The sequence below is a fragment of the Thermodesulfomicrobium thermophilum DSM 16697 genome, assembly GCF_059568695.1.
Window position 1 is genome coordinate 110,779 of record NZ_JCANTW010000011.1, and the last position, 112,596, is coordinate 223,374.

Sequence of the window (112,596 nt, forward strand, 5' to 3'; positions counted from 1 at the left end):
CGCTTCCGTTTTGCCGGAGCCGGTGTCGGATTCGATGAGCAGCAGGCGCGCCCCCTCGTTCGCCTCAACGTCGTGGGCAAGTGCTGCCTGCAACGGCGTGGGTTGAAACGGAAACACCTCAGCAAAAGGCTTGGGTTGCCTTGGCTCAGGGGGCACCAGCCCGATGGCGCGCAGCGCGCGCTGCGCGGCCTGCGAGGAGAAGTCTGCACGGGTTTGACCAGAGTCGTGGGAGTAAGGAAAAAACTGCGTGTCCGAGCCGATCCAGTCCGCCAGCATGACAAGCCCCGCAAAGCGCTGCTGCAAGGCGGGGGTGGCATCGATGGCAGTGGCGTCGGTTGCAAACGCTTGGGGAAAGGCCGCGCGGGCGGCCTGCGCGAGCTCGTTGAGAGCCATTCGCGGGTCGTAACTGGAGTGTACCTGCCAGAAGCGCTTGGTCTTGCTGGATTCAGAGGAGGCAAAGAATCTCTCGATGTCACTCGTCGACACCGGCCGGCCGTGGTGCGAAATGCTGGCCAAAAGCATCTGGCCAGCCTGTTCTTCGCTGCAAAACCAGCTGCACATGTTTTCGATGAGCCGCCGCCAACCGTCTGGCCACAAGTCTTGCCATCCAAAAAGCAGTGCTATCGCTTCTAACACATGTCCCGCGCTCTCTTTGGTGGACGGGTCCGTCTTGGCCTGAAAGCCCCAGTTGCACTTGCCAAAGTCGTGGAGAAACGCAACTACACCAAGCCGAGCGATCTGCGATGCATTCAAAGGTTGGCCCAACGACCTCCAAAACGAAGGAATGCGCACAAGCGATTGCAGCACAATCGCAACATCGAGACAATGATCTGCAAGAGACAAAGACAGTTTTTCTTCTCCACCGTGCCACTTTCCCCATGGAAGCATATGTCTTTCCTCGTGCCTGGATGGTTTGGGAGTGCCCTTCGAGGCGGAAGGATAATGTTTGAGAAGCTCATATTCTGAGCCTGCCCTTAAAATTTTTTACCCTCTCTTTCCACTCCCTCACTTTGAGGATGTATCGCCACCGCCCTGCCGACGATTTGACGCAGGCTCACCGCCTGCGGCAGACGCTGCGAGAACTGCGCCCCGAGGCGCTTTTGCAGCGAGGCCCAATCCGCCTCAACCCGCAGCGTGATCATGGGCGTTTGTCTCGCTTGGGCTTGACCTGCTGTGCAGGCGGCTCAATGTTCGCTTTCGCTTCGGCAGCAATCGCCGCGCCGAGGGCGATCAGGGTCTGGGCGCGGGCTGCCTCGAGATCGAGCACGAGGCCAGCCGGCAGCGGGCGGTTGCCGAGGAACGCCGCCCGGGTGATGCGCACAAGCAGGAAGTCTCCAAAGCAAAACACCCACCAATCGGTGGGCGCACGAGGGGAAGCTTAGGGGTGAATGGTGCCTTGTGGTGACCCGAGGCGCAAGGGGGGCAAAACCGCCTTCACCCTGCGAGCAGCGCCTTGAGATCCTTGAGCATGAGGAAGAGGTGATAAGGATCGGTCGGGCTGGGCTCGAAGTCCCAGGACGCATACCACTGTCGCGCCGCTTCATCCTTGGCATGAACCAACAGGCAACGAATGCCCGCAATGTCTGCCGCCTGTGCGGTACGCAACAGCGCGTCCTTGAGCAGCGCCTTGCCTAGGCCTTTGCCTTGGTGATCCCGGTCTACCGCCAGTCGCGCCAGGATCATGACCGGCACCGGATGCCGGGCCAAGCCCTTCATGACGCGCTCGGGCGCATCCTGCGGCTCAACACTGCCAACCGCCAGACTGTAGAAACCCACGACCTTGCCGCTGAGACAACAAACGTAAGTCTGGGCGCTGTTGGCCTTCTGATTGACGAGGGCGTAGCGTTGCAGGAACTGGTTCAGCGCCGGTTGTCCGCAGTCGAAGTCTTCCGTCGAATCTAAAGGCGCGAGCTTGCGGATCGGTTCATAGGCTGCGCTCAACCCAGCACCCCGGGGTCACTGAGCAGTTGCTTCAAGCGCGGCTTGGTTTGCACCGGGCGCTCCAGCGCCTGCTCAAACGCTTGCCACTGCTGCTCATCCAACACAAAGCGACGGCGATCGGCCAGTGCCTGGTTGGCCGCGATCACCCCGGCGTCCAGCAGGAACTCGCTTACGCTCTTGTGGCAGCAACGTGCCGCTTCTTGCAGCAGCTGCTTGACCGCGCTGCTTGCGCGCACATCAATCCGCTCGGTTTTGGACAGACCTAAGGTGTTCATGATTCATCCCGTGCTCTTAAGTTGCTCTATGATAACGTCCGGACGTTGTCCTGACAAGCTCCCTCGCCGATAGTCAGAAAAAAAGCAACTGTTCTCAGCGCGGAAAACTCACGCCATCTTGTCTGGGGTATCCCCAGATCGACGCACTCCGCGCGCAAGGCTTCGGCCAAGAGTGTATCTCACCGCAGAGGGCCTATGGGATTTTCTCGCGACGACGAACTCTTGGCCACATAAGCCGCCTGCATCCAGCGTTCTCCATCCTTCGTCAGGGAGCCTCAAGGCAATGGGGTCGCGGAAGCGGTTCGTTCGGACCTTGAAGGAGAACCTGCTTTGGATTCGGAGGTTCGACACAGTGAAAAAACTTCGCCGTGCCTTTGGCCATATATAATACGGGGGTTGACATGTGACCTCATTCATCTGGATGGTACCCAAACCACTAGCGTGCCGCATGAAGGCTCTTAGCTGTTCCATGCATGGGTGCAGGCAGCACGAACAAAACGAAATCATGACGGATTGAAAACAAATATAGGGAGATTGGATGGATATCTTGATTATTTCTGCTGTTGCTCTGGGAGCTTCTTTGCTGACGCTTTTTTCTGGTTTTGGTCTAGGGACACTGCTTATGCCTGTGGTGGCGCTCTTTTTCCCCATAGAGATGGCAATCGCCGTCACCGCGATAGTGCATCTTGCCAATAATTTGTTCAAACTGGCACTGCTTGGAAAAAAGGCAAACCCTTCCGTCCTGGTGCGTTTTGGGATTCCGGCAGTCGTCTGCGCCTTTCTCGGGGCAGGGCTTCTTGGGTGGCTCTCGGAAATCCCACCTATCTTGCAGTACTCGGCCTTGGGGGCGCCGCGCTCTGTCTCTCCCATCAAGCTCGTGGTGGGCATCCTCATTGTGATGTTTGTGGCTCTGGAGCTGTGGCCGCGGTTTTCTTCTCTTGCGCTTCCCCCCAAGTACCTCCCCTATGGAGGCATGATCAGCGGTTTTTTCGGGGGGCTCTCGGGGCATCAAGGGGCATTTCGGAGCATGTTTCTTTTGAAGGCGGGTCTGGACAAGGAATCCTTCGTGGCCACAGGCGTAGTGCTTGCCGTCATGGTGGATGTTTCCCGTATGCTTGTGTATGGATGGGAATTTTTTGAAAATCCAAAAAGTATTCAGTGGAATTTGGTCATCTTTGCCAGTGCTTCTGCATTTGCTGGAGCGTTTATCGGCTCTCGAATGCTGAAAAAGATACAAATACGCTCGATCCAAGTTTTGGTATCTATGTTTCTCGTTACCGTTTCCATTGGTTTTATTTTTGGCATACTCTAAGATTGTGGCAATGCATATCCGTGGCCATGAAGTGCAATTGTGTGGATGGTCCTTGGATGTGCACTTTATGGTCATCCCCATATGGAAAATCGTCTCCAAGGCGGGGTGTTCTGGGGCTTGGTTGTCGCTGTTCGTTGTCTCTCGTCGGTATCGTGGCATCGTGGATTTTTGCCTGGAGCATATAGCGCCGGGATGGTGCCAGGCGGGAATGATGTCGCGGCCGCACTGCTCGGCACAGGGGTTCCTTGGCCCCGCACTGGGTACTTGCGGCCGAGGGTGTGCGTCACGCTGGGTGGCCTTTGGCTCCGAGTTTAAAGAAGAAGGCGGTTGCGGACAGGGGGCTTGCGCTCTTTGACGCCTGCCTTAGGCTGTGGCAGGGGCCCACTGCCGGGAGGGACACATGCTCAACGAACGATTTTTGGCGGAGCTGGAAGACTACATTCGCTCTGGCCGTCTCGAAGAGGACTATGGCTACAGCGCCGAGGACCGCAAGATGGAGATCCTCGACTTTTTGGAGCGGCTCATGGATCTGGCCGAAGAGGCCGATCGGGTGGCCACCCGGCTGCTTTTACCCAAGATTTCCGCCTTCGTGCCCCCGCCAGGTCACGAGGAGTAATTGCTGGCGCTGGGCGCGCGCGGTGTAGGTGTGCGTGCGGGCAAGCACATAGTCGTTGGGCAGTGTGAGGTCCTGGCGCGTCATCAGGAGAAGCGTGCCGCCTGGGCGCAGGACGCTGCGGGCTGCGGCGAGCAGCTCAGGCGGCGGTAAAAAGGCGCGGGCAAGCACCAGGTCTGCGTGGCGGAGCTCCGGGGGCAGTTCTTCCATACGGCAGGCCGCCACCTTTGTGCGGGAAAGTCCGAGCTCCACCACGGCCTGGCGCAGAAACACGCTGCGTTTGTGGCGCGGCTCCACCAGGACGTAGTCCCCCTGTTTCCAGAAAAGGCGCAGCGGGATGCCGGGGAGTCCGGCGCCGGCGCCGAGATCCAGAGTAAGCCGGGGAGACTGGTCCCAGCGGTGAAGGACGTCCGCCACATGCCAGGAGTCCTGCGCCAATTCCAGCATGGCGCGCCAGTGGCGGGCTCCCACGAGGTTCATGCGCGTGTTCCAAAGCGACAAAAGGGAGAGGTAGCGGACAAGACCCTGGGCTTCCTGGGGCGTGAGCTGGCGTCCCAGGGCGCGGGCCGCGGACTCCATTTCGGACAGGGAGATGGGCATGGGCTTTACCTCGGGGCGGCGCCTCGCTAGAACACCGCAGTTTTTTTGAGGAGGATCCAGTGCAGCATGCAATTCTCTTTCCCGGTCAAGGCTCGCAAGAAGCGGGCATGGGCCGGGATGTGGCCGAAACCTGGCCGGAAGCCATGGATTTGTGGAAGCAGGCGGAGCGCATCAGCGGCCTTGCCTTGCGGGAGATATACTGGGATGGCGACGCGCAGGCCATGAGCTCCACCCGCGCCTTGCAGCCGGCCTTGACTGTTGTCAACGTCACCCTGTGGGCCAAGGCCCGGGAAAAGATTTCACCTTTGCTGGCCGCAGGTCATAGTTTGGGGGAATGGAGTGCCTTGGCGGCAGCCGGGGTGCTTTCCGCCACCGAGGTGCTTGAAGCCGTGAGTCTTCGAGGTCGGCTCATGGAAGAAGCGGCCGCCGCGCGCCCTGGGGCCATGGCTGCGGTGCTCAAGCTCCCGCTGGAGGCGGTTTGCGCCATCGTGGATACGGTGGCCCAGGACACCGGAGCGGTGGTGCGCATCGCCAATTACAATACGCCGCAGCAGCATGTAGTCAGCGGTGAGCGGACCGCGGTGGAGGCCGTGTGCGCCCTGGTCAAGGAGCGTAAAGGCCGCAGCGTGATGCTGCCGGTGTCCGGTCCTTTCCATACACCGCTCTTGGCCGAGGCCGCGGCGGAGTTTGCCCGCTATTTGGAGCGTCTTTCGTGGCGGGAGCCGGCATTTCCCGTGGTGCTCAACACCACGGGGGCGGCGGCGCACACAGCGGCGGCCATCTTCCCGGCCATGCAGGAGCAGATGACGGCTTCGGTGCATTGGTACCAGGGAATCGGCGCTATGGCGGACTTGGGGGCGCGGTCGTTTGTGGAGATCGGCCCCAAGGGAGTGCTTTCGCGTATGGTGGGACAGATCATCGATGATCCGGAAGTTCGGTCCGCGTGCATCAGCACCTTGGACCAATTGGCAGCATGGGAGGAAGCGTGATGCGCGCACGGACTTTTGTGGAGGCGGCCCTCAAGCAGGCCGTCCATGATTTGGGCTGGACCTGGCCGGAGAAGGCCACCATCGAGGCCCCCAAGCGTCCGGAACACGGGGACATGGCCACCAACGTGGCCATGGTGCTTCCCAAGGAAGCCGGAAGCAACCCGCGCGCCCGCGCCCAGGCCCTGCAGGAGCGTTTGCTTGCTTCGTGCGCGGACGATTTGGCGGCGGTGGACGTGGCCGGGCCGGGTTTTCTCAACCTCACGTTGTCGCCGGCCTTTTGGCAGGGGACTGTTGCCCGGGTACTTCAGGATGCCAATTTTGGCGCCTCGTCATTGGGGCAGGGCAAAAAAGCGCAGGTGGAGTATGTTTCCGCCAACCCCACGGGCCCGCTGCACATTGGCCATGGCCGTGGGGCTGCGGTGGGGGATGCCTTGGCGCGTATCCTGCGGTTTGCCGGCTATGTAGTGCATACCGAGTACTACTTGAACGACGCCGGCCGCCAGATGCGATTGTTGGGGCTTTCGGTCTGGGTGCGCTACCAGCAGTTGTGTGGCCGTCAGGTCCCCTTCCCGGAAGACGGCTATCAGGGCGACTACATTGGTGACATCGCCGCTCGCATTCGTCAGGAGCGCGGTGATGAACTCCTGACCTGGAGTGAGGAGGACGCCCGGGAGCTGTGCTACCAGGAGGGCATGAACGAGATCCTGGCCGGCATTCGCCATGACCTGGAGGTCTTCCGCGCCGAGCACCAGGTGTGGTTTTCGGAAAAGAGCCTGGTGGAGGCCGGCGTGGTGGAGGCCACCTTGGCAGACCTGCAGGCCAAAGGTCTGGCCTACGAAAAGGATGGGGCGCTGTGGTTTGCCTCCAGCCGCTTTGGCGACGACAAAGACCGCGTGCTGCGCAAGTCCGACGGATCGCTCACCTATTTTGCCTCGGACATCGCCTACCACGCCCACAAGATCGGCCGTGGCTTTGACCTGATGATCGACGTCTGGGGCGCGGACCACCACGGGTACATACCGCGCATGAAGGCCGCAGTGGCGGCTTTGGGCCGGGATCCGGAGTGCTTGCAGGTCATCTTGGTGCAGCTCGTCAACCTCTTGCGCGATGGCCAGCAGATCGCCATGTCCACTCGTGCCGGCACCTTCGAGACCTTGGCGGACGTCTGCGCCGAGGTGGGGGTGGACGCGGCCCGCTTTCTTTTCTTGTCCCGCAAAAGCGACGCCCACCTGGATTTCGACCTGGAAGTGGTCAAGCGCCAGTCCATGGACAATCCCGTATTCTACGTCCAATACGCCCACGCCCGCATCTGTTCCTTGCAGCGCAAAGCGCGCGAGATGGGCATCGCCCTGCCGGAGGTGGCGGATCCGACACTGCTGGGTCTGCTTGCCACCGCCGAAGACAAAGCGCTCCTCAAGGCCCTCGACGCCTTTGGCGATGCGGTGGAGCTCGCCGCCCGCACCCTTTCGCCGCACCACATCAGCTACTACCTCATGGACTTGGCCGGGCAGTTGCATCGCTACTACACAGAGCACCCGGTGCTTTCCGTGGAAGATGCCGGACTGCGGGATGCGCGGCTTTTGCTTTTGGAAGCCGTGCGGCGGGTGCTTGCCCGTGGGTTGGATCTCCTTGGGGTGGACGCCCCGCTGCGGATGTAGACGATGGGTATGCGGCGTCCTGCTCCCGCATCTTCCTCCGCCAAAAAAAGTGGTGGTATCTCGGTCCGCCTGGGGCTGCCGGGGCTGACGGCCGTGGCGGTGCTGGTGGTGGTGGGCATGGCCTGGTCTTTCATCCTCGGGGTGGTGGTGGGGCGCGGCCATCATCCGGAGCAGGTGGTGGAAGAGGTGGTGCGCCAGGCCTTGCCTGCACCGGAGAACACCACGGCCAACGCCACGGTGCTGCGGCCGGAAGAGTTGCAGTTCTTCGAAAAGCTCCACCGCATGCCCGTGGAACAAGCGGCTGCCCCCGCAGAGTCCAAGACGGCCGCTGCGGCGTCGGCGGCCAAAGCCAAGCCTTCTGCCAAAAAGAGTGTTGCCGCGCGCAAGGACGGAGAAAAGCCGCAGGCATCGTCCTCGGCCCGCGCCCCTTCCCCCACGGAGGGGCCGCAGCCGCAATTCGTGTTCGAATACCAGTTGGCGGCCTTGGACAGCGCCGCCGATGCCGAGGCCATGGTGCAGCGGCTCAAAGCGGCCCATGTGGAGGCCCGGGTGAGCAAGGCGAGTTCGCAGGGAAAAACGTGGTACCGGGTACTCGTGTGTCATCGCGGTGTTGTGGAGACCGCCCTGGAGTTCAAGGAGTACTTGAAGAGAAGCGGCTTTACGGACATCGTGCTCCGCTCCCGCCAGCCGCTGGATACGCCCAAAAACTAGTAGGGTAGGAAAACGCTATGGAATGCTTTGATCTCCACGGCCTGCCGCGGGGGCGTCGTATCACGGTGCTTCCGGTGCCTTTTGAAGGCGCGGTGAGTTACGGCCAGGGTGCGGCCTTGGGACCGCAGGCGTTTTTGGAAGCCACCATGCAGATCGAGTCCTACGACCCCCAGCTCGACCGGGACCTTTCGGATTTGGCGCATTTCACCGTGCTCCCTCCGGTCACCGGCGCGGACGCCGCCATGGTGCACGCTGCCATGCAGGAGGTCTTGGCCGCCCTGGATCCCTCTGCAGACACTGTGCTGCTCGTCGGCGGTGACCACAGCGTGTCGTTGCCGCTCATGGCCTGGTACCATGCCGCGTTTACGGACATGGTCATCCTGCACCTGGACGCCCATGCGGATTTGCGCGAGCAGTACCAGGGATCTTCCTTGTCCCACGCCTGCATCATGGCCCGGGCCCGGCAGTTGGGCATCCCCATCTTTCAGCTGGGCATCCGTTCGGTATGTCCGGAGGAGATGGCGGTGATCCGCACGAGCGCTCACGGGGAGTTGCAGACGCGCTTTGCCTGGGAGCTCGAATCCCCCGAGGCGGAAGCCGCGCGGGTGCGGGCCTTTGTGGGGGCGCGGCCCGTGTATGTCTCCTTGGACGTGGACGCCCTTGATCCGAGCCTGCTGCCGGGGACCGGTACCCCGGAGCCCGGCGGGATCGAGTACCGCTGGTTGCAGGAATTCTGGCGGCATTTGTGGATGGGGGGCGGCCCTCGTCTGTTGGGCCTGGACGTGTGCGAACTGGCGCCCCTGCCGGGTTCGCAGGTTTCTCAGTCCGTGACGGCCAAGGTCGTGCACCGCATGTTGGTCGCCTGGCTTGGGGCAGAACAGTGACGGAGCCGGCCGCCAGCCGCGCGGACGCCGCTGATGTTCTCACGCTCACCGTGGAGCGCCTCGCTTGGCGGGGGCGCGGGGTAGCGCGGCCTGCCGGGCTGCCGGTGGTGCTCGTCGAACCGGGGGTGCTGCCGGGGGAAACCATCCAGGCGCGGGTGACGGCACGCAAGAAGGATTATTGGCAGGCGCAGGCAGAAGCCATTGAAAAGCCTTCGCCGTGGCGGGTTCCCCATCCCTGCCCCCATGCCGACCGCTGCGGGGGCTCACCTTTTGGAATAGTGGAGCCCACTGCCGCCGTGGAGCTGAAGGCGGAACTTTTGCGTCACACCATGCGCCGCGCCTTGGGGCAGGCCGCGGAGTCTGCAGTCAGCCGCCTTGCCGTGATCCCGAGCCCCAGCCCGTGGGGGTACCGCTTTCGCGCCCAGGTGCATGTGGCGGCGGGAAAAGCCCATTTTCGGGCCTTGGGCTCGCACCAATTGGTGCCGTTGTCCCGGTGCCTGCTGTTGGCGGAGCCGCTTGACGCCGCCTTGGCCCAGGTGGCCTCGCGTCTGCCTGAAGGCCGGCATACCATTGCGGCAAGTCCGGTGGATGGGGCGGTGCTGGCGCACACCGACCCAGGTGAGATCCGCGTCGCCCTGCCAGGATGCGGCGAAGTTGGGGTGCCGCCTGGGGTCTTTTTTCAAGCCAACCAGCTGCTCAATCCCGCCCTGGTGCAGGCGGTCCTGGGGTGGACGGCGCAATCCTTGCGCGTGGTGGACCTTTTTGCCGGAGCGGGGAACTTCGCCCTTCCCCTGGCCGCCTGCGGCCATGAGGTGCTTGCCCTGGAGTCTTCGGGTCCTGGGGTCGAAGCAGGCAGGCGCAATGCCCGGCGTTTGGGTTTGGAGGCCCGGGTGCGCTGGCTCGAAGCAGACCTGCACCGTGGCCTTCCTGCAGCGCTCACGCGCTTTGCCCCCGAGGCCGTGGTGGTGGACCCGCCGCGCATCGGGGCCAAGGGACTGGCCGCGGCGCTTGCGCGTATGCCGAGCGTGCGGCAAGTGGTGTGGATTTCCTGCGATGTGGTCAACTCGTTGCGCGATGTGCGGCCGCTTTTGGCAAGCGGCTTTGCGCTCGGCGAAGTCACGCTTTTTGATATGTTTCCCGGCACCTGGCACATGGAAGTGGCCATGGTGTGCCGGCGCCAATCACTCGATTGAGGACGCATCTATGATTGAAGAACATATGACCCGGCCCTGGCTTGCCCATTACGATCCGCAAGTTCCTCCACGGTTGCGTTACGAAAATCTTCCCCTGTATGCATTTTTGGAGCGCAGCGCCGAGCGGTTTCCCCGCCGCACCGCGGTGCGTTTCCACAATTGGTCCGTTACCTACAGCCGTTTCAAAACATTGGTGGACTTTGCCGCAGCCCATCTCAAGGCTTCCGGTGTCCGAGCCGGGGACCGGGTGGCCATCATGCTTCCCAATTCGCCCCAATGCCTCATCTCGTACTGGGCATGCCTGAAACTCGGCGCAGTGGTGGTCATGACCAACCCGCTCTATATGGAAAAAGAGCTCGTGCACCACTTTACCGATTCCGGCGCCAGTACGCTGATTACTGTGGACTTGCTGTGGAAACGCATTGCGCCGCTGCGTCCCCGCCTGCCCCTTGCCCGTATCTTCGTGACTTCCATGGCCGATTGCTTGGGGTTCCCGCTCAACTTCCTCTACCGCTTCAAGGCCCGGCGCGAGCATGGGCTGCCTGCCATCCCCTATGATGGCCACAGTGTGTTTCCGTGGAAAACGCTGCTTTCCCGAACCACTCCGGAGCCCGCACACCCGGTAAATCCACACAAGGACCTCGCACTCTTGCAGTACACCGGAGGAACCACAGGGTTTCCCAAGGGAGCTATGCTTTCACACGCCAACTTGAGCGCCAATGCCCAGCAATGCCGCGCTATTTTGCATTCCATTCGCGACGATGGTGAAGTCGTGCTGGGGGTATTGCCGTTTTTTCACATCTATGGGCTGACCGTGTGTGTGAATTTCGGCACTCTCATTGGTGCCACGGTGCTGCCGCTCCCCAAATTCGATCCTCGGGAGACGCTCAAAACCATCCACAAATACAAGCCCACCATCTTCCCCTGCGCGCCGTCGATCTTTATCGCCTTGCTGCAGCAAAAGAAACTCGAACACTACGACCTCTCGTCCATCCGCTATTGCATTTCCGGATCTGCACCCATGCCCACCGCAGTGATGGAACGCTTTCGGAGCCTTACCGGGGCGCACATCGTGGAGGGCTACGGCTTGACGGAGGCATCGCCGGTGACCCATCTCAATCCCCTGGAAGGGGTACGCAAGCCGGGGAGTATCGGGTTGCCTTTTCCCGACACGGACGCCGCCATTGTGGACATGGAGTTGGGAACCATCCCCGTGCCGCCGGGTAAGGTCGGCGAGCTGGTCATTCGCGGGCCGCAGGTCATGCAGGGCTATTGGAAGCGTCCTGACGAGACGGCCAGCGTGCTGCGCAACGGTTGGCTCTACACCGGGGATATCGCCACCATGGATGAAGAAGGCTATTTCTTTATCGTGGACCGCAAGAAGGATCTCATCATCAGCGGCGGCTACAACGTCTATCCGCGAGAGATCGATGAAGTCCTGCACGAACACCCTGCAGTAAAAGAAGCAGTGACTGTTGGCGTACAGCATGCAACGCGAGGCGAGATCATCAAGGCGTACATCGTCCTCAAAGAAGGCTATAGCGCGACGAAAGCGGAGATCGTTGCCTTTTGCCGGGAAAAGCTCGCTAATTACAAAGTCCCCAAGCAGGTGGAGTTCCGCGATGAGCTCCCCAAGACCTTGGTGGGTAAAGTCCTGCGCCGCGCCATTCGTGAGGAAGAAGAACGTAAGGGCCCGGATACGTCCGAGCTCGTGGAATAGGAGGGGCTATGACCTGCGCCCAAGATGGACGACAATGTATTTTGCTCGTGGAGGACGACAAAGTCACCCGAGAAGCCATCCGCTCCATCCTTCAGGATACGTATGTCTTCGTGGACGCATCCACGGCCGAGGAGGCGCTGCGTCTGTTGCGCCAGGGTTTGAATCCGGATTTGGTCCTTTTGGATGTGCGCCTTCCGGACATGGATGGCTACAGCCTGTTCGAGCGGCTGCGCAACGAAGGTTTCGTCCGGGATATGCTGGTGATCTTCCTTACCGGGCAATGGGGGGAGGCGGACGAAGCCAGGGGCCTGGGGTTGGGTGCAGTGGACTATATCCGGAAGCCGGTGAGCGCTCCGGTCTTGCGTGCCCGCATCCACAACCATCTTCAGCTCAAGCGCCATCGGGACATGCTGCTCGACCTGTCGCATTTGGACGGGCTGACCAACATCCCCAACCGTCGGCGCCTGGATGAGGTCTTGGCCCGGCAATGGGCCTTGGCCGGCCGCAAAAACACCTCCATGGCCTTGCTCTTTGTGGATATCGACCACTTCAAGGCGTATAACGACACCTACGGCCACCTGGCCGGGGACGACTGTTTGCGGCAGGTGGCCCGCGTCCTTTTCAGCTCCGTGAAGCGGCCATGTGATCTGGTGGCGCGCTTTGGCGGTGAGGAATTCGTCGCGCTCTTGCCGGAAACGGATCTTGCCGGGGCGCGGAATGTGGCCGAGCGTATACGGCGCTCGGTGGAGGCGCTTGGGATTCCCCATGCATCTTCTCCCGTGGCCCCGCAGGTGACGGTGTCGGTGGGGGGATGTGTGTGCGAAGCGTGCGGCCGTTTCTTGGCGGAAGCCATGCTCGCCTGTGCAGACGAGGCCCTGTACGCGGCCAAGACCGCCGGACGTAACCGAGTATCGATGCGTCTGCTTTCGGAGGCCTCCGACGGCAGTCCGCAGTGCCTGCCTGCAGCGACATGAATGCCCGGCCCCCTCGGAGGAGCCGGGCAAACGGTTCGCAGTGGCCCGCTGCCGCATGCGCGGCGGGCGTTGCATGACTAGCCGAGAATGGCCTTGAGGTCTTCGTCCGGGGTGGAGACCGGCTTGATGTCGAAGCTCTTCACCAAGGTGTCCAGCACCGCCGGAGAGACGAAGGCCGGCAGGCTCGGCCCCAAGCGGATGCCTTTGATGCCGAGAGAGAGCAGCGTGAGCAGGATGGCCACGGCCTTCTGCTCGTACCAGGACAGCACCATGGACAACGGCAGATCGTTCACACCGCAGCCAAAGGCGTTGGCCAGGGCCACGGCGATCTGGATGGCGGAGTAGGCGTCGTTGCACTGGCCTACGTCCAAAAGCCGCGGGATGCCGCCGATATCTCCCAAGTTCTTGTCGAAGAAGCGGAACTTGCCGCAGGCCAGAGTGAGCACCACGCAGTCCTGGGGCACCTTTTCTACGAATTCCGTGTAGTAGTTGCGGCCGGGCTTGGCGCCGTCACAGCCGGCCACCAGGAAGAAGTGGCGGATGGCACCCTTCTTGACGCCGTCGATGACCTTGTCCGCCACCGAGAGCACGGCGTTGCGGGCAAACCCCACCATGACCGAGCCCTTGTCTTCGTCCGCGGCAAAGCCGGGGAGCTCCAGGGCCTTTTGGATGACCGGGGTGAAGTCCTTGGTGCCGTCGGGCCGGGCGTCGATGTGCGCCACCCCGGGCCAGCCCACCAGCCCGGTGGTGAAGATGTTTTCCTGATAGCTGGGGGCGGGCTTTTGGATGCAGTTGGTGGTCATGAGGATGGCGCCGGGGAAGGCGGCGAACTCCTTCTGCTGGTTCTGCCAGGCCGTGCCGTAGTGGCCGTAGAAGTGGGGATGCTTCTTGAGCTCGGGGTAGCCGTGGCAGGGGAGCATCTCGCCATGGGTGTAGACGAAGATACCCTTGCCGGCAGTCTGCTCCAGCAGCATGGCAAGGTCGCGCAGGTCGTGGCCGGAGACTAGGATGGCCTTGCCCGCCTTGTGGCCCAAAGGCACGGACGTGGGGACCGGGTGTCCGTAGGTGCCGGTGTTGGCGGCGTCCAAGAGCTCCATGGTGCGCAGGTTCACCTGGCCGCATTCCATGCAGAGGTTCACCAACTCCTCCAGGCCGAGATTTTTGCCCAGGGCCAGGAGTCCTTTTTCCAGGAAGGCGTACACGACATCGTCCTGCTGGCCGAGGAGGGCGGCGTGATCCGCGTAGGCGGCGACGCCTTTCATGCCGTAGAGCAGGGTCTGCTTGAGGGAGCGCAGATCCGGGTGGCTGTCGAAGGTGTCGATGCCGTGGGCTTCGCCCTGGGCGACGAGGCCGGCGGTGTCCGGGGCCGGGGTGAAGGTCCCTGCCGGAGTCGAAAGGGTCGCTTGGGCCGCGCCGGCCAGAGTGTCCCGCCGGCGTACGATTTCCTGAATGAGGGCCGGGAAACGGTCGGGGTCGAAGTCCACGTTGGTGAGGGTGGAGAATAGGGCTTGGCTGAGAAAGTGGCCTGTGTCGCCAAGGTCGACCCCTGCGGTCCGGGCAGCCTGGGCGGCTTCGGCCAGCCCCTGGCAGGCAAAGACCGTAAGATCTTGCAATGCCGCCACGTTCGCTTCTTTCCCACACACGCCGATCTTGGTGCAGCCGGTGCCTTTGGCGGTCTGCTCGCATTGATTACAGAACATGAGTCCTCCTTGGGTTGAGGTGATTGTGTTACGCTGTGGCCCCCTTTTGAGAGATGGGGCTGTTTTGGGCCTTGATCTAAATCAAAAACAATTTTTTTTCTAGGACAATCTTGGACTGGCCTTTGGAAGGCCGCGTTTTTTCGTCTTCAATGGACATGCCCCAAGTCTTCGTGGGGTGTCATGTGCATTATCCGCTTCATTGTCTAGTAGCCGTCGCGCTCCGTAGCCGTCGCGCTCCGTTGACCTTGGCCGAGGGGGGCGCTAGGGGCCTTGGCCTTGGAGGACGCATCATGGAACTTCTTTGGGCGGCGCTTCTGGGGTTCGTGGAAGGAATCACGGAGTTTCTCCCCGTGTCTTCCACCGGGCATCTCATCGTGGTGGGGCATCTGCTCGGCTTTACCGGACCCAAGGCCGAGACCTTCGAGGTCGCCATCCAACTGGGGGCCATTGCTGCGGTGGTGGTGCTCTACTGGCCGCTATTCTGGGGGTTGGTGCGGCCTTCCGGGCGGCGGCGCTTTGCCGGCGTGCGCGGGATGCTGCTCCTTTTCCTGACGACCCTGCCGGCCTGCGTGCTGGGGCTTTTGCTCCACAGCACAATCAAAGGGCTTTTTTTTCCGCTCTCCGTGGCTGCGGCCTTGGCGGCCGGGGCCGTGGTCATGCTGGCGGTGGAGTCGCGGGCCCCGCGGGTGCGGGTGTGGGACGTGGACGCCGTGTCCGCCCGCGATGCGCTTTGGGTGGGCTTCTGGCAATGTCTGGCCCTGTGGCCGGGGTTTTCCCGCTCTGCGGCCACCATCATGGGGGGGATGATGCTGGGGTTTTCGCGCAAGGTGGCGGCAGAGTACTCCTTTTTGGCCGCAGTGCCGGTGATGGTGGCGGCCACGGGCTACGACTTGTGGAAGAGCCGGGAATTTTTGTCCCTGGCGGACCTGCCGCTTTTCGGGGTCGGCTTCGTGGTGGCTTTCGTGAGCGCGTGCGTGGCGATTCGTGTTTTCCTCCATGTGGTGGGCAGCACCAGCTTTCGGCCCTTTGCTCTGTACCGGCTGGTCGTGGCCGCCGTGGTCTGGGGGGTGTGGCGATGAAACAGGAAGTGGAAGCCAAGTGCGCGGTGGAGGATATTCGCGCGGTGGAGGCCCGTGTGCAGACCATGGGCACACTCGTGGTGCCCTGGGAGTTTGAGGCCAATGTGCTCTGGGACTTTCCGCACGCGCCGCTTGGTAAGGCAGGGCGGCTGCTGCGCCTGCGCCACAGCGGCGCTGGCACGTTTTTGACCTACAAGGAGCCGGTGCCGGGGGCGCGCGCCGGGATCAAGACCATGGCAGAGACCGAGACCTCGGTGGCGGACCCTGCGGCCATGAGCTGCATGCTGGATCGGTTGGGACTTACGCCCGTGTGGCGCTACGAGAAATTCCGCAGCGTCTGGCGGGTGCCGACGGCAAGCGGCCCGGCAGGGGTGTGTCTGGACATCGTGCCGTGCGGCCAATTTGTGGAGGTGGAGGCCGAGGCTGCGGCCATCGCCGAGGTGTTTTCCGCACTGCACCTCACCTGGGGGGCGGAGGCTTCGCGTACCTACCGGGACTTGTTCGTCGATGCCTTGGCGGCGCAGGGTTTGCCGTCGGATACGCCCATGATTTTTTCTCTGGAAGCCAAGGAGGCGTGGGCGCGTGCCTTGGGTGTGGATCTGCCCCCAGGAGACCCTTTCTGCCTGCGTGATTGTGGTAAAAATGGATGCGTAACGGAGGAGGATGATGGATAGCCTGACCCTGGAGCGCTACGCTCGGGTACTCGTGTGGGGCATGAAGGCGGCCCGCAGGGAGCCTTTGGCTCCGGGTGCGGTGATTTTGGTCCGGGCGGACCTTGGGGCCGTGGACTTGGCCTGCGCCGTACAGCGGGAACTCATGCGTCAAGAGATGCATGCCGTGGTGCGGTTGATGCCGCCAAGTACGCTGGAGCGTGGTTTTTATGAGGAGGCCCAGGATCGGCATCTTGCTTTTCGTGTCCCCGGCGACCAGGAGCTCTTCCAAAACCTCGACGGTCTCATCTCTCTGTTGGCGCCGGATTCCAACACCCACTTGCGCGGCATTGCGCCTGCCAAGATCGCTGCCATGGCCCGTACCCGCAAGTATCTGCGGGACATCATGGAAACGCGGGAAGCCCAAGGGGTTTTTGGCTGGACTTTGTGCCTCATGCCCACGGACGCCTTGGCTCGGGACGCAGGACTCTCTCCGGAGGAGTACGAGGCGGAGATCGTCCGCGCCGCTTACCTGGACGACGCGGACCCAGTGGCCCGCTGGGAGGCCACGTACCGCCAGGCCCAGCGCGTCAAGGCATGGCTCAACGCCCTGGATCTGGTGCGGGTGCAGGTGCGCTCGGCATCGATGGATCTCACTGTCGGCATTGGCGCCTTACGGCAGTGGATCGGGGTCACCGGACACAATATCCCCAGCTTCGAGCTCTTTCTCTCTCCGGACTGCCGCGAGACCCGCGGGGTGTACTACGCGGATCAGCCCTCCTACCGCAGCGGCAACCTGGTGCGCGGGGTAACCCTGCAGTTTGAAGACGGCCGCTGCGTTGCGGTGCGCGCCGAGGAGGGGGAGGAATTCGTGCGCTCCCAACTCGCCATGGATGAGGGGGCCAGCCGTTTGGGTGAGTTCTCCCTGACGGACAAGCGGTTTTCCCCTATCCGCCGTTTCATGGCCCATACCTTGTTCGACGAGAACTTCGGGGGCGAGCACGGCAATTGCCATATCGCCGTGGGCGCTTCCTATAGCGACACTTATGCCGGAGATCCCCACGAACTCACTGCCCAGCGGCGCGCGGAACTCGGCTTCAACGACTCCGCCCTGCACTGGGACTTGGTCAACACCGAGCCCAAGACCGTCATCGGGACGCGCCGCAATGGCGAGCAGGTGCTTGTGTACGAGAACGGGATGTTCGCGTGCGAACTTGATGGATAAGGCCGCCCATGCGTCGGCGACGCACGAGCGACCGGAACGGTGGAAGGTGCCTCTGGAAGCGGCCCGGGATGTTGGAAGACAAGTATCTTATGGCCGCCTATGCCGCAGCGCAAAAGGCTTCCATGGCGGCCAGAGTTTCCGGAGCCAGAGATTGTACTTGGGCATAGGCCGCCTCCATGGCGGCCGTATCGTCTGCCTTGGCGGCCATCTCCAGGCCCATGGCCGCCTGCTGCAGGGCAATGGCCCCTACCGTGGCGGACGATCCTTTGATGGAGTGGGCCAGCCGTTCCACCTGATAGGTTTCGTGCGCGGCCCACGCTGCTTCCAGGGCAGCGAGCTTCTTGGGGGTTTCTTCCAGGTAGAGCCGGAAGAGGTTGGCGAGCAGGCTGCGGTCCCCCGCGAGGCGGGCGAGGGTCTGGTCGATGGTGAGCAGGTCTTGGGACATGGAAGACTCCGGGGTTACGGCGGCACGGGGAAGGCGCGCGGGTTAGCCGAGGGAAATGACTTTGTCGGCCACCTGCAGGCTGGTGACCACGTCGAGCATATTGGTGGTCTGCCCCACTTCTTTGGCCTGCATGAGGCCGAAAAACTCCAAGCAGGTGCCGCACACCAAGATTTCCACGCCACTTTGTTCCAGACGTCGCAAGATGTCCAGAGTCGGACTGGCGCTGGTGGCAAGGCGGACGCCGCCGTTGACGAGAATGATGCGCCACAGGCTTTGTCCCATCTCCGGCAGGGTGGAGAGAAAATTGAACATGAGCTTCGCCCCGAGCTCGTCACTCCCCTGGCCGATGCGGTCTGTAGTGAGAAACACTACATGCTTGGGCGCGGCGCATGCGCAGTCCGCGGTTGCCGCTGATGCGTGCGCTTGAGCGGCGTCGCCTTGGGCTGTGGCTGTGATGCGCCAGCCGTTTTCCACGCGCTCCGGCGCAGCCACCTGCATGCCTTGGCTGGTGAGAAAGCGGGAAACATTGTCTTTGGCCGCGTCATTATCCACGTACACTGTGAGCGTCTGCGGGGCATGGGCGGCCAAAACCTCCTTGCAGCGCAGTACTGGTTTGGGGCAGGGTTCGCCTTCGCAATGCAGTTCCATGAGTTGCCTCCGTTCATTGGGGATGAAGAAAGGCGCAGGGTAGCGCCTCTCGGAGAGCGGTCAAATAGATTGAACCAATGCGTATGGCTAAAAAAAAGTGGGTATCTTCAATGGTTGCCCGGGCGAAGACGCCTGGCTCTGCCCGCGTGCTGGCGCGGGCGCTGGCGCCGTTGGTGCGGGTGTGGTCGGCGTCGCTCCGCTATCAGTTGGTGCATGGGGAGCGGTTTTCCGCGCTGTATGGGGCAGGGCCTTTGGTGGCGGCGCTGTGGCATGATGAGCTCTTTCCCTTCATCGCCCTGCATGGCCGCCATGGTATGGTCTGTGTGGTGAGCCAAAGCTGGGATGGTGAGCTCTTGGCTCGGGTGCTTGTGTCCTTTGGCTTTGGCACGGCCCGGGGATCGAGCTCCCGGGGGGGAGTGAAGGCGCTGCGGGCGGCCCTGCGGCAGCGGGAAGGAGGATCGGGTGTGGTGCTGACGGTGGACGGCCCTCGGGGGCCTCGGCACGTGGCCAAGCCCGGGGCGGGATTCGTGGCCCGCGCCCTGGGGGCCCGGGTGTTGCCGGTGCGTGCCTTCATGCACCCGGTGGTGACCTTTGCCTCCTGGGACCGCTTTCAATTGCCGCTGCCTTGTGCCCGGTGCACCATTGTGTATGGGGAGCCGCTGGCACCGCCGGCTGCAGGCGAGGACCTCGATGCCTACAGCCAGCGTCTCACCGCAGCCTTGGAGGCCATCGCCATGCCTTCGGAGGGGCGTGATGCATGACGTTTGGGGGACATGCGGGGCGGCGCTGGGCACCCGACTTCCCGCGCCCTGGGTCGCTTCCCTGGGCAGTGCCTTGGGGCGGGCCTTGTGGTGGCTTTTGCCCAAGCGCCGGGGCCTTGCCTGCGCTTCGGTGCATCGGCGCCTGGGCGTGTCAGGGCCTGCGGCCGAGCGCATTGCGCGGGAGAGTTTCCGGCATACGGGCATGGCCTTTGCCGAAATCTTCCAAGGCCGAGGCACCGGGCCGCGGTTTCTGCACGAACAGGTGATCGTCGAGCGCCCGGATCTCCTGACTGCCCTTTTTTCCAGCACTCGGCCCGCGGTGGTGGTGAGCGGCCATTTGGGGGCCTGGGAGCTCTTGGTTGCCCTCATGGCCTTGTTTCCGCACCGTCCTGCGTGCCAGGTGGTGGTGCGGCTGCCCAAGAGCCCGTTTTTGCGCGGCCTTATCCTCCATGCCCGCAATCAGGCCCGCATCCGTACCGTGGGGCATCGGGACGCCAGCGCCGGGGTGCTCGCCATGCTGCGCGCTGGAGGGCTCGCCGCCTTTTTGGTGGATCACCATTGCCGCCGGGCCGAAGCCGAACGGCTGCCGTTTTTGGGGCGGGAGGCATCGGTCAATCGGGGCCCGGCGCTCCTTGCCGTACGGGCCAAGGCCGAGGTGTGGCCGCTTTTTTTGGTAAGAGAGCCCAAAATTGGGAGTTTTCGCTTGCTTCAAGAAAGCCCCTTGGATACTCGGGGGCTTACGGGTGAGCCTACGGCCAGGGTGCGGGCCGTATGCCGGTTCTACACCCAGGCCGTGGAGCGCGCCGTGCGTCGCTACCCGGAACAGTGGCTGTGGCTGCATCGGCGCTGGAAGGCATGAGTCCCGCCTGGCGGGTACGTGTTGGATATGAACGATAAAAGATTGCCGGAGGTCACGATGTTCGCGCGAATCGGTCTTGTGTGGAAAGTCCTCTTCATTGTCCTTCTTGGTCCGGCGGTGACCGCGGTTGTTTTGTTTTTCCAGCATGTGGCGCGCATCCAGCAAGACGCCGTGGATGCCCGCATCGAAGAGAGCCGCTCCATCGTCATGATGGCCGAAGGAGTGCGTGAAACCATGGCGCATAAGCTTTCCCTCGACGTGCTGCGCCCCTTTGACGAGTTGCGTTCGGACCCGGCCCGTCTTTTGGAGGCAGTGCCTATCGTGACCGCCATGAACACCGCCGCGGCCGAGGCCAAGGAGGCGGGCTACGAGTTTCGTGTGCCCAAGGTGAGTCCGCGCAACCCCAAAAACGAGCCCAACGCTTTGGAGCTCAAGGTGCTCGAAGAGCTCAAGGCCACGGGTGCTCCGGAAAAGGTCATCGTGGAGAAGGATCGCATCCTCTATTTTCGCCCCATCCGCCTCACCCAGGAGTGCCTCTACTGCCATGGGGATCCCAAGGGCGAAAAAGACCCTACCGGTGGGGTCAAGGAAGGCTGGAAAGTCGGCGAGATCCACGGGGCTTTCTCCGTCATCATGTCCATGGACGCAGCCAATGCCGCGGTGTGGCAAAGTGCGGTGCGTCTGGGGCTGGAGACTCTGGGGATCCTGGCTTTGGTCGGCGCCATCGCCTGGTTCTTGGTGCGCCGCGGCGTCATCCGTCCCCTGGTGCAGACCGGCGCCTATCTGGATCGCCTGGCCGCCGGCGACATGACCTCCACCATCCCTGTGGAGCGCGAGGATGAGATCGGCCTGATGCAGCGCAACCTCAACGCCATGGCGCAAGGGCTGCGTTCCATCGTTCAGGATATCGTGGCCCGCTCCCGCACCCTTATCGGCGCTTCCGCGGAGCTGGAGACCATGGCCGACACCTTGCTTGCCCGCTCCAAGGATTTGGCCAGCCGCTCCCACACCGTGGCCACCGCTTCGGAAGAGATGAGCGTCAACATGAACAACGTCGCCGCAGCCATGGAGCAGGCGTCCACCAACGTGAGCACCGTGGCCGCGGCTTCGGAGGAGATGAGCGCCACTATCCATGAGATCGCCGGGAACACTGAAAAGGCTCGGGAAGTGACCCAACGGGCGGTGACCACCGCCACCTCGGCTTCTCAGCGGGTGCACCAATTGGGCGAAGCCGCCCAGGAGATCGGCAAGGTCACCGAGACCATCGCCGCCATCTCCGCCCAGACCAACCTCCTTGCCTTGAACGCCACTATCGAGGCTGCCCGGGCCGGAGAGGCGGGCCGTGGTTTTGCGGTAGTGGCCAATGAGATCAAAGAACTGGCCAACCAGACGGCCCGGGCCACCGAGGACATCAGCCACCGCATCGAGGGCATCCAATCCTCGGCCGGGGCCACGGTGGCGGAGATCAATCAGGTCATGGCGGTCATCGAAGAGGTCAACGCCTTTGTGGCCACCATTGCCGCGGCGGTGGAAGAGCAGAGCGTGACCACCAGGGACATCGCCCAGAACGTGGCCCAGGCCTCCCAGGGGCTGCAGGAGGTCAACGAAAACGTGGCTCAGGCCTCGTCGGTAACAGGCGAAATCGCCCAGGATATCGTCGGCGTCAACGAGGCTTCGGGATCCATTTCGGTGAGCAGCACCCAGCTCAAGCAGCATGCGGAAAATTTGACGCTCTTGGCCCAGGCCCTGCAGTCGCTGGTGGAGCGGTTCCGGGTGGAGTAAGTCGCGGACCTGCTCGGGGGTGCGTTGTCAGCTGTGGGTAAAAACGCTACACCGCCTTGTGAAACTTGGCTTGAGGAGGCAGATATGTCAGAAGTGGTGCATGACGGCGAGGTCATCGAGGTCAAACTGGACAAAGATATCGTTTCCACCACGGTGGAAGCCATCAAGACGGAGTTGGTGGACCTTGTCGCCTTCAAACCAGCGGAACTGCGCCTGAACCTTGCGCAGGTCCAACTGGTGGATTCCATGGGTATCGGCGTGCTGGTGGCTACCCACAATTCCTTGAAGAAAAACGGCGGGGCCTTGCGTCTGACGCACGTACCCTCGCCTGTGGCCAAGCTCTTGCGCTCCATGCGTCTGGACCGGCATTTCACGGTGGAGGAGTAGGGCGGGCTTGCCGGACCGCTTCTTTTCCCAAAATCCAAGGAGAAGCCTCATGATGATGGATGACGAAACTCTCGGCATGTATGTGGAAGAGGCCATGGAGCACCTCGCCGATATTGAGAACGATCTTTTGGCCATCGAGCAGGCCGGGGCGGATATCGACGAGGAACTGGTCAACAAGGTCTTTCGTGCTGCCCACTCCATCAAGGGAGGCGCTGGATTCTTGGGCCTGTCCAAGATCAAGGACTTGGGGCACAAGATCGAAAATGTCTTGGACTTGATCCGCAACCGGGAGCTGACGCCCACCCCGGACGTGGTCAATATCGTGCTCCTCGCCTTCGACAAATTGCGCGACATGATCGCCTCCGCAGCCACGAGCAATGATGAGGATATCGAAAGCCACATCGCCGCGCTCACCGGGATCGTCACCGGCGGCGGCCAGCCGGCGGCCCAGGCCGCGGTGGAGACTTTGGTGGACATCCAAAATCCCCAAGGGCGTTCCGTGTTCGCGGTGTCTCGCTTCGATCTCGAACAGGCGACCAAAGGGGGAAAGAACCTCTACTTGCTGGAATTCGATCTCATTCACGACATCGAAGCCAAAAAGAAGACCGCCTTGGATGTGCTCAAGAACTTGGAGACCACGGGGACTATTATCGATGTCAAGCTCGACTTGGAAGCCGTGGGCGATCTGGAAGGCGGTGATTTTTCCAATCGCATTCCGCTCTACGTGCTTTTTGCCTCCATCATCGAGGCGGACATCATGCCCGCGCTTCTGGATTTGAATCAGAGCGCCATTCATGCTGTGGATCTGGCCTCGGCCCCGGCGGCTTCGGCCCCGGAGTTCGCCCAGGAGCTTTTGGAGACCACGCCTCCCACGCCGGAGGAGGACCGCACCGACGACCTCGTGAAAGAGCTGTTTTCGGCGGATACCTTGGCGGCAGCCGTGGAGTCCCCTGCGCCTCAAGCGGGTCCTGCTCCTGCGGCCTCATCTCCTGCGCCGACGCCGCCCCGTGCGCCGGAAGCGCCCAAGCCTTCGGCTCCGTCGAAACCTGCGCCAGCCGCGGCGGCAAGCGAGCCAGAACCAGCGTCGGCAGATGCCGCCCCCAAACCCGGCGGCAAGACATTTACCCAGTCCGAGACCTTGCGGGTGCATGTGAGCCTTTTGGAGGACCTCATGAACCTGGCCGGAGAGCTGGTGCTCAGCCGCAACCAGCTCATGCAGGCCATCTCCTCCAACGTCCTGCATCAGATCCAAGTGGCCGGGCAGCGCATCGATTTGGTGACCTCGGAGTTGCAGGAAACCATCATGCTCACCCGCATGCAGACCATCGGCACCATCTTCAACAAATTTCCGCGAGTGGTGCGGGATTTGGCCCGCTCCTTGGGTAAGCAGATCGATCTTCAATTGGAAGGCAACGAGGTCGAGCTGGACAAGACCATTATCGAGGGGTTGGGTGATCCCTTGACGCATTTGGTGCGTAATTCCGCCGACCACGGCATCGAGACACCGGAAGAGCGCACCGCCAAGGGGAAAAGCCCCACCGGCACCATCCTCCTCAAGGCCTATCACGAAGCGGGCCAGGTCATTGTGGAGATCATCGACGATGGTCGCGGCCTCAATACCGCCAAAATCGTGGAAAAGGCCGTGGCCAAGGGGCTCATCACCGCGGAGCAGGCCCGTGGCATGAGCGAAAAGGAGAAAGCCAACCTGATTTTTCTGCCGGGACTCTCCACCGCAGAGAAAGTCACCGATGTCTCCGGCCGCGGCGTAGGCATGGATGTGGTGAAGTCCAATCTCGATCAACTGGGCGGTCAGGTGGATATCGAGACCCAACCGGACAAGGGCACCACCATTCGCATCAAACTGCCCTTGACCTTGGCGATCATTCCGAGCCTTCTCGTTTCCGTGGGCGAAGAGCGCTTCGCCGTGCCTCAGGTCAATGTGGACGAACTGTTGCGTGTCCCGGCCCAGAGCATCGGCGAGCGTATCGAGTTGGTGGGAGACGCGGAGGTCCTCATTTTGCGCGGTGAGCTCATCCCCTTGGTCTATCTCTCCAGTGTGCTCAATTTGGGGGACGAGTTTTCGTCGGCGGCGCGCATGGTGGGGCATGTGCTTCGTGGCGAGCCGGCGCCGGAAAAACCCGTGGACATCAATCTGGTGGTCGTGTCCGCCGGGCAGTTCCGCTATGGCTTGGTGGTGGACGAACTGCATGACTCGGTGGAGATCGTGGTCAAGCCTTTGGGGCGGCACTTCAAGGAATGCCAGGGCTATGCCGGGGCCACCATCATGGGCGATGGTCATGTGGCTTTGATCCTGGATGTAGCAGGTCTGGGCCGCTTGGCGGATCTCAGCATTACCGCCGGCTTGGAGCAGAAGAGCGTCGCCTTAGCCAAGGAAGAAGCGGCCAAGGGCGTTCGGGAAGATCGCATTTCGCTCTTCACCTTCCGCAATACTCCGACAGAACACTGTGCCGTGCCCTTGGATTTGGTGGCTCGGGTGGAGCTCATCCAGGCCAAGGACATCGAGGAAGTCAGCGGTCGCCGGGTGATCAAATACCGCGGCGGCAGTCTCCCGGTCTTTTCTTTGGATCAGGCGGCCAATGTGGGCATGCTGGAGCTTTCCGGTGAATTGGTGGTCATTGTCTTTTCCATCAACGGTCACGAGATCGGGCTCTTGGCATCGCCGCCGGTGGACGCCATGGAGCTGGACGTTGCCATTGATGCCTTTACCCTGCGCCAGCCCGGTATCAGCGGTTCGGCCATCATCGGCGAGCATACGACGCTCATCGTAGACATCTACGAGTTGGTGCAGACCCTGCAGCCCGATTGGTTCGTGGAACGCACCGCCTTGCTGCCGGATGCGGGTGGTGACGGCGAAGTAGGGGTGCCCAACCTTTTGCTGGTGGAGGATTCCGAATTCTTCCGCAACCAAGTACGGCGGTTTTTGGAGACGGACGGCTACACCGTGGAAACTGCGGAAGACGGCCTGGTGGCCTGGAACATGCTCCAGGCAGATCCGGATCGCTACGACCTCGTGGTCACGGATATCGAGATGCCCAACATGGACGGCTTCCAGCTGGCGGAACAGATTCGTAGCGACGCCCGCTTTACAGGCTTGCCTATCGTTGCGCTCACGTCCTTGGCCAGCGAGGAAGATCAGGCCCGAGGCAAGGCGGTGGGCATTGATGCCTATGAAATCAAGTTGGACAAAGACCGTCTGCTGCAGTCCATTTACGACTGTCTGCAACGCTACGCTGCCGCATAAGGAGGCTCCATGAAAACGCAACAAAGCGGTCCGCTTCAGATGTCGTGCTTTTATGTGGGATCCGCCCTGTGTGGTATCGATATCCGCGTCATCCAAGAGATGAACAAGCAGATGGAGATGACCCGGGTTCCTGGTGCTCCGTCGTATGTGCTCGGCATCATGAATTTGCGCGGCCGTATCGTCACCATCATCGATCTGGGCAAGAAACTGGGCCTCGGTGAGTCGAAGAAGACGGAGCAAAGTCGCATCATTATCGTAAATTCCCGGGAAGAAAACATCGGCCTTTTAGTCGATCGTATTGCGGATGTCGTAACGACGCGGTGGGAAGATGTTGATCCGACACCTTCCAACATCAAGGGTATCAAAGGGAAATATTTTCATGGAGTGTGCAAGGCCGGAAAAGAACTGGTCGCTATTTTAGACATCGATGCGGTCCTTGGTGACGAGTAACCCGGGAGATAACATGCCCATTCGTGTTCTTGTGGTGGACGACACCATCATGTACCGGAAAGTGGTGTCGGATATCCTTGCAGAAGTCCCTGATGTGGAAGTGGTGGGCACCGCCAATAACGGTCAGATCGCTCTGTCGCGTATTGCCTCGGTGCAGCCCGACCTCATCACTTTAGATGTCGAGATGCCGGTGATGAATGGCTTGGAGCTGTTGGAGGAAATGCAGCGTCGCGGTTTGGACGTGGGTGTCATCATGCTTTCCACCCTGACCAAGCGGGGCAGTGAAATCACGCTCAGGGCCTTGGAATTGGGGGCGTTTGACTTCATCACCAAGCCTGACGCCGAGGACCGGGACCAGGCGGTGCGGGAGTTGCGCAGCGCCCTTGTGCCGCGCATCAAGGCGTACGCCAAACGGATGGAAGTGCGGCGGCTGCTGCGGTCGCGCCCGACGCCGTCGCCGACAACTGCTCCAGCAGCCAAGCCTTCCGTGGCTCCACTGGCCCGGCGAGTAGGAAAATCCAAGGCTGTGGCCATTGGTGTGTCCACCGGCGGTCCCAATGCCTTGGCGCAGATGCTCCCCAAGCTTCCCAAGTTGGGAGTGCCTATCTTTTTGGTACAGCACATGCCGCCGGTGTTTACCAAGTCTCTTGCCGAAAGTCTGGACGCCAAATGCGCCTATACGGTGCGGGAGGCCGAACACAACGAAATCGTGGTGCCGGATACCATCTATATCGCTCCAGGGGGCAAGCAGATGCGTGTTGCTTCGGGGAGTGCCGGTCTGAAGGTCATCCAGATCACGGACGATCCGCCGGAGAACAATTGCAAGCCTTCGGTGGATTACCTGTTCCGCTCCGTGGCCCGGGAATATGGGGCGTTGGTTACCGGTGTTATTATGACCGGCATGGGCGGCGATGGCACCCTCGGGCTCAAGGTCATGAAGAGCTTTGGCGCGGTTACCATTGGCCAGGACGAGGCGTCCTGCGTGGTGTATGGCATGCCGAAGATGGCCATTGAAGCAGGCGTGGTGGATATCGTTACCCCGCTGGACCGTATTGCGGAAGAGATCGTGCGTACGGTGCGTTAGAACGCCTGAACGGGATGCCTATGGTGGCGATTACTGCCGATGAAATCAGCACGCTGACCAAATATGTCTACGCGTTGTGCGGCGTGGCCTTGGATGCGAGCAAGGCATACCTGTTGGAGTCACGCTTCAAGCCGTTGCTTTCCAAGTACGGCCTGTCGTCCTACATGGAGCTCTACCAGAAGGCCGTTGCGGACAAGAGCGGGGAGATGGAGAAGGATATCGTCAGCGCCATTACTACCAATGAGACGCTGTTTTTCCGCGACAATTCTCCCTTCGAGGTCTTCAAGCACAAAATCCTGCCAGACATTATCGATGCCCGCTCCAAGATGTATGCAGGTCGGCCGATCCCTATTCGTATCTGGAGTGCGGCCTGTTCCACGGGTCAGGAGGTGTACAGCATCGCCATTGCGCTCATCGAGACTTTAGGCCGCTTGGACCGCTATCAGATTTCCATTTTGGGTACGGATATCTCGGACGAAGCCATCGCTAAAGCAAGTTACGGCAAGTACAATAAGTTTGAGATCGAACGCGGCTTACCCATGAATGTTTTGCACCGCTATTTCACGTCCACCGGGGATGGATGGCGCATCAAGGATGAGATCCGCGCCATGGCGGTGTTCAAGAAATTCAATCTCATGAAGCCGTTTACCGGCCTGGGCCGTTTTGACGTGGTCTTTTGCCGCAACGTGGCCATCTACTTTACGCCTCAGGACAAGCGGGCCGTGTTCGAGAAGATCGCCGGCGTGCTCGAGCCGGACGGCGCCCTCATCATTGGATCCACCGAATCCCTTTCCGGGGTGACGACGATGTTCGAACCGCGGCGGTATATGCGCGCCGTGTTTTACCAGTTGGCTGGAACTCCGCGTCCGGCCGCCGCGAGCACAGCACCGCCGCAGCCTGCGGCCTTTTCTGCTCCTTCCCCGCCGCGGCCGGTGTCTCCGCCTCGCCCGTCGGTGACCGGCGCCTCCCGGCCTGCCGCTGCGCCGCCACGGGGAGCCCCCGCCTCCGTTGGGCCGAGACCACCGGCGCAGAAGGCGTCTCCTTCGCCTCCGCCGTCACCAGGCGTGACCACGGCTATGCGGCAGCCTACACCCCCGTTGCCGCGAGAGCCTGAAACGGTCGCCGTGTCCACGCCTGCGCCAGCATCTGTGGAGCAGGAGGCTGCGGCGCGTCCTGCCCCACCGCGCCGCCAGGCACCGCCGCCACCAACGCGGCGCCTGCCTCCTCAAGGACCTCCGGCGGACAAGGTGGCCTTGAAGAAACTTCTCATGCAAAAAAAGGCTGCCAAGAAGGCTGGTGCTGCCTGATGCCTCTCTGCCTTGACTGGGATGACGACGCCCTTGGTGTCCCCCTGCGTCCAGAAGACTCGTTGTGGCAGGCCATGGGATGTGCGGATCCTGGCTGGCCTGGACCGGAGCGGGTGAGAGTGCTTGCGGCCTGTTCTTCGACCTTGGACGTGGCCTGGCAGTTGGTGCGGCGCGGAGAGCTCGCCCCGTGGGATTCGGTGCTATGCGCCCGCCAATGGGCAGGCCGAGGGCAGATGCGGCGGTCGTGGGCTTCACCGCCAGGAAATCTCTACGCCAGCGTGCGGCTGCCGAAACTCTCTTCTGCCTGGGAGCCTCTGATTTCCCTCATGGTGGGGTTCGGGATGCGCCAAGGATTGGGGCAGGAAGCCGTACGTCTCAAGTGGCCCAACGACCTGGTTTTGGAAGGGAAGAAACTCGGCGGGATTCTTCTGGAAGAGCGCGACGGCGTGCTCGTGGCCGGTATTGGCATCAATCTTGTTTCCGCCCCCCAAATCGAGGAGCTTCGGTCCGAAGCAGCTCTCCCCGCAGGGAGGCTTCCCGCGCCGTGCCCGCCGGTTTTGGGCCTGTGGCGGCAACTTGTGCATGGGCTTCGTCTCTGCTACGAGACGATTCCTGCCTCCACGAGCCCTGCGGTATGGTGTTCTTCCCTTTCTTCCTGTTTGGCCTGGCATGGCCAATGGGTTCAGGTCGAAGATCATCGATCATCGATTTGTGGTATTCTTTGTGGCGTGGCCACAGAAGGAGCCTTGCGTTTGATGCTCCCTGGAGGCGAAGAGGCGCGGATCACCAGTGGATCGCTGCGACCTGTGTCCCCTAATTCATAGAGCGATTTTGAGGAGAAAGAGATGGCGCGCACCTTCGATGCGGTTGTCGAGGAACTTCGTGGAAAAAAAATCTTGGTGGCCAACCGGGGGATCCCGGCGCGGCGGATCATGCGTTCCATCAAGGAAGTTTTCCATGCAGTACCTCTGGTGACGGCTACGGATGTAGACAAGACCGCCCCGTATACGGCTTCGGCCCATGAGCTCTTGCTTTTGGGGGAAGACCACCGGGCGTATTTGGATATTCAGACTATTGTGGCCAAGGCCAAATCGAGAGACGTGATCGCCATTCATCCCGGGTGGGGGTTTGCCTCGGAAGACGACAATTTCCCTCGGGTCTGCGCAGATGCAGGCATTGTTTTTATCGGCCCCACTGCCGAGGCCATGCGGCTTTTGGGGAACAAGGTCGAAGTGCGGCGACTTGCCAAACGATTGGATATCCCGGTGGTGCCTGGCTCCGAAGGGGCGGTGAGTATTGAGGAGGCCCGGGAGGTGGTCCGGCAGCTCGGACTGCCGGTCATGCTCAAGGCCGAAGGCGGCGGCGGAGGCCGCGGTATTTACGAGGTGTTCGACGAGGAGCAATTGGAAGACTCCTTCGTCAAGGCCTCGGCCTTGGCGCAGGCCTCCTTCGGCAACCCCCGGCTCTACGTGGAGCGCCTGCTCACCTCGGTACGCCACATCGAAATCCAGGTGATCGCCGACAAGTACGGCAATGTCTTCGCCTTTGATGAACGCGACTGCACCATCCAGCGTAACCACCAAAAGCTGGTGGAAATCACCCCCTCGCCGTGGGCGGGCATGACGCCCGAGTTGCGCGCCCGCCTCAAGGACTATGCCCGTCGTTTGGTGCAGGCTGTAGGGTATTATTCTTTGTGCACGGTGGAGTTTTTGGTGGACCGTGAGGGGCGTCCGTACCTCATCGAGGTGAACACCCGCTTGCAGGTGGAGCACGGCATCACCGAATGCCGCTACGGTATCGATCTCGTAGAAGAGCAGATCGCCGTTGCCTTTGACGCCGAGCTGCGGCTGCGGGAGGAGGAAGTGCTCCCGCATAGCTGCGCTATCCAGGTGCGTATCAATTGTGAGGATCCTCAGCAGAAATTCGCCCCCAACTCCGGCCGTATCACCCGCTACATCTCGCCGGGTGGTCCTGGAATCCGGGTGGATTCATGTGTGAGCAGTGGCTATGAGTTTCCTTCGCAGTATGACTCCGCAGCCTCGCTGCTCATTGCGTATGGTCGGGACTGGACCAAGGTGTTGGGGACCCTGGAACGGGCTTTGGGCGAGTACATCATCGGCGGCCTCAAGACCACCATCCCGTTCCACCGGCAGGTGATCGCCCATCCCCGCTTCCGCAGCGGCGACTACGACACCACTTTTGTGGATACGACCCCGGAGCTCATGGACTACCGGGACCCAGAGCCGGAGGCCATGCGCCTTGCCCGCTTGGTGGCGGAAATTTCCGCCTGGGGTTATAACCCGCACCTGAAGCTGGGCGAATACCGCACCCGTGACAGTGTCCGCATTGGTCCCTTCCGGCCGAGCCTGCCGCGCATCGAACCGGAATACTACCGCTATCCCTACCCGCGTGGGGACCGCGACGCCATTCTCGATTTCATTCGTGATTCCGGGTACGTGCATTTTTCCGACACCACGTGCCGCGACATCACGCAGTCCAACTCCGGCAATCGCTTTCGCTTGGCCGAGGACCGCATCATTGGTCCATATCTGGACAACTGCGGGTTCTTTTCCTTGGAGAACGGTGGCGGCGCCCATTTCCATGTGGCCATGCTTGCCAACATGACCTACCCGTTCACCGAGGCCAAGGAGTGGAACGCCTTTGCCCCCAAGACCCTCAAGCAAATCCTTATTCGCTCCACCAATGTGCTTGGCTACAAGCCCCAGCCGCGCAACCTCATGCGCCGTACCGGCGAGATGATCTGTGAGCACTATGACGTCATCCGCTGTTTCGATTTTCTCAATCACATCGAAAACATGCGCCCGTTTGCGGAAGTAGCGCTCGCCTCCAAGAAGAATATCTGGGAGCCGGCCATCTCGCTCTCGTGGGCCCAGGGGTTTGACGTGCCGCACTATCTGGGCGTGGTGGAAGAGATCATCGCCATGACCGCCGAAGTGGCGGGGTGTTCCAAGAAGAAGGCGGAAAAGCTTATCATCTTGGGTCTCAAGGACATGGCCGGGGTGTGTCCGCCCCGCTTCATGACCGAGCTCGTTTCCTCCATCCGCAAGGCCTATCCGGACCTCGTGGTGCATTACCACCGGCATTACACGGATGGACTCTTTGTGCCTGCAGTGGCTGCGGCGGCCCAGGCCGGGGCGCATATCGTCGACACGGCCATCGGCGCGGCGGTGCGCTGGTATGGCCAGGGGGAGGTGCTGTCCACCGCGGCCTACATCGAAGAGTTGGGCATGAAGACCAATCTCAACAAAGAGATGATCCGCACCGCAGGCTTTGTCCTCAAGCAGATCATGCCGTACTACGACCGCTATACTGCGCCGTATTTTCAAGGCATCGATTACGACGTCGTCGAGCATGGCATGCCCGGTGGGGCGACATCGTCCTCCCAGGAAGGGGCGATGAAGCAAGGCTACATCCATCTCTTGCCGTACATGCTCAAGTTCCTTGCCGGCACCCGCAAGATCGTGCGCTACCACGACGTGACTCCTGGATCGCAAATTACCTGGAATACGGCGTTTCTTGCAGTGACTGGCGCCTTCAAGCGCGGAGGCCGCAAGGCGGTGCGGCGGCTTTTGCATGTGCTCGAACAGGTTGTGAGCACTCCAGAGGATCAAGTGTCCGAAGAGCTGCGTCGCGACCGGCTCATGATCTATCAGGACGCCAACGATGCCTTCCGGGATCTCTTGCTTGGAAAATTTGGTCGTCTCCCCTTGGGTTTCCCGCCGGACTGGGTCTATGCTTCGGCTTTTGGGACAGACTATCACGATGCTCTGGCGCGGCGCACGGAGCGCTCTCCCCTGGTGAATCTCCCGGATGTGGACATGGCCGCGGAAACCCGCGCTTTGACCGAGCATATCGGCCGGACCCCAACGGAAGAAGAGATCGTCATGTACCTCAATCATCCCGGCGACGCCCTCAAGACCATCCAATTCGTGCGGACCTATGGCGATGCCAACAACTTGCCGTTGCATGTCTGGTTCGAGGGGCTGCCGGTGGGGGAGAAGCTTCTCTTCCGCGATAGCCTCGGCAAGCACCATGAGCTCGTCATCACGCATATCGCTCGGCCTGACGATCACGGTATGAGCCTGGTCGCCTACAGCCTGGATTCCGAATTTTTCAGCATGCAGGTCAAGGTTGCCGAAGGCACGGCCAAGGACGATGGCGGCGTGGAGATGGCTGACCCCGCCAACCCCTACCATGTGGCTGCGCCTTCCAACGGCGACCTCTGGGTCATGCACGTGAAGCCGGGCGATCTGGTGAAAAAAGGGGAGGAGATTTGCAACATCTCCATCATGAAGCAGGAAAAGGCCGTGCTCGCGCCGGTGGACGGCATGGTGGAGCGCGTACTGAAATTCGCTGATTTCCATGAAGACAAGAAGATGGTACCGGTCAAGGAGGGAGAGCTTCTCGTGGTGCTCGTGCCCGCCCCCAAGAAATGCCCCACCTGCGGCATGGCGGTCACCCGCGAGGACTACCGTTTCTGCCCCGGGTGCGGCCAGAAAGTGTAGTATGCACAAGGGTAGCTTTTTACTAAAGCTGCCCTTTTTGGTGTCGTCAAGGGCTGGTGTGCTGCTTTTTTTTGTGGCAGATTCAGCAGGAAACATGCTGGCACCCGCAGCGCCCTAAGGAGTGCACATGGCAAAAAAAGCCCACAAAACGAAAACCCCTTCCACGGAGCAGGCACAAGGAGCCGCTATGGATATGGAACAGACGGAGGCCTTGAAGGCCCAGCTGGTCCTCACGGGCAAGGATATCGTTGCCATTGGTGAGGAGGCCGAGCTTCTCGTTGGTGGCAAGAACTACAACACTGCCATCATCAGCACCATCGACGGCATTCGCGCCCCACAATTTCGGGCCATTTCTTCCATCGCTTTCCATAAGATTCTCGACGAGACCAAAGTCAATGCCGCAGTGGTACGCTCTACCGTAGACCGCGCGTACGAGTCCGTGGATTGGTCTTCGCCTGAGGTGAACCGGGATGCGGGCTTTTTGCAGAAGTTTGTACGCCGCATTGCCCAGGACATTCGAGAGAATCCCAAGCGTCATGAAGGCACCCTCATCCGCCTGCGCACCTTCATCAATAACGTGGTGGAGGGGTTTGCGGTCTCTCCGGAAGGCATCGACCAGCTGCGCAAGCGCTCGGTGCTGGTGCAGGCGGCCATCCTTTCCGTGGATCTGCCCAAGGAAGTGGAGATGGCGGTACGCCAGGCCTATCAGGACATCTGCCGTGAAGCGGGCTTGGAAAACGAGCCTGTGGCCGTGCGTTCTTCGGCTGCTGGCGAGGATAGCCGCAAAAAGGCCTTTGCCGGCCTCCAGGATACCTACCTCAATATCGTCGGCGAGAACGACGTAGTACAGGCCTACCATTGGGACTGCGCTTCGGCCTATAATTTGCGCTCTATGACCTACCGCCGCGAGGCCATCTTGGACGCCGTGGCCCGGGCAGAGCAGACTGGCGACGATTCCATCGCGACCAAGGCCAAGCAGGAGTGGGCCATCGAGAACACCTCCCTTTCCGTATGCATCATGCGCATGATCAACCCGGTGATTTCCGGGACGGCCTTTTCTGCAGACACGGCCACCGGCTGCCGCGGCACCACTCGCAATGACTTGGTCTCCATCGATGCGAGCTACGGCCTGGGCGAGGCCGTGGTAAGCGGCATGGTGACACCGGACAAATTTTACGTGTACCAGCGCGAAGACGGCCAGGAAGTGGTCATTCGCTTCATGGGCTGCAAAGACAAGCGCATCGTGTACAAGGAGTCGGGCAAGGGCACCAAGGTGGAAGCCGTGCCCGAGGAGATGATCTACCGCTGGTCGCTTTCCTTGGCGCAGGCCGAGGCCGTGGCCAAGGGGGTGCGCCGCATCAGCCAGGCCTACGGTGGCATGATCATGGACTCGGAGTTTTGTATCGACCAGTGGGATCGCCTGTGGTTCGTGCAGGCCCGGCCTGAGACCCGCTGGAACGAGGAGCTGGAAAAGCATCCCCATTCCATCTTCATGCGCCGCAAGGAAGTGGACCCCACGGCTTTGCTCCGGGCCGAAGTACTCCTGGAGGGCAATGGGGCCTCCCGCGGCGCGGGGCAGGGCAAGGTGCGGTTTTTGCGTTCTGCCTTGGAGCTCAACAAGATCAACAAAGGCGACGTGCTTGCCGCGGACCGCACCGATCCGGATATGGTGCCAGGCATGCGCATCGCGTCCGCCATTTTGGCCGACGCAGGCGGGGACACCAGCCATGCGGCCATCACCTCTCGGGAGCTGGGTATCCCGGCGGTCATCGGCATCAAGCGTCTGGAGAAGCTGCGGGCCCTGGACGGTCACGAAGTGACGGTGGATGGCTCCCGCGGCAAGGTGTACCGCGGGCTTTTGCCCTTGGTGGAAGTGGGCGGCGAAATCGACGTGAGCAAGCTTCCGGCCACCAAGACCAAAATTGGCCTCATCCTCGCCGATGTGGGCCAGTCCATGTTCCTTTCCCGTCTGCGCGATGTGCCCGATTTCGAAGTCGGTCTGCTGCGGGCCGAGTTCATGCTCGGCAACATCGGCGTGCATCCCTTGGCGCTGGAAGCCTATGACAAGGGGACGTTGCAGCAGACGGTTCAGGCTAAGCTTGCGGAGATGGAGCGCGACCTGACCAAACTTCTTGCCGAGCAGATGGCATCCGGGATCGCCACGCTGGATATCAAGCTGCGGGCGTATGTGGGCACGGTGACCGGGCTTTCGCGCCAAATGGAAGAGCTTACGGAACGGGAAGGATCCAAAGGCACGGATGAAGTGCTCGCCTTGCACCGCCAGCTACGAGAGCTCGACAAACAATTGGACGTATATCTCGAGTATGCCACCCAGCGCCTCGAAACCCTCAAGACATCCAACGATCTGGCGACCCACGTGGCCATCATCATGGGGTATGCCGACGAGTTGGAGGCTCTGGGGAGTGATGTGGCGTCCCAGCGCCGCCGGGCGGAGATCGAAGAGAGCATCCAGGCGCAGGTGGAGCGCGTTAAAGATGACCCCATGGTGCAGGATGTCCTGGCGCGCATTACTGCCCTGCGAGAGGATATGGCCCGCAAAGCGGGCTTGGCCCAGGAGATGGAATTCGTGCGCACCTTGCCCCAGAAGATCGCGGAGATTCTGCGCTCCCGAGGGGTGCGCAGCGGCAAGGAGCTCTACGTCCAGGGCCTGTCCCAGGGTCTCGCGCTTTTTGCCATGGCCTTCCACGGTCGGCCCATCGTCTACCGCACCACAGACTACAAAACCAATGAATACCGCAATCTCTTGGGCGGCTCTCTGTTCGAGGCCTACGAGGACAACCCCATGCTCGGCTACCGCGGCGTGTCCCGCCAGGTGCACGACTGGGAGATCGAGGCCTTCAAGCTGGCGCGCGGGGTGTACGGCGGCACCAACCTCCATCTCATGCTGCCTTTCGTGCGCACCTTGGAGGAGGCCCGCTCCATGAAGCGCTACCTGGCGCAGGTGCACAACTTGCGCTCCGGCGATCAGGGGCTCAAACTCATCCTCATGAGCGAGATTCCGAGCAATGCCATTCTCGCCAAGGAATTCATCAAGGAGTTCGATGGGTTTTCCATCGGCTCCAATGATATGACCCAGCTCGTCCTGGGTACGGACCGCGACAACTCGCGGCTGCGTCACATCTACGACGAGGAAGACCCGGCGGTGGTGTGGGCTATTCTCACCACCATCTTTACGGGTCAGAAGTACGGGAAGAAAATCGGTTTCTGCGGGCAGGGGGTTTCCAACTCCAAGATCGTGCGCGGGCTCGTGTGCATCGCCGGGATCGTTTCCGCATCGGTGGTGCCGGACACCTACCAGCAGACCAAGTTCGACGTGGCCGAAGTAGAGGCGGAGAACATCCCCGTGGAACGCTTGGGCGCGTGGCTCTCGGAACAGCACTTGGCCCGGCTCCACACCCTGATGCAGGAGAACCATTACGGCCACATCCTGAAAAAAAGCACTTCGGCGGCAGACCTCATGGACTGGTACGAAGGGGAGCTGGCCCGGCTGCACGAGCAACTCCAAAACCACCTGGGCACCATGAAAGAAGACTTCTACCGCCAGGAATTGACGGCTTTTCGTCGCACGTTCCATAAACCAGTGATCTATGCCAATTGGGATTGGTCGCGCACCGTGGAGGACGCTTTGCATCACGCAGGCTTTGCCTCTTTCGCGGAGCAGGCCGAGGCGCTTGCCCGGCAGCGCGAAAACGAGTGGTAGTGCTGGGGGAGGCCACGCGGCCTCCCCAGCTGTGTGGACAATCCCGAGGAGTTGTCTATGGGGCGGTGGGTCGGAGTAATGCTGGTGCTTGGCCTTGTGGGCTGTACGCAGGAAGCCCAGAACCAATTAGGCCGAGCCATCCAGAACTGGACAGGGACCAACGGGGTGCTGGAAATTTATGCCGGCAACACTTTGGTCAAACGGTTTTTGCAGATCGACAAGCTCTCCACAGCCATGGGCACTTCGGACCGCAGCGCCCGAGAGTACCGCTTCGGGTATGGCGTGCTCGATGCCAATCTCAACGGCGTTGCGGATCCTGGAGAGCGGCGTATCTATTTTGAAGTCTCTAATTATTGCACGTACGTTTTTTATGAACAGCCCTAAAAACGTGGGGAGGAGGTTGGCATGCTGTTTTTGAAGGATGTTTCTCTGGCCGGTGCGCGGGTGCTCCTTCGCGTGGACTATAATGTGCCGCTCAAAGACGGCCACATTGTCGACGACAACCGCATCGTGCAAAGCCTTCCCACGGTGCGGCACATCCTTGACGCCGGGGCAAGCCTCATCATCTGCTCGCATTTGGGCCGCCCCAAAGGGGTTGCGGATCCGGCTTTCTCTCTTGCCCCGGTGGCTGAGCGTCTGAGTGCGCTTCTCGAGCGGCCCGTGGAGCTCGTGCCGGAAGTGGTGGGGGCGCAGGCGAGCAGCCGGGCGGCGCAGCTTCGGCCCGGTGAGATCCTCATGCTGGAAAACCTGCGGTTCCACCCCGGGGAAACCAAGAACGACCCGGAGCTCAGCCGACAATTGGCCGCACTGGCCACAGTATATGTCAATGACGCCTTCGGGGCCTCGCACCGGGCCCATGCCTCGGTGGTGGGGGTGACGGAGTTTGTGGACGTGTGCTGCGGTGGACTGCTGCTGGAAAAGGAGTGGCGCTATCTCGGCGAGGCCCTCAAGGACCCCAAGCGGCCCTTCGTGGCCGTCATCGGTGGCGCCAAGGTTTCCACCAAGCTGGGGATCCTGCACAATCTTCTTTCCCGGGTGGATGCGCTCATCGTGGTGGGCGCCATGGCAAACACCTTCCGCAAGGCCCAGGGTTTTGGCGTGGGCTCGTCGCTGGTGGAAGACGACCTGGTGGACGAGGCCGCCCAGATCATGCTCGCAGCCAAGGAACGTGGGGTACGGTTTTATCTGCCCGTGGACTTTATCGTGGGTACGGACCCCAAGGCCACGACGCCGCTTGGAGTCTGCACTTATCAGGATGTCCCGGACAACGCCATGGTCCTGGACAGTGGCCCGGCTTCGCATACCTTGTTCTCCGAGGTGGTGCGGGATGCGGGCACCGTGGTGTGGAACGGCCCCTTGGGGGCTTTCGAGAATCCGGCCTTCGCCCAGGGTACGGAAAATTTCTGCCGCGTGGTGGCGGCACTTCCGGCGCTCACCATCATCGGCGGCGGAGACACCAACGTCGTCATTCAGCGACTGGGATTGACTGACAAGTTTTCCTTCATTTCCACCGGTGGTGGGGCGTTTTTGGAGTTTCTGGAAGGCAAGACCCTGCCGGCCTTTGCCGCCCTGGAAGCCAAAGCCCGCCGCTAAGGAGTGCGTATGCCGAAACTCATCGCTGCCAACTGGAAGATGTACAAGACCTTGGCCGAGGCCGAGACTACGGCCCGGGAACTGGCCGCCACCCTTGCCGGGCGCATCCCTGCGGACCGCGAGGTGCTGGTCTGCCCGGCCTTTGTGCACTTGCCCGCCTTGGCCAGGACCTTGCAAAGTGCAGATATCCGACTTGGGGCACAGGATCTGTATCCGGCCGAGGAAGGGGCCTTTACCGGGGAGGTGGCGCCGCGCCAGCTTATGGACGTGGGCTGTAGCTACGCCCTGGTGGGGCACTCGGAGCGTCGGCATGTCTTGGGCGAAAAGGACGCCTTTGTGGCGCAAAAGACCGCCTTTGGCCTGGCTGCGGGGTTGCATATCATTTTGTGTGTGGGGGAGACGTTGGAAGAGCGTCGGGCCGGGCAACTGGAGGCCGTGCTCACGCGGCAGATCACCTCTGCCGTGACGGACATTCCTCAGGACGGGGCGGCACGGATCACCATCGCCTACGAACCGGTATGGGCCATTGGCACCGGGGAAGTCGCCACCCTGGAGGACATCGACGCCGCCCACGCCGTGGTGCGACGCCTGCTTGAGGAAACCTTGGGCGAGGCAGGACGCAGCGTACGGATTTTGTATGGCGGGTCCGTCAAGCCGGACAACGCCGGCGCCATTCTTGGGCTTGACAATGTGGACGGCGTCCTCGTAGGCGGCGCCAGCCTTGAGGCGTCAAGTTTCAGTAAAATCGTTTTGGCCTGAGGCTACGGAGGACTCGTGAACCCACTTATCGTAACCATTCATATCCTTGCCTGCATCACCTTGGTGGTGTTGGTCCTTTTGCAATCGGGCAAAGAAGGTATGGGCGTGATTTTTGGCGGGGGGAGCTCCTCGCTTTTTGGCGCCTCCGGCGCTGGAGGTCTTTTGGGCAAGATTACTGCCGGCGCGGCAGTGGTCTTTTTCCTCACCACCATGACCTTTACGTATCTCAGTGCCCAGCAGCACACCAAGCCCAAGGAATCCGTGGTGCTGGAGGTCCCGGTCACTCCGGAGCCCCAGACTCCCGCGCCCATAGCGCCTGGACCCACCGCGCCCACACCGGCGCAGTAATCCGCGACCCCGCCACTCCGGCGGGGTTTTTGATTCTGGAGGGCTGGGTTTTTCTCCGCTCTATTCTTGCTCAACTGAGGTGGACTGTGGCATGAGGCACGAGCAGAAGCACATCCAATACCAAGGAGAAGACTCGTGCGTACATCATGCAATCTCATCGTGGGGGGCGCCGCGGGCCAGGGCTTGGACTCTGCGGCCCTGATGTTGGCAAGGGCGCTGGTGCGCTCCGGCTGGTTCGTCCTGGCGGCTCAGCACGTCATGAGCCGGGTGCGCGGCGGCCACAACAACGTCCGGCTGCGCATCGCCGCAGAACCCATCGAGGCCCCGGCCGACACCTTTCATCTCCTCGCCGCCATGACCGAAGAGTCCGTGGCGCTGCATCGGGGCCGGCTTGCGCCTGACGCGGTGATCCTGGTCGATAGCGCTTGGAAGCTGCCTGCCGAGCCCGGTCTTGTGGCCATCCCGTTTCATGAACTGGCCCGTCGCCCGGTGTACTATAATACCGTGCTCTTGGGGGTGATCTCGGCGTTTCTGGGCCTTGAGGAATCGGTCCTGGCGGAGCTTTTGCGCGAGCAATTCGCTGCCAAAGGTGAAGACACGGTGGCCGCCAATCTCGAGGCCTTGCGCCACGGCCGCCAGTGGGGCGAGGCGACGGGGCGGCGGCTTCCCATGCCTGATCCCGCTCCGGCAGAGCAGCCGCGGTTGGTGATGAACGGCAATCAGGCGGCCTGCCTGGGCGCCGTGGCCGCAGGGGTGGGATTTTGCGGCTACTACCCCATGAGCCCGTCCACGTCGTTGTCCGAGGCCCTTGCCTGGGCCGGGGCGGACGCCGGCATCGTGGTGGAGCAGGCGGAAGACGAGATCGCTGCGGCCAACATGGCCGTGGGCGCGGCCTACGGTGGGGCGCGGGCCATCGTGCCCACCTCGGGAGGCGGCTTTGCCCTCATGACCGAGGCCGTGAGCCTGGCCGGGATCATGGAAGCGCCGGTGGTGTTCTTTGTGGCCCAGCGCTCAGGCCCGGCCACCGGGCTTGCCACCCGCACCGAACAGGCGGATTTGGACCTGGTGCTCTATGCAGGGCACGGGGAGTTCCCTCGAGCGGTTTTTGCCCCGGATAGCCCGGAGAGTCTCTTCCGGCTCACCTACCAGGCCTTTGCCATGGCCGAGCGCGCCCAGACGCCGGTGTTCGTGCTTTCCGATGAGTTCTTGGCCGATGGCCTCTTTACCACAGAGCCCTTTTCCGTGGAGGGGCTGCCGCCGATCACCGAGCCGGATCTCTCCGACACCGACCCTGAGGGGTATGAACGCTATAGCCTGCGCATGGGCCCGGTGCCGCCGCGGCGCATCCCCGGCGCCGGCAGATCCCTGGTACTCTGGGACTCCCACGAGCACGAGCCGAGCGGCCACATCACCGAATCGGCGGAACTCCGCGTGGCCCAGCAGAATCGGCGGCTCCAAAAGCTTTCGGTGCTCAAGGAACAGGTGGTCCCGCCCGCCTATCTGGGACCCGAGAATCCGGACGTGCTTTTGGTATCCTGGGGGAGCCCTAACGGCGCGGTGCGCGAGACCGTAAGCACCCATGAGGGGCCGGGCACACTGGCCGCCCTCACCTTTACCCAAGTATGGCCGCTCGTTCCCGAGACCTTTCTGCCGTATCTCACGGCGGCCCACCGCGTGGTGGTGGTGGAAGGCAACAGCACCGGGCAATTTGCCCGGCTGCTCACCTGGGCGGCGGGCTTTTCTGCGCCGCACGCCATTCGGCGCTACGACGGCCGGGCCATGACGGTACAGTATATTCGCCAGGGGCTGCGCTCCCTGCTGGAGGGATAACCATGCTGGATACGACGATTTATGGTGAATTTCCGACTTCCTGGTGTCCTGGGTGCGGCAATCACGACATCCTGGCGGCCCTCAAGACGGCCCTGGCGCGGCTTGAGCTTGCGCCGCATCAATTCGCCCTGGTCTCGGGCATCGGTCAGGCGGCCAAGGCCCCGCATTATCTCCATGGTAACGGGTTTGCCGGGCTCCATGGCCGGGCCCTGCCTGCGGCCCAGGCCCTCAAGCTGGTTCAGCCGGAACTCACGGTGCTCGTGGAATCGGGCGATGGATGTACCTACGGCGAGGGTGGCAATCACTTTCTGGCCGCTATTCGTCGCAATGTCGACATCACCCTGCTTGTGCACAACAACCAGATCTATGGCCTCACCAAAGGCCAATCGAGTCCGACCTCCATGGTGGGGCACAAGACCAAAAACCAGCCCTTGGGTGTGTTGGATGCGCCCTTCAACCCCGTGGCCGTTGCCGTGGCCATGGGATGTTCCTTTGTGGCGCGCTCCTTTTCCGGCATGAAGGAGCATTTGGCCGAGACCATTGTGCAGGCGGTGCGCCACCCGGGCTTTGCCTTGGTGGACATCATGAGCCCATGCATCTCCTTCAACAAGGTCAACACCTTTGCTTGGTACAAGGACCGCTGCCAAGAGATTCCCGCCTCCCACGACCCCACGGACCAGGAAGCCGCCATGCGCCTGGCATGGGAGTTTGGAGAGCGCATCCCGGTGGGGGTGCTCTTCAAGCGACCATCCACGCCCAAGGACCGGACGTTGCCGGTCTGCCAGCAGGGGCCGCGCTACCGCCACAAGCCGGATCCGGCGGTGCTCTCGCGCCTTATGGCGGCCTTTGCCTAAGGGTTGCCAAGGGGTGGGGAGGCCAGGTAGCGGTGATGGGTCATGCCGAGCATGGCCCATCACTGTTTAGGGAACGAGGAATCCATCATGGAAGCACATATCGTTTTCGATCCGTCCACATGGACGCTCAAGCTGTTGGATCAGCGGCGTCTGCCCTGGGAGGAGACCTGGGTGGAGTGCCGCACTGTGGCCGACGTAGTCGCCGCCATCCGGCCCATGGTGGTGCGTGGCGCTCCGGCCATCGGCGTGGCTGCGGCCTATGGGTGCGCCGTGGCGTGCCGCGAGGTGGCTGCCCATGCCTCGTGGCGCACGGCGGTGGACGCGCTGCTTACAGATCTCGCCCAGGCCCGCCCTACGGCGGTGAATCTCTCCTGGGCCGTCGGGCGCGTGGCGGCGCGGATTGCCAAGGCCCCAGACCCAGAGGCAGCCGCCCTTGCGGCCTTGGATGAGGCCCGGGCCATTCACGAGGAAGACGTGGCCATGTGCCGTGCCATGGGACGCTTGGGGGCCGCGCTTTTGCCCCAGAAAGGCACGGTGCTCACCCATTGCAATGCCGGCGCCCTGGCCACAGGCGGCTATGGTACGGCCTTGGGGGTGATCCGGGCGGCGCGCGAGATGGGTAAAGACATCCGCGTGCTGGCCGATGAGACACGGCCCTTGTGGCAGGGGGCGCGCCTGACGGCCTATGAACTGGCTCGTGACGGCATCCCGGTGGAAGTCATCTGCGAAGGCGCCGCAGCGTCTATGATGGCCCGGGGGGAAGTGGACGCCGTCATCGTGGGCGCGGACCGTATTGCGGCCAATGGGGATACGGCCAACAAGATCGGCACGTTGGGCCTGGCAGTTCTGGCGCGGCACTTTGGCGTTCCCTTTTACGTGGCGGCCCCGCATTCGACCTTCGATCTCTCCATTGCGAGCGGCGCGCACATCCCCATCGAAGAACGGGCCGCGGAAGAAGTCACCCACCCCTGCGGCGGCCGCCTGGCCCCTGAAGGGGTGGGCGCGCGCAATCCCGCCTTCGATGTGACGCCCGCAGAACTCATCTCCGCCATCATCACGGAGCGGGCGGTGCTGCGGCCGCCCACGGCCGCTACCATTGCTCATATTTTGGGGGATCGGGTATGAAGCACCTGCCTCTGGTCGCCTTGGTAGGCCGCCCCAATGTGGGCAAATCCACCTTGTTCAACCGGTTGGTGGGCGAACGCGTCTCCATCACCCACGACGAGCCTGGGGTGACGCGCGACAGCATCTGGCGTGAAGTGCGCTGGGAAGAGCGCACCAGCATCCTGGTGGACACCGGCGGCATCCTCATGGATACCGACGACCCCTTGGCTCAAGACGTCTTTGCCCAGGCGCGGGAAGCCATGGCGGAAGCCCATGTGGTCGTCCTGGTGGCCGATGGCCGGGAAGGCCTGCATCCTCATGATGAGGCGGTGGCCGGCTTCTTGCGTCAAAGCGGCAAACCGGTGCTCGTGGTGGCCAACAAGGTGGACAGTCCGGAGCGCGAGGCGGTTTTGTGTTCCGAATTTCACGCCTTGGGCTTTCCGGTGGTGGGGGTGTCCGCGGCCCATGGCCACGGGGTTCGAGCCCTGCGGGAAGCCGTGGAAGCGATGCTCCCGGCCACAGAGCCCGTGGAAGAGGAGGACGAACCTGGTTTGCGTCTGGCGGTGGTGGGTCGGCCCAATGTGGGCAAGTCCTCCCTGGTCAATGCCTTGGTGGGGCAAAAGCGCCTGATTGTGAGCCCGCTGGCGGGGACCACCCGCGACGCCGTGGACGTGGAACTCGTGCGCGACGGCAAGCGCTACGTGTTCGTGGATACCGCGGGCATCCGCCGCAAGTCCCGGGTGCAGGAGAGCCTGGAGTATTTCTCGGTGCTGCGCTCCATGCAGGCGGCCAAGAGCGCGGACGTGACCATCATGGTGGTGGACGCCGCCTTTGGCGTGGTGGCGCAGGACAAGCGCCTGGCCGCGTTTTTGGAGCAGGAAAAGATCCCCTTCGTGTTGGTGGCCAACAAGATCGACTTGCTGGCCCGGGGAGAAGGACAGCGGGCGCGCCGGGCGGTGCAGGAGACTTTTGCCTTTCTCAACCACGCACCGCTGCTCTTTGCCTCCACCGTGACCAAGGCGGGGCTCGGCGGCTTGCTCCCCTTGGCCGAGCAGGTACACGCCCAAAGTCGGGTGCGGGTGCCGACCGGGGAGCTCAACCGTTTCGTGCGCTTCGCCACCGAACGCCAGCAGCCGCCGGTGGTGGGCGGCCGCCGGGGCAAGATCTATTACATGACCCAGGCGAAGACCGTGCCCCCGACCTTCGTGTTCTTCGTCAACGACCCGGCCGTCTTTCGTCAAAGCTACATGCGCTTTCTGGAAAACCAACTGCGCAAGGCCTTTGGCCTGGACAAGACCCCGGTGCGTTTGGTCCTGCGCAGCAGCCACGACCCGCAGGATTCCAAGACAAGCCGGCGGCGGTAGAGAACATTGAGGCCGCTATCGCAATTCCTAGGCGATGGTTTTGAACCTTATTCATCGAGATGACAAAGCCGTGATGCATCTTCCACACACACAGAATGTTTCGCTTTTTACGAAGCGATGTATTACGGCACCCCCATCGTCACCTGGCCGGGACGTTTTATGCGGGGACGCATTGTCGCCGGCGGCTACCAGCAGATGGAATTGATAGATGTGCCGGTGGCCAACAGCCTGGAAGAATATGCCGAGGTGGCCGTGGCCTGGGCAAACGATCCACACCGGCGGCAGCGTTTCCGCCAGGCGGCCCTTGCGGCGCGGGAGAAGCTTTTTGCCGACGCCCTGATTGTCCGGCAGTTGGAGGAGTTTCTCCTCGCCGCCTTGGATGCCGCGGATCGGGGCGAAAAGCTGCCGTCAGGGTGGAGGGCAGCGTTGTCAAAATAAACAACACATGGTGTTTTAGAAAAGTTGCAGCATCTTCCCGATGAGTCCAATCATAGAAATGGCGGAAAAAGTCATGGCAAAGGTGAACATGCGCATCATTTGATTGCGGTTTTCCCGCAAACCATCGTCGATGCGACGGTCAATGCGTTCGATGATCTTGTCCAGCTTACTATCCAGCTGCTCGAAGCGTTTGTTCACCTGCTCAAAGCGCTTGTCCACTTGCTCGAAACGCTTGTTTATACGGTCTTCCAGATCTTTGATCTCCGTCCGCACAGCAATGAACTGCGCATCCACCTGCTCGAAGCGCTTGTCCACTTGCTCGAAGCGCTTGTCCACCTGCTCGAAACGCTTGTTTATACGGTCTTCCAGATCTTTGATCTCCGTCCGCACAGCAATGAACTGCGCATCCACCTGCTCGAAGCGCTTGTCCACTTGCTCGAAGCGCTTGGCCATGCGGTCTTCCAGGTTTTTGATGTCCTCTTTGATCTCATTGACCTGGTATTGCAGGTTATCGAACCGGACTTCAAAATATTTTGAGGTGGGAATGATATTGGCAATCAAGACGTCAATGGTTTTCGGGTCGAGCGTCAGCTCGTGAGGGGATGTTGGAGTGTGCCGCTCTTCGGTCATTGGCCATGCCTCCTCGGCTTTTGCGGAGTTGTCTTCGTCGCCGCCGTAATGATTTTAAAAAACGCATAGTGCATTGGCACTGGGGCGTCAAACCTCCACACGGTGTCCACAGCTCGTGCCGTCCCCGCGTTGCGGGAGGTCGTGGCGAAGGGGCACCCACTCCGGGGAACCTGGGATGGAGACGTGCAGGAGCCGGGTTTGCGCCCCGCGGTGGTGGGCCGGAGCAATCCGGGTCCGTCCTCGCCGGTCAACGTCCCGGTGGGCCGCAAGCCTCGCATCGTGAGCCCGTTGGCCGGCACCGCCCGCGATGCTGTGGACGCAAAGCCCGTGCGCGACGGCAAGTGCTCTGTCTGCGTGGACACCGCAGAGGTTCGCCGCAACTCCCGGGGGTGGAGAGCTTGGAGGACTTCTTGGCTTGGGCAGACTTCCGGTGCGCCTGTCCTGCGCAGCAGCCACGACCCGCAGGATTCCAAGACAAGCCGGCGGCGGTAGGCAGCGGGGCGCCATCTCCCCCGCCCTTGACCGCTGGAGGCCCTCTACCCTAGACGACAGACTTTCCCGACGGGCAGATGGGTGCCCGGGCGATTTCTACCCGAGGAGGCTTCGGATGGTTCAGAAAGCGGAAACGATCTGGTTTGATGGCGAGCTGGTGCCGTGGGACGAGGCCAAGGTCCACGTGCTCACCCATACCCTGCACTATGGCATGGGCGTTTTTGAGGGGATCCGCTGCTACACGTGCACCGATGGCGGGTCCGCAGTGTTTCGGCTGCGTGAGCATGTGCGCCGGCTTTTCGATTCGGCCAAGATCAACGAGATGGCCGTCCCCTTCACGGAAGCGCAGATCTGCGACGCCATCGTCGAGACCCTCAAGGCCAACCGCCTGGCCGAGGGCTACATCCGGCCGCTTTGCATCATCGGCGCGGGCGCCATGGGAGTGTACCCTGCGGACAACCCTGTGCAGACCATCATCGCCGTATGGCCGTGGGGGGCGTATCTGGGCGCCGAAGCCTTGGAAAAGGGAATCCGCGTGAAGACCTCCACCTTCACCCGCCATCATGTGAACGTGATGATGACCAAGGCCAAGACCTGCGGCAATTACGTCAATTCCATCCTGGCCAAGCGCGAGGCCGTCGCCGAAGGCTACAACGAGGCCCTCATGCTCGATACCGAAGGGTATGTGTGCGAGGCTACGGGCGAGAATATTTTCATCGTGTGCGACGGCGTCATCAAGACCCCGCCGCCGGGGGCGATTTTGGCGGGCATCACGCGGGAGTCGGTCATGCTCTTGGCGGAAGACCTGGGCTATACCGTGGTGGAAGAGCGCTTTACCCGTGACGCTCTGTACAGCGCCGACGAGGCCTTCTTCACCGGCACCGCGGCGGAGATCACCCCGATTCGCGAAGTGGACCGTCGCGTCATCGGCGCCGGCAAGCGGGGACCGGTGACCGCAGCCTTGCAGGACGCCTACTTCAAGGTCCTGCGGGGAGAAAATCCCAAGTACGGCGCCTGGCTCACCCGCTATTCGTTCTAGATGTCGGACATCCCTGGGCAGATGCCCGCACGCTGGAAATCCATCTCATGGAGGCGGCCCGGACCCCCCCGGGCCGCTGCCGCGCTTACGGGTACCAACGCCATGACCGCTGCCGGCCATACGAGCTTGACCGCCAAGTATCGCCCCCAAACCTTTGCCGCCGTGGTGGGGCAGGGGGCGACGACCCGCATTTTGTCCCAGGCGGCGGCGCAGCGCCGCATCGCCCCGGCCTATCTCTTCAGCGGCACCCGTGGGGTGGGCAAGACCACGGTGGCGCGTATCTTTGCCAAGGCCATCAATTGCCTGCATGGCCCAGCGCCGGAGCCATGCAATACCTGCTCCATGTGCCGCCAGATCACCGCAGGCACGGCCGTGGACGTGGTGGAGATCGACGGCGCCTCCAACACCGGCGTGGAGCATGTGCGCCGCCTCAAAGAAGACGTGGGCTACGCCCCCTTGGAAGGGCAGTACAAGGTCATCATCGTTGACGAAGCCCACATGCTCTCCAAGGCGGCCTTCAATGCCCTCCTCAAGACCCTGGAAGAGCCTCCGGCCCATGCCACCTTCATTTTGGCCACCACCGAGCCGGAGAAATTCCCCATCACCATCGTGAGCCGCTGCCAGCACTTCGTGTTCCAGCGTGTCGCCCAGGCCGATCTGGAGGCCCACCTGGCAGAGGTGCTCGGCCGCGAAGGCGTCGCCTTCGACCCCGAGGCGGTGCGTCTCATCGCCCGTCGGGGCGCCGGCTCGGTGCGGGACGCCATGTCGCTCCTCTCGCAGGTCCTCGCCCTGGGGAGCGAGCGGCTCTCGGATGCCGATGTGCGCGATGTCCTCGGCATGGTGGGCTTCTCCACGTTTCTGGACGTACTGCAGGCGGTGCGCGACCGGGATCTGGCCGCGCTCCATGCTCTGGTGAGGCAATTGGTGGACGGGGGCATGGATTTGGGCTTCTTCCTGCGGGAGCTCACCTCCTTGTGGCGCGATGTCTTTCTCCTTTCCCGCTTGGGCGCCGCCGCCAGAGCCCTGGTGGAGACGTCCGAGGAAGAAAAGTCGGCCCTGGCGGCCGTGGCGACCGGGTTTTCCACGGCCCATGCCCACGCGGCATGGCAGATGAGCCTCGAGACCCAGCGCACGGTCACCCATAGTCCGGACCCGGCCTTGGCTTTGGAGCTCCATTTGGTGAACCTGGCCCTGGTGCCCGAGCTTTTGCCCGTGGAGCGCGCCCCCCAAGGAGAGGGGCCGCAGCGTCCGTCTCCTGCGCCCGCTCCAGCGCCTGCCCGAAGCACGCCGTCCGCCTCAAAGAGTTCCACGCCCCCCGCACAGAACTCCGCCCTCCAGGCGCCTTTGCCTCCCGAAGCTGCGGCAGCACCCCGTGACGGGAAGGCCACGCCTCCGGCGCCGCAGCGTGCCGCAACGTCTGCGCCTGCGGTGGAGCCGGGCTCCTGGCCGGGGTTTGTCGCCTATCTCCAGGAACAAGGCCTTGCCGCGCAGGTCTGTTCCGTACTGCACGGAGAAGTGGCGGAGGATACGGTGCGCATCCGTGTGCCGAGCACCTTTGTGGCTGCTCGGCTCCAGGATTTTCAGACCAAAAAATCGCTTTCGACCATTGCTCGGACCTATTTTGGCCGACCCATGCAGGTGCTTGTGGATTCCCCTCCGCTGTCTTCCCGCAAGACCAAGGCAGAGCTCAAGGAAATGGCCCTCAACCATCCCCAAATCCAAGCTATCCGCGAGCGGTTTCAGGCCAAGATCATCGATGTCCGGCCCAATACAGGAGGAATGAACCGTGAATGAATTGATCCGTCAGGCCCAGATCATGCAGAAAAAGATGCTCCGCACCCAGGAAGAAGTGGGTAAACGTGTGGTGGAAGCCTCGGCCGGAGGCGGCATGGTGCAGGTGGCCGCCACGTGTGCGGGCGAACTGCAGAAGATCACCATCGATCCATCGGTGCTCGCCAGCGGCGATGCGGAAATGCTCCAGGATTTGATCATCTCCGCCGTCAACGAGGTGCTCAAGAAGGGCAAGGCCGAGCTCCAGACGGAAATGGCCAAGATCACCGGCGGGATGCGCATCCCCGGACTGCTTTAGGAGGGCTCGGTGGCGCGCCCGTTGCCCGCTCCTTTGCGGGAGGTCGTGGATCGTCTGGCGACCTTGCCGGGTCTGGGGCCCAAGAGCGCCCTCCGCATTGGCCTCACTTTGCTGCGCTGGCCCGAGGAACGCACCCGCGATCTCGGGGAGCGCATCGTGCTTTTGCGGGAGAACCTCCACATCTGCCGGCGCTGCGGCGCCCTGGCGGAAACGCCGGTATGCGCCTTGTGCCAAGACCCGGCCCGCAGTGACGACGAGCTCTGTGTGGTGGCCGAGTGGGACAGCATCCTGGTCATGGAAGAGATGGGCGTGTACCGGGGGCGCTATGTGGTGCTCGGCGGCCTCCTGGCCCCCTTGGACGGCATGGACACGGACCGTTTGGATTTTGCCCGCCTGGAGGCCGTCCTCCAGGAAGGCCGGGTGCGGGAGGTGATCCTCGCGTTGGGTTCCACTATGGAGGCGGAGGCCACGGCGTCTCTCGTCACCGCCCGCATCAAGGCCCGCTTTCCAGCGGTGCGGGTCACCCGCCTGGCCCAGGGCATTCCCTTGGGGGCGGAGCTCAAATACGTGGACCCGGAAACCCTCAAGCAATCCTTGAAGTATCGCCAAGACCTGTGACCATGGAATCCATACGCGGTGATGTCGTCAGCGTGGTCTTCCATAACCCGGAGACGGGCTACGCCATCCTGCGTTTGGATGCCGGGGCCTTGGGGACCGTGGTCGTGGTGGGAGCTCTGGGCGGCGTCTCTCCGGGAGAGGGGCTGGAAGTGGATGGCCGCTGGGTGGATCACCCCCGATTTGGCCGCCAGTTCCAGGCCCAAAGCTATCAGGTGCGTTTGCCGGCCTCCTTGGCCGGGGTGCAGCGCTTTCTTGCCTCTGGGGCGCTGCGCGGGGTAGGGCCCAAGCTCGCCCAGCGCCTCATCGACCACTTCGGCCCCCGCACCCTGGAGGTCTTGGAGAGCGAGCCGGAAAAGCTCTTGCGCGTGGAAGGCATCGGCAAGGCCACCCTTTCCCGCATCTGCGCATCGTGGCAGAACATGCGGGAAATCCGTGGCCTGATGCTTTTTTTGCAAGAACACGCCTTTCCCGTGTCGCTCGCCTACCGCATCTTCAAGGTCTATGGCACGCGCTCCGTGGAGCAGTTGCGCCAAAACCCCTACGCCTTGGCCTACGACGTGCACGGGGTGGGATTCCGCACCGCTGATGCCTTGGCTTTGCGTCTCGGGTTTCCGGAAGACTCCCCAGAGCGTATTCAGGCGGGCCTGGAGTTTGCCCTGCGCCAGGCCAGCGAGCAGGGCGGGCATGTGTTTCTGCCGCGCGCAGGCCTCCTGGACGAGGCGGCCAAACTCCTTGCGTGCTCCGACGGCCATCTGCTCGCCCAAGGTTTGGAAGGGCTTGGCGCCCGCAAACGCATCGTCGAAGAAGACCTGTCCGCCAAGGGAGTTCCGGAGGCGGTCTTTTTGTCGTTTTTCCACCGCGCCGAACGGGAGACCGCGGCCCGCCTGGTGGCCTTGATGGAGCACCGCATGGAGCTTCCTGCGGCCCAGGTGGAGCGGCGTCTGCAGCAGGAGACCGCGCGGCTGGGCATCCGTCTTGCCCCGGAGCAGCGTCTGGCCGTGGAGGCGGCGGTGACGGAAAAGGTCTGCGTCATCACCGGCGGTCCGGGGACGGGCAAGACCACCATCATCCGCGTCGTGGCTCGGGTGCTGCGGGCCTTGGGCCTCAAGGTGGGGCTTGCCGCGCCCACGGGGCGGGCGGCCAAACGCCTGGCCGAGGCTACGGGCTTTGCCGCCCAGACCGTGCACCGGCTGCTCAAGTACCAGCCCGGGGCGAGCTTTGAATACGGCGAAGACAACAAGCTCCCCCTGCAGGCCTTGATTCTCGACGAGGCCTCCATGCTCGATAGTGCCTTGGCCTTGGCGGTGCTGCGCGCCTTGCCGTTGGGCTGCCGCCTCATCTTGGTGGGGGATGAAAACCAGCTCCCGTCGGTCGGGCCGGGTAACGTGCTCGGGGATATCCTCGCGTGCGGCTGCGTCCCGGCGGTGCAGCTGACCCACATTTTTCGCCAAGCCGAGACGAGCACCATCGTGGTCAATGCCCACCGGGTGCGGGAAGGAAAAATGCCCCTGGCAAGCCCCAAAGAGCCGCCGCGGGCGGATTTTTTCTGGGTGGAGAAGGAAGACCCCGCCGAGGTGGCGGAGCTGGTGGTGCGCTTGGTGGCGGAGCGCATTCCGGAAATCTACGGCCTGGACCCTTTGACCGAAGTGCAGGTTCTCACCCCCATGCACAAAGGCGAGGTGGGGACCGCCGCCCTCAATGAGCGCCTGCAGGCCGTGCTCAATCCCCATGGCCGGGCCGTGGGGGCGGGGCAGCGGGGATTTCGCGTGGGCGACCGGGTACTTCAGGTCCGCAACGACTACGACAAAGAGGTCTTCAACGGCGATCTGGGCCGGATCGTGGCCGCGGACCAGGCCGAAGGTGAGGTGCGCGTGGATTTTGATGGCCGGGAAGTGAGTTACGGTCTCGACGAGCTCGACAATCTCACCCTGGCCTATGCCATCAGCGTGCACAAGAGTCAGGGGAGCGAGTACCCGGCCATCGTCTTTCCCATCGTGACCCAACACTACATGCTTTTGCAGCGCAATCTCATCTATACGGGTCTGACCCGCGCCCGCCGCCTGGCGGTGCTGGTGGGTTCCCGGCAGGCGCTGCGCATGGGCCTGGCCAACGAGCGCGGCCGCGCCCGCCACACCGCCCTCGATGTGCGCATCCGCCAGCAATGCATGGGGGATGGACTATGAAGTGGACGGGACTCGTGTTCGTCCTGGTGGTCCTGGCCATGGCGGCCCCGGCCTGGGGAGGATCCGTCCACGCCCTGGCCTTGGGCTCGGCCCCCAAATACGGACCGGACTTTTCCCACTTCGATTACGTGCGGCCGGACGCCCCCAAGGGCGGGCATTTGCGGCTGGCGTCCGTCGGAGGATTCGACAGTCTCAACCCGTGGATTTTGCGCGGCCAGGCGGCAGACGGCGTGGAGCTCACCGTGGACACCCTCATGGTGCAATCCCTGGAAGAGCCTTTTACGGTGTACGGGCTTGTGGCCCGGTCCGTGGAGCTGGAGGATGAAGCCATGGTGGTGCACCTGCGGCCTGAGGCGCGGTTTCATGACGGAAGCCCGATCACGGCCGCGGACGTGGTCTTCACCTTCGAGGCCCTGACCCAGCGCGGATCCCCCGTGTACCAGCAGTATTACGCCGAAGTCACCGGCGCCAAGGCCGTGGATGCACACACCGTGCGCTTTACCTTTGCCGCAGGGCACAGCCCGGAGCTCCCCCTCATTGTGGGCCAACTGCCCGTCCTCTCTCAGCGCTGGTGGCAGGAGCGGGACTTTACCGCCCCCACCTTGGAGCCCCCGCTCACCAGCGGTCCGTACCGGGTGGAATCCGTGCAGCCAGGCCAGCGCATCACCTATGTCCGCGATCCCAACTATTGGGCAAGGGATCTGCCGGTGAACCGCGGACGCCACAACTTCGACCGCATCACCTACGAAACCTACCGCGACACTTCCGTGACCCTGGAGGCCTTTCTCGCCGGTCAATACCATTTCCGTCTGGAGACTACCGCCAAGAATTGGCACATCGGCTACCGGGGCCCTGCAGTGGAGTCCGGCCGCATCCGGCGCGAGCGCATTGCCCATCATTTGCCCCAGGGAATGCAATGTTTTGCCTTCAATCTGCGCCGTCCCATCTTTGCCGATCCCCGGGTGCGCCACGCCCTGGCATTGGCCTTTGATTTTTCCTGGAGCAATACCGCCCTGTTCTATGGGGAGTATACCCGCACCTCCAGTTTCTTCGCCAATTCCGAGCTGGCGGCAGAGGGCCCGGCATCCCCCGAAGAGCGGGCCCTGCTCGATCCGTGGCGCGAGCATCTGCCTGCATCGGTGGACCTGCCGTTTGTCCTGCCCAAGACGGATGGATCGGGGTTTCCCCGGGAAAATCTACGCCGAGCCCTCACGCTGCTCACCGAGGCCGGCTACCGCCTGGAAAACGGGGTCATGACCCGCAATGGCCAGCCGCTTTCCTTTGAGCTGCTACTCGTGCAGCCCGAGTTCGAGCGGGTGGTCCTGCCCTACCAGCGTAACCTCGCCAAGCTTGGTGTTCGGATGCAGGTGCGCCTCATGGACGTGGCCCAGTACATCGGGCGACTGCGGAACTTCGACTACGACATGATCGTCACCTCCTTTCCCCAGTCGCTGTCTCCAGGCAACGAGCAGCGCTCCTTTTGGAGCTCGGCGGCGGCGAAGACTCCAGGATCGCGCAATTATTGCGGTATCGCCAACCCCGCCATCGACGCTTTGGTGGAGGCCGTGATCCGTGCCCCGTCGAGGACCGAGCTCATCACCGCCTGCCGGGCTCTGGATCGGGCGCTGCTCCATGGCTGGTACGTGGTGCCTCAATGGCATGCCACGAGTTTTCGGGTGGCGTACTGGGATGTCCTGCACCATCCGGAGCACACCCCGCCCTATGGATTGGATCTGCAAAGCTGGTGGATGGAGCCGGAAGGAGGCAGGCCATGAGCGCGTATCTCTTGCGGCGTATGCTCCTCGTGATCCCGACCTTGTGGGGGATTTTGACCATCAACTTCTTCCTGGTGCAGCTGGCCCCCGGCGGGCCGGTGGAGCAAATGCTCGCCCGCTTGCACGGCGTGGAAGTGGGGGCCACCGCCAAGGTGGCGGGCCCAGCGGCCGAAGGCGGTACGGCGCGCACGGGGATGTACCGCGGGGCCCAAGGCTTGGACCGCCAGCTCCAAGCGCGTATCGAAAAGCTCTACGGCTTTGATCGTCCCATTGGAGAGCGCTACGTAGAGACGCTCATCCACTATGCGCGTTTCGACTTGGGCGAGAGCCTGTTTCGGGGAAAGCCGGTGATGCAATTGATCGTCGAACGTCTGCCGGTCTCCATGTCCCTTGGAGTGTGGAGCACGCTCCTCATCTATGCCATCTCCATCCCCCTGGGCGTGGCCAAGGCCGTGCGCCACGGCTCCTCCTTCGACGCCGCCACCAGCCTGGTGGTGGTCATGGGCAGCGCCATCCCGGTGTTCCTGTTCGCCATGCTGCTCGTGGTGCTGTTTGCCGGCGGCAGCTTTTGGCAGATCTTTCCCCTGCGGGGACTCACTTCTCCGGGGTGGGAGGAGATGACGCTCTGGGGCAAGGTCGTGGATTACTTCTGGCACCTTGCCTTGCCGGTCACGGCCATGACCATCGGCGGCTTTGCCACCCTGACCATGCTCACCAAGAACTGCTTTTTGGAGGAGCTCTCCAAGCTCTATACCGTTACCGCCCGGGCCAAAGGGGCGAGCGAGCGGGGCGTGCTCTTGGGCCATGTGTTTCGCAACGCTATGCTGCTGGTGATCGCCGGATTTCCGGCGGCCTTCATCGGGATGTTTTTTACCGGCTCACTCCTGGTGGAAGTCATCTTTTCCTTGGACGGCCTCGGGCTTTTGGGGTTTGAGGCCACCATTTCCCGCGATTACCCGGTGATTTTCGGCTCGCTCTATGTCTTTACCCTGCTGGGGCTCCTCACCAAGATCCTCTCGGACCTCACCTACACCCTGGTGGACCCGCGCATCCACTTTGGAGGCCAGCAGTGAATCCCGTGTGGCAGCGCCGCCTTGCCCGGTTTCGCCGAAATCGCCGCGCCGTGTGGTCCGGACGCCTCCTGCTGCTGCTGTGCCTGCTCTGCATGGCCGCGGATATCCTGGCCACGGATCGCCCGCTTCTGGTGCGCTATCAAGGGGAGTTGTATGCCCCGGTGCTGCAGGCTTATCCCGAGACCACCTTCGGCGGGTTTCTGCCTACGGAAACCGACTTCCACGACCCGTGGATCCAGCGCCACATCGCGGATCACGGCTGGATCCTCTGGGCTCCCATCCCCTTTGGTCCGCGCACCATCGACTTTTCCTTGGACCAGGCCGTACCGGCGCCACCTTCCCGGAGGCACCTTCTCGGCACTGATGACGTGGGCCGGGACGTGGCGGCCCGCATGCTCCACGGCATGCGCATCTCCCTCGTTTTTGCCGCTGTCGTGGCGGCGGCGAGCGTGGCCATCGGCGTGGGGGTAGGGGCCATGCAAGGCTACTTCGGCGGTCTGGTGGACCTTCTCGGGCAGCGGCTGCTGGAGGTTTGGTCCGGTATCCCCGGGCTCTTCGTGCTCATCCTGCTGGCCTCGGTGGTGGAGCCGAGTTTTTGGTGGCTGCTTGCCGTGACCATGCTCTTTTCCTGGATGACCCTGGTGGACCCCGTGCGCGCCGAGTTCCTGCGCGGCCGTACCCTGGACTACGTACGGGCGGCCCAGGCCATGGGCGTGCCCCACGGCCGCATCATGCTGCGCCATATCCTGCCCAACGCCATGGTGGCGGCGCTCACCTTTTTGCCGTTTGTGGCCAGCGGGGCCATCACCACATTGACCTCGCTGGACTTTCTTGGCTTTGGTCTGCCTCCGGGATCTCCCTCCCTGGGCGAGCTCCTCTCTCAAGGCAAAAACAACCTCCAGGCCCCGTGGCTGGGGCTCGCTTCCTTTGGCGCCTTGGCGGCCCTGCTCAGTCTTTTGGTCTTCCTTGGCGAAGGAGTGCGCGATGCCTTCGATCCCCATGCCCAAGACTGAACCATTGCTGGAGGTCCGTGACCTTGCCGTGACTTTTGCGGGCGCGGCGCGCCCGGCCGTGCAGGGTGTGGCGTTTCGGCTTGCTGCCGGAGGAAGCCTGGCCCTGGTGGGAGAGAGCGGCTCGGGAAAGACGGCCACAGCCCTGGCCGTGTTGCGGCTCTTGCCTCCGGGCACGCGCCTTGCGGGCAGCATCCGCCTCCTGGGGATAGAGATGCTCAGCGCGCCCCCGAAGACCCTGCAGCGCATGCGCGGCGGGGCTGTGGGCATGGTCTTTCAGGAGCCCATGACCTCCCTCAATCCCCTGCACCGGGCAGGGCGGCAGATCGCTGAGGCCATCTCCTTGCATCAAGCCCTTTCCCCGGCGCAGGTGCGCCGGCGGGTGGAAGCACTCCTGGAGCAGGTGGGGCTTTCGCCACGGCACGCGGAAAGTTACCCACACCAACTCTCCGGCGGCCAGCGGCAGCGGGTCATGCTCGCCATGGCCCTGGCCAATGATCCCCAACTCCTCATTGCCGACGAGCCGACCACGGCCCTGGATGTGGCCACCCAAGAGGGGATTCTGCAGCTTTTGCAGGAGGTACGCGCCCGCACGGGCATGGCGGTGCTCTTCATCACCCATGACCTCGGCCTTGCCCGGCGCCTGGCCGACGAGGTGGTGGTGCTGCGGCGCGGCCAGGTGGTGGAGCGCGGCCCGGTGGCGCAGATCTTCTCGCGGCCCACGCATCCCTACACCCAGGAACTCTTGCGGCCCTTGCCCGCAGCCCCCCTCTCGACCCCAGGGGAGAGCGTTCTTCTGGAGGCGGAGGGTATCGGAGTGCACGTGTCCATGGGAGGTTTTTGGCGCCGCCGCAGCCGAACGCTCCTCGAAGACGTCCACCTGCGCCTGCGTGAAGGAGAGTCCTTGGCCGTGGTGGGGGAGAGCGGCTCGGGCAAGACCACGTTGGCCCTGGCCCTTACCCGATTGGTGCCGGCAACCGGGTCGGTCCGACTCTTGGGCGCGGATTTTTTCGCCTTGCAGGGGCAGTCCTTACGGCGGGCGCGTCGGCACATGCAGATGGTGTTTCAAGACCCTTTTGCCAGCCTCAATCCGCGCATGAGCGTGGAAGAAATCGTGGCCGAGGGGCTTGGGGTGCATACGAATCTCTCGGCTGGGGAGCGCCAGCGGCGGGTGGCCGCTGCCCTGGCCGCGGTGGAGCTGCCGGAAGACATCCTGCACCGATTTCCCCATGAATTTTCCGGTGGCCAGCGGCAGCGCATCGCCGTAGCCCGGGCCTTGGTGCTCGAGCCCAAGGTCCTGCTCCTCGATGAGCCCACCAGCGCCCTGGACCGTTCCACCCAGATCCAGATGGTGGAGCTCTTGCGCGCCCTGCAGGAGCGGCTGCGCCTCGCCATGGTGTTCATCACCCATGACCTGGTCCTGGCTCGGGCCATCTGCCACAGTCTTTTGGTCCTGCACCAGGGGCGCGCCGTGGAGTCCGGCCCCTTTGCCGAGGTCATCGCCGCGCCCCGCCACTCGGCCACCCAAACTTTGCTGCGGGCTGCGAGTTGCGTATGAAATGGGAACGCCTGGTTTCTCCGGCGCTGCTTCCGGTCTATGCCTTTGCCGCCACCATTGTGGGAGGCGCCTCCTTGCTGCGTCTGCCTTGGGCCACCACCCAACCCATCTCCTGGCTGGATGCGCTGTTCACCGCCACATCCGCAGTGTGCGTCACTGGACTTACGGTGGTGGACACAGGGACACGCTTTACGCTCTGGGGCCAAAACACCATCCTTGCCCTCATCCAATTGGGAGGGCTGGGCATCATGACCTACACCAGCCTGGTGTTCTATCTCTGGCGGCGGCGCGTTTCCTTCACGGACCGCATTGCCGTGGGTGGAGCGCTCCTTGCGGATCCCCGCTTCCGCCTTGGTCGTTTTCTCGTGGACGTCGTGGTGATGACCATCGGTATTGAACTGGCTGGTGCGTTTTTGTTGTGGACATGCGGCATGCGGCTCTATGATGCGTTTTTCCACGCCATTTCCGCGTTTTGCAACGCAGGATTCTCCACATATTCAGATAACCTCATGGGGTTTCGTGGAAATATCGCCGTCCAATGCACGATCATGGCGCTGATTTTCTTGGGCGGCATTGGTTTTTATGTCCTTGTGGATCTGCGCGATATGCTGTGGCAGCGTCGTTCGTGGCGCTCTTTGGGATGGCAAAGCCGACTGGTGCTTTCGACGAGCTTTTGGCTCATTGGGGCAGGGGGGCTCTCTTTGGCTTTGATGGAAAAGTTGGGGGCTGGAGAACTTTCCTGGGGGCAGGCCGTGCTCGACGGCGTGTTTCACGCCGTGTCCGCGCGCACCGCTGGGTTCAACACCGTGGATTTGGCCCGCCTTGCCGATGTGTCCTTGCTTTTTTTGGTTTTTTTGATGCTGGTGGGCGGATCTCCCGCCTCGTGTGCCGGTGGCATCAAGACCACCACCCTGCGGGTGCTCTGGGGGTTCGCCGTGGCCCAAGTCAAAGGCCGGCGGCAGGTGGTGGTGGCCGGGGCCGCTGTGGACACCACCTCATTCAACAAAGCCATGGCCTTGGTGGTGTGTTCGACGGGGTTGTTGGCGGCGGCCATTTTGGGTCTCCTTTTCCTGGAGGCCGGGGTTTCACCCCATGGCACGGCCCGCTCCATGTTGCTGGAGCTCATTTTCGAGGCAGTCTCCGCTTTTGGCACGGTGGGGCTTTCCACGGGGATTACCGCCTCGCTCACCCCGGTCAGCAAAATGGTGCTTATTGGACTGATGTTCGTGGGTCGGCTCGGCCCTGCGGTATTTCTCACCTTGCTGCAAACTTGGCAGGAACCAGAACATTTCGCCTGGCCGGAGCGTTCCATTTCCATCGGATAGGAGGCAGTATGGCTCGTGAGTTCGCCATCATTGGATTAGGAAAGTTCGGCTCCGTCTTGGGACGTTGCCTCCGGGAAAAAGGCCAAACCGTCATCGGTATCGACACGGATCCGGACAAGGTGCGCTTGGCCGCGGAGTACCTGTCCCATGCCTACGTAGCCGAGGCCACGGACAAGACCGCGCTGATGCAGCTCGGCGTGGCAGACTGCGACGAGGTCATCGTCAGTACCGGCCACTCCATGGAAGCCAGCATCCTCATCACCCTGTTTCTCAAGGAAATCGGCTGCAAGCGCGTGACCGTCAAGGCCGTGAGCGAGGACCACGAAAAGATCCTGCGCAAGGTGGGGGCCGACGAAGTGATCTTTCCCGAGGGGTTCGCCGCCCAACAATTGGCCGCCCAATTGGCGGTGCCGGGCTTTCTCGACTATCTCCCCTTGGGCGAAAATGTGGTGTTGCGCCAAATCACTGTGCGCGACTGGGCGGGCAAGTCCTTGCGCGACCTCGATCTCACCAACCAATTCGGCATTCAGGTGGTGGCCATCCGCAAGGCCGGGACCGAGCATTTTTCCTTTGTGCCGAGTCCGCACAAGCCGCTGAGTGCAGGCGACCTGCTCGTGTGCCTGGGGCCGGCCCAGGCCATGGATGGTCTTGCAGGCTAGCCTACCAACGCCGCAGCACCCGAGGGAGGATCCCCGCCGCAAGCACGACCACCGCAGCGAGCATCCCTCCGGCAAGCCCTGCAAGGCCAAAGTACTTGGCAAGGAGTCGAATCGCCCCCATGACGCCGAGGGCAAGTACGCCCCCCAACCAGAGTTTCCAACGCCCCATGGTACTCCCTCCCTTTGGAAATGATCCATTCCCCGCCATCTTGGCCCCTATGGCCGGGCTGGGACACATCGCCTTCCGCCAGGTGCTGGCGGGTTTTGGCGGCTATACCCTCATGATGACGGAAATGTGTAACGCCCGCGCCGTTGCTACGGAAAACCCCGAAACCTCGCGGGTGTTCCGCTGGAGACCCGAAGAGCTTCCTCATCTGGTGTGCCAGATCTTCGGCGCCGAGCCCAAGGACATGGCCATGGCTGCCCGGCGCATCGAAGCCGAAGGCTTTGCCGGTGTGGACATCAATATGGGCTGCGCCGTGGCTGCCATCACCAGCCGCGGAGCCGGGGCGGCCCTGCTTACCGACCCGGAGCGTGCCGTGGCTGTGGTGGATGCCGTGGCAAACGCGGTGCGCATTCCGGTATCCGTGAAGCTGCGGACCCTGCCGGGCCGCGACGTGGAAGGCACCTGTGCCTTGGCGCGGCGTTTGGTCTGCGCTGGAGCCAGTTGGTTGACCGTGCATCCGCGCGTGGCCCCGGACCGGCGTACCCGGCCTGCCCGCTGGGAAGACATCCGTGCCGTGGTGGAGGCAGTGGACGTCCCGGTGATGGGAAACGGGGATATCTGGCATCCGGAAGATGCACTTCGTATGCGGGCGCAGACCGGATGCGCCGGGGTGAGCATCGGCCGGGCGGCGGTGGCGAAGCCGTGGATCTTCGCCCAGATCCGCGGCGCGTTTTCCCTGGAGGACTCCATCTTTCTCGCAACGGCCCTGGCTATGGTGGACGCCCTGTGGGCCTGGAATGCGCCTGCCTCCGCCATGCAGCTTTTTCGCAAGTGGCTGCCCTATTTTTGCGCCAATTTCGTCTATGGCCACGCCATCGCCAAGCGCCTGCGGCAGGCGGCCGGCCGGGAAGAGCTCGTGGCTGCCCTGGAAAGGGAGCTTCTGCCGTGTCCGGCGCTCGCACACAGCCCGAATCCCTTTTTGGTGGTGGGATGATCTCAACACCACGGCCCACCAGGGGCACGTTGGAATCCCTTTTTGGTGGCGGGGTGGGTTCAAAAGGCCCATTGGAGGACCCGCGCACCGAGCTCTGCCATGACCGCAGGCGGACTGAGGGTGAGGGAGGTCGGGTCCGTGATGCGTCCTAAGGTTCCCAGCACCGGCACGCCGGTGAGCGCAAAGATGGCGGCGGCGTTTTCCTGGCGCTCCGCATGGGGCACGGCGTCCGCGGGGTCGCAGAAGACCACGCCCAAACACGGCAGCGACGCGCGCTCGAGGGCTTCCAGGGTGAGTACCGTATGGTTGATGGTGCCGAGCCCTGCCCGCGCCACCACCACACAGGGCGCGCCAAGGGCCTCGGCGAACTCCAGCATGGTCCACCCCGGGGCGATGGGCACCCGAATGCCGCCGGCCCCTTCCACCAGGCAGAGCCCGGAGAACCCGCGCACCCAGGCCGCAACGGCCTTGGGGTCGATGGTGATGCCGGCCGCAGCGGCGGCGATGCTCGGGGCCTTGGGCGCTGGCAAACAGGTGTGCACGGCCGCAGCGGCGGACCACGAAGCGCCGGTCACCCGGCGCACCCAGGCGGGATCGGAATCCTGCTCCACATCGCGGCAGCCGGTTTGCAGCGGTTTGAGGTAGCGCACCGGCGTCGCGCATCGTGGCTGCAACCAGGCCAGCAGGGCGGCGCTTACCATGGTTTTGCCCACATCCGTGTCCGTACCGGTAATGAAAATCGCACGCGGATCCGCAGACGGCATGGTCACTCCGTAAGTTCGTGAAGCGCCTGGGCTATGGCGCTGGTAAGTTGGTGGAGATGCTCTTCGGTATGCTGGGCCGTGACCACCACGCGCAGGCGCGCAGCACCCAAGGGCACCGTGGGGTAGCGGGCGGCAAAGACGAGAAATCCAAAATCTCGAAGACGCCAGGCGACCTTGGCGGCGCGGGCTTCGCTTCCCAGCACCACGGCCAGGATGTGGTGGGCCCCCAGCACTGGGACGCCAAGGCCCTGAAACAGACGGCGGGCCAAATCCGCCAGGTGGGCCACCTGGCGCCGCCGGTCTTCCTGCTGCCGGGCTTCGTGGACCACGGCAGTGATGAGCGTTCCCATCCACGGCGGAAGCGCTGTGGTGAACATGGCCGAAGGCGCAAGATGCAGCAGGGCGCGCCGCACTTGCGGCGGTCCGAGCACTGCTCCGCCTACCAGCCCCAAGGCCTTGCCCAGGCCAACGGTGCGCACCGGGGCGTATCCCTCGCCGAGGCCCTGGCCGTGCGGTCCGAGCACCCCCACGGCGTGGGCCTCGTCGAGGACAAGCAGGGCGTCGTGCTCGCGGCAGTACTGCGCCATGGCCGGGATGTCGGGGCTGTCGCCATCCATGCTGAAAAGCGACTCGCTCCAGACAGCGGCCACCGGCGCGTTCGCAAGGATGCGGGCAAGGTGGGCGAGGCGATTATGGCCAAAGGAGCGCACCTGGGCGCGGCTGGCGGAAAGCCCGTGCAGGATGCTGCCGTGCACGTGTTTGTCCACCGCCACCAGGTCGTCTCCTTGAAAGAGGGACGCCACCGCGGCGTTGGCCTGCGTGGCGCTGGGAAAGAGCAGGGCGTCAGGGGCGCCGCACCAGGCGGCCAGTGCTGCTTCCGCCTCGTCCAGTTCCGGGCTCTGACCGCTGACCAGGCGCGCCGCCCCCGCCCCCAGGCGTCTGGGCCGCACCGCATTCCAGATGCGGGCGGCCATGTCTGGATCCCTTGCGATCCCCAGGATATCGTTGGACGAAAAATCCACCAGCCATTTTCCGTCCACCCGCACCATGGGGCCGTGGCGGTCTTCCACGGGCAGCACCTCACGGCCAAGGCCGGAGGCGTCCAGGACACGGAGACGGTCGTAAAGTGTGGTCAGGAAGCGAGCCATTGGAAACGGTTCTGGAAAAGGGGGTGCGGGGAGGCTTCCGGCAGAAGGGCCAGGGTCACTGCGGCCGGAGCGGCCAGAAAATCAGCCTCCACCTGGTAGCGTGCGCCGGAAGCGGTTTCGGCCTGAAGATCGACGCGAACGTGGGTGCCGCGGCCGGGCTGCAGGCGAACGTCGGCCATGGAAACCAAGCGGACCTGCACCATGAACCGGGCCCTCCAGCGGGCGTGCAGGCCGCACGCCTGGGCCAGGGCTTCCAGGAGCATGGCCGGACTTCCCCCCCGGGCCTCGGCTTCCAGATACTCCGGGGTAGAGGCATGGATATGGCGGAGGGCCTGGCTGGGATCAAACCGGGGTTCCCAGGGCATGGGTCAACTCCATGAGCACGGCAGCAGCCTGGCCGCCGAAACCAAAGCTTTCTACAAGCACAAAGCGCGGCTGCCACGGCCGGCATGCACGCATGAAGGGCAGCCGGGCGCACGGGGTGGCAAGGCCGCGCACCGGCGGCACGAACCCATGGCTGCGGCAGGCGAGCAAGAGGGCAAGCTCCATGAGTCCGCAGGCGGCGGCCCCGTGCCCCAGCCAGGACTTGAGCGCCGTTACCGCACCTGGAAAATCGCTGCCGAGCAACGCTTCCAGCATGGCGGCTTCGGCCGCGTCTCCAGCTCGGGTGCCGGTGCCGTGGGCCAACACCACAAGCTGAGAGGGGTCCACCGCCGTCCCCTCGAGGGCGCCACGCACCACTGGGGCCATGGTTTCGGGGTTGGGGTCGGTGAGTTCGCGGCCGTCGATGCCTATGCCGGTGCCGAGGACGGAGGCGAGGATACGGGCCCCGCGGCCGCGGGCGTGGTCTTCGGATTCCAGCACCATCGCGGCCGCCCCTTCGGCGGGGATGAAGCCGTTTCGCTCGGTATCGAAGGGGCGGATGTCTGCAGGGGTGAGGACCCCGGCGCTGGCGTACGCCGCTACCGCGCGTTCGCCCACCCGGCTGTCGGCGCCGCCCACCAGGGCCACGGCGGTGCGACCCTCGGCGATGGCCCGGGCTCCCCAGGCCAGGGCTTGCGTCGAGGCCGCGCATGCCCCGAGCAGGGTGGCGCTTTCGCCGTGGATGCCCAGGGTCGCGGCCACCAGGGAAGTGGTGGTGGAAGGCATGGCGGACAAAAGCCATAAGGCCTGGGGCGGGGCTGCTTCCAGATGCGGGCCAAGGCCGAGAAAAAGCGCCGCCTGGGAAAGTGGAGGCGCAAGCCCCGCATCCGCCACCGCCTGCACCGCCGCAGCCACGGCCAGGCGCCCGGCCCGGCAGAGGTAGCGGGCGTTTTTCATGGGGCCCACGAGGGCGCGCACATTGGGGGAAGGTGCCGGGGCCACCGGATACCCCCATGGCGATGGGGTAAAGGGCGCTTGCCCTCGGCGCACCGCCTCGGCCATGGCCTGCGGGGTCTCTCCCAAAGGGGTGATCGCCCCCCAGCCGGTGAGCACAACCTTCATGACCGAGCGTGGACGGCGTAGGCCGCAAGATCCGCCACTTGCAGCACCGGACCGGCATCGAGGTCCGCAAGGATGGCGCTGATGCGGGCTGCGCTCAAATGGGGATAGCGCTGCGCCAAGGCCGCTTCGGGCGCGGTCTTTGCGTCCGCGGCGCGCAGCAGTACCAGACGCAGGTCCCGCAAAAACAGGGTATCGTCCTGCACCGGGATGCCCAAATGCTGCTGCATGGCCACGCCGATTTCCAAAAGGTCGATGGACTGGGCGCCCAGATCCCGCACCAGGTAGGTGGCGGGGGTGATGGTGTGCGGGTCTTGGTCCATGATATCGGCAATGATTCGAATGATTTCGTCAGTCATGATGAATACTTGCGCGCTAAGAGTCCGGCGTCCACGGTGATAGAGGTCAAACGGATGCACAGCCCTTGGTCGGAGAGGAGAAACACCATGCAGGAGGCGGCGTCCTCGGCAGATACCCAGGGGAGCTGGGGGTGGTGCTCAAGAAAGGCGGCTCCGCGGCCGGCCTGAGTCAGACCAAGGCGCAGGTTCACGGTGCTGACCCCGCGGCCGGCGAGTTCCACCCCAAGGGTGTGGTAGATGCCTTCAGCAGCCCGTTTGAGGGCGCTATAGAGCCCTTGTCCTGGGGCAGGAACAGCGGCGGCGGTGGAAGAAACGTAGAGCATGCGCCCGAAACGACGGGCGAGCATGCCACGGCCCAGGGCACCGACGATCCGGTGACGGTGCGCCCCCATGGCCATCCAGGCGGCTTGGGCCTTGGCGGGGTCAAGGGAGAGCAGCAGGGCGTCGTCTTCCCGCAGGTGCGCCAGATCCACCAAATAGTCCACCGGCGGCGGGTTTTCGGCCAATGCCCATACGCTTTCCGCTTCTCCCAGGCGCACGGTGTATATCCGCTCCGGTGGCAGCAGGGTGGCGAGGCGGGCTCGTCCGTGTGCGGAGGCGGCGGTGGCGAAGACTTCGAGCCCTTCGGCGTCGAGAAGCGGAATGAGGGCCAATCCGAGGTCGCAGCTTCCACCCAGAAGGAGCACGCGGCGGCCCTGAAAGGTAAGCTTCATTGCACAAGCTCCGCGGAGACGAGCGGGGTGTCCTGGCCGTCAACGAGCATGCCGCGCACGCCGCCTTGCTGCTGAGTGACGCACAAACGGTAGCTCCCCGGCGGCACCGGGGCGTGGCAGCGCAGCCGCCGTACCGTCCATGTTTGCGCGGCAAGGTGCTCGGCCAGGTGCAGCACGGCCGCCAGGACCAGGGATCCGGGAAGCAGGGGGGACCCGGGAAAGTGCTCCCGTACCCAAGGGTCGTGGGCGGAAAAGGAAAGCCGCGCCGTGACCTGGGATGGCGAGGCTGCCGTTATGGTCAAATCCATGCCCCGGCCTCCAGCATGGCTTGGTCTGCGGCAAGATCCCGCCCCGGAGTCGTGAGGTAATTGCCGAGCATGTAGCCGGTGGCGCCGGCGAGAAGCGCCCAGGACTGGTAGTCTCCGAGTACGCGGCTACGTCCGCCGGCAATGGTGATGCCGGCGCGGGGCACGAGCACGCGGAAAAGGGCGATGCTTTTGAGGGCCTCGGCCGGGGCAAGGAGGGGCTGGGTCTCCAGCGGGGTCTTGGGGATGGGGGTGAGAAAATTGAGGGGTACACGGTCCACTTCGAGGTCGCGCAGGGTACAGGCGAGCTCGATGCGCTCGGCCCATCCTTCCCCAAGGCCGAGGATGCCGCCGCAGCATACGGACAGTCCATGGGCTTTGGCCCGCTCCACGGTGGCGATGTCTTCGGCGTAATCGTGGGTGGAGCAAATGCGGGGGAAGAACGATGCCGCGGTCTCCAGGTTGTGGTGGTAGCGTACCAATCCTGCCTGCCGCAGGCAGCGGGCGTCCTCTTCGGAGAGCAGGCCCAGGGATGCGGCGATTTCCAGGTTCGTACGCCGACGCAAGGTCGCGACCACCCGGCATACGGTCTCCATCTCCCGGGGTAAGAGGCGCAGGCCGCTGGTGACCAAGGAAAAGCAGCGCACGCCCCAGGCGGCGGCTTCTTCACCGCGCGCCACGAGGCTGGCCTCGTCCAAGAGGCCGTACTGCGAAACAGCAGTGGGCCAATGACTGCTCTGGGCGCAAAAGGCGCAGTTTTCCGAACAGCGCCCGCTCTTGGCGTTGACGATGGCGCAGTGGTGTGCGGCTTCGCCGAGAAAGGCCCGGCGGATGGTGCGGGCTGCCAGAAGCAGGCCTGGAGTCTCGGAGTCGGGCAGGAGAGCGATCTCCTTCGCCGTCTCAGGGGAGACTGTGCCGCCGGCAAGCACCGTTTCCAGGGCGGATTGGATGAGGGGATGGATGGCGTGCATGCCGCTTCGCCTACGAATCCATCCCCCATGATGTCAAGTCCTCTTAGGCGTCGTCCTCGTCCGTGGCTTCGAGGAGTTGGATGGTCAGGCGCAGAAAATCGGCCTCGGTGATGATGCCGCAAAGCTTGCCCTGCTTGAGCACCGGCAGGCAGCCGAATTTGCCCCTGAGCAGGATGGTGGCGGCCTCTTTGAGCGGGGCGTCCTCACGGATGGTGGTCACTTCCTGCTGCATGATTTCCCGCACGGGAATGGTGGACTCGATCTCTTCCCGAGTTGCGGAATCGATGCCTGCAAGCTTGGAAACCGTAGCGGACAGGATATCCCGGTGGGTCACCAGGCCCACGAATTTCCCGGCGTCGTTCACGATGGGGATATGGCGGATGCGGGCCAGGCTCATGAGGTCCTTGGCCGCGCTCAACGTATCGGTTTCCTTGAGGGTGAACACGTCTTCCGTCATGATGTCCTTGACTTGGAACATAGGGCCCTCCTTTGAAGAATGCTTGCAACGCCTGCGACCTAGCGTGCCGTCCGTTTGGCCTCCAGGCTCTTGCGCAGCCACGCATACCATGCGTCCATGCCGTGGCCGGAAAGGGCCGCCACCTCGAAGATCTCCAGCTCAGGGTTGACGGCGCGGGCAAAGGCGCTCGCCCGGGCGGTATCAAAGGGCACGTAAGGCAATAGATCGATCTTGTTGAGGAGCATAACCCGGGATTGGGAGAAGATGAAGGGATATTTTTCCGGCTTGTCGTCTCCTTCGGTAACGCTCAGGATGGTCACCTTGGCGTCCTCGCCCAAAGAGAACTCCGCCGGACAGACCAAGTTGCCCACGTTTTCGATGATGAGAATGTCCAAGTCTTCCAGACCGAGTTGTTCACAGGCCTCGCGCACCATGGCGCTGTCCAGGTGGCAGCCGCCGTGGGTGTTGATCTGCACGGCCCGGGCGCCGGTGGCGGCCACCCGGCGGGCGTCGTTTTCCGTCTGGCAGTCGCCCTCGATGACGCCGAAGCGCAACTGCTCACGCAAATCCGTAAGTGTGCGCTCGAGGAGGGTGGTCTTGCCCGACCCCGGAGAGCTCATGAGGTTGAGCACCAACAGGCCGTGACGGGCGAAGATCTGGCGCAGCTCTTCGGCGCCGGCGTCGTTGGCTTCGAGGATATTCCGCGCGACTTCCACTTGCATGGGCTCTTCTCCTTGAAAGAAGTTCATGTTGCGGGCCGGACTACTCGGCCTCGATGTGGTCGATGTACAGTTCTCTCCCAGAAAGGACATGGTGGCCGAGCTCCGTGCCACAGGCCGGGCAGGGCATCAAGAAGCGTTCCTCCTCCGATGGAGAAAACTCCTCGCCGCACTGGCGGCAGCGCACCCGCAGCGGCACCATTTCGGCCTCCAAGCAGGCCCCGGCGAGATCCGTGCCCACGGTCAAGACTTCGAAGGCCGTCTCCAAGGCTTCGGGCACTACAGCCGAAAGCTCCCCGTGTTTCACCCGCACCCGGACAAGACGAGTAAGGCCATGCTTGGCCATTTCTTCGCGCACAATGGCGAGGATGCCCTCCACCAAGGAAAGTTCATGCATGGTCGACTCCTGTTTCACTGCGGTAGGCGGTATCCAGGGCGTGGTCGAGATGGATGGGCACGGCCCGAATAGCGCCATTTTCCAAGAAATATCGGGTCATCCGCCATTCGGCATGGTCGATGACGTCCACCACGCCGCGGCCTGTAGTCCCCAAGACTTCACGTATTGCGTGAAGATCGCTCTCCACATCCCGCCACAGACCTTCGTGGACAAAGTCGAGGCTCCCATCCGCCTGGCGGGTGATTTCGTAATCGGCCACAATCTGCGCGATCTGGGAAATGATGGATTCGGACGCTGCAGCAATGTGACCATACACGCGAAATTCAGCGCGCACGCAATCCTCCTCTCAGCGTTGAATGCGGGCGCACTGGTATCCGCTTTGGGCAAGCAAGGCTACTGTGGCCGGCAGCGGGTCTTCCAGGAGGGCGATGGGGGGCTCGCCATCGATGAGCCATGCAGGGATTTGGATGGAAAGCTCGTTGGCGCCGCGCACCCAGGAAAGGGAGACATGTTTGGAAATCAGGTGCTTTTCATGCCGCAAGAAGGCCAAGATCTGCCCCGGCGAGGTCAGCGGACGGATCTCGGGGAAGCGTGCGTCGAGCTGCCGGTGGAGCCAGGCGGCGTTGGCCGCAGGAAGGAGCATGGCCGCCCCGGGGAGCGCTGGCGGAGCAAAGGACGCCCCGCTGGCATCGGTCTCCAAGAGCGTCACCTCCGCAGCGGACAACAGCTCCCGCACCCCTTGCGGAAGCGGTGGGGTATGTGGGGCCTGGTGGGTCCACAGGGCTACGGTGCGTCCGCCATCCAAGACCGCCACCAGCGATGCCTTGAGATTGATACTCATGCCCTGGCGCGGAAGCACCAGATTGCGCCCTTCGGGCCACAGGTGCACGCGCTGTGGGAAGGCGCCTGCCAGCGCCTGGAGCACGGGACGCAGCTGCCAGTCCGCAGGCACCATGATGGGGATAAAGCCTGCAGCCCGGGCGCTCTCCACCCAGGAGGCGGGCTTGGGGGCATCCAGGAAGAGGACGCGCTCTCCCCACGGCGTGGAGAGGGCCGGTGTTTCGCGCAGATTGACGGCAAACCAACTGCCGTCTTCCAAGGGAAAAAGGGCTTCTTCTCCGGGGATGAAGGTGAAGCCAAAGCCTTGAAGAAGCCGACGGGTTTGTGTCCGGGTATGCTCGAGAAAGCGTAGCGAGGGAAGTGGAGCGGTGGGCGGTGGAGGTTCGGATCCGCTCCGCTCGATGGTGCTTTGAGGGCCATCGCCGCTTGCGGACACGGCCGGTCCCCCTGGAGCGGCAGGGCTCGTGTCGTTTCCTCCCGTGCCGCCCTGGGCAGAGCCGCCTCCTCGTGTGGCATTTTCTCCCGCACCCAAGGGACCGTCTTCGTTGGGAGATGCGTCTTCTGTGCTGGCAGAGGATGCGTTGCCTTCGGCGTCGCCCCGCCAGGGGGCCCCGGCGGGGAGTTCCAAACGGTCGCCGGCGCGCAGGGCGTCAAGGTTTTGGATGTGGGGGTTGCACTGTCGTACCAGATCCAGAAGATGGCCGTAGATCTCGGCATCCGAGGCACCTGTCTCCCGCCGCAGGATCTGGAGCAGGGTCTCTCCGGGCTGGACCACATATTCTTTGCGCAGCATGGTCGTCGGGGCGGAGGCAGTACTCCGTTGCGGGGTAGATGGTCGGGAGGTTTTTGGAGCCCCAGGCAGATAGAGTACTTGACCGGCGCGCAGGTGGTTGAAGTCCGCCACATGCGGGTTCATGGCCCGCACCTTGGGAATGATTTGGGGGAAATCTTCTCGGGAAAAACCAGCGTCCTCAAGGATTTTGTAGAGCCATTCCCCTTCCCGCACCACGTGCTTGGGCCCCTCTGGGGCCTTGCCCGCAGCAGTCTTATGAAAAAAAAGCCGCACGTTCTCCTCGCCCCAACACACCGAGGCCAGGAGAGCGAGCACCACCAGAAAACATAGGCTTGACCGACGCAATGGCTCCTCCCGGCCGGGGGACATACGCGAGAGTGCCTTGGTTGTCACCCCGTGCGGTCAGAGAGAAACGTCTCCGTGCCGCCAGCCGCAACCGTGGCATCTCGTCTTCGAGGGCCGGCGCGCCGCCCAGGCTCCGCCAGACAGTCGCGGCATCAACAAAGAGGACGCTCCCTCGGAGACGCGCGTTACGCCACCTCCCAGCCCACGATCTGGCGCCTTACCTTGCTGAATTCCACCCCCACCTCCACGACCCGCTCCACTGCTGCCTTGCCCCGGTAGGCCGCGGCGTAGTTCCTTTCCTGGATCTGCCGCAGGGCCTCGCCCGTAGGGGCGTCGCCGTCGATGACCTTGAACTCGAAGATCCAGACGACAGGGCCGGCGATGACCACCAGGTCCAACCGCCCCGGGGTGCAGACGCGCTCCGGGATGGTCATCACCCCCAGGCCCGCCAGGTGACTGTAGAACACACTGGCGAAATAGCCTTCGTACTGGGCCATGGGGTTTTTGCGGTACCAGTCCGCCGGGATGCCGGCAAAGAGGCTGCGCATGTGCTCACCCAGGCCGTGGGCGTCGCCCTCCTTGAGCATGGCCGTGAGGGCAAAGCTCGGGGCATGAGGAAGCTCAGGCACCAAGCCCCGCACCAGGGCGCGGTTGAGGGCCACGCGCACCTCGCGGTTGGGAAGGCCAAGCTCGTACTCCACCCCTTCTTCGCTGCGGTGCACGCGGGTGATGGTGACGTAACCCGTCTGCCAAAGCAGGGCCTCGGGAGCGATGGCCTCCACGTCAAAGGCCGAAAGCAGGGCGTCGTCGGCGTACAAGCGCTCCAGGCGCGGGGTGAAAAAATGGTGCCGCGAGAGCCAATCGATGAGAAAGGTGGGCGTGGCGGTCTCGAACCACCAGGCGCGGAACTCCCGCTTGTCAAAAAGGAGCAGCACGTCGAAAGGATTGTAGACGCTTTCCCCGCTTCCCCAGCGGTACCCGTTGTACCAGGTGCGCACGGCATCGCGATCGAGAGCGCGGCCTTCCTTGGCGGCGGCGGTGAACTCCGGAGCGAAGACCGCATCCAGGTCTGCTTCGGTATAGCCGCAGATGGTGGCGTAGCGCTCATCCACGGTGATGTCGTTGAGGTTGTTGAGCCCGGAAAAGAGGCTCACCTTACTGAATTTGGAGACCCCGGTGAGGAAGACGAAGCGCAGGTCCGCATCCCGGCCCTTGAGCACGGAGTAGAGGTTGCGCAGGCCCTCGCGCATGGCCCGCGCCGTGTCCGGATCGGTGAGATTGTCGAGGATGGGCTTGTCGTACTCGTCGATGAGCACCACGGTTTGACGTTGGTGCTTCTCCGCCGCGCGGGTGATGAGTTGGCCGAAGCTACCGGAGATGTCGTCCAGATCATCGAGTCGCACCTGGAGACGCTCGGCGTTTTCGCGCAGGATGCCGCGGATGCGGCGGTCCAAATCCGCCCGGCGCTCCAATCGGCCCTCGGCGAAGGAGATGCGCACCACCGGATGGCGCCGTTCCCAATCCCAGTGATTTTCCAGGTACAGCCCAGTGAAGAGCGCGCGGTTTGCCGCAAAGGCCTCGGCCAAGGTGTCGAGAAACAGGGATTTACCGAAGCGCCGCGGCCGGGAGAGGAAGTAGTAGCCCCCCTCACTGGCGAGCTTGGCCACGAAGGGAGTTTTGTCCACGTAGTAGCACTGCTCTTCGCGGATTTTGGCGAAAGTCTGGATGCCGATGGGCAGTTTTTTACGCTCCATGAGGACCTCTCAAGTGGGAAGAGACGAGGCTTTTGGTGTACCCACGCGGACAGGGGAAGTCAAAAACACCGCTCCAAACAAAAAAGCCCAGGGTTTCCCCCAGGCTGTGGTCTCGTCTGCGATATGGATTCCTGCTAGCCGCAGGACGAGCAGGAACTGCAGCCCGAACTGGCGACTTTCAGGCGTGACTCCACATTGAAGCCGTAGTGGTGATTGAAATCCACTCGAATGGGGGACACTTCCTGAAGCAGCTTTGTTTCAACCAAAAACGTGTATCCATCCACATCCAAGACCGTATCGCTGTCTTTTCGCTCATCCAGAGCGAGGGCCAAACGCGGCCCCCCTCAGCCAGCGGCGAGATACACGCGGATGGGGGATACGTCTTTTCCCGCAAAGTGCATGTCCAACTGCTCCTTTGCGGCCTTGCTCAATTCAAACATGAAAACCTCCTCGAATTGGTAATGCCAGAGGCTTGAGGGCTAGCCAGGAACCCCGGGAGTGTCAATGCAAAGAACCCGTCTCTATAGAACTCCCTGATATCACTCCTTGGGCGCGTGCCAAGCGCTGGCCTCTTCCAAAAGTCGGTACGTCCGCTCCACCAGAGAATGGGGATCCGCCAAGTAGCCGTCCTGGAGCAGGGCCGCCTCGAAGAGGCCTTCCACCGCCATGGCCAAGAAGGGATCGTCCGGGGTGTGCTGGGCCATCTTTTGCAGATTGTGCACCAGCGGGTGTTTGGGGTTCACCTCCAGGACTTTTTGTGGAATGGAGGTGTCCTTGGCCAAAATCTGCATGATGCGGTGCATTTGCGAGGTGGAGCCATCGGGGCTCACCAAACAGGCTGGGCTGTGGCTGAGGCGCTTGGATGCGCGCACCTCGGTCACGCGGTCTTTCAGGATCTTGCCCATGACCGTCAACAGCGCGTCCATGCCTTCGGCTTCTGCCTGGTGGGGGGTGGAAGCTGCGTCGGCCGAGGCCGCGTCGGGAAGGTCTTCCAACTTGCTGAGATCCGCGTTTTCCGCAGCCTCGAGAGGGAAGTCCCGGTAGCGCCGTACGGCCTCCATGACAAATTCGTCGATGGGGTCGAAGAGGTAGAGCAGCTCGACCCCCTTGGCGCGGAAGATCTCCACATGAGGGTTCTTTTCGATGGCTTCCCGGGATGGGCCGGAGATATAGTAGATGGCCTTTTGCCCTTCTTTCATGCGGCTCACGTACTCTTCCAGGGAAACCAGGGCGCCGGGGTCGGAAGCCGCCGAGGAGTGGAAGCGCAGAAGCCCTGCAAAGGCCTCCTGGTTGGCGAAGTCCGCGTAGCCCATTTTGAAGCGCTTGCTGTGCTCCTTCCAGAAGGCGGCATAGCGCTCCTGGTCTTGAGCAAGCTTTTGGAGTTCTCCCAAGACCTGCTTGGTGATGGTCTGGGCGATTTTGCGAATGACGCGGTTCTCCTGCAAGGTCTCGCGGGAGATGTTGAGGGGCAGGTCTTCGGTATCCACCACGCCGCGGACGAACCCGAGGTATTCGGGGATGAGCTCTTTGTTCTTGGACTGAATGAGCACACGGCGTACGTAGAGATCAAGGCCGTGGGCGTCGCGCTCGATACCGAACACATCCATGGTTTTTGGGGGAATGAAGAGGAGCGCCGAAAATTGCACCGGCGCATCGACACTGATGTGAATGGTGTGCGTTGGATCTTCGGTATCCAGAGTGAGGAAACGATAAAATTCGCTATACTGCTCCTTGGTGATGGAAAACTTGTTTTCCCGCCACAGGGCCGGAACCGTGTTCACCTTTTCGCCGTCCACATACACGGGGAACGAGACAAAGTTGGAGTGCTTTTTGATGACGGCCGCCAGGCGATCTTTGTTCGCGAACTCGGCGGCGTCTTCCTTGAGGTGGATGTGGATGGAGGTGCCACGGGGCAGGGCTTCGTCCAATTCACGAATGCGGTACGACCCCTGTCCATTGGAGATCCACTCCACGGGTTTGGCCTGAGGCTGGAAAGAACGGGTACGCAGGGTGACCTGGTCGGCCACCATGAAGACCGAGTAAAAGCCTACTCCAAAGCGCCCGATCAGGTTGGAGGCGTCGCCGCCGCTTTCCTTGGCCTTGGCGAGGAAGTCCGCGGTCCCGGAATGGGCGATGGTGCCGATGTTGGCCACGACTTCTTCTTGGGTCATGCCGATGCCGGTGTCCGTGATGGTGATGCAGCGGCCGTCGGCGTCGGTGGTGATGCGGATGGCAAGCTCGGCTTCCGGGTCCTGGATATCCGCGGAGCGGGCCTGCTCGAAGCGCAGTTTGTCCAAGGCGTCCGAGGCGTTGGAGATGAGTTCGCGCAGAAAGATCTCGCGGCTGGTATAGATGGAATGAGTAATGATCTCCAAAAGTTGTCGAATTTCGGTCTTGAATTCCATCTCTTGCGTTTGCGTCATGGATGTGTTCCTCCAACAGGGTGTGGTGTGGTGCACCGATAGGTAAGAGGCCATTGAAAACTGTCAAGCGAAAGCGTGGAGGAACGATGCTCGGTCATGAGCCGTGGACTTTTGATCGTACGGTGCGTTTGGCCCTGGTTGCTGCCGTAATTTGGGGGGCAGTCCGGCTGTTGGGGGCGCTCAGTGACGCCATCATCCCTTTTCTCATGGGGCTCCTTTTCGCCTACGTCCTCGATCCCGTGGTGCGGCGGGTGGAGGTGCGGGTCCGTTCCCGGCAAGCGGCCATTGCCGTGGTGCTTTTGGGCGCCGTCGTGACATTGATCCTCGCTGGAGCGCTCTTCACCCCGATGATCGCCCGGGAAGTCACGCACATGGCCCGCCTGGCCCAAGAGGTGCTTTCCAACTCCCGTCTGGCCGCCGAGGCCGCCAAGCGGCTTCCTCCGGATATCTGGGAAGCCGTGCGCGGTGTGTTGGCCAGCCCCGAAGTGCAGGACTTCTTGCGCAGCGATAGTGTGTTTTCCATAGCCCAAGGGATGCTCCGCCGTATCGTGCCGGGGATCATGGGGCTGATCAGTGGGGCCTACAGCATGGTCATGGCCGTGGCCGTGGTGCTGGTCATTGGGCTCTACACGGTGTTTTTGCTCTTGGATTTCGAGTCCTTGCGCCAGAGATGGCATTCCGTGCTTCCTACATCCTGGCGGCAGCCGATACTCGAATTTCTTGCGGAGTTCGACAGCGCTATGAGCCGCTACTTTCGCGGCCAAGCCCTGGTGGCCGGCACCGTGGGCATCCTTTTTGCCATTGGCTTTAGCCTGATCGGGCTGCCTTTGGCCGTGGTCTTAGGGCTCTTTTTAGGGCTGCTCAACATGGTGCCGTATTTGCAGACGGTCGGATTCGTGCCTGCCGTGCTGTTGGCCGGAGTGCACGCCCTGGAGACCGGGACGTCGTTTTGGACGGTGTTGGGGCTCGTGTTGGTGGTTTTTGCCGTTGTCCAGGCCATTCAGGACATGGTGTTGGTGCCGCGCTTTTTGGGCAAGGCCATGGGTCTCTCTCCGGCGTGGATACTTTTATCTCTTTCCATATGGGGCAGTTTGCTGGGCTTTTTGGGTTTGCTCCTGGCCTTGCCGCTTACCTGCCTCCTTTTTGCCTATTGGCGTCGTCTGATCGCCAGTGACGAAGGTGCGCGTCTGGACAATATCACCGCTCCCCTTTAGGTAGCCCCCGATTTTTTCATCCCGACAAGGTCCGTATCATGGAAATCTCCCTGACTACCCCTGCGCTGCTGTTTTCGACGCTCTCGCTGCTGCTCTTGGCGTATACGAACCGTTTTTTGGCCCTGTCCACACGTATCCGTTCCCTGTACGACCGCTACCGGCATGAACAAGCATCTGGGGTGCGTCAGCAGATCGCAAGCCTTCACGGCCGGGTGCGGCTCATTCGTCTGATGCAACTCCTGGGCATCCTGAGCCTGCTGTGTTGCGTGGTGTGCATGCTTTTCCTCTTTGAAGGATGGTTCGTTCTCGGAAAATGGGTGTTCGCCGCAAGTCTCGTTCTTCTTATGGCATCCTTGGTGGTTTCAGCCATGGAAATCTTCATATCCACGCGGGCGTTGGACATAGAGCTGCATGAATTATGGACCGCTCAAGAGCCGATTTCCGCACGCAAGAAAGAGGGAGGGAAGAGGGCATGAAAGTTCTGCGCCATCCCGACGCCGTCCGCGAAGAGGTCATGCAGTGGCGCTGCCATGGGCACCAGGTGGGCTTCGTCCCTACCATGGGATATTGGCACGCAGGGCACGTGAGCCTGCTCGATGCCGCCCGGCAGCGGTGTTCCAAGGTGGTGGCCTCCATCTTTGTGAATCCCACGCAATTTGGTCCGAACGAAGACTTGGAGCGTTATCCGCGCAACCTCGAAAACGATCTGGCTTTGGCGCAAGCGCACGGCGTGGATCTCGTTTTCTGTCCGCAAGCGCAGGATATGTACGCCCCGGACCACGACACCTGGGTGGAAGTGCCGCACCTCTCCCAAGGGCTTTGCGGGGCATCGCGGCCTGGGCATTTTCGGGGGGTCGCCACGGTGGTGACCAAACTTTTCTGGATCGTACAGCCGCATGTCGCCTTTTTTGGCGAGAAGGACTGGCAGCAACTAGCCGTCATCCGCGCCATGGTGCGCCACCTCTCCTGTCCGGTGGAGGTCGTCGGCTGTCCTATAGTGCGCGAGCCGGACGGCCTGGCCATGAGCTCGCGCAATGTCTATTTGACTGCCGAGGAGCGCGCCCAGGCCCCGGCCCTTTGTGCCATGCTTCAGGATCTGCGCCAGCGCGTGGCGGCTGGGGTGCGGGATGTGGAGGCCCTGAAAGCTGCTGCCCTGCGCTATCTTGCCGCGCATCTGCCCCTCGGCAGGCTCGACTATCTGGAATTCGTGCACCCGGACACTCTGGTCCCACGCACGCAGGCGGAGCCGCCCACCTTGGCGGCAGTGGCGCTTTTTCTGGGCAAGGCGCGACTCATCGATAACATGCGCATCGATTGACACGACACATCATCAAAAGACGTCTGGGGAGGCCTCTCCCTTAAGGATACTGCCATGCTCCGAACCATGTTGTGGGCGAAGTTGCACCGGGTCACGGTGACCGGAAGCTGTCTGGACTACGAAGGCTCTATCGCCATTTGTCCAAAATTGTTGGAAGCCTCGGGCATTGTCCCCGGCGAACGGGTAGACGTGTACAACGTGACCACCGGGGCCCGATTCACCACCTACGCCATCGAAGGAAACAGCCGGGAAATTCTCGTCAATGGCGCGGCCGCCCGCTTGGCCATGCCTGGTGATCTCCTCATCATCGCGGCCTACGCCCAGATGACCCCGGAGGAAATGGGGCGGCACCAACCGCGGGTGGTCTTGGTGGACCGCCGCAACGAAATCAAAGAGGTGCGACCATGAAAGGCGTGCTGGAGTTTGCTCAGGCCAAGGCCCAAGGCCAAAAGCTCGTCATGGTGACGGCCTACGACTATCCGTCCGCCTACTTCGCGCAAAAGGCCGGGGTGGATCTCATCCTGGTGGGCGACTCCGTGGGCATGGTGGTGCTTGGCCATGATTCCACGGTACCGGTGACCATGGACGACATGGTCCGCCACACCCGGGCAGTACGGCGCGGAGCTCCGGATACCTTCATCCTGGGCGATCTTCCCTTTTGGAGCACGAGCTCGGTGGCCTGCGCCGTGGAGCGGGCCGGCCGCCTGGTGCAGGACGGCGGCTGCCATGCGGTCAAGCTCGAAGGCGGACGCAGCATTACCGCTCACGTGGAGGCCATCGTGCGCGCCGGGGTACCCGTATGCGGCCATATCGGCCTGACTCCACAATCGGCCACGGCCTTGGGGGGATTTCGCGTACAGGGCAAAACCGCGGCCCAGGCCCGGGCGCTGCTGGAAGACGCCCAGGCCCTGGAGGCCGCAGGGGCCTTCATGCTGGTTTTGGAGTGCATCCCCACGCCCCTTGCCCGCGTCATCACCGAGCGACTGCGCATCCCCACCATCGGCATCGGCGCAGGTCCCCATTGCGACGGCCAGGTGCTCGTGTGGCATGACCTCCTCGGCATGTATCCCCGACAGACGCCGAAATTTGTCCGCCGCTATGCGGACCTGGGCGCTCTGGCCACGAAAGGTATCGCCGCTTTTGCCGACCAGGTGCGTCACGGCGCTTTCCCCGAGGCTGACCAGGGGTTCGCCATGGACGAAGAAGAGCTCGACCGCGCCCTGACGCCGCTGGCTTAATCCTGCCCGCGTCCTGCTTTTGTTGACGCAAGCCTCTCGCCAGAAGACGCACCAAAGGCACCGGGGACTCGCGCTTACGGCTTCTCCGTCAGCGTGTGCCTTTGGTGGCGCCACAGAGAGCGCAGGGCGATGGTACTTCCCCCCAGACTTGCCACGCCGAAGCCCAAAAAGGCCCAGGCAAAGCCTGCGCGCTCGCCCCAGGCGGCCAAGGCGGCGGGAAGCAGTCCGGAGCCCAGAAGAGACGTGCAGGTGACCGCCAAAGAGACGCTGAGGTCGCTTTCTTCCCTGCGCACCACCCGGGCCAAGACCGCAAACCCCACTGGAAAGAAGCATACCGCCAGAAGCGGCTGCAGGGTGAGCAGGGCAAGGCTCATCGGCAGAGGGCCGACGCCTGCCACGCATGTGGCAAGGCTCACCCCGAGCATGCATATCGTAAGGGTGCGCACCAAGCCGAACCGCTCGGTGATCCACCCCATCCAAGGCAGCACCACCAAGGAGACCACACGGGAAGCACCCAAGAAGGTATTGGCCGCTGCCTCGGAAAGCCCCCGGTCATGAACCAGATATGCGGGGATCACGCTGTAGACGCCCACCTCCACACCCACGGTGATGACAAAGAGAACGACCACCGCCCAAAAGGAAAGATTCTGCACGAGCGGCCGCAAGGCAGCAAGGCGGGGCGCCACGCCCAAGCGCTCGATACGAGGCCCGCGCCACGCATAGAGAATGCCCATGGCAAGGCTCGCCCAGCCGATCCAGGCAAAGGTCATGGTGGCGGCCCCCAAGCGGTCGGCCAATTCCACGACAAATGGGGCCAGGACGAAGGAGAGGTTGGGCGCCATCTCATGCAGGGCAAAGGCCCGGCTCCAGCCGGACTGGGGAGTGACAGTGGTGATGGTGGTCACGCCGGAAGGCATGTAGAGCCCTGCCCCCAGGCCCAAAATCAGCACCCAGGAAAGAAGCCCGCCCAAGGTTGTGGTCCTGGAGATGCCGAGCAGACTCCCTCCCAAGAGGAAAAGACACAGACAAATGGTGCGGTGGTGGCCGATGCGGCTGGAAAGGAATCCCGCCCCGAATACGGCGGTGCTGTAGCCTATAGACAGGGCCACGAAGGCCTGGGCCGCGGTGGCAAGGCTCACGCCCAGGCGCTCACTCGTGGGCAAAAGGAGTGGTCCCAGTACCGTACGGGAAAGAAAATTGACAAAAAATACTCCGGTCAGCAGGAGCAGAGCCGGAACGGCTTTTCGAAAAGAGGGCGTGTTGGTGGTCATGGCGCGGGCAGTTGCGGTTGCGAGCCCGCGCTCCTATCCTGTCCTTGTGTGCAAGGCAACTTTCGAGTTCCAGGAGTATGATATGCGAATTCTCGTAACACTTCTTTGCAGCACGATTTTTCCGGCTTTGGTATTTGCCGCAGATATTACGGATACGGTGCAAAAGCGTTATGAAACATTGCACTCTTTTCGCGCATTTTTCACCCAGCACCTCACCAATGCTGCAACCCAAAAAACAGAGGAGCGCCTTGGATCCATCGTCTTTTCCAAACCCAAACTCTTGCGCTGGGAGACCACCAGCCCCGAAGAAGAACTCTTGATTGTCGGGCCGCAAGCGGTGTGGGAGTACCTTCCGGAAGACGGTATTGCATACCGATACACTACGGAACAGATTTTTCAATCCAAGACCATGCTGCGTTTTATCTCCGGGGAAGCCAACCTCAAAGAAGATTTTGCGATTGTCGACAAAGGCATGGATGCGGGGTTGCATCTCTTGGAGCTCACCCCCAAGGAGCCTGAGCCGGGATTGACCTTCGCACGGGTATGGATCCGTCCTGAAGATGGGCTGCTCGAGCGCATCCGCATCGTAGACTTCTTTGGAAATGAAAACGCCATCGAGCTCAAGGCCATCGAGCTCGACCCGGCGGTGGATTCCAAAATATTTACGTTTACGCCACCGCAAGGAACGCAGGTCATTCCAGGGAAAGTGCAGTAGAGCGCAAAGCCGGGACGTATCTCTGAGCAGTGCAGTCCCGGCCTGGTCAATGCGGCGTCTGCGGGTGGTGCACGCTCGCCGCTGTCAGCGTCCCCTCCAGGGGCATCCACGGGCCCGGCTGAGACGCGACCAGGTCTGGAAGGCGGACTTCCGGGACAAAGGGGCAGGGCGCGGTAAAGTACATCCATTCGTTGCGGTAAGGGTGCATGAGACCTAAGGCCGCTGCGTGGAGAAGCAGACGTGGAGCCGCCGTGGCCACGGCGGGCGGGGCGTAGAAAGAGTCCCCGAGGAGCGGATGGCCTATGGCCGCCAGGTGCAGGCGCAGCTGGTGGGACCTGCCGGTGTGGGGGGTGAGGAGAAGTAGGGTGGCCTCGTCGCGGAAGTATTCGAGCACCGTGAATTCGGTCCAGGCAGGTTTGCCTGCGCTCAGGCAGATGGTCTGCATGGGGCGACGGGGAAAGTCGCAGCGCATGGGTAAGGTGATGTGTCCATGCGGGGCGCGCACGCGGCCGGCAGCCACCGCCAGATAGGCCTTGGCCACTTGGCGATGTTGAAACTGGGCCTTGAGATGGCTTTCCGCCTTGCGGCGCAGGGCCACCACCACAAGCCCGGAGGTGGGCAGATCCAAACGGTTGACCGCCTGGGCATGGGGATGGCGCTGCCGCACCCGAGCCAGGACACTATCGGCAAAGGCCGGATCCCGTCCGGGGACGCTGAGCAGCCCTGCCGGCTTGTGAATGATGGCCATATCCCGGTCTTCGTAGACCACATCCAAGCCAGCAGGAGGGGTGTACGGACCAACGGGAGGCACCGAGGCGTCCAGGAACGCAGGGCGCCAACGCCAAAAGGGTGGGATTGGTGTGGACATCACGAATGATCGGCCGACCCGCCTTCTTCGACACGCAGGCGCTTCAGCTCCGCTTCTACCAGCGGCAACACCCCGGCCACCATCCGCTCGACGCCAGCGGCGTTGGGATGCATGCCGTCTTCCAGCAAGAGTTCGGGATGCCCGTAGACACCTTCGAGAAAAAAGGGGTACAGGGCAAGGCCGTAGCGTTGGGCGAGTTCCGGGTACACGGCGTTGAAACGCTGCTGGTAGTCGGCGTCCCAATTACGCGGGGCATACATGCCCACCAAGACCACTCGGGCCCCGGAGTCCTGCGCCGCCTGGATCATGGCCTCGAGATTGTCGTGCAACGCTTGGGGGGAGAGGCCGCGGAGAGCGTCATTGGCCCCAAGGGCGAGGACGACCAGTCGGGGCTTGTCCGCCAAAGCCCAGGCCATACGGCTGCGCCCCCCGGCGGAGGTGTCCCCGGAAACCCCGGCGTTGATGACCCGTACCTCCCAGCCGCGGGAGACGAGCTCACGTTCGAGCACTGCAGGGAATGCCTGTGAAGGTGGTAGACCATAGCCAGCGGTGAGGCTATCACCCATGGCAAGAATCGTGATCCCCCCTGCCAGGGCCGGCGTTGCCATCATGGCGCCAAGGGCGGAAAATACGGAGAAAAGACGCATGCATGCCCCCATGATTGTCGTACGTGATCTCAGTTTGACTCTAATTTCCGGCGCTGCGCCGGTCAACGTGCTCCAGAACCTCAATTTTCAGGTGGAGGCCGGTGAGAGTGTGGCCGTGGTCGGACCTTCGGGGTCGGGCAAGACCTCGTTTTTGATGCTCCTTTCCGGCCTGGAGCGCCCGAGCGCAGGAAGCATCCACGTGGCCGGCCACGATCTTTCCCACATGGACGAAGATGGGTTGGCCCGGTTCCGGCAGCAGCACGTGGGGATTGTCTTCCAAAACTTCCTCCTCCTCCCTGCCTTGAACGCGGAGGACAACGTGGCTCTTCCCTTGGAGTTGGCCGGGATAGCCGATGCCCGCAAGCGGGCCCGGCAGGCCCTGGTTCAGGTGGGGCTGGAGCACCGGCTGCATCATCTGCCTTCCCAACTTTCCGGCGGAGAGCAGCAACGCGTCGCCGTTGCCCGGGCCTTTGCCGGCGGACCGGCCCTCATCCTCGCCGACGAACCCACCGGAAACCTGGACGCCGCCACCGGCGCGCGGGTCATGGAACTGCTTTTCGGCCTGCACGAAGATCATGGCACCACCCTCCTTTTGGTGACCCATGACCCTGGCCTGGCCGCACGCTGCCAGCGTCGCATGCGCCTGACTCGTGGGCATCTGGAGGAGCTATGAGGACGCTCTTTTCCTGGTGCCTGCGGGAATGGCGGCGCGGGGTGCAGGGCAGCCGCTTGGTCCTGGCCTGCTTGGCCATCGGCGTGGCAGCCATGACCGCCATCGGCACCACCGCGGCCTCCGTACGTCAGGCCCTGGAGTTGGACGCCCGCGAGATCCTGGGAGGAGACGTCGCTATCCGATTGACCTCGCGCACCCTGTCTTCCCCAGAGTTGCAGCGTGTTGCCGCATACGGGGACCAAAGCCACTCTATCACGCTGCGCACCATGCTCCACACCCAGGAAAAGAGCACACTGGTGGAGGTCAAAGCCGTGGACGAAGCCTACCCGCTCTACGGCAGGCTTGCCGTCGCCGGCCGCGGGAGCATGACCGGCGCGGAGATTGCTCCGGAAAGCGTGGTGGTCGACACTGAAGTCTTGAGGCGTCTGGATGTCCAAGTGGGAGACCGGGTACGGCTGGGGAGCTCTTGGCTGACCATCCAGGGGGTCATCGAATACGAACCCGGGCGGTCTCTGGATGTCTTCACCTTGGGGCCGCGGGTCATGGTCTCCCTGAAGACCATGGAGCGCACAGGGCTCATGGTTCCCGGCAGCCTTTTTCAGAGTACCTACGCGCTGCGCCTGCCCGATGCTTCCCGCGCCGAAGCAGTGGCGCAAGAACTCGCCGCCATCGGGGACTCGGGATGGCGGGTGCGCCCCTTTACACGCGCCTCCGGTCGCATGGAAACCGTACTCGAACGCCTGCGCACCGTAAGCTCCTTCGTGGCCTTGGGAGTCCTTTTGGTGGGCGGCCTGGGCGTGGCAAGCGGGGTCCGCGCCCATATGGCGTCCCGACTGCTGGAACTCGCGGTGTGGAAGGCCTTGGGCGCTTCGGCCCGGGTGCTCCTCGTGGTGCACGGAGGTGCCGTGCTCCTGGCGGGAGGGCTCGCCATCGCAGCAGGGGTGGCGCTCGGGGCGTGTGCGCCCTGGATCCTTGCGGCGTGGGGCGTGGAAGTGGTGGTCCCGGGCTGGTATCTATTCCCCATGCTCATGAGCGCCGCATGCGGCCTTAGTGTGTTGGTCATATTCGCGGCCCTCCCTTTGGGCCGTGCGGTGGCGGTGCCGGCGGCGGTGGTGTTTCGTCAGAGTGCCGGGGGCGTAGGCTTTGCCCGTAAAGCGCCTTTGTGGGCATGGGGGGTGGCGGCGCTGGGAGGGATCGGACTTGGAGCGCTGGTCATTCTCCTGGCGGATCGCCCTCGTTTGGGCGTGTGGTTTGTGCTCGGGGTCGGCGCAAGCTTTGCGGCACTTTGGTTTGCGGCCATGGGGGTGCGTGCTGCAGCCCGCTTGGGGCGGAGGCTTCCTTGGCCGACACTGCGCCTGGCCATGGCCAATGTGGCCCGCCCCGGAGCGTCGGCCCCCCGGATGGTGCTCGTCTTGGGGCTGGGTTTGGGGATGCTGGGGGCCATACGTTTGGTGACGGATTCACTGCACACTTCCTTGGGCGAAGAGATCGCCCGGCATGCCCCCACCTTTTTTGTGCTCGACGTGCCGCCGCACGAAGAGGAGCACTTCCGTCAAGTGGCCCATGCGGCTGGAGCAGAGCGTGTCCGCTTGCAGCCGGTGGTACGCGGCCGCATCACCCATATTCGCGGTCAAGCAGTGGAGACCGTGCCCATCGCCCCTGAGGTGCAGTGGGCCGTGCGTTCGGACCGGGCGCTCACCTCGGCGGCGGTGCTGCCAGAAGGCAGTATCCTGGTGGCGGGTACATGGTGGCCGGAAAACGCTGCCTTTGCCGAGCCGCGTGTTTCCATCACCGCAGACCTGGCCCAAGGCTTTGGAGTGCACGTGGGGGACACGCTGCGCTTCAATATTTTGGGCCGCGAAGTGGAGGCGACCATCATGAACGTACGCCGGGTGGACTGGACTACCTTGAATCTCCAGTTCGCCGTCATTTTCGCCCCTGGAGTGCTGGAAGCCGCCCCCCGCACCTTGCTCGGCACCCTGCATGCCGCACCAGGGGCCGCGGAAAAAATTTTTGCCGCGCTCACGCGCTCGTTCCCCCAAGTGGCTGTGGTGGATGTGCGGCGTATCCTCGCGGAAGTGAGCGCCGTGGTGGAACGTTTGGGGCTTGCCATGGCGCTCTTGGGAGGAATTGCCGTGGCGGTGGGCCTTGTGGTACTCATAGGAAGTTTTGCCGCAGACCAGGAGGCACGGCATTTCGAAGCCGTGGTCTACAAAGTGTGCGGGGCCACCCGTCTGCAGACGGTGCGCATCCTTGCAGTGGAGTTTTTGCTCGCGGCGCTCGTGGCGAGCGTGATGGCCATGGGCATTGCAACGCTCGCGTCTCAGGGGGTGGTGGAAGGCATGCTGCGCTTGACCTTTCGCTGGAGCGCCGCTCAAGCGGTGCTCGTCCCTCTGGCAGGTGCTTGCATTGCCATGGGACTGGCCTTGCGACGCACCTGGGTTGTGCTGCGGCTGCCCCCCTGGGGGTGGCTGCGAAACGACTAGGGCTGTTTTTGAGCCTGAGCAATGGCTGTGGCGCGACGCTCCAGCTCTGCCTGCCATACGGCGATGTGTTGGCGGAAGCGGGCCAATTCCTTTCCGGCCAGGATCTTTGAGGGCGTGGCCTTGTGCTTTTTATAATATTCCTGAGGATTGATGTATTTTTTTCCAATCCGCATGCGAAAATCGAGGTGTGGACCAGTAGCGTATCCGGTACTTCCTACATATCCGATGACCGCACCTTGTTTGACACGTGAGCCTTTTTTATAATTAGGGTTGAATTTACTCATATGGTTGTACGTTGTCTCCATTCCACCGGAATGGCGGATAACAATGAAATTTCCTTGGGATCCATTGTAGCCTCGACCAACGATGGTTCCATCGGCTACGGCAAAAATAGGTGTCCCTGTGGGCGCTGCATAATCAATGCCTTGATGTGGCCTGCGGTATCCCAGGATGGGATGCATCCGGCTCATGGAATACCCCGAAGAAATTTTGAGAAATGGCAAGGGTGCGCGTAAAAAATCCTTGCGCAGAGATCTACCATGCACATCATAATATCCAGATTCACCGCTGCTCGTGGTATAGTGAAAGGCGTAGTACGTGGTGCCTGCATTGGTGAAGCTGGCGGCGTGAATATCCCCATATCCGGCAAATTCACCTTCACGAAAGCGTTTGTCCACAATCAACTCGAAGGAGTCGCCTGGCTGGATCTCGCGGTGGAAGTCGATGTCCCAGCTAAAAAGGTTGGCCAAACGCACGATAAGCGCCGGATTTTCTCCTAGGGCCTGCATAGAATTCCACAAAGACCCATCGATGGTCCCTGCGATGGTTTCCTGGTGAACTTCGTATGGAATTGGTTCCTTGCGGATCTTCGGGCTTTCTCCTTGAAGATCAACAACCAGGCGTTCATTGGCGTCAATTTCGTATTCCAGCCCCACGAGCTTTTCTCCCTCGAGCAGCATCACCAACGGCTGACCTGCCCGAAGCTGCTCCAAGGAATAGACCTTTTCGCTTGCACTGCACAAGGAATAGATATCTTTGATGTCAAGATGTTCGGTCAGCAGCGAGGTGGGGGTATCCCCCTGCTGGATTTCCCGAACGATGCGGGTGAGTTCTGGTTCTTCCAGCGTGGAGTCCGGGGGGCTGTCCACCTCTGCAGCTGTAGGGACGACGATTTCCTGAGAAGTGGTGCCCTCCAGCGGGGCAGGTTCTTCGGTCTGCTGTTGGATACTGGAAAATGTCAGCTCTGGATGGAAAAGGAGCACGAAGAGTCCTCCTCCCATAATACTGATGGCCACGCCCACGGCGCAGCACGTCAAGAAGCGAGCAAAAAGGGATCGGGGACGGCGAAAGGTGTTGTGCAAATTATTGCGCATAAGCATATCCCTGGGTTACGGCTGATGCGTCCTGAAAGACTATACGTACGCCGCCTTATCCAGGAGATAGCACGAGAACAAGCCCTTCGCTGGTACAAATTTTCAAACTTTTCGGCGACGAGGAGAAGAGGCATCCGCGACATGGAGCCCGATTTCAAAAAACCACTGTCCAGGATCCTGCGCTGGCCGACACCATGCTATGGCCGCTGGCCGAACAAGAAGGGAGGCAAGGGGGCCCGGCGAACCCTCCCGGAGCCGCACATGCAACCGTGCGCCTACCGGCAAGGGGCGGTCAACCCCTAAACGCACTCCGGTAAAGCTGTAATCGAGCACGTGACAGAGCACACGCTCCCCCGTGTCAGTCACTTCGGCCTCGCATGGCTCGAAGCAGGTCTGTCTTTCCCATAAACGATCGGGAGTCATGCGGCACCTCCTGGGGCTTGATCTCACCTCACCACAGATTCGTGGAGCAAGGCAAGAAAAATCTCCGTTTTTCGCCTGTTTGTTTATTGGGAAAGTAAGTAGTGAAACTTTTTCGTCAAATCCGATGTCCAGTCGAAAATGGCATTAATTTCCGCCTGGACATTTTCCGCATCCACCAGGCCGCAGCGTACGTCGAGAAAGTAGGGCAAGATGTCCGGCGCTTCCTGGTAATACAGGGCAACCGCATATGCGGAGCTCAAATAGGGCCGATCTCCGAATTCAGGCCTCGTGATCAGGCGCAGCACGAAATGCTTGCCTCCAGGGGTCAAGGCAAAAAAGGAGCTCTGCAAAACCGCCTCCTTGAGTTTGAACCCAAGAAGTGCCCCAGAACTGTCCGAGCCCATGCTTTGGACATCCAGGGGAATTCTTGCCAGCCCGGTTTGGGACGCTGCGATTGATGCTGCGGGCTGCGTCGTTACCGTCCCATTGTCCGATGCATTGAAGGGCGAGGCCGCGGCGGAGGCGGCGAAAACGAAGAGCCCCAAAGTCCATGAAAGGAACATCCGCGAACGCAGCGCCATGTTTTTTCTCCCAAGATTTCGAACAGTCCTAAGTTTACATAATTTACATTATGTATCTGTTGAGCTGGCCTTTTTCTGAATCTTCTCCAGATACGCTTCCCGGCACTCGTAACTGCAAAAACAGAAGGTTTGGTCGCCGTTTTTGACCCGAATGTCGGAATCCTTCGACACGTAAGTCCCGCAAATGGGATCTTTGACGAGAACACCTTCCTTTTCCATGGTTCGCTGGGTTTCCCGGCGCAATTCTTCTTTTTTGCGGCGATCGCCCATGACAAGCTTGTATAAAAGAAATCCAGCCGCAATAAATACGAGGAACTTGATCATGTGTTCTCCTTAGTTGGGTTGCCAGATATGTCCATCACGACAGGTGTATGCAATGCGGGCAAGCGCCTCTCGCAACAAGGTGCCGTCGGGCAAAGCGGCTTCAGGCTCCAGCTCCAACAGCGGCACGAGCATGAAGGCGCGTTCTGCCAGCCGGGGATGTGGCAGGGTGAGGACCGAGCCTTCAATGCGGGTGTCCCCGAACAGGAGGATGTCGATATCCATGGTGCGCGGTCCAAAACGCACTTCATGGTCGCGGTCGCGCCCGAGTTCCGCTTCAATGGCTTGGGTGGCCGCCAGAAGCTCCCAGGGGGAGATCGACGTCGCAACGCGCACGACCTGATTCCAAAACCACGGTTGGTCGGCATGAAGCTGGGGCTGGGTCCGGTATATGGACGACACCGCCACCAGACTTGTCTGGGGGATGCGGGAAATACGGTCTCGCGCCTCGGCGAGAAGCCGCTCGCTTTCCCCCTTGTTGGATCCCAAGCCCAAGAAGGCGTGGCATGGCACATGCGTCATGCGCAAGGGCGCTACTCATTTTCCCTTGTACCGGCAAGACGCCTTGGGTACGAACTCCGCCATGCATGCCCTGCTCGACGCCTACCTCACCCACCTGACCGTCATTCGGGGGCTGTCCGAAAACACGGTCGCCGCCTACGCTGCGGACCTGTCCGCCTTTAGGGACGCTCTGAGCCATGCGGGGATTCCTTTGGAGGATATCGACGCCGAAACCATCTTGGCATACTTGGCGAGCCGCAAAGCCCAAGGGGTAAACGCACGCACGCTCGCCCGCCAGCTTTCCGCCTTACGAGGCTTCTTCGCCTTTGTGGAGGAAAGCCGCGGCGGCCAAAACCCTGCGCGCCTGGTGGACAGCCCCCGCATCCCGCGCACATTGCCCGTGGTCCTTTCCCAAGACGAGGTGGCCGCCCTGCTCGCCGCGCCGGACCCCGACACCGCCCTGGGGGCCCGAGACCGCGCCCTGCTGGAAATTCTGTACGCAGCGGGACTTCGGGTGTCCGAGGCCGTCTCCATCACCCTGGAGGACGTGGACATTCAGGCAGGCGTCATCCGGGTCATCGGCAAGGGCGATGCCGAACGCCTCGCCCCTCTGCACGAGATCGCCACACAAAACCTCGAGCGATACTTGAAGTTTTTTCGGCCCCGACTCCATCCTCAAGTGCCGCGGATCTTTGTCAACCGCTTTGGACGCGCCCTTTCCCGGCAAGGGGTCTGGAAGCTCATCAAGGGCTATGCCCAAACCGCGGGAATTTCTGCGGCCGTCTCGCCCCACACCCTACGCCACTCCTTTGCCACCCATCTCCTTGAAGGCGGGGCGGACCTGCGCACGGTACAGATCCTTTTGGGACACGCCGATATCAGCGCCACCACCATCTACACCCATGTGCACACGAGCCGCTTGCGCGCCTTACACCACCTGCATCACCCCCGAAACGACCCATGAGCGATACCCCGGTAACCACTGTCATCACGTGCCATGCCAACGCGGATTTCGACGCTTTGGCAGCTATGATCGCGGCATCCAAGCTCTATCCGCATGCAGCGCTCATATTTCCAGGGAGCCAAGAAAGTGCGCTTCGCAACTACTTTCTGCAAAGCGTCATGTATCTTTTTCAGTTTCAAAATATCAAAGATATCAAAGAACAAAACATCACCACCGTTGTCGTCGTCGATACAGCGCAGAAAAGTCGTATTCCCCATGTGGAGCATCTTCTCGAAAAGGCAACAGTACATGTCTATGATCATCATCTCGGAGAAACAAATGATCTCTACGCGGAAAAATCCATCATTCTTCCCTGGGGAGCGACCACGAGTATTTTGGTCCATGAACTCCGGGACCGCGGCATCACGGTGACTGCCGACGAAGCAACGATTCTTGGGTTGGGCATTTACGAGGATACCGGACATTTCACCTTCTCCTCCACCACTGAGCACGATTTTCAGGCCGCAGCTTGGCTGCGGGCAAACGGCATGGATCTGGATATCATCCATGACATCCTGCGCCGCGACCTCTCCGCGGAACAGCTGACCCTCCTTTCCCGCCTCCTGGACTCCGCCGTCACCCACACCATCAACGGCATCGAGATCGTGGTGGCGGATGCCGAGTCTGAGACCTACATGGCGGACTTTGCCCTCTTGGCGCACAAACTCATGGAGATGGAAAACATCCGCGTACTTTTCGCTCTCTGCCGCATGGCGGACCGCGTCCAGCTCGTGGCTCGAAGCAAGATCTCGGAGGTGGATGCAGGGCTCATTTGCCGCTCTTTTGGCGGCGGCGGTCACCCGTATGCTGCATCGGCCTCCATCAAGGACCGCACGCTGGCGCAAGTCAAAGACGAACTCTTCGCCTTGCTCTACTCTTCCATCCATCACAGCCGCTTGGTACGCCATTTCATGTCCGCCCCAGCAGTGGGGATCGACGCGGACCAGACACTGCAAGAAGCCGCAAGTATAATGACCCGCTATGGCTTCAAGGCGCTCCCCGTGACGCAGGCGCAAACGCCGGTGGGCATCATCGAGCATGCCGTGGCGGACAAGGCCGTGGCTCACGGTTTGGGAGACGAACGGGTACGGGAATACATGCAGGATGAAATCCGTTCCGTCGCCGAAGACGAGGATCTCTATGCAGTCATGGAGATCATCCTCGGTCAACGGCAACGCCTGGTGCCCGTGATGCGGGCAGGGGCCATGGTGGGAGTGGTCACCCGCACGGACCTTATTCACCTTTTGGTGCAGGAGCCCGCCCGCATCCCGGAATCCCTGCTCCCTGGACGACGCACGGAACGCTCCATCGCCCATGTACTGCGTGAACGCCTTGCCCCCGCCACGGTGGAACTGCTGGAGACCGCCGGTCGCGTAGGACACGATATGGGGATGCCCGCATACGCCGTGGGCGGCTTCGTCCGCGACGTCCTCCTCGGTAATCCCAATGACGACATCGACCTCGTCGTGGAAGGCGAAGGCATTGCCTTTGCGCACGCTTTGAGCAAGCAGCTGGGAGGACGCGTGCGGCCGCACCCCAAATTTCATACGGCGGTACTCGTTCTTCCCGGCGGGGAGAAGATCGACGTCGCCACTGCCCGGCTAGAATACTACGAGTATCCTGCGGCCCTGCCGGTGGTAGAGCTTTCTTCGCTGAAGATGGATCTCTTCCGGCGGGATTTTTCCATCAACACCCTGGCGGTCCACCTGGACCCCGATCACTTCGGCCTCCTGGTGGATTTTTTCGGCGGCCAGCAAGACCTCAAGGACCGGGTCATCCGGGTGCTCCATTCTCTCTCGTTCGTGGAAGACCCCACCCGCATCCTGCGGGCCGTGCGCTTTGAGCAGCGCTTCCGCTTTACCATCAATGTCCAAACCGAGCGTCTCATCAAAAACGCCCTGCGCCACAATCTCTTTCAGCGACTGTCCGGCGGGCGCATCTTTCATGAGTTGGTGCTTCTTTTAAGTGACGCAGCTCCTGTGGATGCACTCCTACGCCTCCGCTCTTTGGGGGTACTGCAGCAGATCCATTCTGCCCTCCATTTTCCCACAAGCAAGGAACCATTTTTGCGGGAAGTCGAACGTGTGCTCACCTGGCATGGACTTTTGTATCGTCCTGAACGCCCCAAGGCATGGATCGTCTACCTCCTTGCCCTGTGTTCGGGCATGGAGTCCGCCGACTTCGCTCGTTTGCTCCAGCGTTTTGGGGTCTCACAAAAGCAGCACTCCTCGCTTGCAACCCTCCGCTACCAGGTGCGCGGAGCCCTCATGGGCCTGGAGCAGGGACTGCGTCGGGGAATCTCCCGGGCACGCTTGGCGGAAATCCTGGAGTCACTGCCCCTGGAAGGGCTGCTCTACGCCATGGCCCGGAGCACCAACCACGACATCAAACGCAACATTTCCCTTTATCTCACGACGCTTCGCGACATGAAGCTGCTCGTCTCCGGAGCGGACATCGCCGCCTTGGGACTCCCTCCTGGCCCGGTGTACGGTCGAATTTTACGGGCTGTGCGCCGGGGACTGCTCAATGGGTCCTGGACGAGCCGGGAGGAGCAACTCCAAGCCGTAGCCAGGTTCGCTCGGGTGTGGGGGCAACCGCACCCAAAGACGCGCTCCCTTGACCGAAGTGCCGGCATTCTTTAGGCAACAGCGAATGTTTTTTCGTCCCCCTCGCGGGAGGCAAAAGGTTCTGGAATCTGTTACCCTATGGAGGAAAAAAGATGTTGCGACGCGCCCTTGTTGCCCTGATGGTCGTTGCGTGCCTAGGCTCCCCTGCCTTGGCCAAGGAAATCGTCTTTGCCGTGGACGCCACCTACCCGCCCATGGAAATGCTCGACGCCAACAAACAGATCGTTGGTTTTTGTCCGGACATCGTCCGCGCCATTGGAAAGGCTGCGGGATTTACGCCGGTGCTCAAAAACACTGCCTGGGACGGTATCTTTGCGGGCCTGGCCGCCGGCAAATACGACGCCGTAGCCTCGTCCGTATCCATCACCGAAGAACGCAAACAGGCCATGGACTTCAGCGATCCGTATTTCGAGGTGCAACAAGGCGTGATTACTGCCAAAGGCGCCAAGATTACCTCCATTGAAGATCTCAAGGGCAAAACCATCGCTTCCCAGATGGGGACCACGGGATACTTCGTGGCCAAGACCATCGACGGAGCCCAGGCCAAGTCCTATGATGAAATCGGCCTGGCTGTGGAAGACCTCTATAATGGTCGTCTGGACGCCGTCATTGCCGATAGCCCGGTAGCTTCAGACTATGCCCTGCAGCATCCTCAGTACTCCAAAAAATTGACACTTGCCTTCACTATTGCGTCTGACAAACCAGAATATTTGGGTATTGCAGTCAAAAAAGGAAATAAGGAAATCCTTCAACTCATCAATGAAGGACTTAAAAAGATCAAAGAAAATGGCGAATACGATGCCATCTACGCAAAGTGGTTTAAAAAGAACAACTAAAGCTTTTGATATGCCGGAAGCTTTGCTTCCGGCATGATATTTTTTTCTTTTATCCACAAAAATTTCTATGAATCAACAAAACCAACCACAGCCAGTCAAAATCGATATCGGTGATGGCGCTGCCATTCCGTCCAAAAAAGACCACGGCCTCTTTACCGCTTGGTGGGTCTCTTTTGTGGGCGCCATTGCTGTCCTGGTGTATCTTTGCGTTTCGCGCCCAGACCCCTATTTCCATATTCTTTCCTTTTTGCCGGACGGCATCGTCGTCACTTTTCAGGTCACCTTGCTTTCCATTCTGCTCTCCTTGGTGCTTGGCTTGGTGACAGGCCTTGGACGACTTTCGCGCAACCGTTTCTTCAACCTCGTGGCGTCCACGTACGTGGAAGTAATCCGTGGCATCCCGCTCCTTGTCCAGCTTTTCTATATTTACTATGCTCTCGGGCGCATTGAGGCCTTCAGTTCCTTGCCGCCGCTTGCAGCCGCCGTGCTCGCCATGGGGATCTGCTATGGTGCCTACATGGGCGAAGTCTTTCGCGCCGGCATCGACTCCATCGACAAGGGCCAAACCGAAGCGGCACGCTCTTTAGGTTTCAACCGAACACAAACCATGGCCTTGGTGGTCCTGCCGCAAGCCTGGCGCACCATCTTGCCTCCAGTAGGCAACGAATTCATCGCCCTGCTCAAGGACAGCTCTTTGGTATCCATCCTCGCGGTATCAGACATCCTGCGGCGTGGACGAGAATTTGCCAGTGAGTCTTTTCTGTATTTCGAGGCATATACCGTTGTCGCTCTTGTATACCTCATCATTACCTTGATCCTCTCCAAGGCGGTGAGCCGCATGGAAAGCAAAATCGACTATTATGAACGCTCCTGAACCGATCATCCAGATTCAAAACGTCTTCAAATATTTTGGTAGTTTGCAGGCATTGTCCAATGTCAACCTCGATATCGCCACCGGGGAAAAAGTCGTCATCATCGGCCCCAGCGGATCGGGAAAATCGACACTGCTGCGAACCATCAATCGCCTTGAAACCATCGATGCGGGGCAGATCATCGTCGATGGCAAAAATGTCCACTCCGGGGAGCATGACATCAATCTCATCCGCCAAGAACTGGGCATGGTCTTCCAGAACTTCAACCTCTTCCCCCACAAGACGGTTCTGGGAAATATCGTCATGGCCCCCATGAAGCTCAAAAAGATGCCGGAGCTTGAGGCCAAAAACCTCGCCATGGCCCTGCTCGACAAAGTAGGCATCCGCGATAAGGCGGACGTCTATCCCGCCATGCTCTCCGGAGGACAGAAGCAACGGGTGGCCATTGCCCGGGCCCTTGCCATGCAGCCCAAAATCATGCTGTTTGACGAGCCCACTTCGGCCCTGGATCCAGAGATGATCGGCGAAGTGCTGGAAGTCATGACCCAGCTCGCCCGGGAAGGCATGACCATGGTGGTCGTAACCCACGAAATGGGCTTTGCCCGGGAGGTCGCAGACCGCATGGTATTCATGGATCAGGGACAGATTTTGGAAGTGGCCCCACCGGAACAACTTTTTGCTGCCCCCAAGCATCCCCGCACGCAAAAGTTTTTGAGCCAAATCCTATGATTCGCAAAACCCTCTACGCCCCTTGGCGCATCGAATACATCCTCGGGCCCAAACCCAACACCTGTGTCTTTTGTCTTCCAGAAACCCCGGAAGAAGACGAAGAACGCTTCGTACTCTGCCGTGCCCAACACTGTTTTGTGATCATGAACATCTATCCCTACAGCAATGGGCACGTCATGGTCACTCCGTACCGGCATGTACAGCATGTGACCGAGCTCTCCACAGCAGAGCTTCATGAAATCATGGAATACGTCCAAATTTCTGCACAGGTACTGGAAAAGGCATTTCATCCCCATGGTATCAACATCGGAGTGAATATCGGCGAAGCCGCTGGCGCAGGAATCCGTGAGCATCTCCACGTGCATCTTGTTCCCCGATGGAATGGGGATCATTCTTTCATGGCTGTCATGAATGAGGTTTCGGTTATCCCGGAGCATTTGCGCTCCACGTACGCAAAGCTTCGTCCACTCTTTCTCAACCTTCAATCCACGAGGTGACCTATGCGGTATCTCAAAGTTCTGGGCTTGGTGCTTCTCTTTTTTCTCTCCATGCTCTTTGTAGTCCAAAACCATGACGCATTGATGCAGGAGCTCTCCTTGAGTTTGTCCGCATTTGGCGTGCATATTCAGATGCCTGCGACACCGTATTATATCACTATCCTCAGCTCCTTTCTTGTGGGCGCGGTGCTGTGCACGCTTTATTTCTTCCTGGAGCGGATGCGCCTGTCTGCACAAGTGCGCACTCTGAAAAAGCAGGTGGCCGAGCTGGAAGCCCAAGTGACCGCCAACCGCCCGCTGTCCACTCCTGCCGAAGAATCGCCCATTGCCCCGGATGCCGACTCCGCAGCGTAACCAGCAGACGTCGGATGCGTGGAGGGCCCGCGGTGTCCGGCGTTGTGTTGTCCATCTATGACGCCACCAAAAATCACGCCCATGATGGAGCAGTACCTCGGGGTCAAGGCGCAGTACCCCGAGGCACTGCTCTTTTTTCGCATGGGAGACTTTTTCGAGCTCTTCTTCGAAGACGCTGAAATTGCAGCGAAAGAACTCCAAATTGCACTCACCAGCCGCAATCCCAATGCGGAAAACCCTGTGCCCATGTGCGGCATCCCCCATCATGCCTTGGATGAGTATTCCCGAATCCTCCTGGAACGCGGCTACAGCATTGCCGTGTGCGACCAGGTAGAGGATCCACGCCAGGCCAAAGGCTTGGTGCGGCGGGAAGTCACCCGGGTGCTGACTCCGGGCACTGTGGTGGAAGACGCCAGCTTGGAGGCGGACAGCGCCAATTTTCTCGCCGCGGTACTCGTCGAGGACGACGGCGCGGCCGTGGCCTGGGCCGATGTTTCCACCGGCCAATGGAGCGGGGTTGCGGCCAAAGACGCTGGCACCGTGCTGGCCTGGCTGAGCAAGATCGAGCCCCGGGAGATCCTGGTGCCGGATCGTCAGCAGACGCCGCTTCCCCCAAGCATTGCCGCCCGTCGGATCACCCGGTGGCCGCTGGCGCATTTCGACCTGACATCCGCCGCAGAACGGGTGAAGACCGCGCAGCAAGTGGCCTCGCTCAGCGCCTTGGATTTAGAGGATATGCCGCAGCTGACACGCTGCTGTGGGGCGCTTTTGAGCTATCTGGAGATGACCCACCGCTGCCCTGCGACCCATCTGCAGCCGTTTTCTCCTGTGGACATCCGGGCAGGTCTCCTCATCGACGACCTCACCACCCGCAACCTGGAAATCTTTCGCACCCTTGACGGTCGCAAAGGCAAGGGCACCCTGTGGCACCTCTTGGACGCCACCTGCACCCCCATGGGAGCGCGGCTTCTGGCGGCGCGTCTGCGCCAGCCCTGGCGCGACAAAAACTCCATCGAACGCATGCTTGATGCCGTTGCCTTTCTCTATGAGCACGACCGGGAGCGCCAAACCTTGGTGCGGCTTTTGGGCGATGTCTACGATCTCGAGCGATTGGCCACCCGCATCCATATGAATCGCACGAGTCCTCGGGATCTGGCTGCCCTGCGGCACACGCTGGCCGCCATGCCCCGCCTGCGCAAGTGGCTTGCCCACCTCGATCCCTTGCCTGCAGAGCTTGCCGCCATTCAAGAGAACTGGGACGATCTGGCCGAGGCCGCAGACCTGCTCGCGCGCGCCCTTGCCGACAATCCACCGGCGCTCATCACCGAAGGGGGCATCTTTCGCGCCGGATTCGACCCCCGCCTCGACGAACTTTTGGAACTCTCGGAGCACGGAGAAGAGGCCTTAGCTCGACTCCTGCAAGAAGAACAGGAGCGCAGCGCTTTACCCAAGTTGAAGCTCGGATACAATCGAGTATTCGGTTACTACTTCGAACTTTCCCGTACCCAAGCGGACAGCGCCCCTCCCCATTTCATCCGCCGCCAAACTCTGGCCACCGCAGAGCGCTATATCACTGAAGAGCTCAAAAAGTTGGAAGAACGCATCCTTGGGGCCTCCGAAGCGCGCAAGGCCCGGGAGTACGAGCTCTTTACCGAACTTCGCGCCACCTTGGCCACATGGCATCCGCGTCTCGCCGCCCAGGCGGCCCGCTTGGCCCGTCTGGACGTGACTCAAGCCCTCGCCGAGGCGGCCCTGCGCCACGGCTGGTGTCGTCCGGAAATCCACGACGGCATGGACATCGTCCTCAAGGAGAGCCGCCACCCAGTGGTAGAGGCCGCCGTGGGACGGGGGAACTACATCCCCAGCGACATCCGTCTGGAAGACCCGATCCGGATGCTCCTCATCACCGGCCCCAACATGGCGGGGAAATCCACCATCCTGCGACAAACGGCCATCGCCTGCATCCTTGCCCAAATCGGCAGTTTCGTCCCTGCATCCTCTGCCCGCATCGGCCTATGCGACCGCATCTTTTCCCGGGTCGGCGCCTCGGACAATCTCGCCCAGGGGTATTCCACCTTCATGGTGGAGATGATCGAAACCGCCCGCATCCTGCGGCAGGCAACCCGTCGATCATTGGTCATCCTGGACGAAATCGGCCGGGGCACGAGCACCTTTGACGGCATGTCCCTTGCCTGGGCCGTGGCGGAAGAGCTCGTGCGACGCCACGGCGGTGTCCGGACCCTGTTTGCGACCCATTACCACGAGCTCACCGCCCTCGAAGCCAGCTTGCCCGGGGTACAGAACTGCACTATGGCCATCAAAGAATGGAGGGGAGAGATCATCTTTCTGCGCCGCCTCGTCCCCGGACCCTCGGATCGCAGCTACGGCATCGAGGTGGCGCGACTCGCTGGGGTGCCTGCACCGGTCATCCAGCGGGCCAAAGAAATCCTGCAGCATTTGGAAGGCCGGGGGAAAAAGACCGCAAGTTGTACCCCGCTACGTTTCACCGGCGCGGCGTCCACGCCCTCCTCTCCCCACCCTGTGCTCCGTGAGCTCCAAACCCTTTGCCTTGCGTCCATCACTCCGCAAAAGGCCCTGGAGCTTCTCAACCGTTGGAAAAACCTTGTGGAGTCAAGCTCGTGACCACGAATCGTAAAGTGGCGCTTTGGTTTTTGCTTCTGACAACCTTTGTGTGGGGGTGTGGGAAAAAAGAATGGCCCAAGCCCCAAGCCCAGGACGAGCAGGTGTTCGTGGACACCATTGAAGCCCGTCGGGATGGCCCTTGTCTGTGGATCGCCGTCAAGGTTGGCGGCAACCTGGCCAATGTGGAGTTCTTCCGCCTGGAAGTGGAAACGGGCGGCTGCCCCACATGCCCCTTTGCGCCCTCCATGGTGCGCCAAATTTCCCCGTACGAACCGGGAGTGCGGCGGCAGGAGAACAGCTACGTGCTGCGCGTATGCGGCCTCGACCTCCCCGAGACTTTTCGGCTGCGCGTAGGAGTGGACAACACCTTTGCCACACTCCCCCCAGCCCTCTCCCCGGTCATCACTGTCGAACCGTAAAGCGAGGAATCTCCCATGCACCATTTTCATTTCCATCATGGCGTTCTTCATGCCGAAGACATCCCCGTGCCAGAACTCGCGGCGGAGTACGGCACTCCGCTCTACATCTACTCCGCATCCACCTGGCTTCGCCACTACCAGGCCATGGACAGCGCCTTTGCCGGCGTGCCGCACCTCACCTGCTACTCCGTGAAGGCCAATTCCAACCTGGCGATCCTTCGGCTTTTGGCCCAAGCCGGAGCAGGGGTGGACATCGTCTCCGGCGGAGAGCTCTTTCGAGCTTTGCGCGCTGGGGTGCCTGCGGAGCGCATCGTGTACTCCGGAGTCGGTAAAAAACGCCACGAGATCCATGAGGCGTTGTTAGCAGGGATTTTGCTTTTCAACGTGGAGTCCGTACAGGAGCTTGAGCGCATCAGCGAGATCGCTTCCAGCCTTGGGAAAACCGCCCGCGTCAGTCTGCGCATCAATCCGGATGTGGATCCCAAGACCCACCCCTACATTTCCACGGGTCTTCGGGAAAACAAGTTCGGCCTGCCCATGGATGAAGCCCTCGCCGCCTACACGCTTGCGCAAAAGCTCCCCGGCGTGGAGCCTGTGGGGTTGGACTGCCACCTCGGCTCCCAACTCACCCAGCTTTCTCCCTTCATCGAAGCCCTCTCCCGGCTCATGGACTTTTACCGTCAACTTGTCGCCCGAGGGATTTCCCTGCGTTACCTCGATTTGGGCGGCGGCCTCGGCATCACCTACAACGCCGAAGAGCCCCCGCATCCCACAGAACTCGGCGCAGCTGTGGCCCAAGCTGTCCAGGGAACCGATCTCACCATCATTCTCGAACCCGGCCGCGTCATCGCCGGCAACACGGGCATCCTTGTCACCGAGGTGCAATACCTCAAACAAAACGGGGAAAAGCACTTCGTCATCGTGGATGCAGGCATGAACGATCTGGTGCGGCCGTCCCTGTACGGCTCCTACCACCGCATCGCTCCGGTCACCGAGCGGCCGGACGCGCCGCCCTTGGTGGCGGATATCGTGGGTCCCATTTGCGAGTCCGGCGATTTTCTTGCCAAAAATCGGGAGATCCCGATGGTCGTCCAAGGAGACCTCCTGGCGGTGTTCTCTGCCGGGGCGTATGGCTTTGTCATGTCCTCCCAGTACAATTCCCGCCCCCGGGTGGCGGAGGTGCTGGTGCATGGAGACAAGCACCTGCTCATCCGCCGCCGGGAGACCTACCAGGACTTGGTGGGGCCGGAAGAAGACGGCCTCGCCCGACTGGAGGAATTGGGAATCCCCTCCTCCTCAACCCAAGGATAAGGAACAAGGTGATGCGCTTCACGACTGTGGTCTTTGCCCTGCTCCTTGTGGCCCTTGGTGCGTGTGCCACCACCAAGGGGCCCTCGGACTCGTCCCCCCAATGGCTTGCCCTCAACACCCGCACCCTCGAGCTCTACAACCAGGCCGCCTATGACGCGGCCCTGGCCTCCGCCCAGGAGGCACTCGCCGTGGCCCGCACCATGACCCCGCCGGAAAACGCCGACCTGGCCACGAGCCTGCATAACCTGGGCATCGTCCAGGTGGCCCTCGGGCAGTACGACGCCGCGGAAAAGAACCTGCGCGAGGCGCTGCGTTTGCGCGAGCAAATTTTGGGGCCGAGCCATCCAGAGACGGCCACGACCCTTTCGGCCCTGGGCACCCTCTTTGCCGCCCGCGGCAATGACGCTGCTGCCGAGGATTTCTACCTCAAGGCCGTGGAAATCCGGGAACGCACTGCTGGAGGAACTCCAGCGGATATTGCGGAGACCTTGGGAAACCTTGGGGATCTCTACCGCCGCAAAGGGCTGCGTGCCGAGGCGGTTTCCATGCTTTCCCGGGCGGTGGAGGTCCGGGAGCGGGCCTTGGGTGCTCAGGATCGCACCCTTGCCCGGCTGCTCATTCGCCTCAGCCGCGCCGAGTTGGAGGCGGGGAAGACCGAAGATGCCTTGGTGGCCGCCCGCCGCGCCCAGGACATGACCCGGAATCTGGACCAAGTACTCTACGCCCAAGCCCTGGGCGCCTTGGGTGAGGTGCAGCTCGCCCAAGGCAAGAATGCCGACGCTGAAGCAGCGCTGCAGCAAAGTGTGGCGATCTTGCAGGGGCTTGGCCCATCGGTGGCAGTGCCCTTTGCCGATACACTCGTGAGTTTGGGCAAGGTGCAGTTGGCGAACAAACGCCCGGCGCAGGCAGAAGCCTCGTTCAAGCGAGCCTTGGAGCTGCGGGAATACGCCTTGCCCGCCGGGCATCCGGATATCGCCGTGGCAGCGGGATATGCGGCCCAAGCCGCCTACGCCCAGGAAAAGTATCCGGAGGCCATGCAGCTTTTCACCGAAGCCCTGAACATCTCCCAGGCCACCTTGGGGCCGGACCATCTGGACACCGCCCAGGTGCTCTTCAACCTCGGACTGGTCCACCGCCGCCTGGGCAACATGGAACGGGCAGAGACCATGCTGCGCCAATGTTTGGAAATCCGCCAACGCCGCCTCGGCGAGCGCCACCCATTGACTTTGCAGGCCATGGAATCTCTTGCCCGTACCTTGGAAGATCGCGGCGACATGGCCGGCGCCACCTACCTTCATGAACAGGTCGAGTTGCTGCGCAGCCGCAAATAGCGGCTCTTGAGGGACCCCCCCCGCGAAACAACATGCCCAGAGGCCTTGGGGCTTCTGGGCATGACGTTTTGGGGCAGTGGGCAGGGCAAGCGCCCACCCATATCAATGGGGCTCTTTGCGGTACACTCGAGCGCCGGGCGGTACGTCTTCCACCACCCACATATTGCCGCCAATGACCGCTCCGCGGCCAATGGTAATGCGTCCCAACACAGTGGCGCCGGAGTAGATGATCACATCGTCTTCCACGATGGGATGCCGGGGGATACCTTTGACCAAGTGCCCTTGCTCATCTTTGGGAAAGCTCTTCGCGCCCAAGGTCACGCCTTGATACAGGCGGACATTGGTGCCGATGATACAGGTCTCGCCAATGACTACTCCGGTGCCGTGATCGATGAAGAATCCTTCGCCGATCTGCGCGCCAGGGTGGATGTCGATGCCGGTCTCCGAATGGGCCATCTCGGTGATGATGCGCGGGATGAGCGGCACGCCCAACCCATAGAGCTCATGGGCGAGGCGCTGGTTGGTGACGGCCCGAATGGATGGGTAGCAAAATATGGTTTCGCCTGGACTTTTGGCTGCCGGGTCCCCCACGTAGGCGGCCTGTACGTCGGTGGCGAGCAGATGGCGCACTTTGGGAAGGGTGAGCAAGAAGGCATCCGCCAGAGCATCGGCCCGGTCCTCACACTCGCTGGTGCACGTGCCCTCCGCGCACGAAAAACAAAACCCCCGGGCAATCTGCCGGGAGAGTTCTCGCCGCACCTTCTCCAGCTTGGAGCCGACGAAATAGGCCATGTTGCGCGGAGTGATGAAGGGTTCTTTAAAATAGCCGGGGTACAGCACCGAGCGCAAACGCTCCACCACTTCGGCCAGAGCTTCTACCGAGGGCATGGGAGAGCCAAAAGAAGGCTCGTGGTACACCCCCTGGTAGGACTGCGGGGCACACAAGGCATCCACTACTTGGCTCAGGACCGAATTACCATTGATCTTTGATTTCATTTATTGTTTTCCTTGGAAACAAAAAGCGGGGTACTCAAATAGCGCTCACCGGTGTCGCAGATCACCGTCACCACCAATTTGCCCGCAAAGCGAGGCTGGGCAGCCAGGCGCAAGGCCGCGGCCACATTGGCTCCCGCCGAGATGCCGCACATAATCCCCTCTTCCCGGGCAAGGCGCCGCGCGGTCTCCATGGCTTCTTCCCCAGAGACGGTGAGGACCTCGTCAATCAGCGACCGGTCAAGTATCGTGGGCACAAAATTGGCCCCAATGCCTTGAATGGGATGCGGGCCGGCAATGCCTTGGGAAAGGAGGGGCGACGCTTCAGGCTCCACGGCCACGGCCACGAGCCCAGGACGCCGGGGCTTCAAGGCCCGGGCGACGCCCGTGAGGGTACCGCCGGTACCCACTCCAGCGACAAAGACGTCGATGGCGCCATGGGTATCGGCCCAGATTTCTTCCGCCGTGGTGCGGCTGTGGGCTTCGGGATTGGCAGGATTGTCGAATTGCCGGGGCATGAAGGCCTGCCGCTCTCGGGCAATTGCTTCGGCACGGCGCACCGCCCCGGCCATACCTTCTGCCCGGGGGGTGAGCTCGATCTCCGCCCCCATATGGGCCAGGAGCATGCGGCGCTCCAGACTCATGGATTCGGGCATGGTCAAGATCAGATGGTAGCCGCGCACGGCACATACCAAGGCAAGGCCAATGCCCGTATTGCCGCTGGTGGGCTCCACGATGACCGCTCCTGGAGCAAGCTCCCCGGAAGCCTCGGCAGCCTCGATCATGGCCAGGGCGATGCGGTCTTTCACCGAAGCCATGGGGTTGAAGTATTCGAGCTTCACCGCAACTTGGGCCGACATCCCCTGAGTCAGGCGTGCCAGCATGACCATGGGGGTGCGGCCGATGAGTTCGAGGACGTTTCGGGCAATGGGCATGAGGATTCTCCTGGTGGCCACAAGGGTTCCGCAACAACGGCGTACTGCCGGGGTCTGGCGCGAATCGCCCGAAGCGTCAAGGGTGTGCCCGGCCACAGGGATTCGTGGTCTTGAGGACGACGCCATTCACCACAAGATTGGCATCTCTATGAAAAAAGGGAGTGCCGGGGGGCACTCCCTTGCGTTTCGGGCATCAGATCGCTTTATTTGACCCGACCAGCTTTCCAGGCTTCCAGGAGCTTGTCGTAATCCACGGTTTCGCCCTTGGGTTTTTCATTGGCCAGTTTGGGCTTGGGGGCACCGGGCTGATCCAACCAGTACTTTTCGTCGCGAGGTTCGTTCAGCTTGGGCCCGCATTCGCCCTGTACACCGGAGCGCTCCAGACGCTCCAGGACCTTGTCCTGCTCGGCAGCCAGGTTGTCCATGGCGGTTTCCGGAGTGACTTCGCCGGATACGGCCTCACCGATGTTCTGCCACCACAACTGGGCCAGCTTCGGGTAGTCCGGGACATTGGTGCCTGTGGGCGTCCAGGCCACGCGAGCGGGGCTGCGGTAGAACTCCACCAGGCCGCCGAGCATGGGCGCGCGCTCGGTGAAAGACTCATGCCGGATATCCGAGTCGCGGATGGGGGTCAGACCCACGTGGGTCTTCTTCAATGACGTGGTTTTGGCCACGCAGAACTGGGCGTAGAGCCACGCAGCCTTGCGGCGATCCACCGGGGTGGACTTCAGCAGGGTCCACGAGCCGCAGTCCTGATACCCGAGTTTCTGGCCTTCTTCCCAGTACGGACCGTGCGGAGACGGAGCCATACGCCATTTGGGCGTACCGTCTTCGTTGACCACCGGAGTCCCCGGTTCGATCATCGAAGCGGTGAAGGCCGTGTACCAGAAGATCTGCTGCGCGACGTTGCCTTTGGCCAGGCTCGGCAAGGACTGATAGAAGTCCATGCCCAGGGCTCCTGGAGGCGCGTACTTACGCAGCCATTCCATGTATTTCCGCAGAGCGTACTTGGCCGCGGGGCCATTGGTGGCGCCGCCGCGGGCTACGCTGGACCCCACCGGACGGCAACCTTCCACCCGAATGCCCCACTCATCCACGGGCACACCATTGGGCAAACCCTTGTCGCCCGTACCGGCCATGGACAACCAAGCATCGGTGAAACGCCAACCCAAGTCCGGCGCCTTTTTCCCATAATCCATATGGCCGTACACTGCCTTGCCGTCGATTTCCTTCACGTCGTTGGTGAAAAACTCCGCGATGTCCTCGTAGGCAGACCAGTTGACGGGCACGCCCAGCTCATAGCCGTATTTTTCTTTAAACTTTTTCTTGAGATCCGGACGCTGGAACCAGTCATACCGGAACCAGTACAGATTGGCGAACTGCTGATCCGGTAGTTGGTAGAGCTTGCCATCGGGGCCCGTGGTAAAGGATTTCCCCATAAAGTCATCGATGTCCAAGGTGGGGAGAGTGACGTCCTTGCCCTCACCCGCCATCCAGTCGGTCAAGTTGACCACGTGGCCGTACCGGAAGTGTGTGCCGATAAGGTCCGAGTCATTGACGTAGGCGTCATACACGTTTTCGCCGGACTGCATCTGCACCTGCAATTTTTCGATAACGTCGCCTTCCTGAATCAGATCATGAGTCACCTTGATCCCAGTGATCTCATAGAAGGCCTTGGCCAGGACCTTGGACTCGTACTCATGGGTGGGAATGGTCTCGGAGACCACCCGAATTTCCATGCCCTTGAAGGGAGCCGCCGCTTTGATGAACCATTCCATTTCCTTCATCTGCTCTTCTTTACTGAGCGTCGAAGGCTGGAATTCTTCATCAATCCACTTTTTTGCTGCAGCTTTCTGGGCTGCAACATCGGCAAATCCTGGACTTGTAACGCCCAGAAGCGCCGCCGCGAGCACACCGCTCACCAGAAGTCGTCGAACGTGCATACGGACCTCCATTTACAGTTGCTTCAACAAAGCCCCGAACACTTCTGCTGTTATCCTTTCTGCTGGCATGCGCCACGAAAGCCCTGGCCTAGCCCCAGCGCATGACTGCGAAAAGAAAACACGCAGATATTACCGTAGCGATCCAGACGGCGAGATCCGTCAGCCCCAGCCAGGCCAAATGGATATACGCGCTGCCCAGAAGGCCGATAAACAGACGATCTCCTCGTGTAGTGACAATGGGCAAGAAGCCGCGGCGTGCGACGGTGGGCGAGACGATCTCCCAGATGGTCATGCCCACGAGCATGAGTGCAATACATGTAAAAAATACTGCAGTGAGTGGAGTCCAAGCCATCCAACTGATATCCATGGCGCCCCCCTAGACCCGGCCCAAGGCGAAGCCCTTGGCCAGATGATTGCGAACAAACCAGATGACCAATGCGCCGGGCACGATAGTCAAGATGCCTGCAGCCGCGAGCAGTCCCCAGTCCAGCCCCGAGGCGCTGACCGTGCGGGTCATGATCGCGGCAATGGGCTTGGCCTCCGTCGTCGTCAGGGTGCGGGCCAAAAGCAGTTCCACCCAACTGAACATGAAGCAGAAAAACGCGGTGACGCCGATTCCGGCGCGGATGAGCGGGATGAACACCGCAATGAAGAAACGCGGGAAAGAATAGCCATCAATGAAGGCCGTTTCGTCGATCTCACGCGGCACCCCAGACATGAACCCTTCCAAAATCCATACAGCCAAAGGCACGTTGAAGAGACAATGGGCCAAGGCCACGGCAATGTGTGTATCAATCAGCCCCACAGTCGAATACAACTGAAAAAACGGCAGCAAGAAGACTGCTGGTGGCGCCATGCGGTTGGTGAGCAACCAGAAGAACACGTGCTTGTCACCAATGAAGCGAAATCGGGAAAAGGCGTAGGCTGCGGGGAGCGCCGTCACCAGGGAGATGACCGTATTGATGGAAACATAGATCATCGAGTTGATGTATCCCGAGTACCACGTCGGATCAGAGAAAATCTTGCCATAATTCTCCAACGTCATGGAGCTGGGAAACAGCTTGAATGATGCCATGATATCCGCGTTCGTGCGCAGACTCATGTTGAGCATCCAATAGATGGGTAAAAGCAAAATCAACAGATAAAAAAAGAGAATACAATAGCGTGCTCTCATGACTTCTCCCCCGTACCCACGGCCTGCAGTGCTTGATAGAACAGCCAGCAGAACAACAGGACGATGAGAAAATAGATGATGGAAAAGGCCGCGGCCGGTCCCAAGTCCATGGCCGTCGCCAGCTTGACCAAATAGATGGACAAAAACGTCGTGGCATTTCCTGGGCCACCGCCTGTGAGTACAAAAGGCTCCGCATAGATGAGAAAACTATCCATAAAGCGGAGCAACACGGCGATGGTCATGACGCCGCGCAGTTTGGGCAACTGGATGTACCGAAACACGGCCCAGCGGCTGGCGCCGTCGATCTTGGCAGCCTGATAGTAGGCATCCGGAATGGCCCGCAACCCTGCGTAGGCAAGCAGCACCACCAAGGGTGTCCAATGCCACACCTCCATGAGCATGACCGTGATCCAGGCGTCGAGCGGATGGGCCGTGTGATCGAAGGCGATGCCCAGGTTGTTGATGGTTGCGCCCAGCAGACCAATGTCCGGTCGGGTGAAAATGATCCAAATGGTGCCGATGACGTTCCAGGGGATGAGCAGCGGCAGGGCGAGCAGCACCAAGCAGGCTGAGGCGGCCCACCCCTTGGTGGGCATGGTGAGGGCGATGCCGATACCCAGAGGGATCTCGATGAGGAGCACCAAGCCGGAAAAAATGAGCTGTTTGAGCAGGGCGTCATGGAGTCTCGGGTTGGCGAGCATTTCCCGGAACCATTCGGCGCCGACGAAAAAGCGCTGCCCCGGCCCCATGATGTCCTGCACAGAATAGTTGACCACCGTCATCAGCGGCACCACGGCGCTAAAGGCCACGATGACAAAGACGGGCAGAATCAAAAACCACGCTTTGTTATTTTCCCACTTCTGCACGCCTGCCTCCTACTTGACCAAGTGTTGGTCCCGAAAAAGCTTCGTCCGCTCGGGGGGGAAAACTACCCAACAGCTATCGGCGGGGATGGGACGGCCTTCGGAAACGCGGGCCTTGAGCCGGCAACTGCCGCAAACCACGCTGACGATACGACTGCTGCCTTCATAGAGCACGGATTCCACGCGTCCAGGAAGCGCCCCAGGTGTCTCGTGCGGCATGAGCTCCAGATACATGGGGCGGATACCAATCTGAAACTCCCCGTGCCCGGCCTTGGCCGCCACCTCGGGAGCCAAGCGAATGCGCCCGCAATCCAACACCGCATCTCCCCCTTCCACCGTGCAGGGCAGGAGATTCATGCCCGGGCTGCCGATGAAATAGCCCACGAAGGTATGGGCGGGATTCTCGAAGAGTTCGTCCGGCGCGCCAATCTGCAAAAGCGCCCCGTCGTACATGATGACGATCTGGTCGGCAAAGGTCATGGCCTCGGTTTGATCGTGAGTGACGTAGATGAGTGTCAGACCAAATTGCTTATGAATTTCTTTGAGCTTTCGGCGCAGAAGCCACTTGAGGTGGGGGTCGATGACCGTGAGGGGCTCATCGAAAAGAATAGCGGCCACATCTTTGCGCACCAGCCCGCGGCCCAAGGAAATCTTTTGTTTGGCGTCTGCGGCCAGACCGCTGGCGCGCTTATGCAGAAACGGGGTCAATTCCAGGATTTCGGCGATTTCCTGGACCCTGGCGCGGACCTCCGGCTCTGCGATTTTGCGGTTCCGCAAAGGAAACGCTAGGTTATCGAAAACAGTCATGGTGTCGTAGAGCACCGGGAACTGAAACACCTGGGCGATGTTGCGCTGCTCGGGCGGGAGTTTCGTCACATCGCGGCCATCGAAGAGTACTCGGCCCTGGCTTGGGGTGAGCAGTCCAGAGATGATATTGAGCATCGTCGTCTTGCCGCAGCCGCTGGATCCCAAAAGGGCGTACGCCCCACCGTCTTCCCACACCGTATCCACCCTCTTGAGGGCGAAATCCGCTTCGCTTTTGGGGTGAGCCCGGTAACTATGGGCGATGTTTTCCAGAGTAATCTGAGCCATGCATACCTCGATCAGGCGCTTGCACAATCAATGGCGGACAGGGAAGGGGCGCGAACCAGGCGGTCGTCCGCCCCGAACACGTAGACGTCACAAGGACGCACAAAGACAGACACCTCTTGCCCGACCTTGAAGGACCGCACCCCCTGTTCCTGGAGAACCAAAGAACGGTTGCGGTAATGGAAGTGGACAAAGGTTTCCGAACCGTTGATCTCGACCAGCTCCACCGTGGTCCTGATTTCCACGTCGCCATCGGTTTTGCGCTGCAGATTGAAATGGTGGGGACGGATGCCGAATTTATAGCTTCCAGGAGGAAGCCCTGCCAAATGTCCGGTCAGCGGAAAGTCCACGCCGATGCGCAAGTGCGCCATTGCAGCATCCACTTCGGCGGTGATGAAATTGATAGGCGGATCACTGAAGACCTCCGCCACCTTTGTTGTGGCGGGATGGTGGAAAACCTCGTCCGTCGGTCCGGTCTGCAGCACGCGACCTTCGTGCATAACGATGATATAGCCCCCGAGCATGAGGGCCTCAGAAGGTTCTGTGGTCGTATACACCACCACAGATTCGCGCTGGCTGAAGATCTGCTGCAGCTCGTCGCGAAGCTCCTCGCGAAGCTTGTAGTCGAGGTTCACCAGCGGCTCATCCAGAAGCAAAAGATCCGCCTCCTTGACCAAGGCGCGGGCAATGGCGGTGCGCTGCTGCTGGCCGCCGGAAAGCTCTGCAGGCAGACGCGAGAGCAACGGCTCCAAATGGAGCATCTTGGCCGCCTCCAAAACCCGTTTTTCGATCTCCGCCTTGGGCACCCCCGCGATGCGCAAGGGCGAGGCAATGTTGTCGAAAACCGTCTGGGACGGATAGTTGATGAATTGCTGATAGACCATGGCCACGCTGCGCCTCCGCACCGACACTCCGGTCACGTCGTTACCGTCCACCAGGACTCTCCCTTTGGATGGACGATCGAGACCCGCCATGATGCGCAAAAGCGAGGTCTTCCCGGCCTGGGTTCTGCCCAGAAGCACATAGCGCTGGCCGGATTCAAACTGGAGCGAAATGTCCTTGAGGTGCATTTCGCCGTCCACAAATCGATCAATGGCATCGAGCTGAAGCCCCATTCGGCTCCTCCCTTGGCGAGATACAGCGTAGGCAACCGAGTTGGTGCACCACGCGTGCGTTCGGCGTTTTGGCTATCAAGCAGGAATTTTTTTTTCAAGCAAAATGACGATAATTGTTCACATAACCTAGGATCGTTCGCGCCGAGAGCAGCAAATGCCACCTGTGTCATGAAGCCTTGGGGTGCCAAGACTCCTTGCGTTCCGCACTGCCCGGGCCACCGGGGCCCAAGCCGCGAAGGACAACAAAGGCGGCCCCGTAAGGCTATGGAGAAAAAAATCTGGCAGAAATGCCGCAGTTGCGTTAGCGGGAGCCTCGGAAAGGTCTTGGAAGGGAGGGCCACGCCATCGTCCACGGCATGGTTTCTTGATTTTTTGTGCCATCCCCCCTTGCCCCAGGAGACACTATGGAAACCATCCAGACCCGCGTTCTCGTCATCGGCGGCGGCGTCACGGGGGCTGGCGTGCTGCGCGATCTCGCCCTGCGCGGCATCCCCGCCCTGCTCATCGAGCGGCGCGACATCAACGCCGGCGCCTCGGGAGGAAACCACGGGCTGCTCCACAGCGGAGCGCGGTACGTGGCCTCGGACCGGGAAGCCGCAATGGAGTGCCAGGAAGAAGGCGCTATTTTGCGCCGCATCGCCCCGCACTGCATCGACGATTGCGGCGGACTGTTCGTGGCGGTCCGCGGGGACGACGAACGCTACATCGCCGATTTCCCGCACATGTGTGCGGCAAGCGGTATCGCCTGCCACGAAATCGACATCCCCACCGCCCGGGCCATGGAGCCCGCGCTCTCCCCGGACACCATAGCGGCCTTTGCCGTGCACGACGGCGCGGTGGATCCCTTCATGCTCTCCCTGGACAATATCGCCCAGGCCCTGTCCTTGGGATGTTCGGTGCGCCGCAATGTAGCGGCCCGGTCCATGGAGGTGAACGGCGGACGTGTGGTGCGGGTGCGGTGCCAGGACGTGACCAGCGGCGCCACCTTGAGCATCGAGGCCGAGGTGGTGATCAACGCCGCAGGCGCCTGGGCCGACCATGTGGCCCGCCTGGCAGGGGTGCACGTCAGCATGCTCTTTTCCATGGGGAGCCTGGTGATTACGCAAAACCGCCTCGCCACCCGCGTCATCAACCGCCTGCGTACGCCTTCGGATGCGGACATCCTCGTGCCGGGCGGTACGGTGTCCATCCTCGGCACCACGTCGGTCCGGGTGTCCTCACCCGACGAATGCCGCCCCACTGCAAACGAGGTGGACCGCATCATCGACGACGCCCGGGCCATGCTCCCCATCTTGGAGCACACCCGCTACATCCGCGCCTATGCCGGGGTCAGACCCTTGGTCGCCCAGAAAACTGCAGGAGATGACCGCGCTGTGAGCCGCGGCTTTGCGCTCATCGATCACGCCCACGATGGCGTGGACAACCTCATCACCATCACGGGCGGCAAGCTCACCACGTACCGGCTCATGGCGGAACGGGCCGCAGACTTGGCATGCGCCAAGCTGGGCGTCACCGCGCCGTGCCGCACCCGAACCACCCCCTTGCCCCCCTCTGCCCAGGGGCAATGGACCGAGCCCGGCAAGGCCCCCAAGGCCTGGGTGGAGCGCCGCAGCGCAGACGACCTGATTTTGTGCGAGTGCGAGATGGTCTCCCGCCAGGTCATCGATGCCATCATCGATGCCTCTTCCGGCATGCGCGGCCGCTCCCTGCTCAAGGCCATCGGCATGCGCAGCCGCGTGGGCAAAGGACCGTGTCAGGGGTGTTTCTGCAGCCAACGTATCACGGGACACCTCTACGACCGCGATCTGGTCTCGGGCACGCAGGGGCTCGCGGAGCTCAAAACCTTTATCGAACGCCGGTGGCGCGGACTCGCCCCCATCCTGTGGGGCCTTCCCCTCATGCAAGCAGATCTCCAGGAAGCCCTCTTGTGCGGAGGCATGGACCTGGAACTCGGACCGCCGCCATCCGCTCTCGACGATCCTGCATCCGCATCTCCTTGCGAGGAGGACGCATGACGCCCTATGATGTCATGGTCATTGGCTCCGGATTCGCCGGCATGGCCGCCAGCCTCTTTGCCGCGAACCGCGGGCTCTCCGTGGTCCAGGCCGGAGCCACGGGCGGCATTGATTTCAGCACCGGATTTCTCGATCTTCTGGCCGTGCATCCCGTCTGGGAAGGCCGCGTCTGGGAAGACCCCTTTGCCGCCCTGGCCGCCCTGCGCGCAGATCTCCCTGATCATCCCTACTGCCGGGTCACGGATGAAGAAATCACCACGGCCCTGGACGAATTCACCGCGTTTTTGGCCGCCCAGGGGCTCTGCTATACCGGCAGGCCACGCCGCAACACCGCCACCCTCACCGCAGCCGGGACCATCAAGTACACCTGGCGGCTGCCCTGCTCCGCCTGGAGTGGCGTAGAGGCCTTGGAGTCCCGAGCGCCGGCCCTGGTCGTGGATTTTCACGGGCTCAAGGGGTTTTCTGCCAAACAAATCGCCGAAGTACGCGCCGATTGGCCTCATCTCCGCACCGCCCGTATCCATTTTCCAGGCCTGCGCGGCGAGCTCTTTCCCGAACACATGGCTTGGAGCCTGACAGACCCCCAAGTGCGCATCGACCTGGCCGCGGCCGTATCCCCCCTTCTTGGCGACGCCCAATTCGTGGGCTTTCCCGCAGTCTTGGGCTTGACGGACACCATGGAGGTGGTGCGCCACCTGGAAAAACTTCTCGGCCGCCGCGTCTTCGAGATCCCCACTGTTCCTCCGTCCATCGCTGGTCCCAGACTGCGCGCCGCCTTCGACCGGGGGCTCGCACCGCTGGGCGTTCACACCTATACCCAAAAATTGATCACCGCGGTGCACATACATGCGGAGGGCTTCGTCTTGACCGCAGGATCGGGATTTACTGCAGTTGAGATCCCGACCCGCGCCGCCATCCTCGCCACCGGCCGGTTCTTTGGCAAAGGGCTCGTGGCGGACCGAACGTGTGTCCGCGAAGCCGTCTTCGGCATACCCGTGACCCAGCCCAACCAACGCAGCCTCTGGCACCAGGCGCAATTTTTCGCCCCTCGCGGCCACCCTATCAACCAGGCAGGCGTCGAGACCGACGCGGCTTTTCGCCCCCTCGGGGCAAACGGCACGGTCTTCCACCCCCGCCTGTACGCTGCAGGGGCCATTTTGGCCCACCAGGATTGGGCGCGTATGAAGTGCGGGGCAGGTCTTGCCATTGCCACGGCCTTCAAGGCGGTGGACGACCTGTGCACACGGCTGCATTAAGGTGGAGGTGGACATGGACTTTTTCTCCCTCGGTCTTTCCATCGCCAGCCTCTGCGCCCTCCTTGGCGCGGCACGGCGCGTGCGTGGTTGGCGGCGATGGCGGCTGTCTTCCGGCCGCCCGGCTGTTGCCTTTTCGCTTCAAGGGCTTGCCGCTGGTCTGGCCGACGTGCTCCTGTTGCGCCGCACTTTCCGCACGAGCCGCCTGCGCTGGGCCGGCCACATGCTCGTAGTGCTCGGGTTCGTGCCCCTGCTCGTTCTGCACGCCATGGACGGCGTCGTCACCGCATCGCTTTTTTCCGGCTACGAGCCAACCTTGGACCCCTGGCAAATGGGCCGCAATGTCTGTGGCCTCATCTGCCTGACAGGGCTCTTCGTGCTCGCCGGGCACCGCTGGCGCACGCTTTCGGCGGCCTCTGGACTTGAGGACTGGGCCCTTCTGGGGGGGATATTCGTGATCATCAGCTCGGGGTTTGTCCTCGAGGCGGCAAAGATCGCCGCACCTGGGGATTTCGAGCGCATGGCAGAAGAATACCTTTTTGCCCCGGAGCCGGAAGAATACGACGCCTTGCGGGCCTACTGGGCGTACGAGCACGGGGTGCGTTTTGAAGACCCGCTGCCCACCAGTGCAGAAGTCTTGGCCCAAGGACGCACGGTGCACGAAGACAGTTGCGCCGCCTGCCACGCCCCCACGGCCACGGCCTTCGTCTCCCGCGCCTTGGTGCGCGTGCTTCCCCGCGCAGTGGTCCCGGCGCGAAGCACCCCCAGGATGCTCTGGCTCGTCCACGTGGGCAGCGCCTTTCTCGCTTTGGCGCTCCTGGCGTGGGGCAAGTGGATG

The 112,596-nt window shown here is 61.9% G+C and carries 110 protein-coding genes and 1 pseudogene (2 of these 111 cut by a window edge); 68 read left to right on the forward strand and 43 right to left on the reverse strand.

Going from position 1 to position 112,596, the window contains the following annotated elements; genetic code table 11:
* The 5 genes from cas3 to BR00_RS01845 all read right to left on the reverse strand — a co-directional run.
* Positions 1–888, reverse strand: the 5' portion of a protein-coding gene (gene cas3, locus BR00_RS01825) for a CRISPR-associated helicase Cas3' (protein ID WP_496475911.1). The gene continues 1,665 nt to the left of window position 1, outside the view; 888 of the gene's 2,553 nt are visible here — the first part of the coding sequence; it begins with the start codon at positions 886–888; the stop codon falls past the left edge of the window.
* A gap of 86 nt (positions 889–974) precedes the next feature.
* Positions 975–1,142: a hypothetical protein gene (locus BR00_RS01830; protein WP_496475912.1), complete on the reverse strand. Its 168-nt coding sequence runs from the start codon at positions 1,140–1,142 to the stop codon at positions 975–977.
* Entirely contained in the window at positions 1,139–1,321 is a 183-nt protein-coding gene (locus tag BR00_RS01835; protein ID WP_496475913.1) for a hypothetical protein, read from the reverse strand. The genes BR00_RS01830 and BR00_RS01835 overlap by 4 nt, the downstream gene beginning before the upstream one ends.
* Before the next feature lie 113 nt (positions 1,322–1,434).
* Positions 1,435–1,941: a GNAT family N-acetyltransferase gene (locus BR00_RS01840; protein ID WP_496475914.1), complete on the reverse strand. Its 507-nt coding sequence runs from the start codon at positions 1,939–1,941 to the stop codon at positions 1,435–1,437.
* Positions 1,938–2,216, reverse strand: coding sequence for a type II toxin-antitoxin system TacA family antitoxin (locus BR00_RS01845; protein ID WP_496475915.1), 279 nt, complete (start codon positions 2,214–2,216; stop codon positions 1,938–1,940). Before BR00_RS01845 ends, BR00_RS01840 begins: the two co-directional genes overlap by 4 nt.
* A 243-nt stretch (positions 2,217–2,459) precedes the next feature.
* Between BR00_RS01845 and BR00_RS01850 the strand changes: the two are divergent.
* The 3 genes and pseudogenes from BR00_RS01850 to BR00_RS01860 form a co-directional block, all read left to right on the forward strand.
* Positions 2,460–2,589, forward strand: a pseudogene (locus BR00_RS01850) (IS3-like element ISMtsp5 family transposase); the annotation flags it as partial.
* 165 nt (positions 2,590–2,754) lie between these two features.
* On the forward strand, positions 2,755–3,528 hold the full coding sequence (locus BR00_RS01855) for a TSUP family transporter (RefSeq protein ID WP_496475916.1): 774 nt from the start codon (positions 2,755–2,757) through the stop codon (positions 3,526–3,528).
* A gap of 400 nt (positions 3,529–3,928) precedes the next feature.
* Complete coding sequence (locus BR00_RS01860) at positions 3,929–4,144, forward strand: hypothetical protein (protein ID WP_496475917.1); 216 nt, start codon at positions 3,929–3,931, stop codon at positions 4,142–4,144.
* On the opposite strand, the gene BR00_RS01865 is transcribed toward BR00_RS01860, so the two are convergent.
* Positions 4,097–4,741, reverse strand: a complete 645-nt coding sequence (locus BR00_RS01865) for a 16S rRNA (guanine(527)-N(7))-methyltransferase RsmG (protein WP_496475918.1) — start codon at positions 4,739–4,741, stop codon at positions 4,097–4,099. The genes BR00_RS01860 and BR00_RS01865 overlap by 48 nt on opposite strands.
* A gap of 59 nt (positions 4,742–4,800) precedes the next feature.
* Here BR00_RS01865 and BR00_RS01870 point away from each other — a divergent pair, with 59 nt between their 5' ends.
* From BR00_RS01870 to BR00_RS01900, 7 genes are read left to right on the forward strand one after another with little or no spacing between them, the layout of a single operon-like run.
* Positions 4,801–5,730 (forward strand): ACP S-malonyltransferase, encoded by a 930-nt coding sequence (locus BR00_RS01870; RefSeq protein ID WP_496475919.1) that lies wholly within the window; start codon positions 4,801–4,803, stop codon positions 5,728–5,730.
* A complete protein-coding gene (gene argS / locus BR00_RS01875; protein WP_496475920.1) occupies positions 5,730–7,388 on the forward strand; it encodes an arginine--tRNA ligase in 1,659 nt (552 codons plus the stop codon). Before BR00_RS01870 ends, argS begins: the two co-directional genes overlap by 1 nt.
* Before the next feature lie 9 nt (positions 7,389–7,397).
* On the forward strand, positions 7,398–8,099 hold the full coding sequence (locus BR00_RS01880; RefSeq protein WP_496475921.1) for an SPOR domain-containing protein: 702 nt from the start codon (positions 7,398–7,400) through the stop codon (positions 8,097–8,099).
* Positions 8,100–8,116: 17 nt separating this feature from the next.
* A complete protein-coding gene (speB, locus tag BR00_RS01885) occupies positions 8,117–8,983 on the forward strand; it encodes an agmatinase (protein WP_496475922.1) in 867 nt (288 codons plus the stop codon).
* Positions 8,980–10,176, forward strand: coding sequence for a class I SAM-dependent RNA methyltransferase (locus tag BR00_RS01890; protein ID WP_496475923.1), 1,197 nt, complete (start codon positions 8,980–8,982; stop codon positions 10,174–10,176). The genes speB and BR00_RS01890 overlap by 4 nt, the downstream gene beginning before the upstream one ends.
* A 10-nt stretch (positions 10,177–10,186) precedes the next feature.
* Positions 10,187–11,896 carry a long-chain-fatty-acid--CoA ligase gene (locus tag BR00_RS01895; protein ID WP_496475924.1) on the forward strand — a complete coding sequence of 570 codons (1,710 nt, stop codon included), beginning with the start codon at positions 10,187–10,189 and terminating at the stop codon, positions 11,894–11,896.
* Between the two features lie 8 nt (positions 11,897–11,904).
* Positions 11,905–12,870: a diguanylate cyclase domain-containing protein gene (locus BR00_RS01900; RefSeq protein WP_496475925.1), complete on the forward strand. Its 966-nt coding sequence runs from the start codon at positions 11,905–11,907 to the stop codon at positions 12,868–12,870.
* A gap of 77 nt (positions 12,871–12,947) precedes the next feature.
* Here the strand turns inward: BR00_RS01900 and hcp are convergent, their stop codons facing one another.
* Complete coding sequence (gene hcp / locus BR00_RS01905; protein ID WP_496475926.1) at positions 12,948–14,570, reverse strand: hydroxylamine reductase; 1,623 nt, start codon at positions 14,568–14,570, stop codon at positions 12,948–12,950.
* A 287-nt stretch (positions 14,571–14,857) separates the two neighbouring features.
* Here hcp and BR00_RS01910 point away from each other — a divergent pair, with 287 nt between their 5' ends.
* Genes BR00_RS01910 through BR00_RS01920 form a run of 3 tightly spaced genes read left to right on the forward strand, consistent with a single transcriptional unit; the run spans position 14,858 to position 17,524 of the window.
* Positions 14,858–15,649, forward strand: a complete 792-nt coding sequence (locus BR00_RS01910; RefSeq protein WP_496476234.1) for an undecaprenyl-diphosphate phosphatase — start codon at positions 14,858–14,860, stop codon at positions 15,647–15,649.
* Entirely contained in the window at positions 15,646–16,323 is a 678-nt protein-coding gene (locus tag BR00_RS01915; protein ID WP_496475927.1) for a class IV adenylate cyclase, read from the forward strand. The genes BR00_RS01910 and BR00_RS01915 overlap by 4 nt, the downstream gene beginning before the upstream one ends.
* A complete protein-coding gene (locus BR00_RS01920) occupies positions 16,313–17,524 on the forward strand; it encodes an aminopeptidase (protein ID WP_496475928.1) in 1,212 nt (403 codons plus the stop codon). The genes BR00_RS01915 and BR00_RS01920 overlap by 11 nt, the downstream gene beginning before the upstream one ends.
* Before the next feature lie 97 nt (positions 17,525–17,621).
* On the opposite strand, the gene BR00_RS01925 is transcribed toward BR00_RS01920, so the two are convergent.
* Both BR00_RS01925 and yedF read right to left on the reverse strand, forming a co-directional pair.
* Positions 17,622–17,969 (reverse strand): Hpt domain-containing protein, encoded by a 348-nt coding sequence (locus BR00_RS01925; RefSeq protein ID WP_496475929.1) that lies wholly within the window; start codon positions 17,967–17,969, stop codon positions 17,622–17,624.
* Positions 17,970–18,011: 42 nt separating this feature from the next.
* Positions 18,012–18,617, reverse strand: coding sequence for a sulfurtransferase-like selenium metabolism protein YedF (yedF, locus tag BR00_RS01930; protein WP_496475930.1), 606 nt, complete (start codon positions 18,615–18,617; stop codon positions 18,012–18,014).
* Between the two features lie 83 nt (positions 18,618–18,700).
* Here yedF and BR00_RS01935 point away from each other — a divergent pair, with 83 nt between their 5' ends.
* The 20 genes from BR00_RS01935 to BR00_RS02030 all read left to right on the forward strand — a co-directional run bounded on the left by BR00_RS01935 (position 18,701) and on the right by BR00_RS02030 (position 45,046).
* Positions 18,701–19,378, forward strand: coding sequence for a lysophospholipid acyltransferase family protein (locus BR00_RS01935; protein ID WP_496475931.1), 678 nt, complete (start codon positions 18,701–18,703; stop codon positions 19,376–19,378).
* Positions 19,371–20,237 (forward strand): lysophospholipid acyltransferase family protein, encoded by an 867-nt coding sequence (locus BR00_RS01940; protein WP_496475932.1) that lies wholly within the window; start codon positions 19,371–19,373, stop codon positions 20,235–20,237. The genes BR00_RS01935 and BR00_RS01940 overlap by 8 nt, the downstream gene beginning before the upstream one ends.
* Before the next feature lie 57 nt (positions 20,238–20,294).
* Positions 20,295–22,019, forward strand: a complete 1,725-nt coding sequence (locus tag BR00_RS01945; RefSeq protein WP_496475933.1) for a methyl-accepting chemotaxis protein — start codon at positions 20,295–20,297, stop codon at positions 22,017–22,019.
* 84 nt (positions 22,020–22,103) lie between these two features.
* Positions 22,104–22,406, forward strand: a complete 303-nt coding sequence (locus tag BR00_RS01950; RefSeq protein ID WP_496475934.1) for an STAS domain-containing protein — start codon at positions 22,104–22,106, stop codon at positions 22,404–22,406.
* 49 nt (positions 22,407–22,455) lie between these two features.
* Positions 22,456–25,668: a hybrid sensor histidine kinase/response regulator gene (locus tag BR00_RS01955; RefSeq protein ID WP_496475935.1), complete on the forward strand. Its 3,213-nt coding sequence runs from the start codon at positions 22,456–22,458 to the stop codon at positions 25,666–25,668.
* A gap of 9 nt (positions 25,669–25,677) precedes the next feature.
* A complete protein-coding gene (locus tag BR00_RS01960) occupies positions 25,678–26,118 on the forward strand; it encodes a chemotaxis protein CheW (RefSeq protein ID WP_496475936.1) in 441 nt (146 codons plus the stop codon).
* Between the two features lie 13 nt (positions 26,119–26,131).
* Complete coding sequence (locus BR00_RS01965) at positions 26,132–27,202, forward strand: protein-glutamate methylesterase/protein-glutamine glutaminase (protein WP_496475937.1); 1,071 nt, start codon at positions 26,132–26,134, stop codon at positions 27,200–27,202.
* Positions 27,203–27,222: 20 nt separating this feature from the next.
* Positions 27,223–28,509 carry a CheR family methyltransferase gene (locus BR00_RS01970; protein WP_496475938.1) on the forward strand — a complete coding sequence of 429 codons (1,287 nt, stop codon included), beginning with the start codon at positions 27,223–27,225 and terminating at the stop codon, positions 28,507–28,509.
* Positions 28,509–29,333, forward strand: a complete 825-nt coding sequence (locus BR00_RS01975) for a biotin--[acetyl-CoA-carboxylase] ligase (RefSeq protein WP_496475939.1) — start codon at positions 28,509–28,511, stop codon at positions 29,331–29,333. The genes BR00_RS01970 and BR00_RS01975 overlap by 1 nt, the downstream gene beginning before the upstream one ends.
* Before the next feature lie 21 nt (positions 29,334–29,354).
* Positions 29,355–33,035: a pyruvate carboxylase gene (locus BR00_RS01980; RefSeq protein ID WP_496475940.1), complete on the forward strand. Its 3,681-nt coding sequence runs from the start codon at positions 29,355–29,357 to the stop codon at positions 33,033–33,035.
* 187 nt (positions 33,036–33,222) lie between these two features.
* Positions 33,223–36,756 (forward strand): PEP/pyruvate-binding domain-containing protein, encoded by a 3,534-nt coding sequence (locus BR00_RS01985; protein ID WP_496475941.1) that lies wholly within the window; start codon positions 33,223–33,225, stop codon positions 36,754–36,756.
* Between the two features lie 57 nt (positions 36,757–36,813).
* Positions 36,814–37,140 carry a hypothetical protein gene (locus BR00_RS01990; RefSeq protein ID WP_496475942.1) on the forward strand — a complete coding sequence of 109 codons (327 nt, stop codon included), beginning with the start codon at positions 36,814–36,816 and terminating at the stop codon, positions 37,138–37,140.
* 21 nt (positions 37,141–37,161) lie between these two features.
* On the forward strand, positions 37,162–38,349 hold the full coding sequence (locus tag BR00_RS01995; protein ID WP_496475943.1) for a phosphoglycerate kinase: 1,188 nt from the start codon (positions 37,162–37,164) through the stop codon (positions 38,347–38,349).
* A 9-nt stretch (positions 38,350–38,358) separates the two neighbouring features.
* Positions 38,359–39,108, forward strand: coding sequence for a triose-phosphate isomerase (gene tpiA / locus BR00_RS02000; protein WP_496475944.1), 750 nt, complete (start codon positions 38,359–38,361; stop codon positions 39,106–39,108).
* Positions 39,109–39,123: 15 nt separating this feature from the next.
* A complete protein-coding gene (gene secG, locus BR00_RS02005) occupies positions 39,124–39,456 on the forward strand; it encodes a preprotein translocase subunit SecG (RefSeq protein WP_496475945.1) in 333 nt (110 codons plus the stop codon).
* Between the two features lie 135 nt (positions 39,457–39,591).
* A complete protein-coding gene (locus tag BR00_RS02010) occupies positions 39,592–41,286 on the forward strand; it encodes a 2-oxoacid:acceptor oxidoreductase subunit alpha (protein ID WP_496475946.1) in 1,695 nt (564 codons plus the stop codon).
* A gap of 2 nt (positions 41,287–41,288) precedes the next feature.
* Positions 41,289–42,140: a 2-oxoacid:ferredoxin oxidoreductase subunit beta gene (locus BR00_RS02015; protein WP_496475947.1), complete on the forward strand. Its 852-nt coding sequence runs from the start codon at positions 41,289–41,291 to the stop codon at positions 42,138–42,140.
* An 87-nt stretch (positions 42,141–42,227) separates the two neighbouring features.
* Complete coding sequence (mtnA, locus tag BR00_RS02020; RefSeq protein ID WP_496475948.1) at positions 42,228–43,265, forward strand: S-methyl-5-thioribose-1-phosphate isomerase; 1,038 nt, start codon at positions 42,228–42,230, stop codon at positions 43,263–43,265.
* The gene (gene der / locus BR00_RS02025; RefSeq protein WP_496475949.1) at positions 43,262–44,608 is read left to right on the forward strand and encodes a ribosome biogenesis GTPase Der; all 1,347 of its coding nucleotides are present in this window, start codon (positions 43,262–43,264) and stop codon (positions 44,606–44,608) included. The genes mtnA and der overlap by 4 nt, the downstream gene beginning before the upstream one ends.
* Positions 44,609–44,725: 117 nt before the next feature.
* Positions 44,726–45,046: a hypothetical protein gene (locus BR00_RS02030; protein ID WP_496475950.1), complete on the forward strand. Its 321-nt coding sequence runs from the start codon at positions 44,726–44,728 to the stop codon at positions 45,044–45,046.
* Between the two features lie 15 nt (positions 45,047–45,061).
* Here BR00_RS02030 and BR00_RS02035 read toward each other — a convergent pair whose 3' ends face one another.
* Positions 45,062–45,676, reverse strand: coding sequence for a coiled-coil domain-containing protein (locus BR00_RS02035; protein ID WP_496475951.1), 615 nt, complete (start codon positions 45,674–45,676; stop codon positions 45,062–45,064).
* Positions 45,677–45,874: 198 nt separating this feature from the next.
* Between BR00_RS02035 and BR00_RS02040 the strand changes: the two genes are divergently transcribed.
* The 12 genes from BR00_RS02040 (at position 45,875) to BR00_RS02095 (ending at position 59,497) form a co-directional block, all read left to right on the forward strand.
* Entirely contained in the window at positions 45,875–46,168 is a 294-nt protein-coding gene (locus BR00_RS02040; RefSeq protein ID WP_496475952.1) for a P-loop NTPase family protein, read from the forward strand.
* A gap of 115 nt (positions 46,169–46,283) precedes the next feature.
* The gene (locus tag BR00_RS02045) at positions 46,284–47,207 is read left to right on the forward strand and encodes a branched-chain amino acid transaminase (RefSeq protein ID WP_496475953.1); all 924 of its coding nucleotides are present in this window, start codon (positions 46,284–46,286) and stop codon (positions 47,205–47,207) included.
* Between the two features lie 102 nt (positions 47,208–47,309).
* A complete protein-coding gene (gene dnaX, locus BR00_RS02050) occupies positions 47,310–49,001 on the forward strand; it encodes a DNA polymerase III subunit gamma/tau (protein ID WP_496475954.1) in 1,692 nt (563 codons plus the stop codon).
* Positions 48,994–49,296, forward strand: a complete 303-nt coding sequence (locus BR00_RS02055; RefSeq protein ID WP_496475955.1) for a YbaB/EbfC family nucleoid-associated protein — start codon at positions 48,994–48,996, stop codon at positions 49,294–49,296. The genes dnaX and BR00_RS02055 overlap by 8 nt, the downstream gene beginning before the upstream one ends.
* Before the next feature lie 9 nt (positions 49,297–49,305).
* On the forward strand, positions 49,306–49,914 hold the full coding sequence (recR, locus tag BR00_RS02060; protein WP_496475956.1) for a recombination mediator RecR: 609 nt from the start codon (positions 49,306–49,308) through the stop codon (positions 49,912–49,914).
* Between the two features lie 2 nt (positions 49,915–49,916).
* The gene (gene recD2, locus BR00_RS02065; protein WP_496475957.1) at positions 49,917–52,097 is read left to right on the forward strand and encodes an SF1B family DNA helicase RecD2; all 2,181 of its coding nucleotides are present in this window, start codon (positions 49,917–49,919) and stop codon (positions 52,095–52,097) included.
* Positions 52,094–53,872 (forward strand): extracellular solute-binding protein, encoded by a 1,779-nt coding sequence (locus BR00_RS02070; protein WP_496475958.1) that lies wholly within the window; start codon positions 52,094–52,096, stop codon positions 53,870–53,872. Before recD2 ends, BR00_RS02070 begins: the two co-directional genes overlap by 4 nt.
* On the forward strand, positions 53,869–54,945 hold the full coding sequence (locus tag BR00_RS02075) for a microcin C ABC transporter permease YejB (RefSeq protein ID WP_496475959.1): 1,077 nt from the start codon (positions 53,869–53,871) through the stop codon (positions 54,943–54,945). Before BR00_RS02070 ends, BR00_RS02075 begins: the two co-directional genes overlap by 4 nt.
* Positions 54,942–55,958, forward strand: a complete 1,017-nt coding sequence (locus tag BR00_RS02080) for an ABC transporter permease (protein WP_496475960.1) — start codon at positions 54,942–54,944, stop codon at positions 55,956–55,958. Before BR00_RS02075 ends, BR00_RS02080 begins: the two co-directional genes overlap by 4 nt.
* Positions 55,930–57,513: an ABC transporter ATP-binding protein gene (locus BR00_RS02085; RefSeq protein WP_496475961.1), complete on the forward strand. Its 1,584-nt coding sequence runs from the start codon at positions 55,930–55,932 to the stop codon at positions 57,511–57,513. The genes BR00_RS02080 and BR00_RS02085 overlap by 29 nt, the downstream gene beginning before the upstream one ends.
* Entirely contained in the window at positions 57,510–58,838 is a 1,329-nt protein-coding gene (locus BR00_RS02090) for a TrkH family potassium uptake protein (RefSeq protein WP_496475962.1), read from the forward strand. The genes BR00_RS02085 and BR00_RS02090 overlap by 4 nt, the downstream gene beginning before the upstream one ends.
* An 8-nt stretch (positions 58,839–58,846) precedes the next feature.
* Positions 58,847–59,497, forward strand: a complete 651-nt coding sequence (locus BR00_RS02095; protein ID WP_496475963.1) for a potassium channel family protein — start codon at positions 58,847–58,849, stop codon at positions 59,495–59,497.
* Between the two features lies 1 nt (position 59,498).
* On the opposite strand, the gene BR00_RS02100 is transcribed toward BR00_RS02095, so the two are convergent.
* Positions 59,499–59,666 (reverse strand): hypothetical protein, encoded by a 168-nt coding sequence (locus BR00_RS02100; RefSeq protein ID WP_496475964.1) that lies wholly within the window; start codon positions 59,664–59,666, stop codon positions 59,499–59,501.
* Here BR00_RS02100 and BR00_RS02105 point away from each other — a divergent pair.
* Positions 59,665–60,657, forward strand: a complete 993-nt coding sequence (locus tag BR00_RS02105) for a tRNA dihydrouridine synthase (protein WP_496475965.1) — start codon at positions 59,665–59,667, stop codon at positions 60,655–60,657. The two genes, BR00_RS02100 and BR00_RS02105, sit on opposite strands and share 2 nt — an antisense overlap.
* 59 nt (positions 60,658–60,716) lie before the next feature.
* Here the strand turns inward: BR00_RS02105 and bioD are convergent, their stop codons facing one another.
* The 16 genes from bioD to htpG all read right to left on the reverse strand — a co-directional run bounded on the left by bioD (position 60,717) and on the right by htpG (position 74,127).
* Positions 60,717–61,421 carry a dethiobiotin synthase gene (gene bioD, locus BR00_RS02110; RefSeq protein WP_496475966.1) on the reverse strand — a complete coding sequence of 235 codons (705 nt, stop codon included), beginning with the start codon at positions 61,419–61,421 and terminating at the stop codon, positions 60,717–60,719.
* A 2-nt stretch (positions 61,422–61,423) separates the two neighbouring features.
* Complete coding sequence (locus BR00_RS02115; protein ID WP_496475967.1) at positions 61,424–62,569, reverse strand: aminotransferase class I/II-fold pyridoxal phosphate-dependent enzyme; 1,146 nt, start codon at positions 62,567–62,569, stop codon at positions 61,424–61,426.
* Positions 62,554–62,934, reverse strand: coding sequence for a hypothetical protein (locus BR00_RS02120; RefSeq protein WP_496475968.1), 381 nt, complete (start codon positions 62,932–62,934; stop codon positions 62,554–62,556). Before BR00_RS02120 ends, BR00_RS02115 begins: the two co-directional genes overlap by 16 nt.
* Entirely contained in the window at positions 62,912–64,054 is a 1,143-nt protein-coding gene (locus BR00_RS02125; protein WP_496475969.1) for a beta-ketoacyl synthase N-terminal-like domain-containing protein, read from the reverse strand. Before BR00_RS02125 ends, BR00_RS02120 begins: the two co-directional genes overlap by 23 nt.
* Complete coding sequence (locus BR00_RS02130) at positions 64,051–64,410, reverse strand: acyl carrier protein (RefSeq protein ID WP_496475970.1); 360 nt, start codon at positions 64,408–64,410, stop codon at positions 64,051–64,053. Before BR00_RS02130 ends, BR00_RS02125 begins: the two co-directional genes overlap by 4 nt.
* The gene (locus tag BR00_RS02135) at positions 64,407–65,123 is read right to left on the reverse strand and encodes an SDR family NAD(P)-dependent oxidoreductase (RefSeq protein ID WP_496475971.1); all 717 of its coding nucleotides are present in this window, start codon (positions 65,121–65,123) and stop codon (positions 64,407–64,409) included. The genes BR00_RS02130 and BR00_RS02135 overlap by 4 nt, the downstream gene beginning before the upstream one ends.
* Positions 65,120–65,431, reverse strand: coding sequence for an ApeI family dehydratase (locus BR00_RS02140; RefSeq protein WP_496475972.1), 312 nt, complete (start codon positions 65,429–65,431; stop codon positions 65,120–65,122). Before BR00_RS02140 ends, BR00_RS02135 begins: the two co-directional genes overlap by 4 nt.
* Entirely contained in the window at positions 65,422–66,399 is a 978-nt protein-coding gene (gene bioB / locus BR00_RS02145; protein WP_496475973.1) for a biotin synthase BioB, read from the reverse strand. Before bioB ends, BR00_RS02140 begins: the two co-directional genes overlap by 10 nt.
* A 43-nt stretch (positions 66,400–66,442) precedes the next feature.
* The gene (locus BR00_RS02150; protein ID WP_496475974.1) at positions 66,443–66,877 is read right to left on the reverse strand and encodes a CBS domain-containing protein; all 435 of its coding nucleotides are present in this window, start codon (positions 66,875–66,877) and stop codon (positions 66,443–66,445) included.
* A gap of 38 nt (positions 66,878–66,915) precedes the next feature.
* On the reverse strand, positions 66,916–67,578 hold the full coding sequence (gene hypB / locus BR00_RS02155; protein WP_496475975.1) for a hydrogenase nickel incorporation protein HypB: 663 nt from the start codon (positions 67,576–67,578) through the stop codon (positions 66,916–66,918).
* Between the two features lie 40 nt (positions 67,579–67,618).
* Positions 67,619–67,972 carry a hydrogenase maturation nickel metallochaperone HypA gene (gene hypA, locus BR00_RS02160; protein WP_496475976.1) on the reverse strand — a complete coding sequence of 118 codons (354 nt, stop codon included), beginning with the start codon at positions 67,970–67,972 and terminating at the stop codon, positions 67,619–67,621.
* Entirely contained in the window at positions 67,965–68,306 is a 342-nt protein-coding gene (locus BR00_RS02165) for a hypothetical protein (RefSeq protein WP_496475977.1), read from the reverse strand. The genes hypA and BR00_RS02165 overlap by 8 nt, the downstream gene beginning before the upstream one ends.
* Positions 68,307–68,318: 12 nt before the next feature.
* Positions 68,319–69,950 (reverse strand): hypothetical protein, encoded by a 1,632-nt coding sequence (locus BR00_RS02170; protein WP_496475978.1) that lies wholly within the window; start codon positions 69,948–69,950, stop codon positions 68,319–68,321.
* Between the two features lie 185 nt (positions 69,951–70,135).
* The gene (locus tag BR00_RS02175; protein ID WP_496475979.1) at positions 70,136–71,704 is read right to left on the reverse strand and encodes an ATP-binding protein; all 1,569 of its coding nucleotides are present in this window, start codon (positions 71,702–71,704) and stop codon (positions 70,136–70,138) included.
* A 134-nt stretch (positions 71,705–71,838) separates the two neighbouring features.
* Positions 71,839–72,144 (reverse strand): IscA/HesB family protein, encoded by a 306-nt coding sequence (locus tag BR00_RS02180; protein ID WP_496475980.1) that lies wholly within the window; start codon positions 72,142–72,144, stop codon positions 71,839–71,841.
* 99 nt (positions 72,145–72,243) lie between these two features.
* Positions 72,244–74,127: a molecular chaperone HtpG gene (gene htpG, locus BR00_RS02185; protein ID WP_496475981.1), complete on the reverse strand. Its 1,884-nt coding sequence runs from the start codon at positions 74,125–74,127 to the stop codon at positions 72,244–72,246.
* Between the two features lie 86 nt (positions 74,128–74,213).
* Here htpG and BR00_RS02190 point away from each other — a divergent pair, with 86 nt between their 5' ends.
* The 5 genes from BR00_RS02190 to panB are packed head-to-tail and all read left to right on the forward strand — an operon-like array spanning position 74,214 to position 77,897.
* Positions 74,214–75,341, forward strand: coding sequence for an AI-2E family transporter (locus tag BR00_RS02190; protein ID WP_496475982.1), 1,128 nt, complete (start codon positions 74,214–74,216; stop codon positions 75,339–75,341).
* Between the two features lie 38 nt (positions 75,342–75,379).
* Positions 75,380–75,817 carry a DUF2721 domain-containing protein gene (locus tag BR00_RS02195; protein ID WP_496475983.1) on the forward strand — a complete coding sequence of 146 codons (438 nt, stop codon included), beginning with the start codon at positions 75,380–75,382 and terminating at the stop codon, positions 75,815–75,817.
* Positions 75,814–76,659 carry a pantoate--beta-alanine ligase gene (gene panC, locus BR00_RS02200; protein WP_496475984.1) on the forward strand — a complete coding sequence of 282 codons (846 nt, stop codon included), beginning with the start codon at positions 75,814–75,816 and terminating at the stop codon, positions 76,657–76,659. The genes BR00_RS02195 and panC overlap by 4 nt, the downstream gene beginning before the upstream one ends.
* 54 nt (positions 76,660–76,713) lie before the next feature.
* Positions 76,714–77,067: an aspartate 1-decarboxylase gene (panD, locus tag BR00_RS02205; RefSeq protein WP_496475985.1), complete on the forward strand. Its 354-nt coding sequence runs from the start codon at positions 76,714–76,716 to the stop codon at positions 77,065–77,067.
* Positions 77,064–77,897: a 3-methyl-2-oxobutanoate hydroxymethyltransferase gene (gene panB / locus BR00_RS02210; protein ID WP_496475986.1), complete on the forward strand. Its 834-nt coding sequence runs from the start codon at positions 77,064–77,066 to the stop codon at positions 77,895–77,897. The genes panD and panB overlap by 4 nt, the downstream gene beginning before the upstream one ends.
* Positions 77,898–77,971: 74 nt before the next feature.
* On the opposite strand, the gene BR00_RS02215 is transcribed toward panB, so the two are convergent.
* Positions 77,972–79,168 carry an MFS transporter gene (locus tag BR00_RS02215; RefSeq protein WP_496475987.1) on the reverse strand — a complete coding sequence of 399 codons (1,197 nt, stop codon included), beginning with the start codon at positions 79,166–79,168 and terminating at the stop codon, positions 77,972–77,974.
* An 82-nt stretch (positions 79,169–79,250) separates the two neighbouring features.
* Here BR00_RS02215 and lolA point away from each other — a divergent pair, with 82 nt between their 5' ends.
* Entirely contained in the window at positions 79,251–79,883 is a 633-nt protein-coding gene (gene lolA / locus BR00_RS02220; protein ID WP_496475988.1) for an outer membrane lipoprotein periplasmic chaperone LolA, read from the forward strand.
* A 46-nt stretch (positions 79,884–79,929) separates the two neighbouring features.
* Here lolA and BR00_RS02225 read toward each other — a convergent pair whose 3' ends face one another.
* Entirely contained in the window at positions 79,930–80,631 is a 702-nt protein-coding gene (locus tag BR00_RS02225) for a pseudouridine synthase (protein WP_496475989.1), read from the reverse strand.
* Between the two features lie 119 nt (positions 80,632–80,750).
* Positions 80,751–81,398 (reverse strand): arylesterase, encoded by a 648-nt coding sequence (locus BR00_RS02230; protein ID WP_496475990.1) that lies wholly within the window; start codon positions 81,396–81,398, stop codon positions 80,751–80,753.
* Between the two features lie 10 nt (positions 81,399–81,408).
* On the opposite strand from BR00_RS02230, the gene BR00_RS02235 reads away from it, so the two are divergent.
* Positions 81,409–82,071: an ABC transporter ATP-binding protein gene (locus tag BR00_RS02235; RefSeq protein WP_496475991.1), complete on the forward strand. Its 663-nt coding sequence runs from the start codon at positions 81,409–81,411 to the stop codon at positions 82,069–82,071.
* On the forward strand, positions 82,068–84,557 hold the full coding sequence (locus BR00_RS02240; RefSeq protein ID WP_496475992.1) for an ABC transporter permease: 2,490 nt from the start codon (positions 82,068–82,070) through the stop codon (positions 84,555–84,557). The genes BR00_RS02235 and BR00_RS02240 overlap by 4 nt, the downstream gene beginning before the upstream one ends.
* Here BR00_RS02240 and BR00_RS02245 read toward each other — a convergent pair.
* The 5 genes from BR00_RS02245 to folK form a co-directional block, all read right to left on the reverse strand.
* Positions 84,554–85,819, reverse strand: coding sequence for a M23 family metallopeptidase (locus BR00_RS02245; protein WP_496475993.1), 1,266 nt, complete (start codon positions 85,817–85,819; stop codon positions 84,554–84,556). The genes BR00_RS02240 and BR00_RS02245 overlap by 4 nt on opposite strands.
* A gap of 213 nt (positions 85,820–86,032) precedes the next feature.
* Positions 86,033–86,353 (reverse strand): PilZ domain-containing protein, encoded by a 321-nt coding sequence (locus tag BR00_RS02250; protein WP_496475994.1) that lies wholly within the window; start codon positions 86,351–86,353, stop codon positions 86,033–86,035.
* Positions 86,354–86,436: 83 nt separating this feature from the next.
* The gene (locus BR00_RS02255) at positions 86,437–86,934 is read right to left on the reverse strand and encodes a hypothetical protein (protein ID WP_496475995.1); all 498 of its coding nucleotides are present in this window, start codon (positions 86,932–86,934) and stop codon (positions 86,437–86,439) included.
* 48 nt (positions 86,935–86,982) lie between these two features.
* Positions 86,983–87,258, reverse strand: a complete 276-nt coding sequence (locus tag BR00_RS02260; RefSeq protein WP_496475996.1) for a transcriptional regulator — start codon at positions 87,256–87,258, stop codon at positions 86,983–86,985.
* Between the two features lie 9 nt (positions 87,259–87,267).
* Positions 87,268–87,777, reverse strand: a complete 510-nt coding sequence (gene folK, locus BR00_RS02265) for a 2-amino-4-hydroxy-6-hydroxymethyldihydropteridine diphosphokinase (protein ID WP_496475997.1) — start codon at positions 87,775–87,777, stop codon at positions 87,268–87,270.
* Between the two features lie 61 nt (positions 87,778–87,838).
* On the opposite strand from folK, the gene xerD reads away from it, so the two are divergent.
* The 11 genes from xerD to BR00_RS02320 all read left to right on the forward strand — a co-directional run bounded on the left by xerD (position 87,839) and on the right by BR00_RS02320 (position 100,378).
* Positions 87,839–88,720: a site-specific tyrosine recombinase XerD gene (xerD, locus tag BR00_RS02270; RefSeq protein ID WP_496475998.1), complete on the forward strand. Its 882-nt coding sequence runs from the start codon at positions 87,839–87,841 to the stop codon at positions 88,718–88,720.
* Complete coding sequence (locus BR00_RS02275; RefSeq protein ID WP_496475999.1) at positions 88,717–91,401, forward strand: CBS domain-containing protein; 2,685 nt, start codon at positions 88,717–88,719, stop codon at positions 91,399–91,401. Before xerD ends, BR00_RS02275 begins: the two co-directional genes overlap by 4 nt.
* Before the next feature lie 77 nt (positions 91,402–91,478).
* A complete protein-coding gene (locus BR00_RS02280) occupies positions 91,479–92,222 on the forward strand; it encodes a basic amino acid ABC transporter substrate-binding protein (RefSeq protein ID WP_496476000.1) in 744 nt (247 codons plus the stop codon).
* A gap of 67 nt (positions 92,223–92,289) precedes the next feature.
* Positions 92,290–93,096 carry an amino acid ABC transporter permease gene (locus tag BR00_RS02285; RefSeq protein ID WP_496476001.1) on the forward strand — a complete coding sequence of 269 codons (807 nt, stop codon included), beginning with the start codon at positions 92,290–92,292 and terminating at the stop codon, positions 93,094–93,096.
* Positions 93,083–93,823: an amino acid ABC transporter ATP-binding protein gene (locus BR00_RS02290; protein WP_496476002.1), complete on the forward strand. Its 741-nt coding sequence runs from the start codon at positions 93,083–93,085 to the stop codon at positions 93,821–93,823. Before BR00_RS02285 ends, BR00_RS02290 begins: the two co-directional genes overlap by 14 nt.
* Positions 93,820–94,320: an HIT family protein gene (locus BR00_RS02295; RefSeq protein WP_496476003.1), complete on the forward strand. Its 501-nt coding sequence runs from the start codon at positions 93,820–93,822 to the stop codon at positions 94,318–94,320. The genes BR00_RS02290 and BR00_RS02295 overlap by 4 nt, the downstream gene beginning before the upstream one ends.
* A 3-nt stretch (positions 94,321–94,323) precedes the next feature.
* The gene (locus tag BR00_RS02300) at positions 94,324–94,674 is read left to right on the forward strand and encodes a lipopolysaccharide assembly protein LapA domain-containing protein (RefSeq protein ID WP_496476004.1); all 351 of its coding nucleotides are present in this window, start codon (positions 94,324–94,326) and stop codon (positions 94,672–94,674) included.
* A gap of 57 nt (positions 94,675–94,731) precedes the next feature.
* Complete coding sequence (gene mutS, locus BR00_RS02305) at positions 94,732–97,317, forward strand: DNA mismatch repair protein MutS (RefSeq protein ID WP_496476005.1); 2,586 nt, start codon at positions 94,732–94,734, stop codon at positions 97,315–97,317.
* Positions 97,314–97,736 carry a hypothetical protein gene (locus tag BR00_RS02310; protein WP_496476006.1) on the forward strand — a complete coding sequence of 141 codons (423 nt, stop codon included), beginning with the start codon at positions 97,314–97,316 and terminating at the stop codon, positions 97,734–97,736. The genes mutS and BR00_RS02310 overlap by 4 nt, the downstream gene beginning before the upstream one ends.
* 15 nt (positions 97,737–97,751) lie before the next feature.
* Entirely contained in the window at positions 97,752–99,047 is a 1,296-nt protein-coding gene (gene lysA / locus BR00_RS02315; RefSeq protein WP_496476007.1) for a diaminopimelate decarboxylase, read from the forward strand.
* Between the two features lie 11 nt (positions 99,048–99,058).
* Positions 99,059–100,378, forward strand: a complete 1,320-nt coding sequence (locus tag BR00_RS02320) for a tetratricopeptide repeat protein (protein ID WP_496476008.1) — start codon at positions 99,059–99,061, stop codon at positions 100,376–100,378.
* 102 nt (positions 100,379–100,480) lie between these two features.
* Here BR00_RS02320 and epsC read toward each other — a convergent pair whose 3' ends face one another.
* The 8 genes from epsC to BR00_RS02360 form a co-directional block, all read right to left on the reverse strand.
* Positions 100,481–101,374: a serine O-acetyltransferase EpsC gene (gene epsC, locus BR00_RS02325; protein WP_496476009.1), complete on the reverse strand. Its 894-nt coding sequence runs from the start codon at positions 101,372–101,374 to the stop codon at positions 100,481–100,483.
* On the reverse strand, positions 101,371–102,306 hold the full coding sequence (cysK, locus tag BR00_RS02330; RefSeq protein WP_496476010.1) for a cysteine synthase A: 936 nt from the start codon (positions 102,304–102,306) through the stop codon (positions 101,371–101,373). Before cysK ends, epsC begins: the two co-directional genes overlap by 4 nt.
* Before the next feature lie 203 nt (positions 102,307–102,509).
* Positions 102,510–104,249 (reverse strand): ABC transporter substrate-binding protein, encoded by a 1,740-nt coding sequence (locus tag BR00_RS02335; protein WP_496476011.1) that lies wholly within the window; start codon positions 104,247–104,249, stop codon positions 102,510–102,512.
* An 88-nt stretch (positions 104,250–104,337) separates the two neighbouring features.
* The gene (locus BR00_RS02340) at positions 104,338–104,616 is read right to left on the reverse strand and encodes a DUF2160 domain-containing protein (protein ID WP_496476012.1); all 279 of its coding nucleotides are present in this window, start codon (positions 104,614–104,616) and stop codon (positions 104,338–104,340) included.
* 9 nt (positions 104,617–104,625) lie between these two features.
* Positions 104,626–105,423 (reverse strand): carbohydrate ABC transporter permease, encoded by a 798-nt coding sequence (locus BR00_RS02345; RefSeq protein WP_496476013.1) that lies wholly within the window; start codon positions 105,421–105,423, stop codon positions 104,626–104,628.
* Entirely contained in the window at positions 105,420–106,289 is an 870-nt protein-coding gene (locus BR00_RS02350) for a carbohydrate ABC transporter permease (protein WP_496476014.1), read from the reverse strand. Before BR00_RS02350 ends, BR00_RS02345 begins: the two co-directional genes overlap by 4 nt.
* A gap of 9 nt (positions 106,290–106,298) precedes the next feature.
* The gene (locus BR00_RS02355; RefSeq protein ID WP_496476015.1) at positions 106,299–107,378 is read right to left on the reverse strand and encodes an ABC transporter ATP-binding protein; all 1,080 of its coding nucleotides are present in this window, start codon (positions 107,376–107,378) and stop codon (positions 106,299–106,301) included.
* A gap of 11 nt (positions 107,379–107,389) precedes the next feature.
* Positions 107,390–108,490: an ABC transporter ATP-binding protein gene (locus BR00_RS02360; protein ID WP_496476016.1), complete on the reverse strand. Its 1,101-nt coding sequence runs from the start codon at positions 108,488–108,490 to the stop codon at positions 107,390–107,392.
* Positions 108,491–108,894: 404 nt separating this feature from the next.
* Between BR00_RS02360 and glpA the strand changes: the two genes are divergently transcribed.
* The 3 genes in view from glpA to BR00_RS02375 are tightly spaced (at most 13 nt apart) and all read left to right on the forward strand, a layout consistent with a single transcriptional unit that may run on beyond the window.
* Positions 108,895–110,505, forward strand: coding sequence for an anaerobic glycerol-3-phosphate dehydrogenase subunit GlpA (gene glpA, locus BR00_RS02365; protein WP_496476017.1), 1,611 nt, complete (start codon positions 108,895–108,897; stop codon positions 110,503–110,505).
* The gene (glpB, locus tag BR00_RS02370) at positions 110,502–111,761 is read left to right on the forward strand and encodes a glycerol-3-phosphate dehydrogenase subunit GlpB (RefSeq protein WP_496476018.1); all 1,260 of its coding nucleotides are present in this window, start codon (positions 110,502–110,504) and stop codon (positions 111,759–111,761) included. Before glpA ends, glpB begins: the two co-directional genes overlap by 4 nt.
* A 13-nt stretch (positions 111,762–111,774) precedes the next feature.
* Positions 111,775–112,596: the 5' portion of a 4Fe-4S dicluster domain-containing protein gene (locus tag BR00_RS02375; protein ID WP_496476019.1), read on the forward strand. It continues 759 nt past the right edge of the window; the window shows 822 of its 1,581 coding nt (coding positions 1–822); it begins with the start codon at positions 111,775–111,777; the stop codon falls past the right edge of the window.

What these genes read in the sequence shown, in the direction of transcription:
- BR00_RS01830 (WP_496475912.1), bottom strand. Translation starts at nt 1,142, where the DNA reads ATGATCACGCTGCGGGTTGAGGCGGATTGGGCCTCGCTGCAAAAGCGC.
- BR00_RS01845 (WP_496475915.1), bottom strand. Translation starts at nt 2,216, where the DNA reads ATGAACACCTTAGGTCTGTCCAAAACCGAGCGGATTGATGTGCGCGCA.
- BR00_RS01855 (WP_496475916.1), top strand. Translation starts at nt 2,755, where the DNA reads ATGGATATCTTGATTATTTCTGCTGTTGCTCTGGGAGCTTCTTTGCTG.
- BR00_RS01860 (WP_496475917.1), top strand. Translation starts at nt 3,929, where the DNA reads ATGCTCAACGAACGATTTTTGGCGGAGCTGGAAGACTACATTCGCTCT.
- BR00_RS01865 (WP_496475918.1), bottom strand. Translation starts at nt 4,741, where the DNA reads ATGCCCATCTCCCTGTCCGAAATGGAGTCCGCGGCCCGCGCCCTGGGA.
- argS (WP_496475920.1), top strand. Translation starts at nt 5,730, where the DNA reads ATGCGCGCACGGACTTTTGTGGAGGCGGCCCTCAAGCAGGCCGTCCAT.
- BR00_RS01880 (WP_496475921.1), top strand. Translation starts at nt 7,398, where the DNA reads ATGCGGCGTCCTGCTCCCGCATCTTCCTCCGCCAAAAAAAGTGGTGGT.
- speB (WP_496475922.1), top strand. Translation starts at nt 8,117, where the DNA reads ATGGAATGCTTTGATCTCCACGGCCTGCCGCGGGGGCGTCGTATCACG.
- BR00_RS01895 (WP_496475924.1), top strand. Translation starts at nt 10,187, where the DNA reads ATGATTGAAGAACATATGACCCGGCCCTGGCTTGCCCATTACGATCCG.
- BR00_RS01900 (WP_496475925.1), top strand. Translation starts at nt 11,905, where the DNA reads ATGACCTGCGCCCAAGATGGACGACAATGTATTTTGCTCGTGGAGGAC.
- hcp (WP_496475926.1), bottom strand. Translation starts at nt 14,570, where the DNA reads ATGTTCTGTAATCAATGCGAGCAGACCGCCAAAGGCACCGGCTGCACC.
- BR00_RS01915 (WP_496475927.1), top strand. Translation starts at nt 15,646, where the DNA reads ATGAAACAGGAAGTGGAAGCCAAGTGCGCGGTGGAGGATATTCGCGCG.
- BR00_RS01920 (WP_496475928.1), top strand. Translation starts at nt 16,313, where the DNA reads ATGATGGATAGCCTGACCCTGGAGCGCTACGCTCGGGTACTCGTGTGG.
- BR00_RS01925 (WP_496475929.1), bottom strand. Translation starts at nt 17,969, where the DNA reads ATGTCCCAAGACCTGCTCACCATCGACCAGACCCTCGCCCGCCTCGCG.
- yedF (WP_496475930.1), bottom strand. Translation starts at nt 18,617, where the DNA reads ATGGAACTGCATTGCGAAGGCGAACCCTGCCCCAAACCAGTACTGCGC.
- BR00_RS01935 (WP_496475931.1), top strand. Translation starts at nt 18,701, where the DNA reads ATGGCTAAAAAAAAGTGGGTATCTTCAATGGTTGCCCGGGCGAAGACG.
- BR00_RS01940 (WP_496475932.1), top strand. Translation starts at nt 19,371, where the DNA reads ATGCATGACGTTTGGGGGACATGCGGGGCGGCGCTGGGCACCCGACTT.
- BR00_RS01945 (WP_496475933.1), top strand. Translation starts at nt 20,295, where the DNA reads ATGTTCGCGCGAATCGGTCTTGTGTGGAAAGTCCTCTTCATTGTCCTT.
- BR00_RS01950 (WP_496475934.1), top strand. Translation starts at nt 22,104, where the DNA reads ATGTCAGAAGTGGTGCATGACGGCGAGGTCATCGAGGTCAAACTGGAC.
- BR00_RS01955 (WP_496475935.1), top strand. Translation starts at nt 22,456, where the DNA reads ATGATGATGGATGACGAAACTCTCGGCATGTATGTGGAAGAGGCCATG.
- BR00_RS01960 (WP_496475936.1), top strand. Translation starts at nt 25,678, where the DNA reads ATGAAAACGCAACAAAGCGGTCCGCTTCAGATGTCGTGCTTTTATGTG.
- BR00_RS01965 (WP_496475937.1), top strand. Translation starts at nt 26,132, where the DNA reads ATGCCCATTCGTGTTCTTGTGGTGGACGACACCATCATGTACCGGAAA.
- BR00_RS01970 (WP_496475938.1), top strand. Translation starts at nt 27,223, where the DNA reads ATGGTGGCGATTACTGCCGATGAAATCAGCACGCTGACCAAATATGTC.
- BR00_RS01975 (WP_496475939.1), top strand. Translation starts at nt 28,509, where the DNA reads ATGCCTCTCTGCCTTGACTGGGATGACGACGCCCTTGGTGTCCCCCTG.
- BR00_RS01980 (WP_496475940.1), top strand. Translation starts at nt 29,355, where the DNA reads ATGGCGCGCACCTTCGATGCGGTTGTCGAGGAACTTCGTGGAAAAAAA.
- BR00_RS01985 (WP_496475941.1), top strand. Translation starts at nt 33,223, where the DNA reads ATGGATATGGAACAGACGGAGGCCTTGAAGGCCCAGCTGGTCCTCACG.
- BR00_RS01990 (WP_496475942.1), top strand. Translation starts at nt 36,814, where the DNA reads ATGGGGCGGTGGGTCGGAGTAATGCTGGTGCTTGGCCTTGTGGGCTGT.
- BR00_RS01995 (WP_496475943.1), top strand. Translation starts at nt 37,162, where the DNA reads ATGCTGTTTTTGAAGGATGTTTCTCTGGCCGGTGCGCGGGTGCTCCTT.
- tpiA (WP_496475944.1), top strand. Translation starts at nt 38,359, where the DNA reads ATGCCGAAACTCATCGCTGCCAACTGGAAGATGTACAAGACCTTGGCC.
- BR00_RS02015 (WP_496475947.1), top strand. Translation starts at nt 41,289, where the DNA reads ATGCTGGATACGACGATTTATGGTGAATTTCCGACTTCCTGGTGTCCT.
- mtnA (WP_496475948.1), top strand. Translation starts at nt 42,228, where the DNA reads ATGGAAGCACATATCGTTTTCGATCCGTCCACATGGACGCTCAAGCTG.
- der (WP_496475949.1), top strand. Translation starts at nt 43,262, where the DNA reads ATGAAGCACCTGCCTCTGGTCGCCTTGGTAGGCCGCCCCAATGTGGGC.
- BR00_RS02030 (WP_496475950.1), top strand. Translation starts at nt 44,726, where the DNA reads ATGTATTACGGCACCCCCATCGTCACCTGGCCGGGACGTTTTATGCGG.
- BR00_RS02035 (WP_496475951.1), bottom strand. Translation starts at nt 45,676, where the DNA reads ATGACCGAAGAGCGGCACACTCCAACATCCCCTCACGAGCTGACGCTC.
- BR00_RS02045 (WP_496475953.1), top strand. Translation starts at nt 46,284, where the DNA reads ATGGTTCAGAAAGCGGAAACGATCTGGTTTGATGGCGAGCTGGTGCCG.
- dnaX (WP_496475954.1), top strand. Translation starts at nt 47,310, where the DNA reads ATGACCGCTGCCGGCCATACGAGCTTGACCGCCAAGTATCGCCCCCAA.
- recD2 (WP_496475957.1), top strand. Translation starts at nt 49,917, where the DNA reads ATGGAATCCATACGCGGTGATGTCGTCAGCGTGGTCTTCCATAACCCG.
- BR00_RS02070 (WP_496475958.1), top strand. Translation starts at nt 52,094, where the DNA reads ATGAAGTGGACGGGACTCGTGTTCGTCCTGGTGGTCCTGGCCATGGCG.
- BR00_RS02075 (WP_496475959.1), top strand. Translation starts at nt 53,869, where the DNA reads ATGAGCGCGTATCTCTTGCGGCGTATGCTCCTCGTGATCCCGACCTTG.
- BR00_RS02085 (WP_496475961.1), top strand. Translation starts at nt 55,930, where the DNA reads ATGCCTTCGATCCCCATGCCCAAGACTGAACCATTGCTGGAGGTCCGT.
- BR00_RS02090 (WP_496475962.1), top strand. Translation starts at nt 57,510, where the DNA reads ATGAAATGGGAACGCCTGGTTTCTCCGGCGCTGCTTCCGGTCTATGCC.
- BR00_RS02095 (WP_496475963.1), top strand. Translation starts at nt 58,847, where the DNA reads ATGGCTCGTGAGTTCGCCATCATTGGATTAGGAAAGTTCGGCTCCGTC.
- BR00_RS02105 (WP_496475965.1), top strand. Translation starts at nt 59,665, where the DNA reads ATGGTACTCCCTCCCTTTGGAAATGATCCATTCCCCGCCATCTTGGCC.
- BR00_RS02100 (WP_496475964.1), bottom strand. Translation starts at nt 59,666, where the DNA reads ATGGGGCGTTGGAAACTCTGGTTGGGGGGCGTACTTGCCCTCGGCGTC.
- bioD (WP_496475966.1), bottom strand. Translation starts at nt 61,421, where the DNA reads ATGCCGTCTGCGGATCCGCGTGCGATTTTCATTACCGGTACGGACACG.
- BR00_RS02115 (WP_496475967.1), bottom strand. Translation starts at nt 62,569, where the DNA reads ATGGCTCGCTTCCTGACCACACTTTACGACCGTCTCCGTGTCCTGGAC.
- BR00_RS02120 (WP_496475968.1), bottom strand. Translation starts at nt 62,934, where the DNA reads ATGCCCTGGGAACCCCGGTTTGATCCCAGCCAGGCCCTCCGCCATATC.
- BR00_RS02125 (WP_496475969.1), bottom strand. Translation starts at nt 64,054, where the DNA reads ATGAAGGTTGTGCTCACCGGCTGGGGGGCGATCACCCCTTTGGGAGAG.
- BR00_RS02130 (WP_496475970.1), bottom strand. Translation starts at nt 64,410, where the DNA reads ATGACTGACGAAATCATTCGAATCATTGCCGATATCATGGACCAAGAC.
- BR00_RS02135 (WP_496475971.1), bottom strand. Translation starts at nt 65,123, where the DNA reads ATGAAGCTTACCTTTCAGGGCCGCCGCGTGCTCCTTCTGGGTGGAAGC.
- BR00_RS02140 (WP_496475972.1), bottom strand. Translation starts at nt 65,431, where the DNA reads ATGGATTTGACCATAACGGCAGCCTCGCCATCCCAGGTCACGGCGCGG.
- bioB (WP_496475973.1), bottom strand. Translation starts at nt 66,399, where the DNA reads ATGCACGCCATCCATCCCCTCATCCAATCCGCCCTGGAAACGGTGCTT.
- BR00_RS02150 (WP_496475974.1), bottom strand. Translation starts at nt 66,877, where the DNA reads ATGTTCCAAGTCAAGGACATCATGACGGAAGACGTGTTCACCCTCAAG.
- hypB (WP_496475975.1), bottom strand. Translation starts at nt 67,578, where the DNA reads ATGCAAGTGGAAGTCGCGCGGAATATCCTCGAAGCCAACGACGCCGGC.
- hypA (WP_496475976.1), bottom strand. Translation starts at nt 67,972, where the DNA reads ATGCATGAACTTTCCTTGGTGGAGGGCATCCTCGCCATTGTGCGCGAA.
- BR00_RS02175 (WP_496475979.1), bottom strand. Translation starts at nt 71,704, where the DNA reads ATGGAGCGTAAAAAACTGCCCATCGGCATCCAGACTTTCGCCAAAATC.
- htpG (WP_496475981.1), bottom strand. Translation starts at nt 74,127, where the DNA reads ATGACGCAAACGCAAGAGATGGAATTCAAGACCGAAATTCGACAACTT.
- BR00_RS02190 (WP_496475982.1), top strand. Translation starts at nt 74,214, where the DNA reads ATGCTCGGTCATGAGCCGTGGACTTTTGATCGTACGGTGCGTTTGGCC.
- BR00_RS02195 (WP_496475983.1), top strand. Translation starts at nt 75,380, where the DNA reads ATGGAAATCTCCCTGACTACCCCTGCGCTGCTGTTTTCGACGCTCTCG.
- panC (WP_496475984.1), top strand. Translation starts at nt 75,814, where the DNA reads ATGAAAGTTCTGCGCCATCCCGACGCCGTCCGCGAAGAGGTCATGCAG.
- panD (WP_496475985.1), top strand. Translation starts at nt 76,714, where the DNA reads ATGCTCCGAACCATGTTGTGGGCGAAGTTGCACCGGGTCACGGTGACC.
- panB (WP_496475986.1), top strand. Translation starts at nt 77,064, where the DNA reads ATGAAAGGCGTGCTGGAGTTTGCTCAGGCCAAGGCCCAAGGCCAAAAG.
- BR00_RS02215 (WP_496475987.1), bottom strand. Translation starts at nt 79,168, where the DNA reads ATGACCACCAACACGCCCTCTTTTCGAAAAGCCGTTCCGGCTCTGCTC.
- lolA (WP_496475988.1), top strand. Translation starts at nt 79,251, where the DNA reads ATGCGAATTCTCGTAACACTTCTTTGCAGCACGATTTTTCCGGCTTTG.
- BR00_RS02225 (WP_496475989.1), bottom strand. Translation starts at nt 80,631, where the DNA reads ATGGCCATCATTCACAAGCCGGCAGGGCTGCTCAGCGTCCCCGGACGG.
- BR00_RS02230 (WP_496475990.1), bottom strand. Translation starts at nt 81,398, where the DNA reads ATGCGTCTTTTCTCCGTATTTTCCGCCCTTGGCGCCATGATGGCAACG.
- BR00_RS02235 (WP_496475991.1), top strand. Translation starts at nt 81,409, where the DNA reads ATGATTGTCGTACGTGATCTCAGTTTGACTCTAATTTCCGGCGCTGCG.
- BR00_RS02240 (WP_496475992.1), top strand. Translation starts at nt 82,068, where the DNA reads ATGAGGACGCTCTTTTCCTGGTGCCTGCGGGAATGGCGGCGCGGGGTG.
- BR00_RS02250 (WP_496475994.1), bottom strand. Translation starts at nt 86,353, where the DNA reads ATGACTCCCGATCGTTTATGGGAAAGACAGACCTGCTTCGAGCCATGC.
- BR00_RS02255 (WP_496475995.1), bottom strand. Translation starts at nt 86,934, where the DNA reads ATGGCGCTGCGTTCGCGGATGTTCCTTTCATGGACTTTGGGGCTCTTC.
- BR00_RS02260 (WP_496475996.1), bottom strand. Translation starts at nt 87,258, where the DNA reads ATGATCAAGTTCCTCGTATTTATTGCGGCTGGATTTCTTTTATACAAG.
- folK (WP_496475997.1), bottom strand. Translation starts at nt 87,777, where the DNA reads ATGACGCATGTGCCATGCCACGCCTTCTTGGGCTTGGGATCCAACAAG.
- xerD (WP_496475998.1), top strand. Translation starts at nt 87,839, where the DNA reads ATGCATGCCCTGCTCGACGCCTACCTCACCCACCTGACCGTCATTCGG.
- BR00_RS02275 (WP_496475999.1), top strand. Translation starts at nt 88,717, where the DNA reads ATGAGCGATACCCCGGTAACCACTGTCATCACGTGCCATGCCAACGCG.
- BR00_RS02280 (WP_496476000.1), top strand. Translation starts at nt 91,479, where the DNA reads ATGTTGCGACGCGCCCTTGTTGCCCTGATGGTCGTTGCGTGCCTAGGC.
- BR00_RS02285 (WP_496476001.1), top strand. Translation starts at nt 92,290, where the DNA reads ATGAATCAACAAAACCAACCACAGCCAGTCAAAATCGATATCGGTGAT.
- BR00_RS02290 (WP_496476002.1), top strand. Translation starts at nt 93,083, where the DNA reads ATGAACGCTCCTGAACCGATCATCCAGATTCAAAACGTCTTCAAATAT.
- BR00_RS02295 (WP_496476003.1), top strand. Translation starts at nt 93,820, where the DNA reads ATGATTCGCAAAACCCTCTACGCCCCTTGGCGCATCGAATACATCCTC.
- BR00_RS02300 (WP_496476004.1), top strand. Translation starts at nt 94,324, where the DNA reads ATGCGGTATCTCAAAGTTCTGGGCTTGGTGCTTCTCTTTTTTCTCTCC.
- mutS (WP_496476005.1), top strand. Translation starts at nt 94,732, where the DNA reads ATGACGCCACCAAAAATCACGCCCATGATGGAGCAGTACCTCGGGGTC.
- lysA (WP_496476007.1), top strand. Translation starts at nt 97,752, where the DNA reads ATGCACCATTTTCATTTCCATCATGGCGTTCTTCATGCCGAAGACATC.
- BR00_RS02320 (WP_496476008.1), top strand. Translation starts at nt 99,059, where the DNA reads ATGCGCTTCACGACTGTGGTCTTTGCCCTGCTCCTTGTGGCCCTTGGT.
- epsC (WP_496476009.1), bottom strand. Translation starts at nt 101,374, where the DNA reads ATGAAATCAAAGATCAATGGTAATTCGGTCCTGAGCCAAGTAGTGGAT.
- cysK (WP_496476010.1), bottom strand. Translation starts at nt 102,306, where the DNA reads ATGCCCATTGCCCGAAACGTCCTCGAACTCATCGGCCGCACCCCCATG.
- BR00_RS02335 (WP_496476011.1), bottom strand. Translation starts at nt 104,249, where the DNA reads ATGCACGTTCGACGACTTCTGGTGAGCGGTGTGCTCGCGGCGGCGCTT.
- BR00_RS02340 (WP_496476012.1), bottom strand. Translation starts at nt 104,616, where the DNA reads ATGGATATCAGTTGGATGGCTTGGACTCCACTCACTGCAGTATTTTTT.
- BR00_RS02345 (WP_496476013.1), bottom strand. Translation starts at nt 105,423, where the DNA reads ATGAGAGCACGCTATTGTATTCTCTTTTTTTATCTGTTGATTTTGCTT.
- BR00_RS02355 (WP_496476015.1), bottom strand. Translation starts at nt 107,378, where the DNA reads ATGGCTCAGATTACTCTGGAAAACATCGCCCATAGTTACCGGGCTCAC.
- BR00_RS02360 (WP_496476016.1), bottom strand. Translation starts at nt 108,490, where the DNA reads ATGGGGCTTCAGCTCGATGCCATTGATCGATTTGTGGACGGCGAAATG.
- glpA (WP_496476017.1), top strand. Translation starts at nt 108,895, where the DNA reads ATGGAAACCATCCAGACCCGCGTTCTCGTCATCGGCGGCGGCGTCACG.
- glpB (WP_496476018.1), top strand. Translation starts at nt 110,502, where the DNA reads ATGACGCCCTATGATGTCATGGTCATTGGCTCCGGATTCGCCGGCATG.